Origin of the sequence: Amphritea japonica ATCC BAA-1530, assembly GCF_016592435.1 — a bacterium.
In the GTDB taxonomy this organism is placed as follows: domain Bacteria; phylum Pseudomonadota; class Gammaproteobacteria; order Pseudomonadales; family Balneatricaceae; genus Amphritea; species Amphritea japonica.
The window spans coordinates 2,420,237-2,535,579 of record NZ_AP014545.1 but is presented as its reverse complement, the minus strand read 5'-3'; the positions used below and the strand labels follow the sequence as shown (position 1 = coordinate 2,535,579).

The window sequence follows — 115,343 nt, the reverse complement described above, 5'->3', positions numbered from 1 at the left end:
TGTTGCATCAGCTTTTGATGCCCCAGATCCATCAGAATGGTTTCTTCGTGATTGACTGAAACCACACGGGCAGCAAAGTCTTTTGAATCATCATAGACATACTGGCAGGGGTAAGTTTCCGGCAGCAGGTCTGGGCTAACTTTGTGATAAGTGTTTGGGCCTTCCTGGAAGCTTTTGACTTTTTCGACTTTTTCCCAGAAATTTCCATCGATATGATGATGCCCGGAGGGCAGCAAATCGAGATCGGATACCAGTTGATCTTTGCGGTAGTCCTCAACTTTTTGCAGGCCTGCACCCAGCGCCTTAAGGCGCATATTGATATCCTTCGTGACCAGGATAATCTCTCGGTGAGGATCACTCCCCTGTAGATGCAGAGCGCAATTGATAATGTGATTGTCATTATTTTTGTTGTCAGGCAAAAAGCCCTGACGGGTGGTTAGTTCGTGATCGGGGAAGATGCTCAGCTTACCCAGCCTAGTTGCGTCTTCGGTTCCCGGAACCAGTATCGGTACCCCTTTGAGAATCTGAGAGGGGGTGGCAACGCTTAAGATATTGTCTATAGCGCGAATGACGTGACGGGCTTCCTGTGCCACGCTTTGCTTGCGGTCTTTGATGTTGTCCAGTTCTTCAAGGACAGTCATCGGGATAGCGACATCCTGTTCTTTGAATTCGTACAGGCAGTTAGGGTCATGCAGTAAAACATTGGTGTCGAGGATATAGAGTTTATCAGCACTCATTCGGATTTCCTTCTCGATACGACTAGATTTTACAACTACCGGAAAAAATTTCCGGCCTGTATGGTTAGTTAAGCAGAAGTTGGCGTAGGATAAAACCCATCAGTTACCATTTTTGAGGATCAATCCAGTGCAGTACCAGAATATTGTTATTCTTACCGGTGCCGGAATCTCAGCAGAGTCAGGTATCAGAACCTTTCGGGCAGCTGATGGATTGTGGGAGGATCATCGGATTGAAGATGTGGCGACACCTGAGGCTTTTATCCGTGACCCTGAACTGGTGCATCGGTTTTACAATCAACGACGAGAGCATCTCCTACAACCTGATATTCGTCCGAATCCGGCTCACCTGGCGTTGGCCAGACTGGAAGACACCTTCCCCGCTCGGGTCCTCCTGGTGACGCAGAATATTGATAATTTGCATGAACGGGCGGGAAGTAAAAATCTGATTCATATGCATGGTGAATTGCTGAATTTACGCTGCATTACTTCAGGTCAGGTCTTTCCTAATCACCATTCAGTGCAGGCTGACCGGCGGTGTGGTTGTTGTGATAAAAGTGGAACGTTGCGACCAGATATTGTCTGGTTTGGGGAACTACCGATGCAGATGGAGATGATTTATGACGCATTGGAACGCTGTGATCTGTTTATTTCAATCGGTACCTCGGGGCATGTCTATCCGGCCGCTGGTTTTGTTGAGATGGCCAATAGTGTAGGTGCTGAAACGATGGAGATAAATCTTGAACCATCGAAAACTCAATCCGCGTTTGATCGGCATATATATGGCCCTGCAAGCAGTGAAGTTCCGTTGTTTGTTGATGCGTTAATAAGAAGTTAATTCTTTTTTTATCAACAAGTTATTGGAGTAGAGTTGAAAAATTAACTATATTGTAACCTGAACTATATATTTTTTAGCGGGGTCAAACCTAGTACAGCCAGATCCGCTAAGCCCTGTTTACAGCCAGGAGTTTCCTGTGCTGGGGTGTTTGCATAGAGGGGCATGATAATGATGACAGAACAGTTTGTATCGGCAAATATTACACCGCTGGACAGCCTTGATACGCTGTCTCCACATGAAGTCGCTAAGCTCCAGGATCGCAATCAGGCAGGTTTATACCCGCTATTTCGACAGTGTGCGTTGGCGGTGTTGAATTGTGGCAGTGAGCTTGACAGTACTAAGCAAGTGTTGGAAAAACACAAAGATTTCGATATCAGGGTGAGTCATAAGCACAGAGGTGTGCAATTAGAGCTGATAAATGCCCCCGCCAGTGCTTTTGTTGATGGTGAGATCATACAAGGTATTCGAGAACATATGTTCTCAGTATTGCGTGATCTACTGTATGTCGTTGATGAACTGGATATCTGTTGTGATGAGCTGGAAGAGGGAGAGCAGGTCACCAATATGGTGTTCCATATCCTGCGTCACGCCAACGCTATAGAGCCACATATCAAACCTAATCTGGTTGTTTGCTGGGGTGGCCATTCGATTAGTCGGGATGAGTATATCTATACCAAACAGGTAGGTTACGAATTAGGTTTGAGGGGCTTTAGTGTCTGCACCGGATGCGGTCCCGGAGCGATGAAAGGGCCGATGAAGGGGGCCACTATTGCGCATGCTAAACAGCGGGTGACTGATGCTCGGTATCTGGGGGTCTCTGAACCGGGGATAATTGCGGCGGAATCTCCTAACCCCATAGTCAATGAGTTGATTATTATGCCGGATATCGAGAAGCGACTGGAGGCCTTTGTTCGCCTGGGTCACGGCATTATCGTTTTCCCGGGAGGAGCAGGCACCGCCGAAGAAATATTGTATATGCTGGGAGTGCTCCTGCATGAGCGAAACAATAATGTTCCCTTTCCCTTTATATTTACCGGGCCAGAAGGCAGTGAAGCGTATTTCGAAACGGTAGATCGATTCATTCGGGCGACGCTGGGTGATCAGGCTGCAGAGCTTTATGAGATTGTTGTTGGCGACCCCTATGACGTAGCCGTCAAAATGAAAGCGGGCCTGGAGCGAGTGACGGAGTATCGTAAAGCCACCGGTGAGTCATTCCATTTTAACTGGCAACTGCATATTCCGTCTGAGTTTCAGCAGCCATTTGAGCCGACTCATGAAAACATGGCAGCTTTGGATCTGACTTCTGATCAGCCCGATTACCTGCTGGCGGCCACCCTGCGAAAAGCGTTGTCCGGAATTGTTGCCGGTAATGTGAAAGAGCCGGGTATTCGGGCAATAGAAGAGCATGGTCCGTTTGAGCTCAGCGGTGAACCTGAGATGGTGGAGGCGCTGGATACCTTGCTGGCCGCTTTTGTTGAACAGCGGCGTATGAAAATAAATTATGAGGAGTATCAGCCCTGCTACCGCCTGGTGCAGGACGAGCCTGCCTGATATAGGTGCTGATAGTTAATTCTGAATACTTTGATTCAGAAGTTGAGGATTAACACCGTTTGCGCTGGTGTTGGTTGAACAGGTTTTCTCCTGGGCAAAACTCATCAGGTAGTTTGGCCCACCGGCCTTCGGGCCGGTGCCGGACAACCCCATCCCCCCAAAAGGCTGGGAGCTGACAATGGCGCCAATCTGATTGCGGTTGATATAGATATTGCCTACCCGGGCGTGATTGCAGATATGCTCGATAGTCTGATTGTTTCTGGAGTGCACGCCTAGTGTAAGGCCGTATCCGGTACGGTTGATCTCCTCAATAATGCGGTCAAGATTGTCTGCCTGATAATGAATGATGTGTAGAATGGGGCCGAAATGCTCATCACTGAGCTCCTCAATGGTATGCAGTCGAACCAGCGTTGGCGCCACGAAATAGCCGGTGTCGTGTTGCTCTTTTAAATCAGCTTCAAACATCAGTCGCCGGTGCTCCCGGCAGTGTTCTATATGGCCATGCAGCCCCTGCATAGCATTGTTGTTAATAATAGGCCCGATATCGGTGTCTATCTCGCAGGGGTTACCCACTTTAAGAGTATGGATAGCGCCTTTAAGCATCGCTTCAATCTGTTCGGCAGTCTCCTCTTGGAGGTAGAGTACCCGTAATGCGGAACAACGTTGTCCGGCACTGTTAAAAGCCGATTCAATCACGTCTTTTACAACCTGCTCCGGTAAGGCGGTACTGTCGACGATCATCGCATTTTGTCCACCTGTTTCAGCGATAAAGGGAACGATTGAGGCCCCGTCACGCAGGGTTAGTTGGCGAACAATATCGGTTGCGCTCCGGGTGGATCCGGTAAAGGCAACACCTGAGAGACGAAAATCACTTGTCAGCTGGGGGCCAATCTCCTGACTGCGGCCAGGCAGAAGCGCAATGGCGTCTTTGGGTATCCCTGCGTCCAGCAGCAGTTGGGTGGCTCGATAGGCGATCAGGGGAGTGCTGGCGGCAGGTTTGGAGATAACAGAGTTGCCTGCGAGTAGGGCGGCGACTACCTGCCCGGTCCAGATGGCCAGAGGAAAATTCCACGGGCTGATACAGAGGAAAATGCCGCGGCCCTCATAGCTAAGAATGTTTTCCTCACCGGTTACCGACGGCATCGGTTGGCTGATCAGGCGATTGGTTGCTTCGTGGGCGTAGTAATAGCAAAAATCCACCGCTTCCCGGATCTCGTTAATAGCATCACGCAGGGTTTTTCCCGCTTCTCGCATGCAAAGTGCAATTAATTCTTCCCGGTGTTCTTCTAACAGGGTAGCGAAGCGTTGAATAATCTTTGCTCGCTCACTTACCGGGTGGTTGTTCCAGCTGATAAAACCTGCACGGGTGACTGCGTAGGCCTCTCTTACATCTTCTTCCGTGGCATTGCATAACTGCCCGGTTTGCCGCGCCAGGTCAAAGGGTGAAACGGTTATTTCTGCGGACTGGGATTTGACAGACTCGCCGTTAATCAGGGGAGCTGCCTGCCACTGATGATGCATAAAAGGTTCTATCTTCTCTAACTGTTGAGCCCGTTGCTGTAGGGAGTCGAGTATGACGCCTTCAGAGTTTTCACGGGTCGGCTGATACAGGTCTGTGGGCAGGGGGATTGAAGGGTTGCGTTTTAGCTTCAATGCCTGCAGTTGCGTTTCGGGGGGGGCGGTTAACTGTTCCGGTGTAATGTCTGTATCAAACTGCTGTAATAGAAATGAACTGTTGGCTCCATTTTCCAGGAGTCGGCGGACAAGATAAGGGAGTAGCTGTTGGTGCGCACCTATCGGTGCATAAATTCTCAGTTGAGTGTCTGGACTGTGTTCTAATGCCTCTCTGTAGATGGCCTCTCCCATGCCATGCAGGCGCTGAAATTCCAGGGTTTTATTACTCTGTTCAGCAAGACTGATGATATGGCTTATGTTCGTGGCATTGTGGCTTGCAAACTGCGGTTGCAGCCGGGAACATCTATCACTTAATAGATACTGTGCGCAGACTTGATAGGACAGGTCGGTTGCTTGTTTTAGACTGTAAACAGGATAGTCGGTAAGGCCTTGCTGCTGGGCCTGTTTGATCTCAGTATCCCAATAAGCGCCTTTAACCAGTCGAACTGGGATGTCGGTTTGTAGTTCATCTGCGATAAAATTGAGCCAGGCGAGAATCGGCAAGGCGCGTTTTGAGTAGGCTTGTACGGCAATGCCCAGTCCTCCCCAATCTTTACATATCTCACTGCGCAATAATGTTTCGAAAATTTGTAAGCTCAGTTCTTGTCGGCTGCACTCTTCGGCATCAATGGTAATCTGAACGTCTTCTGTTCGGGCGACAATCAGCAGATGGAGTACTCGCTGAGTGACTTCATCGACAATATAAGCTGATTTAAGAGGCTCCAGGCGCGGGTGTAGTGCAGATAGCTTAACCGATACGGATGCGGCAGGGCGGTCTTCTAGATTTTGTGCAGCAACGGCTTCTATCGCTTCCAGGTAGGCGCTGAAGTAACGCTTTGCATCCTGGTTAGTGACCGCGGCTTCCCCGAGCATGTCAAAGGAGCAGGTTTGGTTCCGTCCCAGATCGTGGATGCGTTTCAATCCTGATTGTATATTCGGACTAAAGACAAAACGCTCTCCCAGATGATTCATTGCCTGAGTTAAGGCGGAACGGATAACAGGTCGACTGATGCGCTCCATCAACTGGCTAAAGATGTTGTCTGGTTCAGTTTTAGGATCAATTAACTGCTGGCTGAGGGCTAGTCCCCAGACGCTGGTGTTGAGTAAAACAGAGTTGTCAGGGTCAAAATAGCGCTGCCATTGGGCTGAGCTGAGTTTATCTTCTATCAGAGCGTCAGCGGTTTGCTGGTCGGGTATTCTTAACAGCGTTTCAGCCAGTGACAACAATAGGATCCCTTCATCGGTTTCCAGGCTGAAAGTTTTTAAAAACTGGTCAAGGTAACGCTGGTTTTCCTTATCAGCTCGCAGGTTTTTTACCCATCCGGTCGCGATCTCAAGGTGTTGTTGGTCTATCGGTTGAGCAAGTTCCAGTAACTGAGTCACCAAGTCGGTTTCATCGGTGCAGTAATGGGCTGGGATATTGTTCCACAGTTGCTTTGCAGACCATTTAACCTGCTGTTCTGAAAAGTAGAGCGAGAGAGGAAACATAACTGCGCCTGTCGTTAATTTGCAGTTTTAATAATAGTCTGAGGACGGAGGAAGGAGAAATAATTGATGCAGGTCTGGTGCCAAAATGGTGAGGGTTAAACAGGGCTGCTTATTAGAAAGCCCGCAGACCTTGCGGTCGCGGGCTTTTTAAGGGTTTTATTTAAACACGCTCAAATAAAGCAGCAATACCCTGGCCACCACCGATACACATAGTCACGACCGCATAGCGTCCGCCACTGCGCTGTAATTCGTGCAGTGCTTTAACGGTAATAATGGCACCAGTCGCTCCGATTGGGTGTCCCAGAGAGATACCGCTACCATTGACATTGACTTTCTCCAGCGGCAGTTCCAGGTCACGGCAGACTGCTAACGCCTGAGCGGCAAAGGCTTCGTTGACTTCCCAAACATCGATGTCACCGATGCTAAGTTCGGCATCAGCCAATAGCTTACGCACCGCAGGAACCGGTCCGATACCCATATATTTAGGCTCAACGCCGGCAAAACTGTAACCTACCAGGCGGGCCATGGGCTTCAGGCCTTTGGCCTCAGCAGTCTCTGCTGCCATTAATGTAACGGCCGCAGCCGCATCATTAAGACCGGATGCGTTACCTGCTGTAACACTACCATCGCGTTTAAATGCCGGGCGCAGTTTTTCCATATCCGCAGTAGTGCAACCATAGCGGAGGTGCTCATCGGTATCAAAGACGGTGACGCCTTTGCGTGATTTTAACTCGATAGGAACAATCTGCTCCTTAAAGCGTCCTTCTGTAATAGCTCGCTCAGCGTTGTTGTGGCTCATGACGGCCAGTGCATCCTGGTCTTCACGGCTGACCTGCCACTTGTCGGCAATGTTTTCTGCAGTGATACCCATGTGTGTATCATCAAACGGACAGGTCAGTGCGCCCACCATCGCATCTACGATTGCACCGTCGCCCATGCGCTGGCCAAAACGGGCTGTAGGCATCCAGTACTGGGATTTGCTCATTACTTCTGAACCGCCAGCTACTGCAGCATCGCAGACTCCCAATTCAATTTGTTGGGTGGCCGAAATAATTGCCTGGAGGCCACTGCCGCACAAGCGGTTTATGGTTACTCCGGGTGTTTCATGAGGCAGTCCGCCATTAACGGCGGCCACTCGGCCAAGATACATATCGCGTCGTTCGGTGTGAATGACATTACCAAATACGCTATGACCGAAATCTTCGGCTGCTGCACCGGAGCGAGATACGGCTTCGCTGACACAGGTAGTGGCCAGTTCGCAAGGGGTCTGGGATTTCAGGCTTCCACCGAAACCGCCTATTGCAGTACGTACACCGCTTAGTACTACGACTTCTCTTTTACTCATTTTTGAGTCCTTTATATTTGCTGTATTTATTATTGTTATGTATGAAAGGTAGTGCAGTCAGTTGAGTTAACTTATCATCGGATGGCGCTAAAGGCTCTTACCCATTAGTGAAACGTTTATGATGATTTCACTGTTTTATTTATTTTCTGAGAATTTCTGATGCAACTGTTGTTTGATATTGTGATACCTGTTTTTTTACTAATGGTACTGGGCTGGTGGTGTAGTCGTTCCGGCTTGTTGGAAGAGTCCAGCGCTTCTGCTCTGAATCGCTACGTGTATTACATCGCTGTACCGGCGTTGATGTTTACCTCAACCGTCTCCGTAGATATTCAGGCTGTATTACGCTGGGATTTTATTGCCGTGTATTTGGGCGGTTCTGTTATCGCAGTCATCATGGCTTTTATGGGGTGGCGTCGATTGCAGCTCGAGACTCCTCTGGACTGGACAGTTGTAGCGCTGAATTCTGCCTGGGCGAATACTGTTTATATGGGCGTGCCTATCTTTTATTTCCTGTTTGGGGACCGCGGTACACTGCCGGTGATTATTGCAACTCTGGTCAGCAATCTGGTTTTTATCCTGGTTCTGGCACTGATGTCTGAATTGCAGCACAGTGAAGGCGGTATTTTAGAGAAGCTGAAGACCTTAGTGATACAGGCATTGCTGAAAAATCCAGTGATGATGGCGCCTATACTGGGTATGTTGGTGTCTGTTTCAGGTATCAGCTTACCAGCCGCGATTATTACCCCGATGGATATGCTGGCTCCATCGGCAGCGCCAGTGGCGCTGTTTGCATTGGGAATGTCTTTGAACGGATTGAAGGTGCGACGGGCAGGTTTTGATCTGGCCTGGCTGACGCTGGTTAAATTAATAATACACCCGCTGGCAACCTGGGGCCTGGCAGTGTTGTTGAATCTGGATCCTTATTGGACTGCCAGTGCCGTATTATTGTCTTCGTTACCCACGGGGGCAATGGTTTATGTTTTGGCTCAGCAGTATAACACCCGGGTGACACTGTCCTCGGCCACGATCATGGTGACAACCACTTTCTCAGTCATTACGCTGGCGTTTTTGCTGCCAGTCTTAAAGCAGCTGGTGGGTTAGTTACGAATAGTTTGAAAGGGGAAATGAAATGAAATGTCACAAGGTTGATTACGAAATTATTGGTAATTCGATGCCGATGCTTGAAGTAGAGCTGGATCCGGGTGAAACGGTGATCGCCGAAGCGGGTTCTATGAACTATATGGAGCAGGATATTGGCTTCGAAACGAAAATGGGAGATGGCGCTGATCCTGACCAGGGGCTGTTTTCTAAAATGTTTTCTGCGGGTAAGCGGATGGTGACTGGCGAATCGTTGTTTATGACGCACTTCTCAAACAGTGGTGCTCAGAAGCGTAAAGTTGCATTTGCTGCACCATACCCGGGGATGGTAGTGCCTGTGGACATGTCTCAGACCGGCGAGCGATTGTATTGTCAAAAAGATGCGTTTCTTTGTGCTGCGCTGGGTACGCGTCTATCTGTTGCGTTTTCCCGCAAACTGGGAGCCGGTTTTTTTGGTGGGGAAGGGTTTATTCTGCAGAAGCTGGAAGGTGATGGTATGGCCTTTATTCAGGCTGGCGGCACTGTGGTAAAAAAAGAACTGAACAACGAAACATTGCGAATCGATACCGGCTGTCTGGTCGGGTTCAGTGAAGGGATCGAGTACGATATTGAGATGGTAAAAGGGTTGAAGTCGATGTTCCTTGGAGGTGAAGGTCTGTGGTTGGCGACACTCTCGGGTACGGGTACTGTCTGGGTACAGAGCCTGCCCTTTTCCAGGCTAGCGGATCGGATTATCGCTGCAGCTCCTGATATGGGTGGCTCAGATAAGGGTGAGAGCTAATTTTGCCCGTATCCATGTCATACAATGGTGGGCTTTTGATGTCGTTTTTATGACTTTTGTCCTCAATAAAGGTATATTCCACCGTTATTTATTTACTTGAATATCGGTTTGTAGGGCATGTTGCAGAAAAAGCTGCTTATCACATTAACGACTGCACGGGGCTCCCGCCAGTATACCCTGGGCCAGCTTGCCCGGTATCTGCTCGCCCTGTTTTTGGTGATGGCGGTTTGTAGCTTCTTTGTGTCTAATTTATTGCTGGTACAGACTTCAGATGAACTCGAGGACCTGGAACAGGGTATTAACTCGTTGTCCAGTCAGTATGAAATGACACTGGGAACCCAGGAAATACAGAAAGGCCAACTAGACCAGCTGTCTCATACGCTGCAAGAATTGAAAGTAGAGCGGGATCAACTTCAGGAAGAAAATCTGCGCATCGGCGAGTTGAATGACACTTTGGATGCCAGTCTCTATGGATTGGAAGACCTGCTGGGCTTACCTCCCTCTGAAGATATGACCAGTGGCCGTGCTGATGAGCTGACGGTGATGACTAACCAGCGGCTGTTTTTCCTAAGCATTATGCCCAATGGCGAACCGATTCAAGGGCTGCGGATTAATGATCATTTTGGCATGAGAATGCACCCGGTACGTAAAAAGCGGGTGATGCATAATGGTATTGATTACAAAGCAAATATAGGCACTCCGGTTTATGCAACTGCAGATGGTGCCGTTGAGTATGCGGGTTATAATAAGTCCAGTGGCTTTGGTAATCTGATTATTTTGCAGCACGGTCTTGGCTTTAAAACTTATTATGCTCACCTGAGTAAATTAAAAGTTAAAAGTGGGTCTTACGTTAGCAAAGGACAGCTAATAGGTCTGAGTGGTAACACTGGAACCTCAACAGGGCCGCACTTACATTACGAAGTGCGTCATCTCTACAGAGCGATTGATCCTGAGCCGTTTGTGGCATGGAATATAGGTAATTTTGATTCACTGTTTTCAAATGTCAAAGGTGTAAAATGGGCTTCCTTACAAAAACTGTATCCGCTAAATCAGGCACTGCAAACGGCTCAGCAATAACCATTATCGCTGAAGGAAATAAGTTCAGTGGTGATATGAGCATTGTCGGCAAGATGCATATCGATGGAGCTTTTGAAGGCAATATCTCTTCTATGGATAATATTTCTATCGGCAAAAATGGCCATGTACATGGAGTTGTTAAAGCTAACTACATCACTGTATGTGGATTGCTCGAAGGAGAGGTTATCTGTGATGAACTGCAGATTGATCGGGGTGGTAAAGTTGTAGCCACGGTAGTCAGCAAGATAATGGCAATTCATCCTGAAGGTAACTTTATCGGTGAACGTCGAATGAAAGAGGTGAGTATGATTGAGCATACGCCTCAAGTTGAATCTGGCATTGATGCTATTGATTCGCTACCCAATAAAGTCACACTCAGTACGGAAGAGGAATCAGCTTAAACGATGTGCGAATTACTGGGCATGAGTGCCAATGTCCCAACCGATATCTGTTTTAGCTTTAGCGGGCTGATGCAACGTGGTGGTGAGACCGGACCGCATAAAGATGGGTGGGGTATCGCCTTTTACGAGGGCAAGGGACTGCAGGTTTTTCATGATCCTGCCCCTAGTTGTGAATCGGAAATTGCCCGATTGATCAAGAACCACCCGATCAAAAGTAAAACCGTCATTAGTCATATTCGCCAGGCTAATGTAGGCAGCATCTGTCTTGAAAATACACATCCCTTTACCCGTGAGTTGTGGGGCTTTTGTTGGACCTTTGCTCATAACGGCCAGCTTGATCCGAAACTGTTTGAGTTACCATTGACTCACTATCAACCGGTAGGCACTACGGATAGCGAATATGCATTCTGTTGGCTGCTAGGGCAGATACGCGAACGCTTTCCTCAACGCCCTGATTGCTTTTCTGATGTGATCGAGCTGATTCATTGTTGTGCTGATCAGTTGCGAGAGTTGGGTGTGTTTAACATGCTGCTGACCGAATCAGAATATTTATTGGCGTATTGCACGACTAAGCTTTCCTGGATAACCCGTCGCGCGCCTTTTGGTCGTGCACGTTTAACCGATGCTGAACTGACGGTCGATTTTGGTGAAGAAACAACACCAAATGACATCGTGACGGTTATTACCACGGAACCACTGACCGATAACGAACAGTGGCGTAAGTTGCAGACCGGCGAGTTGATTGTCTTCAGGGAAGGGGTACAAGAGCCCCTGAGTCGCTGTTTTGGTCATGCCTGATCGTTAACCATCCCTTTATATCTGAAAATTCAATTGTGACTGCCACTATTAATCAACTCTATTCACGGTTAGATAACTGTCTGATCGCCGATCGATTTTCTATTCGGAAAAAAATCCAGCTATTGCAACGTCGTCTGAAAGAGCAGAAGCCATCAGATCGCCTTAGTGAAGAGGTAGAGGCGTTGCTGCATCGCTCTGAAGAACGTGTCGCTAAACGCGTATACAGTCAGAAGATCAATTTTCCGGATCTGCCCGTCAGTGGTCGTCGAGATGAAATTGCAACCGCAATCAAAGAGAATCAAGTGGTGGTGATTGCCGGCGAAACCGGCTCAGGAAAAACGACTCAGATACCTAAGATCTGTCTTGAGTTAGGCCTGGGTAAAGTCGGGTTAATCGGTCATACACAGCCCCGAAGGCTCGCCGCCAGAACCGTTGCCAATCGTATTGCTGAAGAGCTACAGACAACCTTAGGTAGTACCGTGGGTTATCAGGTGCGATTTACTGAACAGGTGGCAGACAAGACCATGGTCAAGTTGATGACTGATGGTATTCTGCTGGCGGAAACACAGAATGATCGCTATCTGGAACGTTATGAAGTGCTCATCATCGATGAGGCTCATGAGCGCAGCCTGAATATCGATTTTCTGCTGGGGTATCTGCATCAGATTCTCCCGAGGCGCCCGGATCTAAAAGTAATCATCACTTCAGCGACAATCGATCTGGAGCGCTTCTCAAAACATTTTAATAATGCCCCTGTGATCGAGGTCTCCGGGCGAAGCTATCCGGTTGAACTACATTACCGTCCCTTAGAGGAGTTGGATGATGGCAATGAAAAAAGCATCCCCGAAGGTATTGTTTCTGCTACTGAAGAACTGATTCGTCTGGAACGCAAGAAGGGTCTTACCGGTGCCGGAGATATTCTGGTTTTCCTTAGCGGTGAACGTGAGATCAGAGAGGCAGCGGAATATCTGCGTAAAGCTTCGCAGCAAGGGCGATTAAGGCATATAGAGGTGATGCCGCTCTATGCCCGGCTTAGTGTGGCGGAGCAGAATAAAATATTTTCTTCGGCGCGTGGTGCAGGGCGTCGTATTGTGCTTTCCACTAACGTGGCAGAAACCTCGCTTACGGTACCGGGAATTCGTTATGTTATTGATCCGGGCGTTGCCCGAATCAGTCGTTATAGCTACCGTTCTAAGGTACAGCGTTTACCGATTGAGTCAGTTTCTCAAGCCAGCGCTAATCAACGGAAGGGACGTTGCGGCCGGGTAGCTGAAGGTATCTGTATACGGCTATATTCCGAAGAGGACTTTGATGCCCGGCCTGAATTTACGGATGCAGAGATTCGCAGAACCAATCTGGCCGCGGTAATTTTACAGATGCTCAATTTGCGGTTGGGCGCGATCGATCAGTTTCCCTTCATTGATCCGCCGGACTCCCGTTATATCAATGATGGTTTTAAACTGCTGCAAGAATTGAGTGCTGTTGATGAAAAGCGTCACCTGACCAAGCTTGGCCGGCAGTTGAGCCGACTACCTGTTGATCCTAAGATCGGTCGGATGTTGCTGGCGGCAGTACAGAATAACTGCTTGGCAGAGATGATCGTTATTGCCAGTGCACTGAGTGTGCAGGACCCTCGCGAACGGCCGATGGAAAAGCAGCAGGCAGCTGATCAGAAACATCGTGAATATGCAGACGAAGAATCAGATTTTGTGACCCTGGTTAATCTCTGGAATCTCTACGAGGAACAGCGACAGGAGCTTTCGCAAAATCAGCTGCGAAAGTATTGTCAGAAACAATTTCTATCCTACATGCGTATGCGGGAATGGCGTGATGTGCATCGTCAGCTGCATCTGATCTGCCGGAACCTGGATTATAAAGAGAATACGCAGCCCGCCGGATATGAATCGTTGCATAAGTCTTTATTGGCGGGGCTTCTGGGTAACATGGGGTTTAAGCAGGAGAAGAAAGAGTATCTGGGGGCACGTAACCGCCGTTTCAATATTTTTCCTGGCTCGATGCTATATAAGAAAGCGCCTAAATGGATAATGGCGGCAGAATTAGTAGAGACTAGTCGGCTCTACGCTCGAATGGTTGCCCGTATTGATCCGCTGTGGGCGGACTCCCTGGCGGCTCATTTGGTAAAACGGTCCTATTTAGAGCCCCATTGGGAGAAGAAAAAAACCCAGGTGGTCGCCCAGGAACAGGTGACCCTGTATGGCTTGATTATTGTGCCGGGTAGAACGGTCCACTATGGCAGTGTTGACCCACAAGTGAGTCAGCAGATCTTTATTCGCAGCGCGTTGGTTGAAGGTGAATTTAAGACCCAGGGGGCGTTTTTTAACCATAACCGTAATCTGCTTAGTTCGATCGAAAATCTGGAAGCGAAGACTCGTCGGCGAGACCTGTTAGTCGATGAAGATACCCTGGCAGATTTTTATGCGTTACGGCTGGAAGAAAATAATGGTGCCGATAAGGGTAAATGGGTCGTTAACGGTGCTGGGTTCGAGCAGTGGCGTAAAATAGCAGAACAACAGAACCCACAGATTCTGTTTATGCAGGAGGAAGACCTTCTACAACGTTCTGCTGAGCATGTAACCGGTTCCAACTATCCGGAACAGCTAGTCCTTAACGGTGCGAAGCTGAAGCTGGGTTACCATTTTGAACCGGGTGCTAAAGATGATGGGGTAACGCTGCAGGCGCCCCTGGTTCTGCTCAATCAGATCTCAGAAGAGCGTCTCGAATGGCTGGTACCAGGTATGTTAAAAGAGAAGTGCGTTGCGCTACTCAAAGGTTTGCCCAAAGCGTTGCGGAAAAACTTTGTTCCTATCCCAGACTATGTCGATGGATTCATAGAGACCGCAATATTTGCGGAAGGCTCGCTGAATGAAGCGCTGGCACTGCATCTGAAAAGAAAGACGGGTGTCAGGATTAGTCGGGATGATCTGGATGCGGTAGTGCTGGATGATCACTACCGGGTGAATATCCGTTTGAGGGGAGAGAAAGGAAATACGGTCAGTGAGGGGCGTGACTTGCAGAAACTGCAGCATGGTTTTGGTTCCCAGGCCCGCCAAGCATTAACTAAAGCGCCTTCTGAAACCTGGGGGCGTAAAAATATCACCCTGTGGGATTTTGGTGATCTGCCTCAGGCTATAACGTTGAAGCAGGCAGGGGGGCTTGAACTTGAAGTCTATCCGGGGCTTCAGGATTGTGGACAGAGTGTAGAGCTGAAAGTGTTTGAAGATCAGGCGATGGCTGTGAGGCAGAATCGCCAGGGTCTGGCTCGGTTGTTTATGCTACAACTAAGTGAACAGTTGCGTTTTGTCAAAAACAAGCTGCCGGCTTTTCCGCAGACGGCGATCTTCTTAGGAAAAGTGCAGAATAAAAATCAATTACAGAATGAATGTCTTTTTAGTGCTGTGCAGGCAACTTTCTTGCACGATGTAGATATTCGCTCTCAGCAAAGTTTTGCAGACCAGCTAAAGCAGTATAAAGCTGACTATTGTAATAAGGCAGAAGAGTGGGCGCTGTTGTTAGGAGAGATCGCTAAACGTTATCACAGCATTCAGAAGCAACTTTCAGGTTCGGTTAATCTTCAGGCTGTCACAATACTCGCCGATATTCGCCAGCAACTTGAAAGTCTGGTGTATAAAGGCTTTCTGTTGGAGGTGCCTGGTGAGCAATTGCAGGAGTATCCCCGTTACCTGAAGGGGATCGAGGCGCGATTAGAAAAGTATCAGCGTGAACTGCCCAGGCAACGGATGCTGAGCGAACAGTTACAACAATTGTATAAACAGTATCAGGGGCGGGCTGAACTGGATAAAAAACATAACCAGTATAACGTAGCCCTGGAAGAATATCGCTGGATGCTCGAAGAGTACCGGGTTTCTCTGTTTGCTCAGCAATTAGGTACCCGGGTAACTATTTCTGAAAAGCGCTTAAAGCAGCAGTGGCGGCAGATCGATTGCTAGCTGGTTCGCCGCAGGGTTAAATTGGCGTGTGGTCCAGTATTAATTGTTTCATCTGATCTGTATCAGATTTTGCTAATACCGGCCTGCACAAAAAGGAGTAACTGTTTAAAAAGATAGAATAAATAGTTGCGAATGGCGGGTGGTTATGCTGTAATGCGCCAAATTTATTAAAACGCACTCTGATTACGGCAGCTAAAAACAATGATTTCACAGCTCTTAATAGCGCCGAAATTGTTGAAAAAGCTAAAGAAGACCAAATAGAATGCGATAAAGAATACTAAGGGCTGGCATAGGTGTTAGCTCAAAAGAAGTATTGATAACTGATATTTTTTTACTCATATCATTGCAATATTTCTATTTTATAGTATTTTTCTTGGTAGCTACGCGTAGTTGATGACGCAAAGCGATAAGAAATAATTAAAGTTTGACTACTAGTACGTTAAATATTGAAGGGGAAACATTAATGAAAAAGTCTATTATTGCTCTGGCTGTAGCTGGCGCTATGACTGCACCACTGGTTGCACAAGCTGACGCTACTCTGTACGGCTCTCTGCGTGTTCAAATTGCTGATGCAGAAGGTGCAGCACTGGATATCCAGGACAACACTTCACGTATCGGTATCAAGGCTACTTCTGAGCTGTTCTCTGGCGCGACTGCAATCGCTCACTTCGAGACTTATGCAAACACTGAATCCGGTTCTTTCGGTACTCCAGGTAAAGGCCGTCTGGCTTATGTTGGTGCTACCGGTGATTTCGGTACAGTTCTTGTTGGTCGTCAGTGGTTGCCAGCTTACCTGTGGACTGTTGGTAAGACTGACATCATGGCTGCTGCTTCTACTGAAACAACTCACAGCTACGGTACTGGCGGTCGTCAGGGTAATGCTGCTGCATACCTGTCTCCAGTTATGGGCGGTCTTCAGCTAGCTGTTGCTGGTGTTGCACGTGATGCTGCTGGCGTTGATGCTGGTGGTGATGCTGGTACTCAGGTTGATGCGACTCACGTTGCAGCTAACTACTCTGTTGCTGGTTTCGGTATCGCACTGTCTACACTGCAGTATAACGGTGTTGTTGATGAGAACATCAACTCTCTGGGTGTAAACTACTCTGCTGATAACCTGTACGTAGGTTTCTCTGTAGAAGATGACGAAGTTAACCGTAACGGTGCTGACTCTGTAATGGTTCTGGCGGGTTCTTACGCTATGGGCAACACTAAGGTTCTGGGTTCTATCACTGATTTCGGTGATGACGCTGCAGACGTAGATGGCGGCAAGCGTTACATTGCTGAAGTTCAGCAGAAGCTGGGCAAGCAGGCATTCGTATTTGCTAACTACATCGAAGCAAGCGGTGACGCTACTGATGCTGGTAACGCAGTTGATACTTTCGCTGTAGGTTACAACGTAAGCTTCTAATCTTTATTTAAAGATTAAGCTTATAAAAAAGGGTCCTTCGGGACCCTTTTTTCGTTTTCATATATTCTGTTGTTTGCGGTTCAATGCTGATTGTTTCTTTTCTGCCCAGGGCAAAGATCGCTCGCATCTTTGTTTGTTGTAGTGCACAATTTATTCTTATATATTCCAATATATCTGTATATCATTAAACGTTAATAGTCTGTTACTAAGGAATCTGCTTATGCGTTGCATAAAAAGACTATCTATTCTGTTGTTATTGTTACCTTCTTTTGTGGTTGTGTCTGCTGCTGTTGCCCAGGATGGGAATAATGAGATTGATCCGTGGCAGGGCTTTAATCGTTCTGTTTTTGAATTCAATGAAGTATTGGATGGTTATCTTCTCAAACCGGCAGCCCAGGGTTATCAGTTCGTAACGCCTGATATTGTTGAAACTGGGGTTAGTAATTTTTTTGGTAATCTGGCTGATGTAGGAAGTATTGTTAACAGCTTGTTGCAGTTGAAGGGTGAGGCGGCGGTCCAGGATTTTTCCCGGGTAATTTTTAATTCCACAATAGGGTTAGGTGGAATTATCGATGTAGCCACGCCAATGGGTTTGCCTGAGCATAAAGAGGATTTTGGTCAGACGCTGGGGTATTGGGGAGTACAATCGGGACCTTATCTGGTTCTGCCGCTTTTAGGCCCTTCGAATGTACGTGATGGTATCAGCAAAATACCTGATTCAATGCTTGATCCTGTTGGAGAAGTTAATCCTATACGTACCCGTAACCAGCTTTATGCTTTACGCATTGTAGATACCCGGGCGGATCTGTTGGCGGCGGAGCAGCTTTTGAACGGAGATCGCTATACGGCAATACGGGATGCTTATATGCAACGCCGGGAATTCTTGGTTAACGATGGTCAGGCTGTATTTGACGATGATCAGTTCTAGAAAGTAATGGCTTCCCTGTGACGAACATAAAAAAACGCATCTTTAAGATGCGTTTTTTGGTTTTGGAGGTTTCCTGGTAAGGCTATCAGAGTTGACTGAGTAACTGCTCCAGCTTTACCTGATCTGCAGCAAAGTTACGAATGCCTTCGGCTAGTTTCTCAGTGGCCATTGCATCTTCGTTCATGGCCCAGCGGAACGATTGCTCGCTGTTCAATTGTTTCGCCTCATCGGAAACCGGATCACTGGCTAGCAGCTTTTGATCTAACGGTAGCTTTGTTTCAGCCAGTTCGTTAATCAATCCGGGGCTGATGGTCAGGCGATCGCATCCAGCTAATTGACGGATCTCTTCGCTGTTTCGGAAACTGGCGCCCATCACTACGGTTTTGTAGCCATGCTGCTTGTAATAATTGAATATACGGCTGACAGACAAGACGCCTGGGTCTTTAGATCCGCTAAGATCTGTGCCTTCAGGGCTGTTGGCTTTGTTCCAGTCAAGAATACGGCCAACAAAAGGGGAGATCAGAAATACTCCAGCGTCTGCACAGGCAACTGCTTGTGCAAAACCAAATAGCAGGGTCAGGTTGCAGTTGATGCCCTGGCTTTCTAACTGACGAGCGGCTTCAATACCTTCCCAGGTCGATGCGATTTTAATCAATACTCGTTCGTTGCTGACACCGGCTTCCTGATACAGTCCCATCAGTTTTTTTGCTTTAGCGATGGTCGCTTCAGTATCAAATGAGAGTCGGGCATCTACTTCGGTAGAGATGCGTCCAGGAATCACTTCAAGGATTTCACATCCGACCAGAACCGCTAACTTATCGGTCATGTTGGCTAATTGCTCTGCTTCACTGCCTCCCTGACTTATCGCCCATGCTTTGGCTTTTTCAAGATAGGGGCGGTATGCAGGGTCCTGGCTGGCTTTAAGCAGCAAGGACGGGTTGGTGGTGGCATCAACCGGTTTCAGGTCGCGGATGGCGTTAATATCGCCGGTATCGGCAACAATGGTGGTCATCTTCTTTAGCTGATCCAGCTGGCTTTCCATATGTATCATCCTTTAATTTTTTAGATCGCCGCAACTTTAGCTACGGCCTGTTTCAATACGTCTACACCCGCTCCAGCCTTATGGGCATTCTCACTCAGGTAGCGTCGGAACTGACGTCCCCCAGCTTGTGCGTGAAAAAGTCCAAGTAGATGGCGAGTTATATGGCCCAGATAGCAACCCTGTTGAAGTTGCTCTTCGATGTAAGGGTACATCTGCTCAATAATCTCTAGTCTGGATTGAATAGCAATTCCTGGATTATAAAGCGCGTCGACTTCGGCCATCATATAGGGGTTATGGTAGGCTTCCCTGCCTATCATCACACCATCAACCTGCTGTAAATGTTCGCGGGTTTCTTCTAAGGTTTTAATACCGCCATTAATGAGGATTTCCAGTTCGGGAAAAGCTTCCTTAATCCGGTAGACCCAGTCATATTTAAGCGGTGGAATATCCCTGTTTTCTTTTGGGCTTAATCCCTGAAGTATCGCTTTTCTGGCATGGATTATAAAGGTTTTGCAACCGGATTCTCTGACAATAGATACGAAATGATGAAGCTCTTCGTAACTATCCATGTCATCGATACCTAAGCGATGCTTAACGGTTACCGGGATGCTCACGGCAGATTGCATTTTTTCCAGGCATTCAGCGACCAGCTTGGGGTGGGCCATCAGGCAGGCGCCAATCATATTGTTCTGAACCCGATCGCTGGGACAGCCGACGTTAAGGTTTACTTCGTCATAGCCAAAGTCTTCAGCCATTTGGGTACAGGTAGTAAGATCGGCAGGATTGCTCCCACCAAGTTGAAGTGCCAGTGGATGCTCCTGCGGGTTATATTGCAGAAATCGTTCCCGGTCTCCGTGTATCAGTGCACCGGTGGTCACCATCTCAGTATAGAGCACTGCATTTTGGCTGATAATACGGTGGAAGTATCGACAGTGGCGATCTGTCCATTCCATCATGGGTGCAACACAGAATGTGCGGTTAATTCCTGCACTTTGTTTTTCAGCAGTCATGTGTCAGAGTCGTTCCGGATTAGTTTTTTAGCGCTTTGATATTTCTCGCATCAGACCGCTGAGATCTAACCCCTGTAGGTCGGCTAGTTTCTCAATATCAGTTTGAGTACGAGGGGGGGCTTTACTGGCGGCTTTAATCGCCAGTTTTTTTTCTACTGCTTTTTGCTTCAGCTTGTCTAACAGGCTATTTAACTGGTCCAGACTGAGGTTGCTCAGTTGAATATCAATTTCGTTATTTTGCATCAGATAAGATCAATTTCCAGAGAAAGTGCAATATTCCATACTTATCTGCAGCTCTTGTGCAGAATACAATTACGTCCTTGGAGGTCCGCAGAGTTCTTTATTTGTGCTTAGGCATTTAAAGTAGTTAACAAAAGGCCATTAACGGAAGACCACTAACAAAAGTTTAATTATACAAAATTAATAAAAAGAGCTTATATATTCAGTGTAGCGTTAACTCCGATGAATGAATCCCGGGGTGTATGGCGTACAAATTAATATCTTGTTAATAACACTTCGAATGCGAAATCTATTGCGGCAAGCAACTATAACATTCAAACAGATAGTATTTAAACTGATATCGCAGCAATTCTCACCGCGCGGCCATTTTTAAACAGTTCTGATTCAATTACTTTGAAACCACAGCGTTCTAGCAGCTGTATAAGGTCCTCAGGGTGGTAGCGGTTGTGTTCCTGAAAATGCTGAAAGGCGTTGGTCAGCGCCTCATAATCCGGGGTATGGCTGCCCAGATTAATATCAGCATATTGGTGTTCCAGGTAGTCGGCCAGTGGTTGGCGAACCATGTCACAAAGGATTAATACACTACCGGGTTTCAGCCAGCTGCGCAGTTTACTGAACAGAGTTACGGGCTGGTGCAGTTCATGAATCAGAAGATTGGCCAGAACGACATCTACGGAATGCACTGGAATGTCCACTGTGGGGTTGTTGAGATCATCGATGATGATATTAATATTAGTGGCCAGACCGTTGATACGGTCTAGCATATAGGGTGCGAGTTCTATGCCGGTAAGGCGGGCATTTGGATAGAGGGCTGCCAGTTCATTCAGCCAGAGTCCTGGACCGCATCCGAGATCGATTACAGAGGCTTTATCAGACAGTTGCCGATCACAATGACGGTGCCAGAAGGTTTGGAAATCTCGATCATGATTCTTAGCGTGACTCTGAATCGTTTTTTCGGCGGCTTTATGACCATCGCCTCCGTGGTGGCGGCATAGATACTCAGTGGTTTTTTGCATCTTTATTTGAATGCTCTGTGAGTCATAGTATGGTCATTATTTTCATGTTTTAATGCCGGTTTCGCAATTGAAAGTAGTGATATACATGCACCAGATCAAACGGACCGGCGTTTCTCGTTTCTACTATGCCACTAAATATTCAATGCAGGGAATTAAAGCCGCCTGGATAGAAGAGCCTGCTTTTCGTTACGAGGTCGGGGCATTAGTGGTGATGGTGCCTGGAGCTATCTGGTTGGCTGAGTCAGGCATTCAATTAGCATTGATGTTGGGCTGCTGTTTTCTGGTATTAGCGTTCGAGATTGTTAACTCAGCGATAGAAGCGGTCGTCGATCGCTGGGGGCCTGAATATCACGAGCTGGCAGGGCGGGCTAAAGATATGGGCTCTGCCGCGGTGTTTATGATGCTGAATATGACCTGGATTATCTGGGCTGGCATTGCCTGGGATAACGGTTATCTGGACTTTATCAAAGGTTTTTTCTGATGTTTAATATCAAAGCAACGCCCGGATTTCCGGCAGGCAGGAACCACAGTTACTGCCGCATTTTAGCTGCGTGACGAGTTTTTCAATATTGTTCGCCCCCTGATGTATCGCCTTGCGAATGCTTTTTTCACCGACTTCAAAACAACTGCATACGATTGCCCCCGAGTCATGGTTGTTATCAACCGGTTTACCTGCCAGAAGTGCCATCCGCTGAGCGGGGGAGGCTGTTATCTGGTCGAACTGTTTACTCAACCAATGGCTGTTGGGTAATTTCTCAGTCGAAGCAAAAAACAGTAGCTCGGGTGTTTGATCACGGAAGCTGACTAATCGATATGTTTCTCCTGAATCGAGTTCGATCTGGTCGTCATCGCTAAAGGTCACCATGGATTTAATCCAGGTTTTCCAGTTTTCTGGTAGTTGAGTGCCCGCCAGCTCATAACGAAAGCCTCTTTTCTGAGGAATTTTACTCCAGTATTCGCAAGGCAGATTAGCGAGTTCCATCTCTGTAATCAGGATTGCCTGCCAGCGGCTGTTTAGTTTATTAATACTGACCGGGCAGTGTTTTGCTTCGGGTTGCCCAGAGATAGGGTCCTTAATCGATGCAAACAGACTATCCACCCGGGCCAGCGAGGCGAACTGGTCCGTCCAGTGAATCGGCATAAAGACTGAACCGGCGGGTTGCCCTGCTGTAATTTTTGCTCGCGCCAGGCAGCGACTGATAGCACTCTGTATCTCAACCAGATCCTGTTCAACGATACCTTTATCTGCGGCATCATGTAGAGAGATTTCTACATAGGGTTGATCGATATGATTGAGTAACCGGCTGGCTTTGCCAGTGCGGGTCATCGTGTGCCATTGATCGCGAATTCGCCCGGTATTCAGTACCAATGGGTAAGTTTCTGATACCTGGCTGATAGGCGCGGCAGGTGTTACCGGTATCATTCTTGCCCGGCCGGACGGGGTATTAAACCTGCCGTTGACGAACAGGCGCGTTGAATCAGTCTTGCTATCTTTTATCGCAGGCCAGCGAACCGGCTTCATATTGTGATATTCATTTTCTGATAACGTCGCGAGTGACGATATATCAAAGAAGCGTTTACCACTGTTTCGAAAGCCTGACAGTTCAGCATGTTCGGCGAATATCTCAGCGGGCGAATTGAATCTAAAGCCTTCTTCAAATCCCATTGTCTGCGCAACAGAACAGATGATCTGCCAGTCATGCAGGCTCTGCCCCGCGGGTTCTAAAAAGCCTTTCTGACGTGAAATTACCCGTTCAGAATTGGTCACGGTACCGTCTTTTTCCGCCCAACCGGTTGCAGGTAGCAGCACATCAGCGCAAGCGGTAGTATCGGTTTTCTCCATGCAATCAGAGACAACCACCAGTTCGCAACGTTGCAGTGCTTCACGAATAAAGTCTGCATTGGGCATACTAACAACTGGATTGGTACCGATAATCCAGATCGCTTTTATCTTGCCATCATGGATAGCCTGGAACATGTCGACCGCTTTTAAACCCTCTTTTCGGGCTATATTCGGGGCCTGCCAAAAGGTTTCTACCAGTTCTATATTTTCCGGATTGCTGAAATCCATATGTGCCGCGAGCTGGTTCGCCAGCCCACCGACTTCCCGTCCGCCCATTGCGTTGGGCTGACCGGTTATCGAGAAAGGTGTAGCGCCGGGTTTACCAATCTTTGCGGTCGCCAGGTGACAGTTTATTATCGCATTACCTTTATCTACTCCTGAAGAGGATTGATTGATCCCCTGAGAAAAGAGCGTGACAACTTTATCGATCTGAGAGAACCATTGGTAAAGTTGTTTAAGATCAGGTTTGTCTAATCCGCATAATTCTGCTGTTTGGGTTAGATCGGCCGTGAGAGTTCTGGCAGCCTGTAGAGCGTCCTCAAAGCCTTCGGTGTGGTCGTTGATATATGAGTTATCAAGAGCGTTATTGTCCGCCAGGTGGCTCAACAGGCCGGTAAACAGGTATCCATCACTACCGGGCTTGAGTGGTAGGTGCAGGTCGGCAATATCGCAGGTGGCTGTCCGACGCGGATCAATGACAACGACCTTCATCTCCGGGCGGGCTTTTTTTGCCGCGACAATTCGCTGGTAGATGACCGGATGTGCCCAGGCGGTATTCGATCCCACCAGTATAAGCAGGTCGGTCAGTTCCAGATCTTCATAACAGCCCGGTACCAGATCAGCCCCAAATGCACGTTTATGAGCGGCGACTGCGGAAGACATGCAGAGGCGGGAATTGGTATCAACATTGGCCGAGCCAATAAAGCCTTTCATCAACTTATTGGCAACGTAATAGTCTTCGGTAAGAATCTGGCCGGAGAGATAAAGTGCGACTGAATCGGGGCCATATTTCTTTATGGTTTCACTAAAACCCTGAGCAACATGATTAAAGGCTTTGTCCCAGCTGACCGTTTCACCCTCGATTTGAGGGGCTAGTAGCCTGCCTTCCAGCCCAGAGGTCTCGTGCAGGGCTGAACCTTTAACGCAGAGTCGGCCCTGATTGGCAGGGTGCGCCTTGTCGCCACTTACCGCAATCAGCCGATTCTCACTTACCCTGGCATTTACACCGCACCCCACTCCGCAGTAGGGGCAAGTGGTTTTTACCTGGCAAGTGTCTGGGCTGGTTGCGATAGTCATCAATCAGGGTGTCCTGTAGGTTTGTTGTGTGTAACGTTTATTCGAATTTTAAAAGAGCACTAAAAAAGAACCTGGACCTCACCATTTTTAATCTGGGCAGGCCAGGATTGTATATGGGTATTTTCATCATCCAGGCAACGGCCGCTTTTAAGACAGAAGTGCTGCTTATAAACCGGTGAGGCAACAAACAGATCATCACCTTTAGAACCGATCAGCCCACGGGACAGCACATTGGCCTGGCTGAACGGGTCATGGTTGGCGATGGCAAATACGTCTTGCTCTTTTTCTACATAAAACAGGGCTATCTGAACGTCCTTTACCAGCGCGCAGATTCCGGAGTTTGGCACCAGATCGTTTTGACTACAGACCGTAGTCCAGGTTGTACTATGAGTCATTTCTATATCCTCTGTATCAGCTAACCAGTTTGATAGGCTCGGCCTGAATGTTCGCTTTTTCTTCTGTTGTCGCGGGACGGATCTGCTGCCGTTCTTCAACAAAGACAACGTTACTGTCACTGGCATCGGAGTTAACAAACTGTCGGAAGCGCTTCAATGCTTCAGGACTTTCCAGAGTGGTTTTCCATTCGCACTGATAGGTTGCTACAACATGATCCATCTGCTGTTCCAGTGCATCACCCAGGTTCAGGCTGTCATCGATGACCACTTGTTGCAGATAGGCCAGACCACCCTCCATATTTTCCATCCAGACGGAGGTACGTTGTAAACGATCGGCGGTCTTGATGTAGAACATCAGCACGCGGTCGATGTAGCGAATCAGGGTCGCTTTATCCAGATCGGTGGCGAACAGGTCACCGTGACGAGGTTTCATTCCACCGTTGCCACAAACGTAAAGGTTCCAGCCATTTTCCGTCGCGATAATACCGATATCTTTACTTTGTGCTTCGGCACATTCCCGGGTACAACCGGATACCGCAAACTTAATTTTATGAGGTGCTCGCAAGCCCTTATATCGGTCTTCCAGTTCAATCGCCAGACCAGCGCTATCATCGACACCGAAACGACACCAGGTACTGCCGACACAGGATTTCACCGTACGCAGGGATTTACCGTAGGCATGCCCGGTTTCAAAACCGGCTGCTATGAGTTCTTCCCAGATTGGGGGGAGCTGGTCTAAGCGCGCACCGAACAGGTCAACCCGCTGACCACCGGTAATCTTGCTATAAAGATTATATTTCTTAGCCACCTGACCGAGGATTATCAACTTATCGGCAGTTATCTCTCCACCGGCAACCCGGGGTACTACGGAATAGGTACCATCCTTCTGCATATTTGCCATAAAGGTGTCATTGGTATCCTGCAGCGCAATGTTTTTTTCGCTGAGGATGTAATCATTCCAGCAGGAAGCCAGAATGCTACCGACGGCCGGACGACAGATTTCGCAGCCGTGACCGCTGCCATGCTTGTCTAGTAGTTCGTCAAAGCTACGGATCTCTTCAACCCGAATCAGGCTGTAGAGCTCCTGACGGGTGTAGGGAAGGTGTTCACAGAGGTCGCGGTTTACTTCGACGCCCATCTCTTCTAATTCATGATTAACCAGATCGGTCAGCAACGCAGCACAGCCGCCACAGCCAGTGGCTGCTTTGGTGGCACCTTTAACATCTCCTATTGTGCAACATCCTGCATCCAGTGAGGCTCTCACGTCACCTTTGCTCACATCATGACAAGAACAGATCTGGGCTGTCTCCGGCAGGGCCGCAACCCCCAGCCCGGTCTGTTGATCATCACCTCGATTGGGCAGGATTAATGTGTCGGGATACTCCGGCAGGTGAATGCCGTTGAGCATATATTGCAGCAGCGTGCCGTACTGTTCGGCATCGCCGACCAGAATTGCGCCAAGGAGTAGTTTTCCATCTTCAGACACAATCAGCTTTTTATATATCCCTTCGCGTTCATCAATAAAGCTGTAGTTCTGCGCGCCAGGTGTTCGACTATGGGCATCGCCAATACTGGCAACGTCAACACCCATTAATTTAAGCTTGGTACTCATGTCGGCACCGGTAAAACAGTCTTCGCCATTGGTTAAGTGAGATACGGCCACTTTAGCCATCTGATTGCCTGGGGCAACCAATCCGAAAATCTGTTTATTCCACAGGGCGCATTCACCAATAGCGTAGATAGAGGGGTCAGAGGTCTGGCAGTTATTGTTGATTACGATACCGCCGCGTTCACCGACGTCCAGTTCACTCTGGCGCGCCAGTTCATCGCGTGGGCGGATACCGGCAGAGAAGAGAATAAGATCTGTTTCCAGTACTTCACCATCGGCAAAATTCATTTTGTGGAAACACTGCTCACCGTCATCGATCAGCTGGGTGTTCTTCTCGGTATGTACCGTTACACCTAGTGCTTCAATCTTCTGACGCAGTATTGCACCGCCACCATTATCCAGTTGAACAGCCATCAGGCGAGGCGCGAACTCAACCACGTGGGTCTCTAGCCCCAGATCTTTTAGCGCTTTAGCCGCTTCCAGCCCGAGCAGACCACCGCCGACAACGGTACCGACTTTAGAATTTTTAGCCGCTTCAGCAATCGCTTCCAGATCATCAATGGTACGGTATACCAAACATTGTGAACGATCATGGCCCGGTACCGGAGGTACAAAAGGGTATGAGCCGGTGGCCAGAATAAGTTTGTCATAGCTTAGTTCACGACCCTTATCAGTGGTTACCGATTTGTAGCCGCGATCAATCATTGTGACTTTTTCCCCAGTCAGCACGTTAAGACCCCAGCTGCGGTAAGTGTTGGCATTACCCATGGCCAGATCTTCAGCGGTCGAACCGGAGAAGTAAGCACTTAGCTGAACCCGGTCATAGGCTAATCGGCTTTCTTCGCAGAAAACGGTTACGTCAAAGCTTTCCAGCTGACCGCTGTCGGCCAGGCTTTGAAGAAATTGATGGCCCACCATACCGTTACCGGCGATAACTAATTTTGTTTTACTCATAAGGTTGCTCCTGTTGCCAGGCTAAGTTCCTGTGGATTAAGGTCTGGTGCAGAAGAGACCGGTGTCTCTGGCACGCCCGCAGTGATTGATTTTGAGATAGAGTCGGTTTCGCAGTAGCGCCAGCCAAAGATCAGGTCCGGCGCCAAATGTTGAACTGGCTGTTGAGTCTGGATCAGCTCGAAGTACTTGTTACCATCGTTAACCGCGCCGTAGAGCACAGCGCCGGTGAGTTTTTGGTCACGAAAAATAAGCTTGCGATAGACGCCATTGTTATTGTCCTGATAGACGACCGTCTTGTTTTCAGGGCTGCCCATAAACTCGCCGGCTGAAAACAGATCGATACCTGATACTTTGAGTTTTGTCGCACAGGGCTGAACGCTAAAGCGATGATCTGATGTTTCGCACAGTTGATCGGCCAATACTGCGGCCTGGTCCCATAGAGGGGCAACCAACCCAAAGGTATGTTGGCCAAACTGAGTGCATTCACCCAGTGCAAATATATTCGGATGAGAGCTCTGCATCTGGTCATTGACCAGAACTCCCCTGTCGCAATCGATCGCACTGGCTTTCGCCAGCGAGTGATTGGGCGTTATGCCGATTGCGATAACGGCCAGTTCTGTGTTGAGAACTGAGCCATCACTCAGGGTAATTTGCTGGAGAGCGTCCTTCTGCACAGAGGTCTTCTCTACAAAGACCTTCTTAAGAGCCTCAGAGTTTGAGTGCACTTCGCTTTCTGAACCACCAGACAGAAGGGCAGGGCTCTCATCGGAAGATATTGTTTCTTGACCGGAGAATTGAATGATTTCCGCATTGAGGCGAAAGCTGATGCCACGTGCTTCCAGCGACTGTTTAAGCAGTTCACCTGCTGCCGGATCAAGTTGCCGGTTTAGTAACCATCCGCCCCGATGAATAACCGTGACATTAAGTCCTTGTTGGCACAGTCCCCAAGCGGCTTCCAGACCAAGTAAGCCTCCGCCAACCACCGTGGCATGCTTGATGTTGCTGGCCTTATTCATGATGCGATCGATATCGTCCAGCCTGCGAAAGCTTAATATACCTTCCACCCCGACGTTACGCGCTGCAGGGGGAATAACAGGGTTGGAGCCGGTTGCCAGCACTAGTTTGTCATAGCTTAATATCGTCCCGTTGTGACACTTAATCGTCTGATTGTCAGTATCAATGCCGGTCACGGTAACGCCGTTATGCAGGGTTATATTGTGTTCCTGATACCATTGTTCTGAATGGGTGACGATATCGCAGGCCTTAATTTCCCCAGCCAGAACGGGAGAGAGCATAATCCGGTTGTAGTTTGCATAGCCTTCTGCGCCGAATACGGTGATCCGGAACTTATCCGGGTCACGCTTCAGAATATCGTCAAGCAGACGGCCTGATGTCATGCCGTTACCGATGATGATGAGATGAGGCTTTGTCATAAAAAATCCCAAAAAAAAATGGCATCCATCAACCGGTACGAATACCGGAGGATGAACACCATTGTTCAAAAAATATGAGAAGCCGAAGATAGGCACTTAGAGTAAAGCAGAGACCGTGCCTGATTTGTTTATTTATATATTTTTCAATTAGTTAGGTGTTTTTGTGTCTGTGCCTTAAAGAGGTTGTGTAGATTTGGCGCACTGTGTTGGGGCGGGGATTAGGGTTGTGCACAGAAAGGCATCCTCTGGCAGAGTTATCATCTTGATAAACTGCTCCTTCAGTGGCCAGTGTGGGAAAGAAGTCTTGTTGCGATTAACCCAAGGTTTCGTAAAAAAGCCCGGCGGGGCGCCGGGCTTTTTATGCTTAATCAAGCCTGTGTTTTTCAGGCGGCTTGCTCATCCGCAAGCAGAGGTGTTGATGCTTGCACGTCTTTAATCTTTTCAGGCTTTTCTTCGGTGGCAGCAGGTTCAGTCGGCGCTTCACCCGGTTTTCTCTGCTTCTCATAGAGGAAGCTGAGAACGGCGGCCCGATAGTGGTTATATTCCGGATCATCGGCCAGTTCCAGGCGATGGCGAGGGCGTTCCAGTTTTATATCAAGTATTTCACCGACGGTGGCTGCCGGGCCGTTGGTCATCATGACAATGCGATCCGATAGCAGTACCGCTTCATCAACATCGTGAGTAATCATGATCACCGTGTTATTCAGGTCTGCCTGAATTTCCATCAGAGAATCTTGCAGATGCGCCCGTGTCAGGGCGTCCAGTGCACCGAAAGGCTCATCCATCAGCATGACGGTTGGCTCCATCGCCAGTGCGCGGGCGATACCCACGCGCTGCTTCATGCCGCCGGAGATCTCGTCGGGTCGTTTATGCATCGCATGATCCATATGTACCAGATGCATGTTATGTTCGATCCACTCCTTCATTTCAGCTTTAGATTTGCTGTGTTTGAAAACCTGTTTAACAGCCAGTTCAACATTCTGATAGGCGGTTAACCAGGGTAGTAGAGAGTGGTTTTGAAACACTACCGCCCGCTCAGGACCGGGTTGGTTTACCTCTCTGCCGTCTAGCAGTACGCCGCCTTTTGTTGCCTGGTAGAGACCGGCAACGATATTCAGAACGGTGGATTTGCCGCAACCGGAGTGACCGATCAGCGAGACAAATTCTCCCTGATCTATCTTCAGGTTGACGTTGTTTAACGCTTTAAACGGGCCGCTGGGTGTTGGAAAGTCGATATCGACACCGGTCAGCTCAAGGTGTGTTTTAACGGTCATGATCTTCTCCTAACCTTTGACGTCAAGGTCGTTTATCTCAGTTCTACTGATTTATCCCAGGATACTTTCTTCTGCAGTGCCAGCATGACCCGGTCCAGTACGAAACCGATCAGACCGATCACTAATACAGCCACCATTATCCGTCCCAGTGAGCTGGAACTACCGTTCTGAAACTCATCCCAGACGAACTTGCCTAAACCCGGGTTCTGCGCCAGCATCTCTGCGGCAATCAGTACCATCCAGGCGATACCTAATGACAGACGCAGGCCGGTGAAAATCATCGGAATAGCGGAAGGGATAACAATCTTAATAACATGGGTCAGCCAGGGCAGACGCAGTACCTTGCTGACGTTGTTCAGGTCCGTGCTGATGGTTGATACGCCGACGGCGGTATTCAGCAGAGTCGGCCAGAGACAGCAGAGGGAAACGGTGATCAGCGAAGTCACAAAGGATTTAGCAAACATCGGGTCATCACTTACATAAAGCGCACTGACAACCATGGTCACCAGTGGCAACCATGCCAGTGGAGAAACCGGTTTGAATAACTGAATCACGGGGTTGAACGCGCTGTAGAGCGTTTTGTTCATGCCGATCACAATGCCCGCCGGAATAGCGATCAGTGAGGCGGCAAAAAAGCCGGCTAACACTGTCACCAGGCTGGTGCCTATCTGGTCAATAAAAGTTGGCTTGCCGGTGTAAGGACGGGTCTTGATAACGGCATCGGGATTGGCTTCCAGTTTCTTCGCATTGCGTATCTCCAAACGTTCATAAAAGGCGACCTCTTTTTGACGCTCTCTATTATGCTCTGCGATCAGGTTCTTGCTTTCTTCATATACCTGAGTTGGGCCAGGAAACTCACCCAGGGAGGTGTTAATGTTCTGTGCGCCAATATTCCAGATAAACAGAAATACCAGAATACCGCTCAAAGGAACGACAACTGATTTGATCAATTGAGCCAGATTAAACTTCTCTGGTAAGCCTAACGGCTTTAACAGTTTTAATGCGATGCTACTCATAAGGCCTCTCCAATGGGTCACTCAGATGAGTGACCCTTTGGTTTTTGTAGTCAAACTTGTTAGCTGAATCTTTTAGCCGGACTTTTTAGTAGAGCTTTTCAGTAAAACCCTTCAGCTGAACTCTTTAGTAGAGCCTGGTTAGCCCGGCGTTAAACAGACGTTAAAGCGTAGTGTCTGGTTTCAGGCCGATTTTAAACTTCGTCAGATACTCATTTGGCTTAGTACCGTCATAGGTAATGTTGTCAATGAAGTGAGTCTGTGGGGCTTTGTAACCGGTCTCAGACGCAAAGTCAGGGAACTCACTGGCTTCAAGCTTGCCTTCTGCGATCAGCTCTTTAGCTGCTGTTGCGTAGATGTCCGGGCGGTAGACTTTCTTAGCGGTATCCATAAACCAGTCATCAGATTTAGGTTCGGCGATCTGGCCCCAACGACGCATCTGAGTCAGGTACCAGATAGCATCAGAGTAGTAAGGATAGGTAGCGTTGTGACGGAAGAAGACGTTGAAGTCAGGCACTGCGCGCTTATCGCCTTTCTCGTACTCGAATGTTCCGGTCATTGAGTTCGCGATAACATCGTAGTCAGCACCGACATAGTCAGAACGAGACAGAATTTCTACTGCTTCAGGGCGGTTGCCATTGTTATTATCGTCCAGCCATTTTGCCGCACGGATCATCGCTTTAACGACACGGATGTGGGTATTCGGGTTCTCATCCGCCCAGCCTTTGGATACACCGAATACTTTCTCCGGGTTGTCTTTCCAGATCTCATAGTCGGTTACCACGGGTACGCCTATCCCTTTGAATACCGCCTGTTGATTCCAGGGCTCCCCGACGCAATAACCATAGATAGTACCGGCTTCCATAGTGGAGGGCATCTGTGGTGGTGGGGTAACGGAGAGCAGGGCATCGGCGTCGATCTGACCGGCAGTGTCGCCCTTATGTGGCGCATAGTAACCCGGGTGAATGCCACCGGCTGCCAGCCAGTAACGCAGCTCGTAGTTGTGGGTAGAGACCGGGAACACCATCCCCATATTGAAAGGCTTACCTTGGGCCTGAAAAGAATCAACAACGGGTTTGAGAGCATCTGCTTTGATCGGGTGAACGGGTTTACCGTCAGCGCCCATCGGCACGTGGGGTTTCATCTGCTCCCAGATATCGTTGGAAACGGTGATAGCGTTGCCATTCAAATCCATGCTGAAAGCGGTAATAATGTGTGCCTGGGTACCATAGCCGATCGTTGCCCCCAGTGGCTGACCTGCGAGCATGTGCGCACCATCAAGTTCACCATCTATTACCCGGTCTAGCAGCACTTTCCAGTTGGCCTGTGCTTCCAGTTGTACGTACAGGCCTTCATCTTCGAAATAGCCTTTTTCATAAGCGATAGCCAGAGGGGCCATATCTGTCAGTTTGATAAAGCCGAACTTCAGGTCTTCTTTTTCCGGTTCGCCAACGGCTGCCTGAGCAGTGCTCATTGCCAGCATGCTGCCAACTGCAACGGCGCCGAAAGTCTTTACCGCACCCTGCAATAGCGAGCGGCGGCCCATAAACTTAGATAGCAATTTTTGCGACATGTGATGTGGCTCCTGAATATAAGTTTTTAAAAAGCTAAGCAAAAAAGTTAGTCAAAAAAAAGCGCCTGCTCCTGCCGATGGTGAGATCGGTAAGAGCAGACGCCGTTGTCTTAAGTAAAATTAACTGTCAGTTTCCTGAAAGTTTGCTTGTTAGATTTATTATCTTTGTAATAGCAGGGTCTGTGCCGTTTTGTTAAATTGCCTTATAAATCATATAGATACTTCGAGTCAGGTGGTTTTCTTAGTAATTATCGCCAACCTGACTCTCTAAAAATGCACCCGGGTGGAGCCTCATAATTGTCTCTGGCACTTAAAAGGTGCTCAGGGTTATGGTGACTTTGTCTGAGTCAGAGAGCGACTGTTAGCGGCAGCTGTTTGGGTCGAAGGTTGTACCGTTAAAAAACAGATCGCTTCCCATCGTGACGGCGCCGGCATTGCCCTGCAAAATCCATTCGCTGTCGTGGTAACCTTCCGGCTTACAATCGATTGTCGGATGAAGGATCTTCATTTTTTTGGCGACATCCCGATAAATATCGGGTCGGTATACCTTGCAGGCGGTTTTGGTCAGATCGACACCCTGCTGAAGCTGTCCCCATTGCTGCATCTGTTCCAGAAACCACAATGCATGGGAGCGCCAGGGATAACTGGCGGCGTAGCGATGAAAGACTCGGTTACCCTGGGTCAACTGCGGTTGCGGCAGCATAGAGAGCGCTGGGCCCAGATATGCTTTGCCCAGCAAAATTTGCAACGCTTCGTCACTGTTTTGGGGCATATCTAACCAGTGGCTGGCCTGAATCAAGGCGCAGATCAGCGCCTGATGGGTCGCAGGGTGGGCGTTGTGCCAGTTCTCCGTCACGGCAAAGACTTTATCCGGGCAATTATTCCAGATCTGATAACCGGAGATAATCGGGTTACCAATATTCATCTCCTGGGCGACAGAGTTCCAGGGCTCGCCAACACAATAACCGTCGATATGACCTTTCTTCATGGTCACAGCCATCTGTGGTGGAGGCACTACGGTGAGGGTGACATCGTTATCCGGGTCGATACCGGCATCGCTGAGCCAGAAGCGCAACAGATAGTTGTGGGCAGAATAGGGATATACCGTCGCCAGCGTGATTTTTTCACGCCCGGTTGCCCGTCGCAGGTTAATCAGCTTTTTAAAGCCAGCCGCAGAGGTATCGTTTGGCTGATGGCCTGACTCATCGATTTCGGCCAGCAGTTCATTTGACAGCGTGATTGCGTTGCCGTTCAGGCCGATACTGAAAGCGGTGATCATATTAACCTGGGGAGAACCGAGCCCCAGTGTCGATGCCAGTGGTATACCGGCGAGCATTTGCGCGCCATCCAGAAGCCCTAATAAGACCTTATCCCGGATTGATGCCCAGGAACCTTCACGGCTAAGCTGAACATCCAGGCCTGCTTCACTGAAAAACCCTTTCTCTTTAGCGATCACCAAGGGGGCGCAATCCATTAGCGGTAGAAAGCCCAGTGTCAGTGCAGTCTTTTCCGGTGTGTCCAGATGTGGGCTGTGTATTATCGTCATAGTGGTTGCTCTTTGCTCAATCCAGCATCTCAAGTACTGAAATTATATTTTTGGCGATCTGTGTCATCGGTTTTCCCTGATCCATCGCCATGGTGCGCATGGCGCTGTAGGCTTTGTCTTCGGTGCACTGCTGATGCTTCATAATGAGTCGCTTAGCCTGATCAAGCTGCTTGTGATCTTCCAGTTCGTTGCGAACATCATTCAGTTCGCTCCGCAGTGCCTGAAACTCTCGGAACCGGGCGGCGGCGACGTCCATGATTGATTGAATCCGGTCAGCACTCATACCATCTACGACGTAGGCGCTAACTCCGGCTTTAATCGCTTTCTGAATGGTCTGGCTATCGCCGGTTTCAGCAAACATCACCACCGGGCGCGGAATATGGCTGTTAAGGGTGGCCATATGCTCCAGTACATCCCGGTCAGGGGAGTCCAGTTCGATAATGATGATGTCAGGGCGGATCTGTTCAACCCGGCTGATCAACCCTTCGGTATCGTGCAGACGGCAAACAACTTCATAGCCCTGATCTTTAAGGGCCTGTTCCAGTAAAGCTGAGCGGGCGGTATCTTTATCGATGACCAATACCCGTTCCGGTTGTAAGTGAGTCGTGGTCATAAAGGGTTATTCTTGTCATAACGTTAACCTACTATTGCACTTAGCGTGCCAGAGGCTATATGCCAACCTGCCGATAGAGCTGTGTTCAGCCTGCCAGCCTTGTGATGTAAGGCTTGAGATGCAATTAATGACGAATGCCAGAAAATCAACACAGCGTTAAAGGTAGAGACTGAAAAGGAAAAAGCGCACCAGTTTTGTGCGACGCAGCATTATGCTGCAGAAATACTCGCCTGATAAAGGAGGCTTATCGACAGTTACGGTAGGCGCTGATCAGAGGAGCGGGTATAATGCGCGGCAATTCCCTTTAATCAGTCTGGATGCATATTTTCTGATGACAGTACGTACCCGTATCGCGCCGTCCCCAACCGGTGACCCGCACGTAGGCACCGCCTATATTGCTCTGTTTAACATGGCTTTCGCCCGTCAACACGGAGGCGAGTTTATCCTGCGTATCGAAGATACCGATCAGACCCGCAGCACTGTTGAATCTGAACAGGCTATTTTTGATTCGTTGCGCTGGTTAGGTCTGGAATGGGCAGAAGGCCCGGATAAGCCAGGCCCATTCGGTCCATACCGTCAGAGCGAGCGTAGCGACATCTATAAGACGCATACGCAAATGCTGCTCGATGGCGGAAAAGCCTTTAAATGTTACCGCACCTCAGAAGAGCTGGATCAGCTGCGTAATCAGCGCCGTGAACAGGGGCTGCAAAGTGCGCTGAAAGAGAGCGATCTGGCACTGCCTGCTGACGAAGTGGCTAAGCGGGAAGCGGCGGATGAGCCGTATGTTGTCCGCATGAAAGTACCGGAAGAGGGCGTTTGCGTCTTTGACGATATGCTCCGTGGCAGCATCGAAGTGGAATGGTCTCAGGTGGACTGTCAGATTCTGATGAAGTCAGATGGTATGCCGACTTACCACCTGGCGAACGTAGTGGATGATCACCTGATGGAGATCACTCACGTACTGCGAGGCGAAGAGTGGATTAACTCAGCGCCAAAGCATCAGCTGCTATATAGCTACTTCGGTTGGGATATGCCGCAGCTGTGCCACATGCCACTGCTGCGTAACCCTGACAAGTCCAAGCTGTCTAAGCGTAAGAACCCAACCAGCATCATCTACTATCAGCGTATGGGCTACATGGCTGAAGCACTGATCAACTACCTGGCGCGTATGGGCTGGTCGATGCCGGATGAGCGCGAGAAGTTCTCGCTGGCAGAGATGGTCGAGCATTTCGATATCAACCGTGTCTCACTGGGTGGCCCGATCTTTGATCAGGAAAAACTCAGCTGGCTTAACGGTCTGTGGATTCGTGAAGAGCTGTCCGATGAACAGTTTGCCGCAGAGTTCCAGAAATGGGCGCTGAACCCTGAATACCTGATGCAGATTATTCCGCTAATCAAACAACGGGTAGAAAAGTTCACCGATGTAGCACCGGTATCCTCTTTCCTGTTATCCGGAATGCTCCCGATCACGACAGAGAGCTTTGAGCATAAGAAGCTCCAGCTGGAAGATACCCGCCGGATTTTGCAGTTTGCTTCCTGGATGCTGGATACTGAACAGAACTGGGAAAAAGACCACCTGTTCGCTCAGTTTAAAGTACTGGGTGAAGCGATGGATTATAAGATCCGCGACGTACTCTTCCCAATCTTTGTGGCGATTGCCGGCACCAGCCAGAGTGTATCAGTCGTTGACTCTATGCAGATCCTCGGCCCGGACATGAGCCGTGCCCGTGTACGTCATGCACTGAACACCGTCGGCGGGCCATCGAAGAAAGAAGCGAAGCGCTGGGAAAAAGAGTACCGCGACGTCGCTAAAGCGCTGTCAGAGGCTTAAACGCCCAAGCTGTTTTTGATAAATTCAAAGCCCCGCACTGCGGGGCTTTTTTTGTTTTTGTATTAACCTGTAGGAGCGACGCCCCGTCGCGATAAAGCCTTCAGCAGGCAATAAAAAAAATTAATTAATCACCGCGAGAACGTGGCTCTCACAGAATTACGAGATTAAAGAGCGCTTAACCACAGAGAACACCGAGGGCATAGAGATTAAATCAATCAAAAGCACTTGTAGGAGTGACGCTTGCATGCCCTTTGGGTGCCCGTCGCGATAAAACCCTCGTTAGGCAATAAAATAAATCTATCGCCGCGAGGGCGCAGCTCCCACAAAAAGCATGTCCCGATAGGCTGAGTTCTATCAAAACCACCACGTATTCTCTGTTCCACCAGAACCTGCGATGAGCCTTTCTTAATCAGAGTGAGTAACTTTAAATAAGCAGTTGAAAAGGAAGAGGGTTTTAGCCCATGTTAAACACCAACTTTGCTTGACTCTGGAATGCACCATGATTAATATAGCCGCCACTTGGTATTGGGGCCTTAGCTCAGCTGGGAGAGCGGTTCGCTGGCAGCGAACAGGTCAGCGGTTCGATCCCGCTAGGCTCCACCAATTCCTTCCTCCTCAAAATTCAAGAGTAGAGGAAACCATCAGACCAGCATCTTGCTGGTTTTTTTGTGTCTGCAGTTTCTGTTTTGTGCCTTTATTAGCCTATGAGCCGAATAAATGAGCTAATCGGCTCACAAACTGAGCCGAATAAGATAATGGATAGCCCATTCTGAGTGAGAGAGGGGTTCTACGTGTCAGTTATAAGCTGGTATGATCTTGTAATTGATGTTTAACCGTAATGGATTTTTCCGCTAAACAGGGATAGATCATGGATCAGTTTTTACATTTTTACTTACCTCGCCGTATCCGACTATTCATTGGCTTGCCTGCTTACTATCTCATCATGCTGAAAACTGCCTGAGCCTTGTTTTCTCTTTGAGCTGAGGGAGTGGCGTAGTATTGTTCATCTTTAATATTAGTCGCCTGCTGCATCGGTATTAGTTGTTTCGCCCGTAGCCAAGTTTTCATTTTCTTCGGGTGTTTAGAAAGATTTATTTAGGATAAATATGGCCATTAAGAAGACCGAGCTTTACTCCTCCCTTTGGGCAAGTTGTGATGAACTGCGAGGTGGTATGGATGCCTCTCAGTATAAAGATTATGTGCTTACCTTTCTGTTTCTTAAGTATGTGTCAGATAAATACCAGACAGACCCAAAAGCGATGATTGTAGTGCCAGCAGGTTGTGCCTTTGCTGATCTGGTGAGCCTGAAGGGCGATAAAGAGATCGGTGAGAAGCTCAATATTGCGCTGGATGGCATTGCGAAAGAGAACGATCTACCCTGGTTGGCCAACAAAGATAATGATTTCAACGATGAAGAACGCCTGGGTAAAGGCAAGGAGATGGTTGACCGTCTCAGTAAGCTGATCGGTATTTTCGAGGGGCTGGATTTTGGCGGCAACAGTGCACAGGGCGATGATCTGCTGGGCGATGCTTACGAATACCTGATGCGAAACTTTGCGACCGAGTCCGGTAAAAGCAAAGGCCAGTTCTATACGCCAGCAGAAGTATCCCGTATTCTGGCTAAAGTGGTGGGTATTACGAAAGAGACAGCACAAGATCAGACGGTATATGACCCAACCTGTGGCTCAGGGTCGTTGTTGTTGAAAGCGGCAGACGAGGCCAGTAACGGGTTAACCATTTATGGGCAGGAAAAAGATGTAGCCACCACGGCACTGTGTCGCATGAATATGATTTTGCACAACAATGCCGATGCCGAAATAGCACCGGGAGGCCACAGTACCCTGGCCGAACCCGAGTACAAACAAGACAATGCCTCACTGAAAACTTTTGATTTTGCCGTGGCTAACCCGCCGTTTTCCTTTAAGGCCTGGAACACCGGCTTTCTGCCGCAAGAGGATCAATTCTCCCGTTTTGAATACGGTATTCCGCCAGAAAAGAACGGTGACTATGCCTTTCTGCTGCATATTCTTAAATCGCTGAAAAGTACCGGTAAGGGCGCAGTTATTCTGCCTCACGGTGTACTTTTTCGGGGTAATGCCGAAGCGGATATTCGCCGTAATCTGATTAAACAGGGCTATATCAAAGGTATTATTGGGTTACCCGCTAACCTGTTTTATGGCACCGGTATCCCCGCCTGCATTCTGGTAATCGACAAAGCGGGTGCCAGGGAGCGGCTGACAAACACTGACAGCGGCATCTTTATGGTCGATGCAGGTAAAGGCTTTATGAAAGATGGGCCGAAGAACCGGCTGCGTGATCAGGATATCCATAAAATTGTCGATGTGTTTAACCATCAGCTAGAACAGATCGGTTACAGCCGCATGGTTGGCTTTGATGAGATCGCCGGTAATGATTACAACCTCAATATTCCCCGCTATATCGACAGCTCAGCGGCGGAAGATCTGCACGATCTCAGTGCCCATCTGAGCGGCGGTATTCCAAATCGGGATATTGATGCCCTGGCACCCTATTGGCAGGTGTTTCCGACTCTGCGTAACTCGCTGTTTGAAGCTGAGCGTGACGGCTATAGCCGGGCTTTAGTCAAAGCGACCGAGGTGAAAAACACTATTCTTGCTCACCCCGAGTTTAAACAGTTCGCACAGAGCTCAGTGTCGCTGTTTGAGCAGTGGACAATCGATGCCAAACTTTCTGATATCGACGGGAGTGAACTGCCGAAAGCCATTATCCACCGCATCTCTGAAAGCCTGCTGCAAGCGTACACCGCTGCACCACTGTTAGACCGTTATGATATGTACCAAATTATCATGAACTACTGGGTAGAGGTGATGCAGGACGACGTTTATGTCATTACTCAGGACGGTTGGAACACTGCCAATGATATTCGTCAGCTGGTGGTTAAAAAGGGCGAAAAACTCAAAGAGACACCGGATCTGATCGTAAATAAAGCCAAGTATAAAGCGGCCGTGATTCCCCCGGCATTGATCATACAGCGATTTTTTTCCGAACAGCAGTCAGCAATAGATGCGTTGAAAGCCTCACTGGATGCCGCTACTCAGGAACTGGAAACCTATGTTGAAGAGCATGGGGTTGAAGGGGGGCTGTTAGAAGAGGCGATCAACGATAGCGGCAAGGTGAATAAAGCGAGTGTGACTGCGCGATTAAAACATGCCATCGAGACAGATGAAGTGACGGCATTGAAACGGGTGAAAACGCTGCTTGAAACAGAAGCGGAGTATAAGAGGGCGGTTAAAACCGCGCAGGAGGCACTGGACAAAATCACCCTGGAAAAATATCCACAACTGACGGAAGCGGAGATTAAAACGCTGATCGTCGAAGATAAATGGCTGGCGACCTTGCGGGCTACGGTGATTGCTGAGATTGAGCGGGTGACGCAGCAACTGGCCAACCGGGTTAAAACCCTGGAAGAGCGTTATGCCGAACCTTTGTCAGCACTATCCCAGGATGTTGAGGTGCTGAGCGGCAAAGTTGATGAGCATCTGAAAATGATGGGGTTGCAGTGGTGAGTAGTGTGGAGGAGCAGTTGGTGTCGGAGGGGTATAAGAAAACAGAGCTTGGGACTATTCCAGAGGAGTGGTTGATAAAAACTGCGCGTGATATTTTCATAAAAATACAAGACGGGACCCATTTTTCTCCAAAAATCGGTGGTAATGATTATCTTTACGTAACGTCTAAAAATATTCGACCGGGCAAGCTTGATTTAAGCTCAGCTGAATATATTGATGAAAAACAACATAAAAGTATTTATAAAAGATGTGATGTGAGAAAGGGGGACATCCTTCTAACGAAGGATGGAGCAAATACTGGGAATGCGGCGCTAAATAATATTAACGACGAGTTCAGCTTGTTATCTAGCGTTGCTTTTCTACGTGTCAGCAAGGAAATATATTCTTCCCAATATTTTCTGCAGCAAATTATGTCACCTTCATTCCAACAAGCTGTCCAGGTTGCGATGTCTGGTAATGCCATTACACGGTTGACGTTGGATAAAATCAATAAGCTTGAATTTTTAGTCCCAAGCACGAAAGAACAAACCGCCATAGCCACCGCACTTTCCGATGTCGATGCCCTCATCACCTCACTCGAAAAACTGATAGCAAAAAAACGCGCGATTAAAACCGCCGCTATGCAGCAACTTCTTACCGGCAAAAAGCGTCTGCCAGGTTTTGAAGAGGATTGGAAAACTGTTTCCATGAATAGGGATGCTGATCTCAAAGCCAGAATTGGTTGGCAAGCTCTTACAACTACTGAGTACTTAGATCAAGGCGATTTTTATCTTGTCACAGGCACAGATTTTAAAGGCGGCCGTGTAAATTGGTCTACCTGTCATTACGTAGATGAGTGGAGATATAGCCAAGATAGAAATATACAGTTAACAAATGGTGATGTTCTACTGACTAAAGATGGAACCATTGGAAAGGTTGGCTATGTTGACAAGCTTAATGGCCCTGCAACATTAAATAGTGGAGTATTTGTTATACGACCTGTTCAAAATGCTTTTAATCCGATGTATCTGTTTTATATTTTGTCATCGAGAATTTTTGATGATTTCCTTAACAGGATCACTGCCGGCTCAACGATAACGCATTTATATCAAAAGGACTTTGTGACCTTTGAATTTGAAGCTCCGAACTTAGAAGAGCAAAATCAAATAGCGGCTGTTTTTTCATCAATGGATGATGAGTTGGATAAGTTAGATCAACGCCTAATCAAAACCCAAAATCTCAAACAAGGCATGATGCAGGAACTACTGACAGGGAGAACGCGACTGGTATGAGTGAATCGCAGAATACAGAGTGGAAGGAATCCTGGCGCGATGAGTACATTAAGTGGCTTTGCGGCTTCGCCAATGCGGATGGCGGTGTATTAATTGTTGGGCGTGATGACAGGGGCAAGGATCTGGGTATTAACAATGCCCGGGAGCTGCTCGAAAGCATCCCTAACAAAGTGCGAGACCTGTTGGGCATTATGGTGGATGTCAATCTGCTGGAAGTTAATAACAAAAAGCTGCTGGAGATTGTGGTTGAACCCTACCCTTATCCGGTCAGTTATAAGGGGCAGTACCATTATCGTAGTGGCAGTACCAAACAGGAGTTAAAAGGCCCGGCGCTTGACCGTTTTCTGTTGAAGAAACAGGGGCTGCACTGGGATGCTCTGCCACTGCCGGGATTACAGAGTAGCGATTTAGATAGTGTTGTGTTGCAAGCGTTTCGTCAGCGGGCGATTAATAGCCAGCGCCTGCCGGAAAAAGTATTAGACGACAGCGACAAACTCCTGCTTGAGCGTTTGCGCCTGGTAAGCGGCGATTATCTTAAACGGGCTGCAGCTTTGCTGTTTCACCCCGACCCGGAAGGTTTTGTCTCCGGTGCCTGGATTAAAATCGGTTACTTTGAGCATGACAATACCGACCTGCGCTATCAGGATGAGATTCATGGTGATCTGTTTAGTCAGGTTGAACAGACCATTGAAACCCTGCAGCGTAAATATTTTAAAGCCCTTATCAGTTATGACGGATTACATCGTCAGGAGACTTATCCCGTGCCTTTGGCGGGGTTACGCGAAGCCCTGCTTAATACGGTGACCCACAAGGATTACGCCAGCTCGATACCGATTCAAATCAGTGTATACCCCCATAAACTGATGATCTGGAATCCCGGGATACTGCCCGATAGCTGGTCGGTGGATGATCTGATGGCAAAGCATGCGTCCCGCCCTTTTAACCCGGATATTGCCAATGTGTTTTTTCGTGCAGGGTTAATTGAATCCTGGGGCCGGGGGATTGAACGTATACAGCAAGCCTGTATTGAAGCGGAATCTTCATTGCCTGAATGGCAGTTAGAACCCCAGGGTGTCTGGACTATTTTTCATTATTCGTCTGAGTATTTGACTGAGATAGAGGGGAGCCGGATAGCGGGACCAGAAACTATCCAAGAAGCTCTTCAGGTAACTACCCAAGAAACTACCCAAGAAACTACCCAAGAAACTACCCAAGAAATTCTTCAGGGCGCTCTCCTGGAAACAATACAACAAACGACACAGGAACAGATTCTTGCTCTTCTGCGGCGGAATCCTGAATTAACCCGTAAACAGTTGGCAGAACGGCTGGATATTACCCCGGATGGGGTGAAGTACCACCTTGAAAAGCTTAAAAAATCAGGGAAATTGAAGCGTACCGGCTCAACTAAAGCCGGTCACTGGGAGGTGATTAAGTGAGTGCTGTCGGCCAACGCGAACGAGCCACGCAAAACCGGGTGGTTAAGCTTTTTCAGAACCAGCTGGATTACCAGTACTACGGTGATTGGCAAAAACGGGTTGATAACTCAAATATTGAAGAAAGCTATCTGCGTGACTGGCTGGGCAAGCAGGGAGTTGAGAGTGGGCTGATTACCGATGCCCTGCGTCAGCTTAAGCGGGCCGCTGCAATGGGCGATGGTAAGAAACTCTATCATGCCAATAATTCAGTCTATGGGCTGCTGCGTTACGGCGTTAAGGTACGTCAGACGCAGGGGGGGCAAACCCAAACGGTGTGGCTGATTGACTGGCAACAGCCACAGAACAATGAGTTTGCTATCGCTGAAGAGGTGTCAATCAAAGGCGAACATACCAAACGACCGGATATCGTTCTCTATGTGAACGGTATCGCGCTGGGGGTGATTGAACTGAAACGCTCATCGGTGTCGGTTACCGAGGGTATACGTCAGAATCTGGATAACCAGAAGAAAACCTTTATCCGTGATTTCTTTAGCACTATGCAGCTGGTGATGGCAGGCAACGATACCGAAGGATTGCGCTACGGCACTATTGAAACCTCTGAAAAGCATTACTACCGCTGGAAAGAGGAGAACCCCGCTTATAACCCAGAACTGGATGACCGCAGTAAGAAACACTTCTCGCTTGATGACGTCGATTATGCCGATGAACTGCTTGATTTTGACATTATTCATCTCTGCCAGAAAAAGCGTTTTCTGGAACTGATTCACGACTTTATTGTTTTTGATGCGGGCGTTAAAAAAACCAGCCGTCATAACCAGTATTCTGGTGTGAAAGCTGCCCAGCAACGGGTTCAGGAAAACCAGGGCGGTATTATCTGGCACACTCAGGGCTCGGGTAAAAGTCTGAGTATGGTCTGGCTGGCCAAGTGGATTCGTGAACATGTAGCCAATGCCCGGGTGCTGGTGGTGACTGACCGCACCGAACTGGATGATCAGATCGAGGGGGTATACCAGGGCGTTGATGAGGAGATCTACCGCTGTACGAGCGGTGCTGATCTGATTGCAACCCTTAACGCTTCAGACCAGTGGCTGCTCTGTTCTTTGGTACATAAGTTTGGTCGCAGAGGAGGGGCTGACGAAGATGATACTCAGGCCGAGAAGGCCACCGATGAATATATCCAGCAGCTTAAAGAGAGTCTGCCTGATGATTTCAGTGCGAAGGGAAACCTGTTTGTTTTCGTTGATGAGTGTCACCGCACCCAGTCTGGCAAGTTACATGATGCGATGCAGGTTATTCTGCCGGACTCTGTTTTTATCGGTTTTACCGGCACACCGCTGTTAAAGAAAGATAAGCAGAAGAGTATTGAGGTCTTTGGTTCCTACATTCATACCTACAAGTTTGATGAAGCGGTGGCCGATGGTGTGGTGCTGGACTTGCAATATGAAGCCCGCGATATAGATCAGTATATTAAGTCTCCGGAAAAAATAGACGAGTGGTTTGAGCTGAATACGAAAGGACTGACCGATATGGCTAAGGTGCAGCTGAAACAGCGCTGGGGCACTATGAAGAAGGTGCTTTCCAGCAAAGACCGTCTGGAGATGATTGTTAACGATATCCTGATGGATATGATGAAGCGACCACGGCTAATGGATGGCCGGGGTAATGCGATGCTGGTGTGCGCCAGTATCTATCAGGCTTGTAAAGTGTATGAGCTGTTCAATGGTACTGACCTTAAAGGTAAGTGCGCCATTGTCACCAGTTATCTGCCATCGCCTAATGACATTAAAGGTGAGGAATCCGGTGAGGGTTATACCGAGAAGTTGCATCAGTATCAGATCTATCAGGATATGCTGGCCGACTATTTTGAGGTGTCAAAAGATGAAGCCATTAAGAAAGCTGAAGAGTTTGAACAGCGGGTAAAAGAGCAGTTTAAGAAAGAGCCGGGGCAGATGCGCTTGCTGATCGTGGTGGATAAACTATTGACCGGTTTTGATGCCCCCTCAGCGACCTATTTATATATCGATAAGAAGATGCAGGACCACGGATTGTTTCAGGCGATCTGCCGGGTAAATAGGTTGGATGGTGAGGACAAAGAGTATGGTTATATTGTCGATTATAAAGACCTGTTCCATAGCCTGGAAACCTCGATTGGCGACTACACTAGCGGCGCTTTTGATGCGTATGAACAGGAAGATGTACAGGGTCTGTTGACGGACCGTTTAGTGAAAAGCAGGGAAAAACTGGAGCAGGCCTTAGAAACCAGTAGTGCACTATGTGAGCCGGTATTGCAGCCCAAGGCAACGATTGATTATCTACGTTACTTCTGTGGTGATGTATTAAACCCTGAAGCGCTGAAACTGAATGAAGCTAAGCGAGTGTCACTCTATCGCAATGTGGCAGCGCTGGTTAGGGCATATGCCAATATGGCTAGTGAGATGGAGGGTGCAGGTTATAGCGCTACTGAGACTCGACAGATAAAGACCGAAGTTGAACATTTTGCGGATATGCGCAAAGAGGTCAAGATTGCATCCAGAGATGAAGTCGACCTGAAGCAATTTGAACCTGCTATGCGCCGTTTACTGGACACTTACATCAAAGCTGAAGACAGTGAGTTGTTGATCGATTTTGAGGAGCTGGGGCTGGTTGAACTGATCATCACAAAAATTAAGCAGTGCCCTCCTAAGGCTGATAATAAACCGGTGCCAGAAGCGATGGCGGAAACCATCGAAAATAATATTCGTAAAGTTATTATCGATGAACAGCCTATCAACCCTAAGTACTACGAAAAAATGTCAGAGTTGTTGGATGCTCTTATTGAGCAACGCAGAGATGAAGCGATTAGTTATGAAGCCTATCTGAAAGAGGTGAAGAAACTAGCCGAGGGCGTTGTGAAGCCAGATGGTCTGGTAACCTATCCTCAGTCGATGAATTCCAAGGCAAAGCAATCGCTCTATGACAACCTGAATGGTAATGAAACGTTGGTTAGTGGGTTGGATGAAGCGGTTAAGTCAGTTAAAAAAGAGGGATGGAAGTCCAATCGGTTTAAGTATAAATCAGTCGAGAATGCAGTGACTGAACAGCTGGCTAGTTATAACGTCGACCTTAGCGGTGTTATGGATATTATTAAGAATCAGACTGAGTACGATTAAGTGGTCGAAGTTTGGGAAACGTTGACCGTTAGTGGTATTGAGGTTGAGATTGTCAGAAAGGGGATAAAAAACCTACATCTGGCTGTTTACCCTCCGGATGGGAGAGTGCGGGTTGCCGTACCTAACCACGTCAATAACGATAATGTTCGTTTAGCTGTTATCTCCCGTTTAAGCTGGATTAGAAAACAGCAGCAGGATTTCCAGGATCAGCCACGTCAGTCGGCGCGTCAGTACATCTCTGGTGAATGTCACTTTATGTTTGGTAAACGCTGTCGTTTTGAACTGATTGAGCGTCAGGGAAAACATGAAGTCCGCTTGTTGAAGTCCGGCCGGCTGAAAATGTATGTTAAATCTGGCACCAGTATTGAAGCAAAAGAACGCTTATTGAACAATTGGTATCGGGCTGAAATGAAACAGATGATTCCTCAACTGTTAGATAAGTGGCACCCTGTTGTCGGCAAAGAGGCCGCAGAGTGGGGTGTCAAAAAAATGCGAACTAAGTGGGGTAGCTGCAATATTCAGCAAAGCCGTATCTGGCTAAACCTTGATCTGGCGAAGAAACCGATTCAGTGCCTTGAGTACATACTGGTGCATGAGCTGGTTCATCTGCATGAACGCAACCACAACGAACGATTCAGAACCTTGATGGATAAGTTTCTGCCTGACTGGCGGACGCGAAAGCAGTTGTTGAATAAATCCCCGCTGGCCCATGAAGATTGGCAGTATTGAGTAAATTTATATAGATGATTTTAATATACAGATAGTGGAAGCTGGTTTGTTACGGGACAGGCGTTTCACTGTGTTGTGCTGCAATAATGTTATCAATTTTTATTACATGCTAACGTACACTTTAACCGTACACAGATCCAAAAAAATAATTAAGTATTTAATATAAAAAGGGAAAAAATGATTACAACGGAATGGTCAACTCGATATGCATATCACTTTACATATATTTCAAATCTAGAATCAGTACTCGATCATGGACTTCTCAGTACTAACGCTAAAATAGAGGCTGGAATTGAACATACTAATGTTGCAAATGATGATATACAAGCAAGAAGACGGGAGATGGCCGTAACTTGCGGCCCTGGTGGAGTTATTCATGACTATGTACCTTTTTACTTCGCCAAGCGCACTCCTATGTTACTCAGCATTGTCCTATCAAAGAATTATAATCAAAAAGGAATCATCTACTTTGCCCTTCCAATAACGAAGGTATCAGAGGACAGCGTTGTCTTTACGAACTCTTCAGCTAACACAACAGTGGCCCCTAGCTTTTACGATTCAGCAGAGAGTTTGCACAATATTGATCTATCACTTATAAAAAGAATGGATTGGACTTACCCGACAGAAGCAATAAAACAAAAAAAATGGCTGAAATACTAGTGCATAATAAAGTTGAAATTAGTGATATTGACCATTTCATAACATGGGACCTTTCCGTCGCAAAGGTAGTAAGCAACCTGCTTAAAAAAAGAGGTATCAAGGGTAAAAGTGTCAAACACCACACAGAGTATAATTTTAAACATCATTACTTTTCTGACTTAAATGAGCCACTTGAATCAAGAGTTAGTTTAACTACAGCTCCCAAAATTTTACATAAACGATATAAAGAAAGCATTAGGGAAGTGAAATCATCTAATAGCGGCAGCTTTACATTCGATAGCATTGAACAGGCTGTAGGGGCTATTCACGAAGACTTTCACTGCATCAAAGAACTAAAAGAAATAGACGGATTAGAATCTGAAAATCCAGTTCATACTGAAGATGTTGGATCGCATAGCAGATCTGTTGTAGGACTTATCCGCGCTAGTGATGAATTTGATACATACAGTGAAAAAAATCAGAATATACTTATTTTAGCAGCTTATCTTCACGATATAGGTAAAGGTCCTGCTTCCCGATGGTCTGGTGGTAAACAAAAAACAGACCATAACCACCCTCTAAAATCTTTACCCATGCTTACAAGAATTTTAACTGAAGAAATCGATGGGCTTGATGACAAAACTATCCGAAGAGTCTTTATGCTTGTTACTTACGATGATCTTATTGGTGATATTGTTGCTAACGGTCGAGATAAAAAACAACTGTTTGAAATAATAAAGAAAAAAACTGATGTAGATCTGCTAATAACCCTAGGTAAAGCGGACATGGGTTCGATTAAAGCTTCATGGGTAACAGATAACTTAGAAGCAATAGAAGTACTACGACAAGAAGCTTACAGCTATTTAGAGTCCCGAGATTAAAATGATTAAATACGTAAAAGGTGATTTCTTTGATTATGACGCTGATATCAGAGTCAACACTGTAAACTGCGTAGGTGTGATGGGGGCTGGGGTAGCACTGGCCTTCAAGAAAAAATATCCCACTATGTTCAAAGTTTACGAGAAACAGTGTAAGTCTGGTGAAATTAAACCTGGGGTTCCATCAGTCTGGAAGAACGATGATATGTTCGCTGCATCAACAGAAATTGTTAACTTCCCAACCAAAAACCATTGGCGCAAACCTTCGGAATATGAATATGTAGAGTCCGGGCTTGCCTGGATGCAAAGCTATTTGGCTGACAAGAAGAATGTTACGGTTACTCTTCCCGCTCTGGGCTGCGGGCACGGCGGTCTTGATTGGGATATAGTCAAAAACCTCATTGAGAAATATCTTTCAACTGCGCCTAGCGATATTCTTGTTTTCGAACCATACAGTTCGAAGAACGCAGGTAAGAATATTCCTGAGTTCAGCGAAAGCGAACTTCATTCTCTTAAAACCGCGAACATAGATTCAATCGCTGATGAATCTTTGCTCTATCCTGAAAACCTTAAAGTGTATACCCAAAAAACACTATTTCACTACGGACTGAATAAGCCTCTGAATGGATTTGATGTTTCTGTAATAGCTAGTTCTAAACCGGATGAAGCTGAAAAAGACTTGATATTTCAACTGATTGACCAATGCGCTAGTAAAAAACGTAGTATGCTATTTGGTAGCTCTGCAGCTGAAAAAAAGCTGGCTCTACATGCCGCCTCATTAGGTGTTATTACAGCTGTGTTTTTACCTTCAGGCATCCATATCTCTGCTAGTAAAATGCAAGCTGCGAATGATTCATTTGAACTCAGTCTACTTTCGATAGGCGACCCTTTTAAAGGCTTTGATAAGAAAGCTTATATGCCTTCTGTTCTCAGTAGAATTTATTTATCAGATACAACGATTTTCACTGCAAGGAAGCTTGACTGGATTTCTAAGCACAAGAAGTCACTACTAACATCTAATTCTAAGTACTTTTACTTCAAACATAATTCTTTAACTGAGCAGGATCTGAGCGCTGTTAAATTGCTAAATCCAATGCCGCTATATGATCTTAACAACAATGCTGATCAAATCTGGAATCTCCTACAATGATTACCCTAGCGGGGCTTTAAAACTCTTTACCTTACCCTCTGCCGATTATCCACTGGTCCTGGCCTGCTCTCTGGCCAGGTAGTGCAGCAGTATGCATACTATATACCGGTTGGTTTGCCCATGATCCTTGCATTAAGTAGAGACTCAGCAAGAGAGAAGCTGTCAATAAGTGATAAATAGGTCACTAATGTAAGGACTTGAACTGTAAATGGACGATTTAAATCAACAGATAGTAGATGCAGGAAACTGGTGGTTTAACCCCTGGTGGTTAGAGGATCGTTGGTATAGCCCGGGAGCTACCGTTCAGAAAGTCGATATTGTTGAAGCAATAGAACTACTGAAAACTGTGCTAACAAAAGAATGGGTTATGTCGCTGGGTGATGATCCATTTCGTCATTGCTTTATACAGTTGATTCATTTCGGTAAAGGATTGAGTCAATTAAGTAATATCTACCAACAGGCTAAGAAACTACGGCTTGCCCTTGAATTAGATGGCCATGAATCTATTATCGATAGTTATAAGAGAGTAGAGCAGGCGGGAAGTGCTAAGCTTGAACTCTTTATGGCCTATGTTATGTCTGAAACTGGCTACGATGTTTCGTTTATTAAGGCTAAACCTAAGAAAGGCCGTACCCCTGATATTTTGGTAGATCTTCAAGGCAATAGGTTTGTCGTTGAATGTAAGAGCTTGCAAGACTCAGTAACCGAACAGTGGTTTGATGATTATGTGAGTGAATTTGGTCGCTTGGTAATGTTCTTAATTCCTACCGGCTATGAAGTGGCTTATAGACCTATTGATATTGAATTAGACCCTTCTGATTATGGGTATCCGAACTATGGTAGCTATAAGCTAGCAGCTACTGTCGATGCGTTACCTATTATTCAAAAGTTGAAGCAGATAGGGCCATTTACTCCTAAGTACCAGTACCATGATTTAGGATCCAAGGGTGAGCTGTATATAGCACCTTCAGGTGTTGGTTTAACAGGTCGAATGGCGATACCCGAAATTACGCAGGCCTTTGTGAGTCGCAGACTGTTAAGTAATGGAGTTAAAAAGGCCGCTGCGCAGATTTTAGAGTATGGATTACCCGGTATGGTCTCGGTTTTTTATACCTCTCCACCTGATATAGGAGTGTTGAAATGCGATTTGTTGAAGCTCTTTGCTGCAGATATAGATGCTTATAAATTGGTAATAGGCGTGTTGATTTTCCCAGCGCAAAATATACTGCGGTATATACAACCTATCTGGGTATCTAATCCTTATGCCGATAATAAAGCGGAGGATTTTGGACTGCCAAGCTTATTATCAAAGGAGCTAGATCCACTTGTATGATTAGCCATTTTCACAAGCTGAATTTTCTTTATGTAGGAATTACAGTCTTGGTTGCTATTCGGTTTAGTGTTCATGCTTGGCTAACGTTTGATCAATATGGTTTGAAGGATAAAGACCTAGTGCCATACTTGGGGCATTCCGGCCGTGTATCAGAGGTCATGAATTACCGTCGTAAGTTAACCCTGCTGATGATATGCAAACTGCATACCGGTTTAAATATTCCAACTGAAAGTCTGGTACAGGACTATCCGTTACAAAATGCGGGTTAGCCTCCCTGCGAGCCAATGCGCCGATTAATGTGTCAGGGCCACAGCTGTTCCTAAGCCCCCTCCAATCAGACCTCAGTATTTCTCTCTTTATTCAGTCTTTTCCCTAACAGCAGTAATAGCGATGATACCAGCTTTTCTCGATAGCCTGTTTTTGATTTGTCGGCGGGGATGGGTCTGCATAGCGATGCGCATTGAATACCGATGCGGGAGGTAGCGACGCAGGCGCCTGCGCCCTGCAGGGCTTTGGCGCCGATATTGATGGCAGGAAAGCTGGATAGGTCGAGCATGTCCAGTCCGGTCTGGGATAGCCCGGAGTAAGCGGTGCTTCTGCCGACTTTATAGAGAGTGCGCATGCGGTTGCCAAAGTTTGGTTTGACGCCATAGGTGTCTGAGATCTCTTTGATCATTATGCTGGTGCGCCAGAGTGTGAGTATGGCGTCCAGCGAGGGCATCGGGCTGGCGGCAACCGCCAGGCCTGTTTGAACACTGTGTTTGCGGATGATGTTTTCCACCCGGGCATCCAGAGGGGCGATGAACAGTTTCTCAAGGTGCCTTAGCTGTTCGGCATCATCCAGGTAGTCGGGCATCAGTTGTAGTGCTTCGTCTAACAGTTTCTCCTGCGGCGTATCGGCGTAAAAACTTACCAGGCTGTCAAAGAAAGGAGTCACGCTTTGGCTGTTTTGTTGCTGTTGCAGGTCCGCGGCATGTCTTTGAAACTCCGCTATCTGTTGAATATCGTTAGTGCCCTTAAACCATTGAAACAGCCCAACGCCGGAGAGTACCGCCAGCGCTGCCAATACCGCGGTTACGGCTATGCCTAAAACAGAACTTATGGCTGAGGCGCTGTTAATCATGGAAATAAGGTCGTTGACTATTGTCAGACCGAGTAAGCCACCGATGCCGACAGCGGTATATTTTATCGCTTTGGAAAAGAGGGGTTGAGGGTATTGATCCCAATCGATCTGGCCGGTTGTCTGGGGCGGATTTTCAATCTTGTCCGACTCGATGGAATCGGGAATGCCACCCTTCAGGTCAGCTTCAGCGATCTTAAAGGTACGCGGGGTTCGTGTGTCTGTGTTCTGTTCCGGTTTTAACGACATATATCACCCAATAAGTTATGCAGCACTTCATCCATGCGGATATGAGGAATAGCCTGATCCTGATTTGCCCGGATGCCCCGGGGTGGTTTTAATACCGGTAGCTGCCAATCGATGAATGTCTCAAATTCCGCTTCTGTTGGAATATGGTCAGGAATACGGGGATTAACAAAGCCGATGGCGTCGCCTTCGCTGGAGATACCTTTGAGTATCTCTTCGCCCCCCTGGGAGTCTGCCTGAGAGGATCTGACCGATGCTACCGCTTCGACTCTGACATCAGCCTGGGCACCATTAATGCGCTCGAGGGATTTGCGAACGATGCTGCTTAGCAGGTGACGGACATTATCGTGGTCCTGCGAGACAACCTGATCAACCTTAGTGGCCGCGTAAAGCACTTTCTCTATCTTGGCGCGGAACAGGCCACCTTCGTAGTCAAAGCTATCACCAATGGCTTCTAAGGCCTGCATCATGTCGTGCAGATAGGCGTCGCCGCCATACAGTACATTCAGTACATCAACTAATACTACCTGCCGGTCGATGGGCTCGATAAACGCTTTAAAGAAAGGTTTTACGATAGCAGATTTGTAGGACTCGAATACCACTTCCAGTTGTTTGAAGTAGCTATTGTCATCTGCAGCATTCAGTTCTGCTTCGCTATAGTCTGCACAGGCAAGCAGGGGGATGAAGTTCAGGGCAGCATGGCCCTGTTTTGATCCGGGTTCGATGAAGCGTCCTGGCTGCAAGATGGTTAGCGGTGGCGATTGTTGCTTACAGGCTTGTAAAAAATTGATATAGATAGCGCGTCGCTTATCTACCGTGGCTGGATCGTACTCTGCAAAGGGATTAACGGCCTTCAGCAGATCGGAAGGGTTATGGGCAAACTTGTTTCTGGGTGCGGCAGACAGTTGATTATTGACCTGAATACACCATTCACGAAAGTTCATCTTCAGTAGTGGCAGGTCTACCAGCCACTCGCCAGGATAATCTCTGAGTTCAACAAACACGCTTTTGGTGGATTTTTTCCCCCGCCAGTTTTTATCGGCCAGTTTGATTTCCAGAAGCACACCGCTGATATCCTGGGTAGGTATCGGCCACTCGGGTGACTTTCCAGACAGGCTGTTGACCGCTTGTTGATAATCAAACGGCTGCAGGTAGCGGTTTTCCAACGGGTGTTCAATCACCTGTACGATGCGCTTTTTTAACCAGGGGGAGAAACCCCCAAGACGGGAGTTTTTGGCATTGTGTTGCTTAAGCTGATTAATAAGGCTGGTGATAAAGGTCGATTTTCCGCTGCGGCTCAGGCCGGTGATACCGATGCAGACACGGTTCTGCATTGCTCGGTTGATCAGCGTTTTAGCGTCATCTGTCACTGTATGAATCTTCTGCAAATAGTCCGTTTTTCTGCTGTTAGACATAGTGTGTCCAGATCCTGCATAGAATAATGTTCAAATGCTTTGGTTTATCAGAGTAACCAGCCCATATACCTATATGGCTGTGATTAGGCGTTTTTCAAGGTGCTTACTTTTGTAAGCGCAGAGTGACAAGGGGGCTTTGGTGCTGTGGTTATTGCTAACGTTATCGGTATGAATTGCTTGGTGATGATTGGTCGGGGGAATAGATAGCTTGTGTTGATTGAACAGGCAGGTATTTATAGAGAGCCGCTCAACAAAAAAAAGCCCCGATCATATTGATCAGGGCTTTTTTGTGGACTTGCAGAAAGAGATCTCTGCTCTGCGTAGTGCCTAGTCCTCTTTACGTACTACCAGTGTCAGAATGTTGTAGATAGCGACAGGCTCATCATTCTGATTCTTCACTTCGACGTCCCAAACAACGACACCGTTTGGCTGTTCTTCTTCGCTGCGACGATCTTTCTTGATCTTCTGTTTGCAGGTCAGGCGAACCTGAATGGTGTCGCCGATGCCGACAGGCTCAACAAAGCGCAAGTTTTCCATGCCGTAGTTCGCAAGAACCGGGCCTGGAGATGGCTCAACGAACATGCCTGCAGCAGCCGAGATAACGAAGTAACCATGGGCTACACGCTTGCCGAATAGTGAGTCTTTTGCTGCGATCTCATCAAAGTGAGCGTAGAAATGATCACCGGACAGGCAGCCAAAGTTAACGATATCTGCTTCCGTAACAGTACGGCGATGGGTGATCAGTGTCTCACCGATCTCCAGATCTTCGAAGTACTTGCGGAATGGGTGAACATCTTTTTGAATCAGTTCAGAGCCCGGATTAAATTCGTTAGTGATAGCCGTCAGAGTAGTTGGGCTACCCTGAATTGCAGTACGTTGCATGTAATGCTTCACTGCGCGAATACCGCCCAGCTCTTCACCACCGCCGGCACGACCCGGGCCACCGTGTACCAGGGTTGGTAGCGGCGAGCCGTGACCTGTTGATTCCTTAGCGCAATCAGCGTTCAGAACCAACAAACGGCCGTGATAGGACGCGCAACCCAGTACCAGGTCACGGGCTTCGTTGTTATCGCCGGTGACGATTGAGCCAACCAGGCTACCTTTACCCAGCTTAGCAATGGCAATGGCCTGATCAATGTCGTCGTACGCCATTAGCGTAGACACAGGACCAAAGGCTTCAACACCGTGGGGAACATCGGTTTGCGTTGGCTGATCAGAGTACAGCAGGGTAGGCGGGAAGAACGCGCCGGTTTCCAGGTTGCCACCGGTGATTGCGAAATCCTCAGTGCCACCGTAGATAAGCTCACAACTCTGTTTGAGCTGATCAACTTTTTCCCATACATCGCGCACCTGGCTGCGACCGACTAGCGGTCCCATCCGCACGCCGTCTACTGCCGGGTCACCGACAGTGGTTTTATCCAGACGTGCTTTGAGTGCTTCAGCCACTGCTTCAATACGGTTGCGCGGGATAATTGCACGACGAATCGCGGTACATTTCTGGCCGGCTTTAACCGTCATTTCCCGTGCGACTTCTTTGACATACAGATCAAATTCAGCCGAACCTGGCTCAACTGTTGCCCCTAAGATGCTGCTGTTCAGAGAATCCGCTTCCATGGTGAAAGGGATAGAGTTAGCAACGATATTGGGATGCGAACGCAGTTTCTGACCGGTAGAGGCTGAACCTGTAAAGGTCACCACATCTTGTTCGTTCAGGCGGTTAAGCAGATCACCAACGCTACCGCTGATCAGCTGAATAGCGCCCGGCGGTAGAATACCTGAAGCGACAATGGCTTTAACCATGACTTCTGTCAGGTAGCTTGAAGCGGTCGCTGGTTTAACAATAACCGGCATACCCGCCGCTAAACTCGGAGCGATCTTTTCAAGCATGCCCCAGCAAGGGAAGTTGAATGCGTTGATATGTACCGCAACACCCTCTTTCGGTACCAGGATATGGCGACCGATAAAGGTTCCCTGGGCAGACAGACGTTGTGCGTCATCTTCAACCAGGAAGGTTTCGTTAGGTAGTTCACGACGTACCAGACTGGAGTACGTAAACATGGTGCTGACACCGCCTTCGATGTCGATCCAGCTGTCGGCGCGGGTGGCACCGGTCCAGGCGGACACACGGTAGAACTCTTCCTTTTTCTCCATCAGCATTTTGCCAAGTGCTTTTAACGCATTGGCACGCTCATGGAAGGTCATCTTACGCAGGGCAGGGCCGCCGGTTTCACGGGCGTAGCGCAGGGCGTCTTCAAAATCGATACCGCTGCTGCTAACCGTACAGATAGATTCGCCGTTAACAGCGTTGAATACTTCAGCACCGGCATCTGTACCATCAACCCACTGGCCGTTGATATAGCTTTGTAGTTTCATCGGGTTATAAACCTCTAAAGATAGTTTCCCGGGCAGCGCTGCTACCCGGGAATAGCGTCTTAGCGCTGGTCGAAGTCTACGATCACTTCGTCAGAGATAGGATGAGCCTGACAGCTGAGCACGTAGCCAGCGTCGATCTCATGTTGCTCAAGGCCATGGGAAATATCCATGTCCACTTCGCCTTTGACTAGCTTACATTTACAGGTCGAGCAAACACCCGCCTTACAAGAGTAAGGAAGTTCCATGCCGTTATGCATACCGGCATCAAGGATGTTCTCACCGACTGTAGCCAGATCAAACATAATAGAGCGGCCATCTGCGACAACAGTGACTTTAGATGTTTTCTCTTCGCCGAATTCATCTTTACGTTTCTGAGCTTTTTCAAGCATCGTTTTAGAATCGTCAGACGAGTTTGCAAACAGTTCGTAATGGATCTGCTCATCACTCAGGCCTTCCATACGGAAGCCACGTGATACTTCAGACATCATCGCTTCCGGGCCACAGATGAAGGCTTCGTCAACACTCTTGATGTTGATGAGTCCTGCTTTCTGTAGCGCCGCGCCTTTAGCGTTATCGATAATCCCGTTTAACAGATCAGCGCCCTGATCTTCGTAGTTCATGATGTTGATCCACTGGAAGCGCTTCATGTAACGGTTCTTAACGAAGTTCAGCTCGTCTTTGAACATTACAGAATTACTACGACGGTTACCGTAGATCAGTGTCACGGTGCTGCCGGGTTCGTTATCCAGCACTGATTTCATGATAGAAATCATTGGTGTAATACCGGAACCGGCCGCGATGCACATGTAGTGCTTAGCGTTGTCAGCTTTCAGTTCTGTATTGAAACTGCCCTGAGGGGGCATGACTTCAATTTCCATGCCTGCTTTGAAGCTGTCGTTTGCAAAGTTAGAGAAACGACCCTCTTTAACACGCTTAATACCGACGCGCATATGGCCGTCGCTCACACCTGAACAGATGGAATAAGAACGACGAACATCTTCGCCATCAATCATCGCACGCAGTGTCAGAAACTGACCCTGAACAAACTTAAACTTTTCGGACAACTCTTCTGGTACATCAAATGATACGCAGATAGCGGTTTCAGTTTCTGGCTGAACGTCAGCTATCTTCAGCGTATAGAAATTGGTGTCAGACATTGCTTCACCTTTATCTTTTTGATCCTGGCTATGGCCTAGATCTTTTTAAAATAGTCAAAGGGCTCATTGCAGTCGTTACACTGAAACAGTGCTTTACATGCAGTAGAGCCAAACTCACTTATCCGGCGAGTATCACGGGAACGACAATGCGGGCATTGCGCATGGGCTTCTGGTGTCAGGCCATCTTCGTCGAGGTCAGCATCTTCCGGAGGGGCGATGCCGTATTCACGGAGATTTTTGCGGCCTTCAGGCGACATCCACTCTGAACTCCAGGCGGGGGACAGTGACATATTCACAGTCACCTCCTGATAGCCTGCTTCGTTCAACGCTTTTTCAACGTCAGTACGAATATTGTCCATCGCGGGACAGCCGGAATAGGTTGGCGTGATAGTCACCGTTATACGGTCACCGTCACGCTCAATGTCACGCAGAATCCCAAGATCCCAAATAGACAGTACCGGGAGTTCGGGGTCTTTGATGATATCAAGCAGATCCCATAGTTCCTTTACGTCGGCGGCGTTACGTTGCTGCAAACGCTGATACTGCTCGGCTGGCATAAGTGAGATTTCATTCATAGCGGTTTACCACTGACAGCCAGGATGCGAACGGTGCACTATCTGCATCTCTGTCAGCATGTGGCCCAGATTCTCAGTGTGATAGCCGGTACGACCCCCACGGACAGCCCAGCTGTCATCGGGAACAGTCAGCGTTGCTGTGGTGAGTATTTCGCTCACCATGGCATGCCATGCATCACGCAATTTAGAGACGTCTACACCGATACCGTTATCAGCCAGCAGTTGCTCAGTTTCATCCATATCAAAGAGCTCATGGGTATAGCCCCACAGTTGATCGACAGCTTTCTGAGTACGCTGATGACTTTCTTCAGTACCATCACCCAGACGTAAAACCCAGTCACGGCTGCGACGCAGGTGATATTTGGTTTCTTTGATCGCCTTAGCAGCAACCGCCGCGATGGTTTGATCTTTCGACTTTACCAGTTCTGGTAGCATTACCGTTGCGTAGGCATCGGCTAGCAGCTGACGAACCTGAGAATAGGCGAAGTCGCCGCGAGGCATCTCCATCAATAACATGTTGCGGTAATCACGGTCACTACGCATGTAAGCGAAGTCGTCTTCGGTACGGCCATCATCAGCCAGTTCAGCCGCGTAGCTGTAGTACATACGGGCACGGCCGATGTAATCCAGTGCTACGTTTCCGTAAGCGATATCTTCTTCCAGGAACGGACCATAGCTGACCCACTCAGAGATACGGTGGCCGAGAACAACTGAATCGTCACCCAGACGGGTAACGTATTCTAATGTAGCTTGTTTTATTGCATCACTCATTGTATTTGCTCCCGCCAATTACATGTTGTTTACAGGGTCAGGCAGAACGTAATAAGTCGCATGACGGTAAGGTTTGTCATCGCTTGGGTCGTAGAAGCATTCTGCATCGTCTTCCTGAGATGAACAGATGTCGTTAGATTTCACGACCCAGATGCTGACGCCTTCACTACGGCGGGTATAGCAATCACGTGCGTATTCAAGTGCCTGCTCATGGTCTTCAGCGTGCAGGCTGCCAATGTGCTTATGGTCCAGGCCGCGCTTGGAACGGATAAAAACTTCAAACAATTCTAATTTTTCGGTGTTCATTGCAAATGCCCCTTATGCTACGTTCTGTGCTTTTTTGGCGTTTTTCTTTTCGTTATATGCAGTGATTGCATCACGTACCCAGGTACCTTCATCGTGCGCAGCGATATGGTGTTCAACACGCTGACGGTTACAGTGACCATTGCCATTGATAACGCTGTAGAACTCATCCCAGTCGATCTCACCGGCATCGTAGTGGCCACGTTCTTCGTTCCACTTGATCTCTTTGTCCGGGTGTTCCAGGCCGAGTACTTCGATTTGAGGAACGGTCTGATCGATAAACTTCTGACGCAGGTCGTCATTGGTTTCACGTTTAATCTTCCATTCCATCGACTTAGCCGAGTGAGCGGATTCTGAGTCGTGAGGACCAAACATCATCAGTGCAGGCCAGTAGAAACGGTTCAGCGAATCCTGAGCCATCTGCTTCTGTTCCGGAGAACCTTTAGCCAGTGCCAGAAGTGCTTCATAGCCCTGACGCTGGTGGAAGCTTTCCTCTTTACAGATACGGATCATGCCGCGTGAATATGGACCGTAAGAGGTCCGCTGTAGCGATACCTGGTTAACAATGGCTGCACCATCTACCAACCAGCCAATAGCGCCCACATCACCCCAGGTAAGGGTAGGGTAGTTAAAGATAGACGCGTACTTTGCTTCACCAGACTGCAGTGCTGCGATCAATTCTGCGCGGCTGATGCCCAGCGTTTCAGTGGCACTGTAAAGGTACAGACCGTGTCCAGCTTCATCCTGTACTTTAGACAGCAGTACCGCTTTACGACGTAGCGATGGTGCCCGGGTAATCCAGTTTCCTTCAGGCTGCATACCGATCACTTCGGAGTGAGCGTGCTGCGACATCTGACGGATCAGGTTTTTACGGTAGGCTTCCGGCATCCAGTCTTTAGGCTCAATCTTTTCATCAGCCTCGATCTTGCGCATGAAATTTTCTTCTTGAGATGTCATATCAATAGTCTCCATAATTTTTGGACCCGCAGGTTCAGGGTGTGCTCTGAAAACCTGCGTTGATTTATTCTCATCGTGACCGGCACTTTCAGTGTCGGTCGCAAAGTGTGTTACTGAGCGCTTTTAATTCAGCCTTTAGGGCGATTATCAAATACGCGTTTAGCTTTACCTTCAGAACGTGGCAGACCACCTACCGGTACGACATCGATCTTAGTGCTGATGCCGATCACAGATTTGATGTGATGCTGAAGCTCTTTTATCACGGGAGCCTGATCGGTATGCTGCGCTTCCGGCGTTAGTTCAACTTTGACCTGTACGGTGTCAAGGTTGCCGTTTTTATCGACTACGATCTCGTAGTGAGGCGCTAGGGCCTTAACTTTCAGGATCTGCTCTTCAATCTGCGTTGGGAAGACGTTGACTCCCCGGATAATCAGCATGTCGTCAGAGCGACCGGTGATCTTATCCATGCGGCGCATTGGGCGCGCAGTACCAGGAAGAAGACGGGTCAGGTCGCGGGTACGGTAGCGAATTACGGGTAGTGCTTCTTTGGTCAGTGAGGTGAATACCAACTCGCCGTACTCGCCATCGGGCAGTACTTCGCCGGTGGCTGGATCAATGATCTCAGGATAGAAGTGGTCTTCCCAGATGGTTGGGCCATCTTTCGTTTCCGCACATTCCTGAGCGACACCCGGCCCCATCACTTCTGACAGGCCATAGATATCAACAGCATCAATACCCAGACGGCCTTCGATGTTCTTACGCATTTCACCGGTCCATGGCTCGGCACCAAAGATACCAACACGCAGTGCCATCTCTTTCGGATCCAGACCCTGACGGTCCATTTCGTCCATCAGGTTGAGCATGTAAGAAGGGGTTACCATGATGACATCGGGATCGAAATCACGCATCAGTTGAACCTGCTTCTCGGTTTGACCACCGGACATCGGAATAACCGCACAACCTAAGCGCTCGGCACCGTAATGGGCGCCCATACCACCGGTAAACAGACCATAGCCATATGAGATGTGAACTTTATCGCTGCTTCTGCCACCTGCTGCACGGATAGAACGTGCAACTACATCTGCCCAGACATTGATATCGTGCTGGGTATAACCCACAACTGTTGGCTGGCCAGTTGTGCCGCTGGAGGCATGAATACGTACAACATCGCTCATAGGTACCGCGAAAGAGTTGAACGGATATGCATCACGCAGGTATTGCTTAGTAGTAAACGGGAATATTTTCAGGTCATCTAGGGTTTTAAGATCTGATGGATGTACACCTTTTTCGTCGCAGAGCACACGGTAAGCACTGACATTGTTATACGCATGTTTAATACTGAATTTCATGCGGCTTAGCTGCAGCGCTCTTATTTCATCAATACTTGCTGTTTCAATTGAATCCAGTGAGTTTGGATCCACTTTGACGTTCATCATAGTTCTTGTCCTGTTATCAATTCTTTGTAATTATTTTTATATTAAAGCTGGAATTTTCAGCGAAAAGTTTGTTCATTGGCACGATTAAACGCGCTCAATAATCATCGCGATGCCCTGGCCGACACCGATGCACATAGTGCAGAGTGCATACCGGCCACCGGTACGATGAAGCTGATACATCGCAGTCGTTACCAGTCGCGCGCCACTGGCACCTAGCGGGTGTCCCAGTGAGATCGCGCCGCCATTCGGGTTTACGTGTGCAGCGTCATCAGGCAGTCCTAAATCACGCAATACAGCCAGTCCCTGGGAAGCAAACGCTTCGTTCAGTTCAATGACGTCCATCTGATCGAGGGTTAAACCGGTGTTAGCCAGTACTTTTTTGGTGGCAGGTGCCGGACCAAAACCCATGATGCGCGGTTCTAAGCCAGCGGTAGCCATGCCCACGATGCGAGCTTTAGGCGTCAGACCGTTTTTCTCAGCCGCTTCTTTAGATGCGATAAGTAGTGCACAAGCACCGTCGTTTACACCTGAAGCATTACCTGCCGTTACTGAACCACCTTCACGGAAAGGGGCTCTTAGTTTAGCTAAGGCTTCGAGTGTAGTAGAGGCGCGTGGGTGTTCATCGGTATCAACAACAACGGGATCGCCTTTGCGTTGAGGGATGACAACAGGGCAGATTTCTTCGTTGAAAGTGCCTTTCTCCATGGCTGCAGCTGTTTTCTGCTGGCTCCGGAACGCGAAGAGGTCTTGGTCTTCGCGGGAAATATTAAAATCTTCAGCGACGTTTTCAGCTGTTTCAGGCATAGAATCTACGCCGTATTCAGCCTTCATCTTTTTATTGATGAAGCGCCAGCCGATGGTGGTGTCGTACAGACCGTTAGGGTTACGGCTGAACGCTGATTCCGCTTTACCCATAACAAATGGTGCGCGGGACATAGATTCGCAGCCACCGGCAATCATCAGCTGTGTTTCACCCGATTTAATTGCGCGTGCCGCCATGCCAATAGCATCGATACCCGAACCACACAGGCGGTTAACGGTTGTCCCCGGAACATCTGTTGGCATACCCGCTAAGAGTGCAGACATACGCGCTACGTTACGGTTGTCTTCACCGGCCTGGTTGGCGTTACCGTAAATAAGGTCGTCTACCGTTGTCCAGTCAACATCTGGGTTACGCTCCATCAGTGCTTTAAGTGGCACTGCGCCTAAATCATCAGGGCGAACAGGGGCTAAACCGCCACCGAAACGGCCAAATGGTGTGCGGATTGCGTCGCAAATATATGCATCAGTCATGGTGTATTACCTTCCTTGCGGTAGTGTGGTGTCGTGATCAGTGCCGGGAATAACGACACCACGAATTCGGTGAGAGCGGCCACGGAACAGTGCGATCAGCTCTCCTTTCTGGTTTTCAACGCGAATATCATAAACGCCCGTACGGCCACGTTGATGGCTTTTAGTTGCTTTTGCTGTGAGCATATCGCCCCGGTGACCCGGGCTGATATAGTCAATACTGCAGCCAGCCGCAACGGTAGGGTAGTTCTCCGTATTGCATGAAAATGCAAAAGCACTATCCGCCAATGAGAAGATCATTCCGCCGTGACAGGTGTCATGACCGTTGGTCATCCAGTCCTGAACGGGCATGGTCAGTTCGGCAGACCCAGGGCCTACCTTCACAACCGTCATCTTTAACTCTTGCGTCAATGGATCATCAGCTAGCAAGGCTTCAGCACAAGCCTCGGCTAATTGCTGAGGATCATTCAGGTCATACTTATCAGCGTAGTTTTGCTCAGCCATGAAAGGAAGCTCCTGCAAAGAATTTACGACGTAGCAGGGCAGACGGACGGTAGCGGTCTTCGCCGTAGCTTTGCTGCAGATTGCTGAGACAGTTGAAAATATTATTTACGCCCACTTCATCGGTCCAGGCTAATGGGCCTTTCGGGTAGTTCAAACCACCGCGCATAGCGATATCGGCATCGGCTGCGGTACACACGCCTTGATTGACGGCATCCGCTGCTTCGTTAGCGAGCATGGCGACTGTACGCATGACCACCAGGCCTGGAATGTCATCAATGACGCTTAAGTTAATCTCCAACGCATTGAATAAACCGATTACATCCTGTTTGGCGGCGTCACTGCACTGATCGGCAAAAGAGACGGCCAAGGCAGATGCGCTGTTGTAATCAATGGCCAGGTCAAACAGGGCTGTATCCTTGATACCCACTGCTGCGACTTCAGTAGCAAACCGACCATCGGTCAGGCTTAAACGCGCACTGCCAACCTTGATGTAAGATTCACTGTCTGATGCCTGCTTTTCGACGTTGATACCCTGCGCTTCGATACGATTAATCAGGCTATTAGCGACGCCTAAATCACCGACTACCTGAATCACTTGAGGGGTATTGCCTCCGGTCGTTGTTGTTGCCGCAGGTTTTTCCGCGCCTTCACTATAGTCATAGAATCCATGGCCACTTTTTCGGCCAAGACGGCCGCATTCAACCAGAGCTTTCTGAGTTAATGACGGCAGGAAACGTGGATCTTGATAGTAGGCATCAAAGACAGAACAGGTCACCGCGTAGTTAACGTCATGACCAATAAGATCCATCAGCTCGAATGGGCCCATACGGAAACCGCCCGCACCCTTAATGAGTTGATCGAGGGTTGCGGTATCAGCGCCGCCTTCTTCAGAGATACGCAGAGATTCTGCATAAAACGGGCGGGCAACACGGTTAACGATAAATCCAGGGGTCGACTTGGTATAAACCGCCTGCTTACCCCAGGCACTTGCTGTGGCGTGTGTCAGTGCAGCGTTGGCAGTAGAGGTGGCCAGACCAGACACAATTTCGACCAGCTTCATGATTGGTGCTGGATTGAAAAAGTGCATGCCGACCAGACGCTCAGGGTGTTTCATCTCAGCGCCAAGTGCTGTTACTGAAATAGAGGAGGTGTTGGTCGCTAAAATACAGTCTTCAGCACAATTGGCTTCAAGGTTAGCCAGTAAGCCCCGTTTGATGCCAAGGTCTTCAATAATAGCTTCAATGACGAGTTTACAGTCTGCCAGTGCTGCAATGTCGGTTGCCGGTGTGATGTTAGCCATTAACGCTTGTAGCGCTTCTTCTGTCATCTTGCCGCGTTTAACCTGACCTTGCAGACCCTTTTGTATATGATCTAAACCGCGTTGAATCGCTTCAGGGTTCTGATCGAACAGAATCACAGGGTGGCCATAAGCGGCGGCTACCTGAGCGATACCGGCACCCATGGTACCGGCACCGATAACACTGATCTGAGCGCTTTTATCTAATGGAGCTATTGTGCTGTTAACTGTAGTCATATGTGCTCCGATTACTTGCCGGTAAAGTTAGGGCTGCGTTTTTCCATGAATGCGGCAACGCCTTCACGGTAATCATCAGTGCGTCCTGCTAACCGTTGCAGGTCGCGTTCCAGATCCAGCTGCTCATCCAGTGTATTGGTGTTGCCAGCGCTGACAGCACGAAGGGTCAGGTCAAAGCCTTTGGTTGGCTGTTTAGCCAGCTTGCGGGCCATACCCATGACTTCATCCATTAGCGCTTCATCATCAACACACTTCCAGATCATGCCCCATTCTTCAGCTTGTTCAGCAGGGACTTTATCGCTCAGTAGCATCAGCGCTTTGGCGCGAGCAGTACCTACAAGACGAGGAAGTGTCCAGGTGCCGCCTGAATCCGGCACAAGGCCAATTTTGCTGAAACCCTGAATGAAGACGGCTGAACGGCCAGCGACAACGATGTCACATACCAGGGCTAAGTTTGCACCAGCACCCGCTGCAACGCCGTTAACCGCACAAATAACCGGCATCGGCAGATCGCGCAGGGTGCGTACTAATGGGTTGTAGTTCTTTTCAACAGACAGACCCAGATCAGGCATGTCTGCATCCGCAGCTACATTACGATCACTCAGATCCTGGCCCGCACAGAAGCCACGACCGTTTCCTGTTAATACCAGGCAGCGTACGCTGTCGTCTGTTTTGATCGCTTTCATGGCTTGACGCATCTCGGCGTGCATGTCCGCATTGAAGCTGTTTAGGCGATCAGGGCGATTAAGGGCAAGCAGAGCTACCCCATCTTCAATAGATAGGCTGATTGTTTCGAAATTCATTGGCTTAGCATCCTTTGAATAAGGGTTTGCGTTTTTCCAGAAAGGCATTGATACCTTCGTTACGGTCTTCGGTGGCGGCAAGCAGTGTGAATGCTTTGCGTTCATAAAGAAGTCCGGAACTGAGGTCAGTATCAAATGCTTTGAGTAAGGCATCTTTCGCCATTTCTACGGCAATAGGTGCGTGTCTTGAAATTTGTGCTGCGACTGTTTGTGCTCGCTCAAGGGTCATTTCAGACAGGGTGATTTCTGAAATTAAGCCGGCGCTCATAGCCTGGCCTGCGGTGATAGGTTCACCGGTCAGTACCATCTGCATTGCCAGAGATTTACCAACACTTCTAAGGAGCCGCTGAGTACCGCCTGCACCAGGCATAATGCCTAATTTGATTTCAGGTTGGCCGAACTTGGCGTCCTCACCCGCGATGATGATGTCGGCGTGCATTGCAAGTTCACAACCTCCGCCAAAACAGAATCCATTAACGGCGGCGATAATTGGTTTTTTAAATGCTGTTACGCGTTTCCAGTGTTCAACACGAGGGTCTTTCAGCACTCCAACGGCATCCAGAGACGCCATCTCCCGTACATCAGCGCCTGCTGCAAAGGCTTTAGCTGAGCCTGTAATAACGACAGCGCCGATATCATTATTCTTCTCAGCGGCTTCTAGTTGCTCTACTAATTCTTCGAGTAGTTTTGTATTGAGTGCGTTTAGTGCTTCAGGTCGGTGAAGGGTAATCGTTAGCACGCCGTTAGACGGCCCGCTGATAAGAAGGTTTGTTGGTGTGTTCATGCATTGCCCTGTTGTATAGCTTTATTTTGTAAGCACTTTCTCTGCAGCTCGGTGTGCTTTTCTGTCGGCTTAATGTCTGATCGTCTGATGTAAATAGTAAGACGAAACAAATATTGATGCTGATCAATTAATGACAGTAAAATCTAAAGTGATGCACTTTGTCAAATTTTTGATCATTTATTGTGTCATTTTTGGGTTGTGTTTTATTTGTTGAATTTTGCCGTTAACATATTGTTATTATGTGGTTTTTTGGGTGAATGTTCAGATCTCTACACAGTGGCTGTGGTCATCTGTAATAGGATAATTAGTCTAATTTTTTGCCTTTTTATGATGCTTTTCAATGGAAAGTAATGTGGATATAACTTGTTGAAAAATAAGGATAAATATATTTTTTGTTGATGTGAGTCAAAGGATTGGGTTATAGTTGTTTCCAAGAAGGGATACAAAAAAGTTAATTTATTTTGTTTTTTTGAATCGTAATGTTGTTTGATGTTGGTTTTCATTGGAGTATCTAATGCCATCTACACCTAATTTTTTCGATCTGCATAAGGCTGTTTTAGAGCAAGCGTGTCAGGCGGTACAGGAACGTGGTCACTGGACTCCGTATCCAGAAATTCCGAGTGGAAAGTTCTACGGCGCTTCAGCGAGGGAAGAGGGTTTAAATGCTTACGAATCGTGCCTGAATAAGCCTTTTTCACTCAAAGGGCCTGAGGTTATTAGTACAACAGGGATTGAAATCTCGCCGTATACCGGTGCCCTGGGTATTCACTATGACCAATATCTTGCGGAAGATTTAGTGGATGCTGCTAAAGCGGCGTTACCTCAGTGGAGAGATGCAGGCCCTTCTGTTCGAACCGGAGTCTGCCTTGAGATACTTGATCGCTTGAATAAACGTAGCTTTGAGCTGGGTCATGCTACGATGCACACGACCGGTCAGGGCTTTGCGATGGCCTTTCAGGCGGGCGGCCCTCATGCACAGGATCGTGGACTTGAAGCGATAGCGACTGCCTGGTTGGCGACAGACGGTGTACCCAGGGATTCGCTTTGGCATAAGCCGCAAGGCAAGCATGATCCCTTAGTGATGAGTAAGCGTTACCACATCGTACCTAAGGGCGTTGCTCTGGTAGTGGCTTGTTCAACTTTTCCGACCTGGAATACTTACCCTGGCCTTTTTGCGAGTTTAGTCACAGGAAACCCGGTTATTGTTAAGCCCCATTCGCAAGCTGTATTACCCGTTGCGATAACGGTTCAGGTATGCCAGCAGGTATTAGTCGAAGCGGGTTTTGATCCTAAGCTGGTCACCATGGCCGCTGAAGGCGAAGCGGTGGGGATTGCACAGGCATTAGCAACGCATAAGGATGTTCGCCTGATCGATTACACCGGTGGTAATGCATTTGGTGACTGGTTATCTGCTCATGCGACTCAGGCTCAGTTGTATAAAGAGCAGGCCGGAGTGAATACTATTCTGATCGATAGTGTGGCGAATATGAAACGGGCAGCTCAGAACCTGGCTTTTTCGCTTAGTTTATATTCCGGTCAGATGTGTACTACGCCTCAGGCATTGTTAATTCCACGTGGGGGTATCATTACTGATAAGGGCCATATGAGTTTTGAAGAAGTGTCTTCAGTTTTGTGTGACACTATCAAGAAATTCCTGTCTGACCCTGAACGTGCTGCGGGTGTACTCGGAGCGATTCCTAATCCTGTGACCGTCAGACGCTTAGAACTGGCGGCCGAGTTGGGCAGGGTTGTGCTTGCTTCTGAAACTCACTCGATGCCAGGCTTTAAAGGAGCCGTGTATCACACGCCGTTAATTCTCTCGGTTGATGGCGCTGATTCTGTCTGGCAGCAGGAACAGTTTGGACCCATCTCATTTATTGTTGCTGTTGACAGTACTGAGCAGGGCCTTGCCTTGATTTCGAATGTGGTTGCCTCGAAAGGAGCGATTACCTTCGGTGTATACTCAACCGATGATGCGGTATTAGATGCGGCTGAAAGTGTGGCAATTGAACAGGGAGTTGCATTATCCTGTAATTTGGATAGCGGCGTATTTGTTAATCAGTCAGCTGCTTTCAGTGATTTTCATGCGACAGGTAATAACCCGGCGGCCAATGCTGCCCTGACTGATCCCGCGTTTGTTGCTGGACGTTTTGCTGTAGTGCAAAGTCGTCGTCATACAGACGTATAAAAGTGTATTAAGTAAAGGAGGCGTTGATGCAGGTTTATAGTATTGATGGCGTGACACCGGTTGTAGATTCCACAGCTTTTGTTCACCCTACTGCGATATTAATTGGTGATGTGATAGTTGGGCCGCGGTGTTATGTTGGCCCGGGCGCATCGCTACGCGGAGATTTTGGTCGCTTAGTGCTTGAAGAGGGCGCTAATGTTCAAGATACCTGTGTGCTGCATGGTTTTCCGGGAACGGATACGGTTGTTGAGAAAGATGGACATGTCGGTCACGGTGCGGTGTTGCATGGTTGTCGTGTGGGGCGTAATGCTCTGATAGGCATGAATGCAGTGATTATGGATGGTGCTGTTATTGGTGAAGAGTCGATCGTGGCAGCTTGTGCCTTCGTTAAAGCCGCGTTTAGCTGCGAGCGACGCAGTATGGTGGTGGGAACGCCTGCAAAGGTTATAAGAGCGCTGAGTGATAAGGAGGTGGCCTGGAAAAGTGCAGGGACTGCAACTTATCAGGAGCTCACGGTGCGTTGCTTGAATACGATGGAATCGGTGGAAGCCCTGACAGAGGTAGAGGCTGATCGCCCGAGACTTAAGGTCGGTGAAGTTAAGCCTAAATACCAAACTGATACGTAGACAATCCGATATTAAAAAAACGAGGCTCAGCCTCGTTTTTTTTTATACTTACGCAGCTATAAGCTTTTGAGCCCACCATAACGTTGGTAAAATTTACTATTGGGTGGAGGAAGAGGGCCTTCTGCTGTTTCCAGAATGTCATCCATGTGCTGTTCAGCGCCCTGCCAGGTACGTTGATAGATGTTGTAACAAAGTTGTCGGGCAGCACTGCCGGCCCAGTCTCCTGGCAGTAACTCTTCAGGTAGTTCCGGATCTCGAAGAATTATTCTTCGATACTCATGAATCAGTAATAAGCGAATTTGAAAGCATTGCTCGGGTGAAGGGCTGTTTTTCTCTTTTAGATGGTTCCAGATCGGTCTGAATTTATCCAGAAAGTTCTGATAGCTTTCAGAAAGTTTTGGCAAATTCCATGACTCGCGTGTTTGTAAACGGAGGGCGCGACTAGCGATCGAACCTTCACCTAAATCTTCGAATATGATGACATCATTGTGAAATTCAAATTCTTGTAGAAGCCCCTGGAATTCTGGTTTTCTCATCTGTGGATGTAGCAGCACGGTAGGTGCTAAGGTGCCAAAGCCATGCCATTCGAGTTCCTGTCGCAATTTATGGCGATCATCCTGGCTTAGCTGATTAAGTACCGCCATCAGCCAGCGGCCATCCCACTCAGGGTTGTGTTCAGCATATACCCTCTTAAAGGCTTCTCTGAAGCGCCGAATACCGGGGCCTGTCAGGCTATAGTAACTTCTGCGACCAACCTGCTCAGCCGCCAGCCAGTTTTCTTTAGATAGCCGGAATACCGAGGTGCGAACCAGGCGTTGATTAAGCCCAAGTGGTTCTAAAAGTTTGATTAGGCTTCCAAGCCAGACGGTACCCCCGCGAGTAGCAATTGCGTCTCCATACAGGGTAATGATTAACGAACCTGCGCGAAAAGGTCGGCGGCTTCGAAAGTTGTCAATCAGTGTTTCAAGGGCTGGGAAGGCGGACATGTGATTCCATGTTAGTTTTATTTTACTTCACCTGCTTGCAGGCATTAGTACATTTTATAGATCGTTGTTTATCTGGGCAAACTTGCTTTTTACGTAAAGGTAACATTTTATACATAAAAAGAGACCTCCAATGAGAAGCTTATTTATAAAGTGGTATTTAACGGGCACAAAAAAACCAGTCGAATGACTGGCTTTTTATAGAATCGCTAACGCTGTTAGCAGATGCTGCAGCGTTGTTGATTTAGCTTGTTTTACTTATAGCTACGCGCTATTTCGCGCAACTCGCTAAGCGCTGCTTTGCCATCAACTTTACGATCAGCTGCTGCTGCGTAGAAGTTTTCATCCATGCCCTTGGCCAGATTTGCGAACTCTGTAGAAAGAGCGTCGCCATCTTTAACCATGGTAATGTTTACGCCAGCTTCCTGAGCTGCGGCCAGACCTTCAGCATCGCCTGCATCCCATGCTTTACCTGCCATAGCGGAAAGCTTCTCGCCTGATACATTCAGAATCGCCTCGCGATCTTTAGGATCCAGGTCTGCAAGGAAGTCAGGGTTCATGAACATTGAGAAACTACCCAGGTACATGCCGCCTGGTAAGGCGATAACGTTTTTAGCAACTTCTTTAAGACGCAGAGATTTCTGCTCGCCCATCGGAATGAAAACGCCGTCGATAACACCTTGTTGCATCATCTCATATACTTTCGGTGCTGGAGCGCCTACAGCAGTAACGCCCATGCGGTGTCCGATTTCACCTTGAATACCGCCGCCAAGACGAATCTTTTTGCCTTTCAGATCAGCAAGAGAGCTGACAGGATCAGCCAGGTGGATCTGGCCTGGTCCGTGTGTGAACAGACCAATTACTTCAAGGCCTTCATGCTCATTTGCCTGAGTGAAGTATTTTTGGTGGATTTTCCAGTGAGCCACGGATGCTGCTTCGGCATTAACACCCAGCAGAGGCTGCTCGACTACCTGAGTCAGTTTGAAGCGGCCTGGTACGTAACCGTGGTAAGAGAAAGATGCGTCAGCAACGCCATCTTCGACTATTTCGAACATGGTTTTTGGGTGGCCCATACCGTATTCAACGGCAACTTTAACCCGGCCTTCGGTCGCTTCTTCAACCCATTTAGACCAGGTTGGCCATACAACAGCGTTTTGTGGGTGGGTTGGTGGTAACCAGCTTGCTACACGCAGAGTTGTTTCTGCCGTTGCCTGGCCTGCAACACCCATGAATATACCGATCGCAAGCGCTTTCTTTAAATTCATTATGTCTTCCTCTATTTATACTATTTTTATTGTTGATTACTAAACATGTTAAGCATTTATAGATTAATACCTTCAAGGAATCAACCTATATGCTCATGTAATTGTCTTGGGCAGTCGCATTGAGCTGTATGCCGCATTCTTAAAACTGCAGCAAGCTCAGTTAAATACATCAGTTTTTGTCGACAGCATGGTTGGTTTTTTATTATGTAACTGACCTGGATCATTATAATATGATACCTATTGATACATCAATGCTAATATTTTTGTATCGTATTGGCCTTTAGTTGATGTTCTGCAGGCTTTGTTTTAATTCAAACTATCTGTTAGTAAAGCATGAAAGCTGATCATTACGATACTTTTTTCTATGATTCTTCATCATCAGTTGTAGTCATTTATTTTTGAATTTATGGGCCGGTAATGGAGAATTAGTCTCTCGTTGATATAGCCCCATTGCTGGCTAACCTAATGACAGTATCTGCAAGTATCATTAATGTTGGCTGAACTGGAGTGTGCCTGGCCAGAGTCTTCTGATTCTCCTGCAGAACTACTCAAAGGTTTTAAACTTCAGCTCAATATCGCTTAACCTGCGTTCTACATACTCTATGAATAGCTGAAGTTTGTTCGTTTTTACCCTGTTCGGATACAAGGCATAGAGCGCTATGGCGGGTCTGCTCCAGTCTTCGAATAGTGGTATTAATGTGCCTGACTTTAATGCATCGTAGCAAACTGAAGTTGGCAGCATCGCAATGCCATAACCTTTCAGTGCGCACTGAAGCACCATATCCAGACTGTTAACGCTGAGGCTATTACGTGTGTGAAGGATGATTTCTTCGTGATCTCGGGTAATCTTGATATGTTCACTAGTCGGAGAGTCAAAGGTTACAAAGTTCTGGCTGCTAATCTGGTTGGGATGGGATAGCGGTTGATGTTCTTCAAAGTAAGTTCGTGAGCAGCAAAAGTGTAGTTTGCTTGACAGTATTTTCTTGCTTATCAGATTTGAGTCTTTAGGGGCACCTCCTCTTATTGCCAAATCAAACCCTTCGTTAATAATATCGACCACCTCATTAGTAAAGAATATTTCCAGGTTAATTTGCGGGTGCAACATGACAAAATCAGAGATGATATCGTTTAGTAATCGGATCGAGACATCTACAGGCAGTGTTATTTTCAGATCGCCGGCAGGCTTTGTCTGAAAATTGGAGGCTTCATTCTCGATCTCTCTGAGCTGTGCCAGAGGGGAGGAGCTGCTTTTATAGAGGTGTATGCCTGCTTCGGTAAGGCTCAGCTTTCGGGTATCCCGGTTAATTAGCTTAACTCCCATGCGCTCTTCAAGGTTTTTCATTCTTCTGCTCAGGGTCGCTTTAGGAATGTTTAATTGCTTGGCCGCTTTGGTATAACTGTTTAATTCGGCAACTTTACTAAAGCTGAAAATATCATCGAAATTGCTCATATATCCTCTGAAACGTTCTATTTTGTTCCATTTATGGAATAGTAATGTTCAATTATGCGTATTGTGTACTGTTTATCAATGTCTATAGTGTAGTGATATCTATTTTGATGGTGGACAGAACAACAATGACTGCACTTAATGAAACTCACAGTCCGGATTTAATAAGCTGGGTAGACACGGCAAATGCGCCCGGAACTGACTTTCCTATTCAAAACCTCCCTTTTGCTATCTTTCGCAGGCAGGAAAGTTCTGAGTTTTTCAGAGGCGGTGTGGCGATTGGAGATCAGATCGTTGACCTGCTTAAGGCTAAGGAAACTGATTTGTTCGGGGGGCTGGCGCTCTCGGGTATCGAGGCTTGTGGCGGAGATTCTCTGAATGCGTTTATGGCACTGGGGAAAGAGTGCTGGTCGGCCTTGCGATTAAGGTTATCTCAGTTGTTGCGGAACGATATCTCAGAAGAGGTTAAACAGCTGCTAGCTGAATGTTTAGTCCCTCAGGACCAGGTTGAGTTTTCCCTCCCATGCAGCATTGGTGACTACACTGATTTTTATACATCGATACACCATGCTACAACAGTAGGCTCACTGTTCAGGCCTGATAACCCGTTGTTACCAAATTATAAGTGGGTACCTATTGGCTATCATGGCAGGGCCTCGTCAATTGTTGTTTCAGGTAATGATTTCGCCAGACCCTCAGGCCAAACAAAATCAGCTGATGTGGAAGCTCCAGCGTTAGGCCCTTGTAAACGCTTAGATTATGAGCTTGAACTGGGTGTCTATATGGGTGTTGGCAATGACCTAGGGACTCCGATCGACTTAGACAGTGCAGAAGATCACGCTTTTGGTGTGAGTCTGTTGAATGACTGGTCAGCCAGAGATATTCAGGCGTGGGAGTACCAGCCGCTTGGGCCTTTTTTATCTAAAAACTTTATCTCATCGGTCTCTCCATGGATCGTAACCATGGAAGCTTTGGCGCCATTTAGAGCAAACTGGACAAGGGACGCTGAAGATCCACAGCCCCTTGCTTATCTGGATTCTGACTCTCTGAGAGATGCGGGAGCGATAGATATTAAATTAGAAGTTTATCTGGAAACAGAACAAATGCGTGAAGCATCTTCTCCAGCTGTACAGCTTGCCGAATCGAATTTCATTCAATCTTACTGGACCCTCTCCCAGATGATCGCTCACCACACGGTTACTGGCTGTAATCTGAGAACAGGTGATTTCCTGGGTACGGGGACTCAATCAGGTGCGAGCGAAGGGGAGACCGGTTCTATGTTAGAACTAAGTTCAGGCGGGAAAAAGTCTTTCTCTTTACCTAATGGTGAACAGCGGACCTTCCTGGCAGATGGGGATAAAGTCATTCTTAAAGGCTGGTGCAGCAATAGTAGTGCTCGCAGGATAGGTTTTGGTGAGGTGTCTGGAACCGTTATTCCTTAAGAACAATGGATGGCCATGGTTATCCAGTTAAAGTGCTCTGTTATTAAAAATAAGAAAACTAATGTAAGGAATCTCCATGATAAACATTAAGCAGATTCATCATGTCGCATACCGTTGCAACGATGCAAAAGAAACTGTTGAATTTTATAAGCACTATCTGAATATGGATTTTTTAGTAGCCATTGCTGAAGACAAAGTTCCATCGACGAAAGAGCCAGACCCTTATATGCATCTGTTTTTAGATGCAGGAAATGGCAATATTCTGGCTTTCTTTGAGCTACCTAACTCTCCCGGAATGAGTCGGGACCTTAATACTCCGGAGTGGGTTCAGCACATCGCTTTTGAAGTGGAAGGTCGTGATGCTTTACTCGCTGCAAAAGAGGAGCTTGAATCGAAAGGGCTTGATGTTTTAGGCGTCACAAACCACGGAATCATACATTCAATCTATTTCTTTGATCCGAATGGTCATCGATTGGAATTGACCTATCGTTCCGGGACGCCAGAACAGATGAAACAGTTGGCAGAGGTTGCTCCATTGATGCTAGAGGAATGGGATCAGACCAAGAAAGCGCCTAAGCATGCGGCCTGGTTGCATGACGAAGAGTTCTCATAAGTCGTTGGGTCTATCTTCATGTGTGCACGCTTCTATGTAGGTTTTTGAGATGATTCTATATGATTATTTTCGCTCATCTGCCGCTTACAGAGTTCGGATTGCTCTGAACCTAAAGAAAATTGCGTATACCCGGGTTCCCGTTGATCTGTTGCAAAGCGAACAGCGGGGCAGGGACTATTTGCTGAAAAATCCTCAGGGTTTAGTCCCTCTTCTTGACGATGAGGGGCAACTGATTCAGCAGTCAATCGCAATCTGCGAATACCTCGATGAAAAGGTTCCCGAGCCATCAATTATTCCTGCAGATATCAACGAGCGAGCGATAATGCGCTCAATTGTGGGAATGATCGCATCCGATATCCATCCGGTTAATAATCTCAGAGTGTTGAACTACCTGTCGGATGACGTTGGGATTACTGTGACGCAGCGAAACACATGGTATAGACATTGGATGTTAGTAGGGCTGGAATCACTGGAGGCGTTTCTCGGAGCTTCTGATAAGACTGGTGATTTCTGCATTGGAGAGCAGCCGACTGTAGCTGATATCTGCCTTATTCCTCAGTTATATAATGCGCAACGATTTAATATTGAAACAGATCAGCTGAAAGTTGTTAATAGAATAGCAACCAATTGTAAAAATATTTCAGCATTTGCCAACGCTCATCCGGATCAGAGCATGTAAGCAAAACCAGTCGCAGGACTGGTTTTTTTGCTGGAATATTTCGTGTGAACGATTTTACTCAGTATCCGGTTGGTGCAAATACCAGTGTGAAAATGCTTCTGCGGGCATTGGCCGGGCGAGAAGGAAACCCTGCATCTGATCGCACCCCATTGATTTAAGTATCTCCAGTTGTCCTTGTGACTCAATACCCTCAGCAACAACTTTAAGGCCAAGGACGTGACTCATTTCGATGATAGATGAGACGATTGAACAATCCACCTCAGATTTCTCAATATCTACCAGAAAGCTCCGGTCAATTTTGAGGATATCTAGCGCAATGTTACGAAGATAACTAAGGCTTGAGTAGCCGGTTCCGAAATCGTCAATTGCCACCTGGATGCCGTTACTCCGTAAAGTATCTATACCTCGTTGAGTTTCTTCCAGGCAATGCAGGAAGCAGGATTCGGTCAATTCAATAGAAAGCAACTGAGCAGGGATATTGTAGTGGTCCAATATTGTTAAAATTTGAGAAGCGATATCAGCGTGTAAAAACTGCTTGGCAGAGATATTGATTGCCACGGTTGTTTCCAAGCCCTGCTTACACCATTCGGCGATTTGCAGACAGGCTTCTTCAATGACGAACTGGCCGATACGCGTAATCAGACCCATATCTTCTGCCAGAGGGATAAATTCAGCGGGAGATACATAGCCTAGTTGAGGGTGTAACCATCTTATCAATGCTTCACAGGCAGTTGACTGACCATTATTCAGATCAATTTTAGGCTGGTAGTACAGTTGGAATTCACCGTTACTGATTGCGGCTTGCAGGTCACTGCCTAGCTGATAACGCGAATGAATTAGCTTGTGCTGTTCTAAAGAGAAAAACCGTAAGCTATTGCGACCGGAATCTTTAGCCAGATGTACCGCTGAGTCGGCACATTTAAGCAGCGTCTCTGCATCGGTTGCATCGGTCGGGAAAAAGCTGACCCCGATGCTAACGGTGGCTTTTAACTCGGTATTATCAATCAGAATAGGCTGACTGATTGTATTCAGTAGCCGATTCAGAAATTCACTGATGTGAGGGTTGTTATCGACATCGGTCAGGATGAGGTTAAACTCATCCCCTCCGAACCGGGCAACGGTATCGCCATCATCAAGCTGTGCTTCGACTCGTCGTCCTATCTCTTTGAGAACTTTGTCGCCGATTTCATGGCCATGCAAATCATTTATCTGTTGGAAAAAATCGACGTCAATATAGGCGACTGCGACACGGTGTTCGTGCTCCCGGGCATAGCCTAAAGATAGCTGCAGGCGATCGTTAAACAGCTTGCGGTTAGGTAATTTGGTCAGCTCATCGAAATAGGCGAGGCGCTTTATTCGTGCCTCAGACTTTTTGACTTCTGTCAGATCAGAAAAAATTGATGCGTATTGAGTGATTTCGCCATTTTCATCGGAGATGGCGGTAATACTGAGCCATTCAGGGTAGACAGAGCCATCTTTGCGCTTATTCCAGACTTCTCCTTGCCAGACCCCTTTTTTAAGCAGGCTTTGCCACATCTGCTCATAGAATTCATTATTGTGACGCCCGGAGCTGAGGATGTTTGGGTTCTTACCCAGTACCTCATTGCTACAATAGCCTGTGATCTCTGTAAAAGAGGGATTAACCCGCAGGATTTTTGCGTTGCGATCACAGATAACAATCGCTTCCATCGACGCTTCTATAACTTTATCAGCCAGACGCAGATTATGTTGTGACTGCTCTAGCGCTACATCTCGCTCGTATAAAAGTTCGCGCAGGCGATAGACATAATCATGCTCGACGCTGTTGAGAATATCAGAGTATGAAATAAGACCGGTAATCTCTCCTTGATTATCCGTCGTAGCTAAATGTTGAAACTGGTGTTCATGGAACACTTTACGCGCGTTATATAAGCTCAGATCTTGCTCTATAGTGACCAGAGTGTTGCTGCATAGCTCAATGATTGAATCGTTCTGTTGGCTGTTGGCAAGTAAATTAACGGCATCCCGTTCTGTGAAGATGCCACAGATTTGATTATTCAGATTGATAAATAATGCCGAGCGTCCTGATTCTTTTAAACGTTGAAGCGCAGAAAGAACGGTCTCATTGCCGTTGATGCTTTCAGGCGACAGATCTGCAATATCCATCACCGAACGGAGGAAAAGATCATGCTCCATACTGTGACTGTTAACGACATCAGTCTCGGAGATGATACCGCAAGCTTCACCCGATGAAGTGGTAACCACCAGATGACGTACATCGTCCGCTATAAATCGAAGCCCTGCTTTGTCGACTGATTCATTTTCTGAAATGGTCAGGACTGGTGAAGTCATAAACTGCGTTGCTGGCGCGGTTTGATTTTCATCCTGCCATAACTTTATCAGGTCACGACGGGTAACTATGCCAACAGGGCATTGGTTTTCACAAATCACAATACAGCCGATACGCTTTGTCGCCATTGTTTCTATCAGCGACTTAGCTGGGGTATCAGGATTGCCAGTGATCAGGTCCGTTTGAGCAATATGCCTGACAAGGAGCTGAGTTGTGTTTGTGGGGATACTGGAAATCAATAAGGTGTCCTTTTTACCGGATTGTAGTAATAGAAAACAGTCAGCATAGTACAGGCATAATTCAAACGAACAAAGTTTTCATATTCCCAAATTGAGGGGTTTTCAATTAATTATTAAAACAAATTTCTTGTGTTTTTCATGCTCTTGGTAAATGTTCTGGCGTATTCAGTTTAGGCTATAAGTCAATTTTACTGATCTTTATTTATCTGTATAGCGTAACAAGTGTATGAACTATTTTATTCGATCAGGCTATTCACAACACTTCTGGTTCAATCTGGGCGCCTTTCAGCTGTGCTGGTGGTGCGCCATCCTTTTGACCGATTCAAGCCTGGTGATACTAGCGGTTTTGCTAATATTACATCTTTTGTTACATAGCCATCCCGTCCATGAAACAGCGGTGGTATTGAGTTGCGGGTTAACAGGCTTTGCTGTTGATGTGTTATTGACTGCTACCGGTATTTTTCATTTCGGTATTTCTGCGTTTCCGCCTCTCTGGTTATTGTTTCTATGGTTCTGCTTTAGCGCCACGCTGCGACAAAGTATGCGCTTTTTCCATGGGCGATGGGCCCTTGCTACGATCTGCGGAGGTGTATCCGGCGGTCTGACTTATGTTGCTGCGGCTAACTTTGGCGCAGTAGGCTTTGGTTTTCCTTTTTTTCAAGCCTTTCTTCTTCTGGTGCTGGTGTGGATGGTACTTTTCCCGCTACTGCTTTGGTTAAGTGATCAGCGATTTACGGAGCAGTTTTCTGATGCGACTTAATCTTTTATTTTTCGTTCTAATGATATTCGCGGCTGGGGCTCTTCATGCGAAGCCTGAGCATCTGCCGGTCACGATGAAAACTGTTGGACAAGCGGAGTTGAAGTTACTTTGGTTTAGCCTTTATACCGCAACACTGGCTAGCCCCGAAGGTCGCTTTATATCGGTTTCTGGGCCTTTGCTGTTGACTCTGAAGTATAAGCGCAAGATCAGCAGACAGAATCTCCTTGATGAGACAGAGAAGCAGTGGGACAGGGCAGGTATTGACGTTGATAGTTATGCTCCCTGGTTGCTAAGGCTAAAGGAAATCTGGCCAGACATCAGTCAAGGAGACTCTTTGGCCTTTTTTCAGACAGCGGAGGGGGAGGGACGCTTTTATTATAACCAGCAGCATATTGGCACCTTATCGGATAGAAAGTTTAGCAAGGCGTTTCTTAATATCTGGTTATCGGATAACAGTTATTTTCCCCAGCTCACCAAAGCCCTAACCGGAAGAACCGGAGATTAATGTGGAGATGGATATGATTAATATGACAACGTTATTGCCCCTGGTATTGCCATTATTGCTGACATTGCCGGGCTGCGCGGTCACAGTTGATGATTACCGGGATGATAAGCCGGTCCTGGAGTTAAATCGTTTCTTTGATGGACGTCTGGTGGCTTATGGTATGGTGCAAAGCTTTTCTGGCAAGGTCACCCGGCGCTTTAAGGCGGATATCACCGGGCAATGGCAGGGTGACCGGGGAATACTGGATGAGCAGTTTTATTTCAGTGATGGAGAGCAGCAGAGCCGTTGCTGGAAATTGGTTAAACAAGGGAACCGTTATCAGGGTACAGCAGGGGATATTGTCGGTGAGGCGTCAGGCGAGGTTCAGGGTAATACCTTAAATTGGCGGTATACCTTGCAGGTCCCGGTGAATGGGAAGGTATGGGATATAAACCTGGATGACTGGCTCTATCTGATTGATGAGAACAACCTGATTAATCGTACCAAACTGAAAAAGTTTGGTCTTACGGTGGGAGAGCTGACTCTGCATATTCGTAAGCTATCAGATGCAGAAGTCGCTATAGCGGGTGATGTTGAGCCTGTTTGTGATCTGACGGAGGGAAAATGAACTCTAAGGTATTAGCGATGGATCTGCCCTGGAAGAGCGCCTGGGTGACGGGGGCTGGCAGAGGTATAGGGGCTGAGCTTACCCGATTACTCTGTCGAAATGGCGTTATTGTGTATGGATCAGCACGGACGACCGAACAGCTAGAACTGCTGCAGCAGGAACTGGCAGAGTGCTCCGGCAAGCTAATAGCAGTACCTTTGGATATTCGTGATTTAGCGGCGGTTAATAAGCAGTTTAATGTCTGGGACGGTGAGGGAGTATTACCTGAACTCATCGTATTAAATGCAGGCAGTCACGACCCTTTTTCTGCGGCAGAGTTCTCTGCACAACGTTGCAAAGCGCTGCTGGATATTAATCTACAAGGAACCATCAACTGCCTTGAGCCAATCTTATACCGTTATCTTAATAAGGCTTGTATTCGGAACGAAGGCTCGCCACATGCTCGTTTACTGCCCGGTATAGTAGGTCAGGTTGCGGTGGTTTCATCTGTTGCCGGTTACAGGGGGCTTCCAACTGCCGCTGCATATGGGGCGGGGAAGGCTGCGTTGATTAATCTATGTGAATCTCTTTATCTTGATCTGCAAGGGAGCGGTATCAAAATTCAGCTGATCAATCCTGGTTTTGTACGGACCCCGCTAACGGATAAGAACGATTTTCCGATGCCAGCTTTGATGGAGCCGGATGATGCTGCCATGCGAATAGTGAAGGGGCTTTTGAGTAAGCGTTTTGAGATAGTATTTCCACGTCGATTTGTTTATTGGTTAAAGCTCTTCAGATTGTTGCCCTATAGCTGGTATTTTAAACTAATAGGTCGAACCACAGGAGCGGGTAAACATGTCTGAAACCTATGACTCATTAGATAAATCGCTGCTTACTAGAGAAGCGTTTGATGGTTATGCCATGCAGCTAACGCAACTTAAACCGGACAGCCTTGAGACATTAGCAAACTTGGTCGCCGAGGATGTATGTTTTAGTGATCCATTTAATACTGTTCAGGGAAAGGCATCTTTTATCGGTGTGATGGCCGAGATGTTTGAGCAGTTGGACGATGTTCGTTTTGATCTGTTTGACTCCCAGATACAGGGCAATGTTGGTTATCTTTATTGGCGTTTCTCCGCTGTTTCATCTCTGACAGGTCGTTTCTCTACCGAAGGTTGTAGTCGCATATGTTTTAATACCGCTTTGCTGGTGGTAAAACATCAGGATTTTTGGGATGCCAGCTTGTTGATGCAACAGTTCCCCTTATTAGGAAGGCTGATACGCATAATTCGTAACAGGGCGGCTTATAAAGACAGGTAGCAATCGAAAAATTACTATAAACCACTCATTCGGAACTCCGATATAGCCCAGTTTGGGTATCTGTTGTTAAGTTAGTCGTCGTCGGCTGATGTTACAATAAACGCTATATTCAGATTGATGCATGGTTGTATGTATGCGCCCGAAACCTTATCTTATCCCTCCTCGTCCAGAGACTCTTATATCACTTACATCCATACTGCAGCAAAGCGAGCCTTGTCTGGATGCAGTTGTTAATATTATTAAAGCGGATGTATCGCTGTTCACCGTTGTTATGTCGACGGCTAATAGCCCTGTTTTTTCAGGAGCCAGTCATTTTAAATCGTTGCATCAAGCGGTGATGCGATTGGGTTTAAAGCGTCTTTATACCCTGACAGAGCTGATATTGCTGAGAAAGTCTCTTTCAAAAGTGGGGCGTTTGGATCGCTTTTGGGATACTTCGGTTGAGGTTGCAGAACTGGCTGCGCGTCTGGCCCCCCAACTGACGACAGAAAATCCTGATCGTGCATATGCTTTGGGGATGCTTCACGATTGTGGGGTGCCATTAATGATAGAAAGCTATTCTGAATATCGTGAGTTTCTTAACTCAAATGAAGGCCTGAATCATTCAACGCTTAGCCTGAAAGAAAGGGCGCTTTTTGGTGTTGACCATTTTACGGTAGGTGCTGAGATTGCGGAAGCCTGGCAGATCTCTGATGATATTTGTGATGCCATCAGAGTACAGGTTGACTACCCTGTCGCTTTGTTGAATCAGCATGATGAAGTGTCAGAGAGTAGCAAAGCCCTTTTTTGTATTGTCTTACTGGCTAAAAATATTAGTGACAGCTACCGCAGGTATTGGCGTCTGGATAGCCCACTGTCACAAAGTTATGAACTAAAGCCCGCGCTTGAATATCTTGGGTTACCTGATATGGACTATCTGGATATTCGAGATGACTATTTGGATGAATTGGAAATGATACGTTAATTGGTCGGCATGCTATTTGGGTTTCTGACATAGATACAAAGCTAGTCAGCCATGTATCTATCTTAGACTGCTTATGGGTTGCGGTTTATTAGTTGATACAGTCCAACATCTATGGATCCCTCTTCGAAGCCTGCTTCGCAATAACAAAGATAGTAGCGCCATAGACGCCTGAAGCGCTCGTCATAGCCAAGCTTTTCCAAGGCTTCAGTTTGTTGCTCGAAGCTCGCGCGCCAGTGTTTCAGAGTAAGCGCATAATCCTGACCGAATAGTTTCTCCTGCTGCAGCTCAAACCCATGCTCTACAAATTTTTGCTTCAGGCGACTGATACTGGGTAACATACCGCCAGGAAAAATATAGCGTTGTATAAAATCAGCCTGTTCCCGATAGGTTTCAAATCGTTGGTCTTCAATACTGATGACCTGAAGGATAGCTTTGCCACAGGGCTTAAGGCAGCTTTTTAGGGTTTCAAAATAGGTATCCCAGTATTTTTCACCTACCGCTTCAAACATCTCAATAGATACTACACCATCGTATCGGGTAATCAGGTCCCTGTAATCGGTCAGGCTAATGTTTGAGCGTCTATCTAAGCCCGCTGCAGCCAGTCTGTCACGGCTCCATTGCAACTGTTCTTCTGAAAGAGTTACCCCATGAACTCTGACGTTATGTTGTTGTAGTAACTGCTCAGCAAAACCGCCCCAGCCACAGCCGATTTCAACAATATGATCGTCTTGTTTCGACCCAAGCATGTCGATAATCTGTTGGTATTTAGCTATCTGGGCAGCGTCTAAGTTTTGTTCATCGGACTCAAACAGGGCCGCTGAGTAGGACATCGTTTTGTCTAGCCAGAGTGCATAGAAATCATTACCCAGATCATAGTGAGCCGCTATGTTGCGACGGCTTCCTGTGCGGCTATTCTGATTGCGCCAGTGATAGATATTATGTGCTAGTTTTTTCAGATGGCCAGCTTTCGCAATATTTTCCAGCATAGTCTCGTTTTGCAGCCCCCAACGAAGCAGTGACGTCAGATCCTGAGTGTCCCATTCTCCAGCGGTATAACCTTCTGCCCATCCAGTTGAGCCTCCGGTGAAAAGCCTAAAAAGACAGCGCAGATTATTCAATTTAATGGTGACTTCAAAGCCTTTTTGGTCGCCAAAACTTGTGTGATATCCGCTTGGCATTATCAGATGAAGTCTACCTTTGGATTTACTCAGAGAGTTGCGAAATCGATTGAGAATTTTTTGTTCCAGCCAACGGGGTTTTTTTCTTTATGTAGATAGTCGAGCTTATAGTCTGGCTTGATCTGAGAGTTGCTTACGACTGTTGAAACAGATGAATTACAGGTTTTCATAGTGGCTTTCTCCATCATGATCTGACCAGCTGATACTGTAACTTTTAGAGGTGTTTCGGGGTTGTAATTTAAGGCCCTTAACCCAGAGTCGCAAAGCTTCCCAGTGAATTGCACCTATGACTTTCAGTGTCATCAAAGGGTGAGTAAAAAAAAGCTTTAGCAGTCCAGGGTCAGAGATCTCTAATCGCTGGCCACTAAACGTGGCGTTTAAAATAGGGGTCTCTTTTTCATTCTCTTTGCGGCTTTGGTGAATACAGACCGAGACACTCTCTCGTGGAGGAAGAATTCTGAAACTGTAGGCGGTGTCCATTGGCATGAACGGGCTCACATACATTAATTTATGGCAGTTATGCCGGACTATCTTTTCTGTTGGATTATCATTCACTAATAAATAGCAATGCCGCTGCCCAAAAGTGTTACTGACTTCGTAGAGGATTACTTCGGGCTCATTTTTTTGGTTATAGCAAAAGTAAACGCTTAGAGGATTGAAGCTATAGCCCAGGATTCTAGGATAACAGAGCAGTTCAATGCGACTGGTGGCCGAAGCATATCCCCGTTCTGATAGTAGTTCTGTAATCTCTTCGCGTAGCTTTCCGTCTCCTCGTCCGTGGTCACTTTCTCTGAAAGAGAAAAGGCTAAAGCGGCTGCGGCTGAAGAGTCTGAATTTTGTGTGCAGGGCAGGTAGCTCATCCAGGTCAAGACAGAGGGAGAATACCCGATAGATGAAACGATGTTGCTTCGGTGTAAACCGATGATGCATAACCACACCGGTATAGATCGCCGAATTAAACTCATCCATTGGCTTGCTCCAGATGATCAGTATCGTTGTTTTCTTTAGTCGAGATATTGGTTACAAATATTCTGCTGCTGGGTTCTTCCAGTTGCCAGGGGCGTGGAATACCGCCTAACTGTTCAGCAACAGCTAAACCTGATTGAATACCATCTTCATGAAAACCGTAGCCAAACCAGGCACCGCAGAACCAGGTGTTCTGGCGTCCCTGAAGCTTCCAAAGCTTTTGTTGATTTTTCAGAGAGTCTTTATTGAAGGCTGGATGGTCGTAAAAAAAACTACGTATCATTTTGCCTGGTGCAGGCTCTTTTAGAGGATTAAGTGAAACGATGATAGGTTGCTCTGTTGCCAGCGGTTGAAGGCAGTTCATCAAGTAACTGACGGATACTTTTCGATCATCGCGGCCACTGCCTGAGGCCATATAATTCCAGCTGGACCAGGTTTTTTTATCTTTAGGCAGCAGGCTCTGGTCAAGGTGGAGAAAAGCCTGGTTACGCTGATAGGGGAAGCTACTCAACAGAGTTTGCTCTTCGGGGGTAGGGTTCGCTAACAGAGATAAGGCCTGATCTGCATGGCAAGCCAGTACGATATCATCGTAGTGTTCTCGAGCACCATGAAGATCTTCAATAATAACGCCTTCGGGCTGGCGTATTACTTTATGAATACGACTATTGAGTTTTATTTTACCCTCAAGCTCTGTTGCTATTTTACGAACATAGCCGATACTCCCGCCGGGAATTGTATGCCACTGAGGTCGATCATTTACTTGAAGCAAACCATGGTTTTTACAGAAACGAAGGAAGCTAAGTGCCGGGTAGTCCAGCATCTGGTTCACTGGTGTAGACCATATCGCTGCTCCCATAGGTAGCAGGTGATCGTAAATAAAGCGGTCGCCGTAGCCCTGTTGTTGTAGCAACTCTCCAAGACTGATTTCAGCCAGTGTTGAATCAAGCATCATACCGTCGGCGTTACGGTAAAATCGCATCAGATCTTTTAACATCGACCAGAAAGGGGGGCTGAACAGGTTGCGCTTCTGAGCAAATAAACCACCTAATCCCGAACCACTGTATTCTAACTGACCATCATTGATTGAAACCGCGAAGGTCATATCTGTTTCACAGGTGGGTAGATTGATATGTTCAAAAAACTTCACCAGATTAGGATAGTTCACCGGATTAAAGACAATAAAACCGGTATCTACATCAATATTCTGACCTTTGAGATCAAAGCTAACCGTATTTGAGTGGCCCCCGAGTCGGTCGTCTTTTTCATAGAGTGTTACCTGGTGGGCTTTATTCAGGAGCCAGGCACAACTCAGGCCGGCAATACCTGATCCTACAACGGCAATTTTTCTTGGGCGAAGGGCGGCAATATTCATCTGATCAGTCCATACTGTGATCTGTTTGGAACACTTTACGTGGTCTATTTGAAATAGGATCACAATTTCTTTTATATATAACAGCTTACAGAGTAATTATTTTTTTAAAACTGAGTGATCTTTATTACTAATTAACACGTACAGGCCTGTATGAATAACAAACCACCGGGTGAAGATTTGGAAAATATCGTACAAATCAGTCAAGCCGATATGGGCAGTTCTGATTGGAGCGATCTGTTGGCTAGCTTGTCAGAGAATCCTGACAAGCAGGTTTATGCCAGGCTGTTTCATCACTTTGCCCCCAAGGTGAAAGCCTATGTTTTCCGTCTTGGTGTAAATGGTAGTGCTGCTGAGGAGGTGACCCAGGAAGTGATGCTCTCTATATGGCGTAAAGCACATATGTATCACCCGGAGAAAGCTGCTGCCAGCACATGGATATTCAGATTAGCCCGTAACCAGAGCATTGACTGGATGCGTAAACAAAAATACCCCCAATATAGTCTGGATGAGTGGAGCGAAACAGCTGCAGAGCCGGGCCAGGGTGAACAAGAAGTACTGTCTGACCGTGTTGCAAAGGCTATAAGTTTGTTACCGGAAAAACAGTCACAGGTTATCTATATGTCATATTTCGAAGGGCGGTCACATGGTGATATCGCCAGCCGTCTCGATATCCCGCTGGGGAGCGTTAAGTCCAGAATTCGATTGGCATCAGAGAAATTGAAACAGATCTGGGGAGGTGAGTATGAACATTAATCACCATCTGGACGATGCAACTCTTATTAGCTATTCAGCAGGGGCTCTGTCTCAGGGAATGGCGCTGGTGGTTGCTACACATATTTCAATCTGCGCTCAGTGTCGTCAACTGGCAGAAGCTAATGATGCACTAGGCGGTGCGCTGCTTGAGTCGCTTGAATCTGAAACGGTAGCTGACACTATGCTGGCTAACCTACTATCGCAGCTTGACGATACGCCTCAGGAGGTAGTGACTCTGGCGCCTGTTAAACATGATCCGGAGATTCCAGCGCCTTTGAGCGACTATATTGAGGGTTCTCTGGATCAGCTGGAATGGAAACGTATTGTTCCGGGAGTAGCGTATTATGATATGCCCTGGGAAGGTCGTGGAGTTTCACGTTTGCTGAGAATTGCCCCAGGTAAGTCTATGCTGGCGCATACTCACGATGGCAACGAGCTGACTATGGTCTTGCGTGGTTCATTTTCAGATGAAATCGGGCGGTTTTGCCGGGGTGATGTTGCTGATCTGGATGATCAGATAGAGCATCAGCCGCTGGTGGATAGCGACGAGGATTGTATTTGCTTGATTGCTACCGATGCACCGCTACGTTTTACGACATTGTTCGGTAAGTTAGTACAACCCATTACAGGTTTCTGATGGCTTATCTTTATGAACCGACTTAACCCCGACAAGCTGAATTTGAGCAAATGGTCAGCGGTGAGTACTCAGAACCGTGAGAAACATTTTCTGGTAACTGAACTCATAAGAGACGAGGAGGGTGTTGTTCAGCAGTGTGTGCTGGAAGCGGTGCTGACTCATCGTCAGCAGGTAATCCCCTGGCAACAACTTAAAGATAGCAACTGTTGGCAACAGGGGTGGCATTAATCTTAAGTATATTTATATCAATGAAAAGCCGGGTGTTTGCCCGGCTTTTCATTGAACATAATTAATGATGAAAGCGATCAAAAGCTGTTAGCTATTTATAACTCAGAGTTTGAGTGCCTTCATCTGTCGTTTAAACTCTTCGGTCACTTCACGAGCCTGGCTTCGGTTTCTGATCGCCGTGGGCGTGATCATGACAACTAATTCAGTCCGACGGCTGGTTTTACTGGTTGATCCGAAAAAGAAACCAAGACCTGGCACATCCTTGATTCCAGGTACGCCGGCGTCACCCAAATCTTTGTTTTCTCTAATCAGGCCTCCTAACACCAGTGTTTCCCCGCTTTGTACAGCGACAGTAGTTTTTATTTGGCGTTGATTAATCGTAGGTGATTGAATGCCTGAAGAGGTGGTGACCGATGCGTCGCTAACATCCTGATTTATTTCTAAAACGACCAAGCCACCATCTTTAATTTGCGGTGTAACTTCTAACAGCACACCGGTATCCCGGTACTGGACTGAGGTTGTGATCAGATTGCTGCTGTTATTTGATGTGTTGGTTGTTTCAGAGGTGGAAATAGGCACCTGATCGCCGACTTTTATCGATGCTGACTGGTTATCCAACACCATCAGAGAAGGCGAAGATATTACATTTATTCGACTATCAGATGCCAATGCTGTTAGGAGTGCCAAAGGGTTATTTAGTCTGTCTAATACCTGGTACTTGAAGCCGGTTGAGCTTTGTGGGCTGGTCAGAGAGCCATTGCCAGTATCACCGTTGCCAAAGCCATTCTTAAAGAACCAGTCGATACCATATTTCAGGTCGCCGGAGAGTTTGACTTCTACAATAGTAGCCTCGACTAACACCTGTTGCGGTAGGACATCAAGTTTTTGTAGTGCCAGCTCTACAACGGCATAATCTGACTGTGTCGCAAGCACCAGTAAGGAGTTGTTTTCCTGATCGGCAATAATACTTATTTTCCCAAGGTTTGACAGAGAGGTCTGGCTAGGGAGCGGTGTCAGGCGTCCCTGACTGGTAACGACGGCATTTGCAGAGCCTGTTACTGCAGGGGTGGTGGGAGAAGGGGAGCGAGGGCCACTACCCTGGTTTCTGCTTTGACTGGGTGTTGAAGAGTTCTGACCTTCAAAAAGCTGATCAAGCATGCTGGCGAGGTGTTCTGCTTTCCCGTACTTCACTTTATAAACATGTAACGAAGTACTGGCCAGATTATCCATCCGATCTAGTCGTTCAATCCACTGCTGAGCACTTTTTAGGTATTGAGGTTGCGGTGTAATCACCATTATCGTATTGAGCCGCTCAATAGGGACAAACCTAACCAGTCCAGCCATGGCGCCAGATGAACTGTCGCCGAATATATTTTCAAGTTCAGTCAGGATAGTGCGGCTATCGACTGATTGTAAGCGGAACAGGCCAATTGACATCCCTCTTAACTGGTTAACATCAAAAGTCTCTATGGTGGTTAGCAGGGTGCTTAGTTCAGTTCGTGAGCCTGACATTAGCAAGAGATTATGGGGCTCATCAACGGTAATCCGGGCACCTTCAGAGGCGACCGTTTTGAGAATTTTCTCCATCTCTTTGGCAGAGATATAGCGTAACGGGGTGACTAAAGTCTGAAAACCCTGATCACTTTGAAGCTTAAGTTGTGGTACACCGCCAGCCAGCGTGTTGCTTTTCGGCATGATCTCAATCAGATGGCCGTTATCTCTGAGTACCGCTCCATGCATAAATAAAAGTGAATCTAAGGTTGGAATTAAAGCATCGCGACTGAGTGGTTGACTAGTGTGAAGGGATACTTTGATCTGTACCGCTTCATTGATTGCGTAGTTGCGATTAAGAATATCCCCTAAAATTGTTTTGGCTACTTCATGGATATCGGTATCGTTGAAATTGAGAGTGATGTTGCCTTCAGTGCTATCTGTTTTAGTTGATTTAGTCTGGCTGATCATAGGGCGGGCTTCAGAGACGAGTTCGAAACGTTGCCCTGTCGTGCTTATCGATTGCCTTTCAGTTATTGAATTAGCTGAGGCGGCTCTGGTTATGTCTGCGCTCTGTCGAGACTGATTCCTCTGGTGTATTTTCTGGCCTACAGGTTGGTTTGGTGTAAGTCCTTCGTCGGAATATATAGGCGACGAATTACACCCGGTCAGCCCCAGTATGCTGATCAGTAAAGGGATAACTTTCCAAATATATGTGTTGCTCATCAAGCTCTCCTGCTACTGGTTATCCAATGGACGAACGACTTTTCCATACTGGCTTCTATTGATGAAAAGTGATGACGATTTAGTACTTCGCTGTGATCGTTTTGATGCCGGTGCGGAGGGTTTAATGAGTTGCATCTCAATTTCACGCCCGTCATTGCTAAACATTACGCTGTCAGGAGTGATTTCGTCCAGTGTCCAGCCGCTCAGTTTCATCCCGTTCTTTAAAGATTCGTGATTTTTTTTACCAATAGCACTGAAGAGCGCCATATTTTCGTCACCGTTAAGAATAATCCCGGTGAGAATCCAGTCTTGCTCTGGTGTCCGATCAGGCCTGCGAGTAGCGGTCATGGCCGTGCTTATTTCCTGAGGCTTGCGGGTAGAATAAAACAAAGGGCGCTCACTGATCTCGTCAAATTGTTCTATCTGCTGTTGTGCTTCCTGCAATGATGGTAGTTCGGGAAGAAGAGAAAGTGTTGATTGTTCACTCATAGCAGCAGACTCTGGGTTTGAAGCAGGGATTAACAATTGCACTAACAGAATTGTGATCAGGAGTGCCATCACTGTCAGTTGTATCAGGGTTAATCGAGTCAGGTAGCGTACGTTTTTCATAACGAATCCCTGCCAGTACTGTAGCCGGTAAGATTAAACCTGATATCCAAAGGGGGTAATACTTGCCTACGAGCGTAGCTGGAATTTCTAATGGGGGTGGAGCTTATGCTGAGATTTTCAATGTACAGCCCAGGTTTACTGGTTTCCAGCGCAAATAAAAGCTCTTTTAGTTGATCAATACCCGCTTTGAAATGAACTTTTAGCGTAATGCTACGGAGCAATTGTTCTTTGTTTGAGGACGAAGGAAGGCCTTGAGTACTGACAATCTGGCCCCCACTACCAGCGACAAGTTGTTTCAGATGTTGCTGTAATTTAGCGGATACCACGGAACGGGTTTCGCCTTCCAGGAAGTAAGCTTTTAATGGTGAGTCCTGTTTGACTTGTAGTAACAGATTTTCCTCATGTGGCCGACTGTCATTTAAGCGCTGATAGCGCTGCAATTGAAATGTCAGGCTGTCAATCTGATCATTAGCCTGCTGATATTGGCTCACGGTAGGACTAACCACAAGGAGGTAAAGAAGAATAAGGACTGCTATGAGTATGCCCAGAGCAAGGTTGCGCTGTTGTTGATTATTCAACTGCATCTGCTGTCCTCCCAAGCTGTTGTGCCGATATCATAAAGCGCTCTTTTCCTGACCGGGGGTTCTGTGTAACTGGCGAGAAAAAGCTTACATCGGTCAGTTGTCCTGAGTTTTGTAACAGCGCAATGAGAGCTGATGCATTATCGGCTTCACCCTGAATTCGAAGAGACTGTCCTTGCATTGAAATTTTATTAAGCCAGACGTTATCAGGCAATAATCGGGTTAGCTCAGCAATGAGAGTAATCGTAGAGTTTTGTTGTTGTTTTAGTTCTACATAGTTTTGTTGTTGCTTAAAAAGTGATTGCCGTTCATCCCGGATCTGGAATACCTGTTCAGCCTGACTGCGAAGTAGACTGATCTCGGTGTTGAGATGTTTTATCTGGGATTGCTTTTCTATCAGAGGGAGGGCTATGACAGAAAAAAGTATGAGTAGATTGATACATACGAGGCTTAACTGAAAACGTTGATAGCGAGTCTTAATAGAAACTTCATCTGATTCAGGCAGAAAGTTAAAGTGACTGTTATGTAGTGTAAGAAGCTTTTGCGGAATTATCCTGTCAGGTTTAATTCCCAGCAGATTCAATTGTTCCAGAGTCGTCTTTAACTGTTCTTTAGGTGTTAGGTAGAGTTCAATATTGCATTGTTCCGTACCTGATATATCTGTTATGGCTCCGATATCAAAGTAAACCTGATCGGGTTTAAACGGCGTGACTCTATCCATTTCAAAACGAACGACATTATCGACGTAGTCTCGAGCACTTCGAGGTACAGTGAGGCTTGTCTGAAGAGTCATTTCAGAGGGGAGGGCTAATGTCGCATGCTGGGCTTTGGCTAGAAGAGGCTTCAGTGGTTCAGGAAGGGTTGCTACGTCCCAAGGGGGTTCCAGAATCCAGCGTTGGTTTGCAGCATTGATGGTAAGTTGTTTGCTTTGAAGTTCTACAATCAGACGAAGGCTATCTTGCTGCCAGCGGGATCTTATCTTGTCAGGTAACAACAAGATAAGCTGGTTAAACCACCAACTCAGCGCTGTGGTTAGTGTTGAGAGTGCACCACTAAGCTGCGAAGAGAGTGGAGCAGATGTTGAGCTGTTTGTAGCCATCAGCTGGTAACCCCCCGGTTTTCAGCATCATAATTAGGTAACTGATTTCCTGTCAGTGACCTTCGATTCTTATTTTACACGTATTACAACTCTTGCCGAATTAGAGCGCTTATGTTCTTTATCCCAGACTCGATAGCGAAAAAACTCATACCCGTGAAAACCCTCTGCGGGAGTATAAGCGATAGTTCCGTTGCTATTGACCTTTATGCTACCGCCTTTATTAAGTCGTCGAACAATTTTAACACTCGAGGAGTTAATATTATCATCTGCATCTTGATCGTTGGAAAGTATATCCAATATTGAAGTCACGTTTTTTTGTGTCTCAAACATATCATTTACAGCGAAAGGTGCAGAGTTTTCTTTATCTTCTTTATCTTCTTTATCTTCTTTATCTTCTTTATCTTCTTTATCTTCTTTATCTTCGTCAGAGCGGATAGTCAGGGTCACTGTTATCATTTCACTATAATCTATACCGTCACTTACCATGTAGACAAATGTGTCAGTCTGGGCATCCCTCTTGTGCTTATAGACAAAGCTGCCATTGCTGTTCAGGCGCAGGCGTCCTTTGCTCGGTGGAGAAATGAGATGGGCAGTTATAATATCCTGATCTGCATCGGTATCGTTTTCGAGCACCCCATCGCGTGCTAACACTCGAAATTTTGAGTACTCTTTGACGGTGTAGTGGTCACTGGCTCCTATGGGAGGAGCGTTCGAAGGACCGGTTAACTCTATTAGCCTTGTGTAAGCAGCCTGAGCATCCACCAGACCATAACCCGTATTACCGTCAGGTCCGGGAGCGTCGATATCAGAAGCTGTTTCATTTATAGCCTGTTCAAGCTGTAGAACTGTTGCATTAGGTACAGCACCCTTTAGTAGCGCCATTACGCCTGATACATGAGCGACCGCAAAAGAGCTTCCACCGACCCATTCAGTGTATGGCTGACCGCTTCCATATGACATTCCCGTCGTTTGAACATCAATACCCGGAGCCGCAACTGTAGGGAATACCGCACTTAAATCGCAAGGGGATGGGCCTCTGCTACTGCTACGGGCAACAGTCAGGCTTCCATCGGGGTTATGTTGAAGAGCGCCGACCGACATGATGCCGGGAAGGTTAGCTGGACTGAGGCTACTATTGCTATAAGGGCCTGAGTTGCCTGCAGAGAATGTCACCGCTATGCCTGAATCTTTTAAGGCCTGAATATCAGCCTGGAATTCTGTCTGGCAGGTCCCCACTGTTCCTATCAGCCCCCATGAATTATTAACTATATCGGGCGCATCATCGGTTGATGGATCTCCGTCAGGATCAAGTGCCCACTGTAAACCAGCATGCAAGTCACTCAACGCCCCATAGCCCGTGCGATCAAAAACCCGGGCTGCAATCCATTGGGCATTAGGTGCCATTCCCACTGCAGTACCAGAGCTATCCCCGCCGAGAATTAATCCTGTAACGTTAGTGCCGTGGCCAAATCCATCGATTGGAGCAGTGCTGGTGCTGTGCATATCAAGCCAATCATTGCTACCACCCCGAAACCGGCTTGCAAGATCCGGGTGCTCTCCATCAACTCCTGTATCAATCACAGCTATAACGATATTTTCTCCGGTAATACCCTGGCTCCAAAGTGAGGGGACATTGATGCTTTCGATGTTCCATTCTGGTGCTGAAGGAGGAGTATACGCCTGACCAGGTGCTGCTGTTTTCAGGTCTGCTCTCAAAGATGAAATCTGAGGGAGCTGAGATAGCGCTTCTACCATATAAGCTGGCAGAGTAAGAGCAATTGAATTGATTAGCCATAAATCTTTGATCTGGCCTTGAGCTGAGAAATCTAGTAGTGGGTTGAGGTCTTTTCGGGCGAACCTTAGCTGTTTACGTAACGACTGTATAACTCTGGAACGTAATAACTTACGTAATTTTTTTCGTTCTTTTTTAGTGAGACTGTTATCTGCTTTTAATTGTTGTCTTATTGATTTTCTTAACTGACGAAGCGTAGCTTGATTCGTGGTTAGCTCATTGAACTGCAAGATAACAGCAACCGGATCGAAGCTACCGGTTGCATCCAGTTGCGCTTGTAGTTCATCTGAAATAACTGCTGCACCGCTGAACGTAGGTAATAGCAGTGTTGCAGAAAAAAAAGCAGGGATTAGTATTGGCTTAAAAAGTCTATTCATGCCGATGACTCCAGGTTCAGCTGTTGCTAACTTTTAGACCCGTTATCTCAAGTTTTCCAATTTGTACACTGACTTTATCTCCTGGTTTTACCTGGCGGCCAGGGTTAGCAAAAAAATAAAGTAATTGGTGTCGGCTCGGGGCTCTCGAGATGATTGGCGTAAGGGCCCTATTTTTGATGGAGCGGGTACCTGCAAATGGTTACCTGTACTGGAAACAATTAATTGAGGCTTTATCGACCGATTGAGAATCTGCTTAGCTTTAACTGGATCAAGGACTTTATAGCGAAAATCCAGCATGTATCCGGCGGCAGATTGGCGAAGAGACATTACTTTTATGCCCCATTGTTGCTCTAGTTTATCCTGCTCTTTTGCAGATAAAATTTCTGAGGCAGTAGCTGTTTGTAATATTGGTAGAGCAAAGCAAAACAGTATGATTTTGTACCAATGACGCGCTTGTATCTGGAAAAAACAGTTCATCGTTTTTTCTCCCCCGTTCGTTATTCTTATACTGTCTCTAATTCCATTACAGACAGCTATGATAAATACAAGCAATTTACAGGCCGAAGTTGCTGATAATGATATTTAGTTCTTTTAAAACAATTAGTTATGTGTGTTTGTTTTTAGAGACACAAGGTGTGTTGGTTTGATTGTTATCTACTCCTCTCACTTGCGATGGAAGAAGAAGGCTCTTTTTGTTAATTCTGAGAATAGAAAGCTGGCAGAGGATTATTGAAAATAAAAAAAGGGGAGCCCTGAGGCTCCCCTTTAGCAAACAGTTATCCTACCCTGGACTCTGCTTGCTGGGGGGTTAGGGGTTGGTTACGTTAATACGTACTTTTCCTCCAAAACCAGATATTAAACCAAATTCATCCATTACTTTGTATTTGAATATATCTGTACCTACAAAGTTAATAGGAGGCGTGTAGGTAATCCTATAAGTAATTGGATCAATAACGACTGTTCCACCTTGAGTTGGTTCTAATCTGATGTGAAGTGTTGATGGATCGATAGCCCCTGTGTTATCTGTATCGTTAGCGAGTACATCGATTTCAAGTGCTGTGTTTATATCAGTAGATACCCAGTCATTGTAGGTTAATGGTGCTTCATTAACTGGCTCAGGACTAGTCTCGACATTGATAGTAATTGTTCCCTGAGTAACGCCTCCGTAGCTGTCATCAGAATTATATGTTGCGGTATCGGTTCCTCCTGTAATTGCCGGTGGAGTATAGCTAAAGCTACCATCGGCAGCGATTACAATTTCGCCCCCCAATGTAGTGGTAACTGTGCCAGCTTGAGCAGAAAGAGAGTTCATGTCCGGATCAGTATCATTAGCCAAGACGCCTGGAGCTGCAATAACTAGCGTTGCATTTAACCTGAGATCTAAGCTGTAAGCATCATCTCCATTAGTTGGTGCACTATTAACGTAGGGTAAACCACTGCTCCAGCTCATAGCTGAAATATCAGAATAGAAAGGAAATCCTCCAATTTCAGTCATATCCATACGGGTTTCCAGCAAGCCTGTAGTATTATTCAGGCCGAAGCTACCACTGTATAGCACTATGTCTTCATCATTAGTACTGGGGAGACCGGCCAACGGATTGACATTTCCGACGATACTGAATAATAGCTGGTTGGCATCCGGATGTGCCAACGCATCAATATCTGCAGCATTTATAGTGAAATCACTACTCAGGTCACTACCGTCAAACATCATTCCCCAGGTGCGTGTTGCTTGGCTAAAGCGGATCACATCTTCATCTTGAATTCCGCTGAGCCCCGGAACTTTTGCTGACCCTATGGTGGAAATTTGCAGATCGCCATTCACATCAAGACTCAGAGCGTCAATGTTCTCACCTGGTTTTGTAAGACTAAGCTCTTCAGGGGTATAAACTATATTGAATTCATTACCCACATTTAATGGATCGAACATTACAATAGCTGACCCGCCTACAGGGGATAAAATGTTTGGTACAGTTGTGGGAGTACTGAAGGACATGAGCATTCGGCCATCTGAAAATACATGTAATGCATCTATATTTGCAGGAATGCTGGCATTAGAAGCATCTACCAGATTATAGGCAGGGTCAGATCCATCAAATACTAAAGCCCAGTCACCAGTAGCAGGATTAAAGCTGACCACGTCTCGGTTTTCAATACTTAACCCTGCAACAACAGTAGTGTAATTTCTACTCTGATTTGCAAAGGTTGAGAAGTAGTAAATTGGATCTCCGGATGCGGCTGTTCCTGAAACAGTGAATTGATTAACAAGACCTCCTCCTGAAGTGCCTCCGTTAGTTGTATTTAAGCGCCGATCATATAATGACAGCTCTACAGAACCGGGTGGGTTACTTGCTTCACCGAGAGTTAGCAATGCATCCTTGCTTTGGCCTGGGGCTAAGTTTACTGAAGTCTGGCGGCGAGGGTATGGGTATGGATAACCTGATTCTGCTACCAAGTCCATATGCCCTCCTAGCAAGTTGGGAGCATGGGTATCAATGTCCATGTTTATCATGCGGAGTAGCGTTGTGCTACCAGCAAGACCTATATCTTCTGGTGTGCTTCCTGGAGCATAAGGCTCTCCATTAACCATAAAATACTTTGGTTGATAGCGCACGGTGCTGGTCATAGTTCCATTAGGACCGTAATTTCCTGATGCAACGGTGTCATGTAAGACTGGATCAATTGCACTATAGATTAGCACTTTGTCTTGGTCATAGGTGACGCCTGGGTAGGCTTCACCGTTCGCTTCGTTCTTAACAACGGCGCCATATAATCCCATCTGTACTTGAATCTGAACATGCGTGCCAGACTGATAAGCATAAGTACCAGCTTTAATATTGTTCCATGTATAAGTGCCGGTACCTCCACCTGATGGAGTTTCTGAGACAAAAGATCTGACACGAGTTCGTCCCTGACCGTCGATAAAGGTACCTGGAGTTCCTCCGATATCAGGGAGTCCCTGTCCTGGTATCATGATAGATGTCGTATCTGATGGCAGAGTGTTTCGCAGGTTGACCGTCAGCGTCGAATCACCCACGGGTACATCCAGTTGAGGGCCTGGAACTGTGGCGTTACAGCTGCCTGATCCCACTGGATCCAGTCCATACCCCCACATCTGAATAACACCTTCGGGTAATATGATTTTAGTTGTTGGACCTACGCATAGGTCGTATGTTGCCGCTTGAATCGATCCAGATGTCAGCATCAGGGATCCGATTAGCAAAGCGGAGTGTCTCAAGGTATTCATAGTAAGACTCCTTTTCCTTAATTCTCTGATGCCAACCCTATGGGATTGGTACGCCGTGAGGTTCAATGATAAGCATGGTCATCATGCCGCCTGGGAATATATCGTTATTGACCAGCTCTTTCTCTGTGTGGGAGTGCCACATAAAGAACAGACCGCCATTGAGGTTTAAGCCACCCTCACCCGGAGGGAGTGATTCCATCGCGCCCAGGAACGGACTACCGCTATAAAAACCACCAAAAGTCAGATCAAGGTTTTCGGGCAGATCAACAGGTACAGGTACATTATGGAATCTGCAATCTTCAAAGGTTACAGGGTCAGTAGAATCTGATCGAGTAGCCAGACCATTACATAGTTCACCGCCAGCTTCAGTGTGACCATATATGTCCCAACCCATGTTTTTACCAGTCCATTCGAAGAGCGCATCATAGGTTGCTCCTGGCAGAACTTGTTGAGTGTAGTCACTGAATGCGAGGTCCGCACCTACTGTCTCTACGTTTGCTGGATCACTGGTGAGGACATGACCGTCGCGGGCAATCTGTAGAAAGTGGTTGCCATGGGTGTGCAGTGGATGCATATCGTGTCCCGCACCGATAATTCGTAACAGAACTTTCTCCCCCGGGTGCATTCTGGTTAGCGAGCCGTAGGGTTGATGTGGCATCCAGCCGACATTGTTATCGAACAGGGTATCAGGACCATTTCGACCATTCATAAACCAGAGAACGGCGTCATAGTTACTCGTATCCGGGGTTAAGCCGAAGTCGACCGCCTGATGAATAGAAGGGTCCATTTCTGTCAGGAAGTAAAGATACTCATGGTCGTATGCTGAGTCAGATGTATTATATGCCTGACTATCTGGATTGATAGCAGGGCGAACGATCATTGCTCCTGTAAGCCCCATCTCAGTCTGCAGATCTGGATTAGAACCGCTGTTATAAAGGTAAGTTCCTGGCTTACTGGCAGTGAAGCTGTAAGTAACGGTTTCACCAATACTGGCCTCCTCCGTCAGTACAACCCGGTCAGTCGTTCCGTCTATATTAAGATCAGTGGAAACGACGGCTGCTACATTTTCCTGACCTGGAAATACCATCGATACAGGTTCACCTATATTGAGGTTGGTCAGGTTAATCGTTACCGCATCACCTTCATGAACTATGATAGTGGGTCCAGGGTATTGCACCTCTGAAGATGCATTATCCATATCCCCATAGGCCCAGATTAACAGACTGTCTCCATCGGGTGTATTTATTGCTGCTGAACCGGCTTCGAGGTTAAACGTTTTCTGGTGGCCATCGGTGGTAGTGCCTTCGATGCCTATTATCTCTGCCTGCACCGTCCAACTGGCTGCCGAGAATGCCAGCGCGCTGGTGAGTGCGGCAAAGCTGTGTAAAAGTTTCATGATAATTCTCCTTCACTGCTCAAATCAGATAGCTGGATTTACTATGATTTCAGTCATCATTCCGCCAAAATCTTCATCGCCGTTGCTCAGGTAGTTAAGGTTACCGGTATAGAGGTAATATTTACCAGCGGCGACATCAGCAGTATCAAGCATTACGTCAAGCGCCTCACCACCACCTAGAGTGACTGATTGAGTTTTGTAGTAGAGTTTCTTACCACTCGGTCCGACGTGCTGTTTAGCTCCTACTCCGACTACCTCCATTGGAATACCTAGAGTGTTTATCGAGTAAAAGCGGGTTACATTCAGGTTTGATATTCTTAACAGAATCTTCTCTCCCTGAGTTGCTTCGATATGAGTATCTACTGGCTGGGTTTGCCTACCTTGTTTGAATGGAATGCCGGGGTCCAGGTGTGTGTCTACTGAAGGTAATGCGCCTGCTATAACCGTATCCGGATAACCGCGACCATTCAGCATTGGGTAGTTATCAGCCATCTCTGCAAAGGGCAGCGGTTGAACTGACTCACTGGCATCATGAAAAGCAGAGTCAAATGAGCCTAGTTGTATTGGCACTTCAACATCATAGCCGGTAGACCCATCACCGTCGTTGTAGACAAACCTGTCAAAAGTACGTCCTGACGTCAGGGGGTATTCAAAGGTAGTGCCATTTTGAGCTGGGTGGATATATAAATTACCCAGCATGCCCATCTGCATGTGCTCAGTTGCCTCAACATGACAGTGATACATATAGGTACCGGGATCCTGAATATTGTAGTAGTAGGTTATGCTGGCACCCATGTTGATCGATACAGCGGTATCTGGCAGCCCGTCAAATATTGATGAAGCATTAGGATAGCCGTGAAAGTGAACGGTATGAGGGTCAAAAAGGTCAGGTCTCATCACCATACCTGTATTAGATAAAGTAAGGTAAAACTCTTCACCCTGTTGAAGTTCTATATTAGGCGCGGGGAACTCCGCGGATAATACGCCCTCAAGCATTATTTGATCATCGGGTGTACCGGTGAGATCGCCAAAGCCAAACATATAGAGTGGGCGGGGGGTATCGTCAGCCATTTGTATATAACCGTCTCCTCCGGTCAAATGCATACATTTAGCAGTGTTCACTTCACCAGGATCTAAAGTGTCACCATCACCATTAAGATCGTGAGTAACAATTGAAGATTCACCAATATCAGTGTTATCACCATCACCATTAAGGTCGCCTGGGCACTGAGAATAGACGGTAGCGTTTGCTAAACCGGCGCAGCTTAATATCGCACCGGCAATAACAGCTCTGACCATCAGGCTTACTGTGTTCTTGTTCATGGTTTCGCTCCTTAAACTTTTGAGCTGATACCTGTCAGGGTGCGGTCAGCAGGGCTGACCGCACTGACTGTTATCGTTGCAGTGGGATGTTTTTAAGCACACGATTACCGATGCGCACGCTTACTTTAGTAATACCTGTAGGATCAGTTCCCTGGTTAACATGGTAGAACCAGCGACCATTAACACCTGTTAAATTCCACTGTGCAAATGGGGCACCAGATGCGGTTCCGTTTAGGTAGAGACGAACTGAGGTTCCTTTCGGGAAAGTAGAATAGCCATTAATGCGCCACCTATGATCCCCATTCGTCTCTGTACGGGCCAACGCCTTCATAACTGAGATGTCTTTTGTTAGCGTCACTGTTGCTGTGTTGGTTAATGGGCTTGCAGTGTCTTTGTACTGGAAACTGAACTGGCCAACTGATCCGGCGCCTGTCGGTGTGCGGAAAGCAAACTGATTGGCGTTCAAATCATTCCAGCTAAGTACCCCACCACCGGTTTCGCTACCAACAACAGGTACCGTAGTAGTCCAGCCTAAATGGTTAATATCATTAAGTAACAGATTATTGATATTCAGTACAAATGCCTGTAGATCACTTGTGCTTGGCCCAGCAAAGGCAACTCTACGGGAATCGTCTACTGCAACCGGTATAGCTCCAAGAGCCAGTTCTTCTGCACCTATTTCAGCACCGGCACCGTAGAATCGGGAAGTGCCAAAGAAGTCAGCGGCTAGACTTGCATTGCCTGTCAGAATATCTGATTGCCCATTATCAATAGCCTTGTTTGTTGGGTCGTTAGCCAACCGGTAGCTACCGATAAGAACTGGATCAAGAGTTAGCGGGCCGAATCGGACATCGATAAAGTTACCACCTTCATCAAGTGCAGCTGCAACATTGAAGGCCCCTAGTCCTTCTTCAAGAATCAAGGTCTGACCGGGTTGACCGTTTGGTAATGGGTTTGTAAATATTACATGGCCTAGTCCTGCAACCTTATTTGCATTCATAGGATCAGCTGTATATACAGCATTTTCAGTCGTTTTAGTCAGAAGAGAGTTCCGAGGACTAAGGCTCAGAGCCTGATTGTCAACTACAGAGATATCACTATAAATCGGACTTTCACCGTTTGAGATATCAGGTGTCAGAGCAAACTTTTGCGGTATGGCAAGACTATCGATTACCCAAGAGAAACTGCGGTTACGATAAATAATGTTGTTTACCAATTCCGGATCAGAGTGAGTCTGACCAGATATTGATTCCAGACCGGCACTATGGATACGGGAAGCAATACCGGCACCCGGTTGAGGTGCAGAATTGTCAGAACCAGTATTAAAAGTTGCAGCAACAGTAGAAGTACTGTCGTTATAAGCGATAGTGTTGTGCACCATGCTAACAGCGCTAGCATCACGAAGTGCTACACCGCCACCATCACGACCAGCAACGTTGTTGACAATAATATTGTCATACAGTGCGATACTGTGCCATAGGCTGCTGGTCAGGGGAGCTGCCGTAACATCGGCACCATTAACAAAGTTAAGGCTGATACCACCACCACTGCCTGCTCCTGCCTGGTTACCCATGATCTTGTTGGTTTCAACTAGAACTGAGCCGGTACCAGGGGTTTGCTGTAGTCCACCGTTGTTGGCTTCAAGACCTTCTTTACCACCGATAAATATACCACCGCCGTTTACTTCCAGTCCCTGATTAAAGGACTGGTTGTAAGCAATAGTATTATCAGCGATCAGACCATTATTACTTAGCCCAAGGTGACCAATACCAGCACCATTACCCTGAGTGAAGTTACCACAGATCAGGTTGTTAGTGATTTGGTAGTTATCACTACCGGTGTAGAGTGCAACACCGCCACCGGCGCCACCGTTACCACCATTTTTGACGATCTTGTTATTGTGGATATTGAGGTTGTTATTCTCGCTATCGACATTAATTTGATCCCCATTAACTAGGTTAGTTAATGTTGGATAACCGGAGCGAATACCGCCACCGAAGCTACCCGCATTACTGTAGATGTCGTTGTTACTGATTTCCAGATTGTCAACGTAACCACCAACCAGGATACCACCACCTTGTACTGCACCGGTGATGGCAATACCATCGATACGGGAAGTAGCAGTAGCAAACTCACCGATATTACCTACGACAAAGATACCTGGACCTTCTTCGCTGCCGAAGATTGGTAACTGGCCCGCTGCATTAGCGCCACCGAGTACCTGACCTGGAAGAAGGTCGTATTCTGTACCTGCGGTGTCGTAAATTCGGTTACGCCAGGCTTCAACCTTAGAGGTTGGAGAGCGAACGGCATTAATTGAAGTTGATGCTGCCCCAAAACCTTGCAAGCGAACCGGCTTATGCATAATAACCAGTTCGTGGTAAGCGCCGGGTGATACTAAAATCAGATCACCAGCCGTAGCTGCATCTATTGCATCCTGAATAGGAGTATCGGTCAGATTATTGGATGGAGTTACAATCGCAACAGTTTCAGCTGCGCCAATAATATTTAGCGTTACACCATTGGGTGCTTTTTCTCCTGTAGCACTAATAACTTCCAGCTGTCCGGTAGTTGCAGTTAGCGGAACAGTAAAGGTAATAGTGTCTTCGCTCCAGGTTGATACAGCGCCACTTGCAATGGTGTTAATATCGACACCGCCCAGAGTAACCGTACCTTCAACTGCCCCAAAACTGTAATCACGGAAGATTGTTTTAGGGGTAGCGCTTGTGCCATCGTACTCAGGATTTGCAACTTCAACCGCGTTACCCAAAGAGGTGATAGTGATAGTCTCTTCAGTACCTACAACTGCTGCAGGTCCGCCGGTCACACTGCTATTTACGCTGAATATCCCAGGCGTTGTGGTAGGTAGTTCACAGTCAAGTGCGAACTGATCAGGCCCTGCAAAAGCAGACACCGGTACCACGGGTGTATCAAGGTAGGTAGTTGAGCCAGGCGCATATTGGAACGTATAACAGAACTGGCTGTATTGGGGGTTATGGAATGGATCTTTCTCCAGTTTACCGTTTACCAGTTTAGGGCTGGCATCATTCATACATGCGCTTAGCATGTTAGGTGACAGGCCCGTAGGTATAGGTAGGTTTACAGTAAAACTGGAAGGAACCAATGCGTTAAACTTACCCCATTCGTCAGAGTAGGTACGCAATACTTCACGACCAGTCCAGTCTCGGAAAGAAACAGGTAGCCATGGTGGTGCATACTTTTCGCCGAAGTTAGGAGAGTTTGGATCAAACTCATTTGCGGTATCATCTAAAATACCACCGACTACATGGGCTGCAATAGGCACGTCGGTGAACATGAAGAAGTCTGCTGCCGCGTTTTTACCTGTGCCGAGCAGTACAATCTTACGATCACACAACGGACGAATCTGACCTGCAAAAGGCGCCTCATCAGCTGTTAGACTCCCGTCTAGAGGATCCCCATTTTCATCGGTCATGTAACTCATGAAAGGAGGTACTAAATGTTCGTCACCCACACATTCTGGTGGTAGTTGCAGTGGTGATGGAACATAAGCGTCTCCATAGTCGACGTTACGGTCTTCCTCTTTAAGTAGCTCGTATCCTTCTGGCATTACGGATTCTACAATATAAACGCCGGTTGCTATGTCATTAAATGCATATCCACCATCGAATAGACCGTTGGTGACTTGGTTGAAGTTTCGCAGGCCGTCGTGGCAATCTGTGGTGAAAGCGTCAGGGGCGCCTAGTTCTGCATGTACAGTATACGTTTCTCCCTGACATGCATTAGGGTTGGCATCATCCCAGCTATCGGTCCAGGTTACCTGGATAGCATCACCGTTATCGAATACGCCAGTTGTATATCCTGCACCATCGGCAGGACCCTGGTCGGTATCCTCAGGCCCGGGGAAGTTTCCTAGTGGATGTCGGTCGACGTCAGGTTTTCTATGAAGAGAAACCCCATTAATCACATCAACATTTACATTACCTCCGCCAGGGAGCTGGCTGTCGATAATTCCATCATTGAGGGAATCTTTGTACAGATTTAACTGAACTCTTGGAATACCTGGTTCCCATTCTTCAGCGGCAGCATAGCGAGGATCATTCTCTGCCCGTGTAATTGCGTATAAAACGAGTCCTGAAATACCACCATTTTCACCATCAGGGTAGTGCTGTTTACCAAACTCAATGCGGTTAGTCTGACCAAGGAAGCTCTGTACTCCTAATGTCAGTACTTGTCCCTGAAGAGTCGTTGACAGGTTATTGCCAGTATGAGGGTTAACTGCTGCATCACCTGCTGTAGCGCCAACACAGGCGGCATCACCAGCATCAACGGCATTATCGATTCGAGCTTGTGTACAAAACTGGGGTTGTGGGGTTAACGTATCGAACGTTGGATCATCCCAGCCTGCATCAGCACGTACTTCTCCTCCGTTATCAACTACGTAAGTTGCACCAGTAGCTTTTAATGTTGCGAAATCTACCTCAGCAACCAACCAGTGAAAGAACGGGAACACTTCGTCGAAGGGTGCTTCACCTTCAGTATCAACAGCGAAAGATTGATACACCGTACCATTACGGAAGCGTAAGTTGACGGCAGTAGAGTCGGCGCCCATAGGGCCTTCGTTCGGATCGCGGAAACCATCTCCGTCAAGATCGTTGAATACACTGGAGCTGAACTTTGTAAACCAGTTAAAGACTGGGATTTCAGCCACATCTACGATGGCATTTGGCGTGCCAGGAACTGTTACTGTTTGATATCCAAGAACGATATCCAGGTTATCGTCCCAGATAGCCAGTTCGTATGTGCCTGGAGGCACGTTGGTGAAACTGAAGTTGCTGTCTTCATCACAAGGCTGGGCTTCAATTGCAGGCAATCCACCTGCCTGGTTTAGGCCTACCCAGCATCCAGGGAATGGCTCACCGTTATAGAAGGCCAGTTCCGGTGGTCGGGACATATGGTTATTGACAACTTGTCCTGTGATTGTGGCACTACCGAAGTTATCTGTTTTAAATGCAGTGTCTTCAAAGGCTTTCTGGAAGCCAGTAAAGACATGGAAGCCGGGAGGCCCAAATTCGGTGAAATAAGATGGTTCATTTGCCATTACCCAGGCGTCAATGACTTTACTGCCTTCAATGGTACCGGTCTGTAACCAGCCTCCGCCAGTAGGAGGGACCACAATAACGCCGTACTTAGCTGGAGCAAGGTTTTTGATCAGTACGCTACCATCAGCTGCGGGTTGTATGACACCGTTGCCCGGAACGAGAACAACTGGAGCTCCATCAACGAGTACCGCGTTACCGTCGATATCGTACTCATACTCAGTGCCCAAGAGGTTGCCAAAAGCATCCTGAGTCACTGCGCCGCCGGTTGCGCCATAACGACCACCAGCTTCTTCAAGCAAAATCCGGAATTGAGTGGGATCAAATTCACCGCCATCAGGGTCGTTAATTCGCCCCTGGTTAACGCTGATAGCTGGGTCTTCTTCTGGCAGATCAGGAGCACCGTTAATCGGGCTAAAATCTTCAAAGACTAAAATAGAAATTTGAGCCGTTGGCAGAGGGAGTGGGTTAACGATTACATCAACGCTTGTCACACCGGCCTTAATTTCTGCACCACCGATGGTGTAGCCAGTATGAGGTGTAACGCTGATGTAATAACGTTTAGATGCATCCAGATCAGGTGATACAACTGGATTGATATTACCTATTGCGGATTCACCTTTGCCAGCGAGAGGCGAGTAACTGCTGTGAAACCCGGTGGATAATGATTTTCCAGTTGGTACTCCTGGTTTGATATCCCAGGTAGTGTCTTCCTCGATAAGCCAGCGGAAACCGTCCACTGGATTTAAGATAGATGGATTTACAGGATCAGGTGTTACCACGTTAATGCTAACTTGCTGAGCCTGTGCTGTTGAAACTGCAAGAACGCTGGCGAAAAGCAGAGAGCAGCCTAACGCTGCCTTGTGTGCTCCATCACCGCATTGTCGCTTTAATTTTGTAAAACAAGACATGGCGTCGAACCCCTCTTGTCGTTCTTTTTTTAGAATCATCGTAATGTCGGCTAGCAAACACATAGTCCCGATACTGCGACGTAAATTAGGTTAGCCTTGATAAATAAGAGAGCAAAAAGTGAACCATGTTGGATGGTTATTTTTAAAATCTATTAAAAACAGTTGGTTAAGGGTATGTGCAGGTATGAAAGCTAAAGTGTTGCTGTTGAGTGACAGTATGGTTCTCTCATTTGAGACACGAAGAGAGAGGGAGATTTATCAACTTTGCAACAGAGCAGTCAGAGAGATCAGAGCTCAGGTACGGCCCAGTATTGGCGAGCGATTTTTGGTGAAACATTGACTTCAGTGAGAGGAATCAGATAGCTGCCTTTGGATGCAAACCGTTGTCCGGGGGCTAAGCTAAGTCTTTGATATACTGAGGTTTCAGGGCTGTTCTCTAACATATGTTCTATACGTTCAATCAGGTAGTCCTGTGAAAAATTACTACGTATATGCATCATAGACTCAGTTAAAACGCTGAGAGCAAGGTAAGTGTTAGATTGGAGTTTATCGTAGGGGGTGACAATTTTCCGGGCATAAATCCAGGCTTTACTACGTATTCTGCGTCCGGAGTCCCCTGGCAGGCTATAGGGGTGGGCTAGCCAGCTTGTTTGACTTAACCTGCCTGGTATCTGGTTAAACCGGCGGTCAAGAAGTGTTGAGGAGAGTATTGTTCTGGATTTTGAAATGTCGATCCCTGTAGGCCAGTGTTTCAGTTCGGCTTCGGTAAGCCATAATACATAAAGATTTCGTGCGCTGTTCTCAAGAATGCGTGTCGGAGTGTTCAGAAGTTCAGAAAAGGCTAATTTCTCAAAAGTGATTCTGTTTTGGAGTTTCGATATCCGTTTTTGTAGTTCCTCAGTTGCAACAGCACCACGAGGATCTTTGCCTGTTATCTGGATAACTTTATCGTATTGCAAATTTTTCTTTAGAAAATGAATTATTCGACGGGCTTCTAAACTCATACCAGCTGAAAAGTAGATGCTGTAATGTCCTGGTTTGCTGGGAGGCAGGTCAGTATCAGGAAAGAGACAGGGTAGTTTTTCTGCTTCGCAGAATGAGCTTATGGGATTCCAGCCCAGATGACTGGTACCACCCACGACTGCAAATACTGGATTGGCGTCATAATATCGCTGTAACTGGGCTTGCCAGGTTGAAGGATCTCCGTTTAGCTCCCAGGTATTAAGTTGCCAGTGGCGATAATTATCGTAATGCCAGTCTTTATGCCAGGGGGAGTATTTTACCCGTCTTACTTCGTGACGGGTTTGGGCGTTTTTTTCTTTAAAAAACTGATTTAGGGTGTTTATCAGGGCTAGTTTCTTCTCTTTTGATGTGCCTTCGGTAACGATGGTTGCTAATTGAAGGTTGTCAGCGCTGACGCCTGGTGGATTGGAGTAATCCAGGGTGCTTAGGTAATCGATCAGTGCATCGGCCTGTGACTGACTAAGCTGATAGCGGGGCATGACTTTACTAAATGTATTCCCATTGGTGCTGATGCCATGAGTGATTGCTGTTCGCAGGCTTTCTCTAGTATAAGCGGGTCGGGTGTAAAAACCTTCGGTGCGTTCAGCGTACAGTTCCCGTTGCTTTACCTCAATTGGAGAAAACAGGGTGGGGCCTGTAATATCGGGTACCTGATAGCCTCCTTCGCTGGTGCCAAGACCACTGTGACGATGGCAGTTTACGCAAGCAAATAGCTCCCCGGATAATGGCTGCCCCTGACTTACGGCTGTTATCGGGCTTCCGTCTTTTGATAAGCCTGTCATAAATAGCGAACGACCCTCCGCTAGTTGAGAATTGACAGGTAGCGTCTCCAGGTGTGCCTGACTTAGCTGGGTTGGATTCTGCTGAGAAGTGCCTTGCTCTGCCCACACCAAATTGGGTAGGCATAGGACTATAGGTATAAATGAAATCCCCAGCAGTGACCTGATCGTATACATAGGTTTTATTAATGCCCCATCTGCATGTGATGATACTCACCTATCAGCTGTTCACTGCTGGGAAAGCCTTCGAGTCTGGTCCAGGGTTTACTCGCATTGGCTCGGAGATAAGTGACTGGCTCATGGTTCATTTTACTGCCGCGATAAATGTTAAATGCTTTCTGTAAGGTAATACTGTCTTCTATAGCCCCCGTGATAAACGTCCAGTTATCACGGGCTTCAAATTTAGCAGCATAGCGTTGCAGTGCTTCAGGTGTGTCTTCTTCCGGGTCTATAGAGATTGATATCATAGTGAGGTCTTTCTCTTCAGCGAGCTTTCGGTTGACGACGGAAAAAGTAGAACTGAGAACAGGGCAGATTGTGGGACATGTTGTAAAAATAAAATTAACCATCATAGGCTTATCGCTGTTCAGAAGTTGCTGAACCTCAATGCTTTCACCTTTTTGATTTAACATTGTTAGCGAGGGCGCTTTATAGTCATGGCTGCTGCGGAGAATTTTGTCTTTACTTGAATTGGACATCATCGCTTTATGATGTGCATGTGGGTCGTTAGATTCTGCCGCCATAGAATGTTTCTGATGAGCGCTATGATCCATTGTATTATTGGCAGACGTCTCAGAATCAGCATTTGTGCCATGACTTGCGTGGTTGCTGTGATCCATTTCTGCAGCCTGAGAAGACAGGGTAAGTAGTAATACTGTTGCTGATATAACTGCTTTGTACAGCGTTGTTCTTATGTACATCCTGTTCATGGCGAACCCCCCTATGAGTGCCAGTGTGTTGCCAGCGTTGAAAACGCCAGTTCCTCTCTCAGGTAGTAGTTCTCCATGCTCAGACGCTGTAGCCTGAGTAGTTGCGAAACATTAATCAGTACTTCTTCCTGAGACAGTGGTTCAATCAGAAAGTCGCTGATATGTTGTGCAAATTCGGGGTTGGGCCTAACCGGCCCTCCGGTTGCTGATAAAATAGCTATCAGCTTGGCCAGAGGTGCTCTGGATTGTAATTTGTTGATCAGCTTTTGCGTAGATACACCGGGTAGCTCAGCAGAGAATATAACTAGTTGAGGTTGCTCCCGACGAAGTATCTTCATTGCAGAGTGATGGTCTTTTGCAAAAGATAAACGATTTCCGGTAGGCCTGAGCCAGTTAAACATTTTTTGCTGGTTCGATGGTGAGTCATCAATAATTAAAATTGTTGATGCCATGTCACGGTCCGCCACTTTTTCTACGCTGCTGATCATCCCCCCGAATGATTTACAGTCGTATTGGAACTCCGTTCCAATACACCTGAGAATGTTTTCGTTATGTTGCCAGGCATTTCATAAATGTTGCTTATTAGCTGCATAATGAATAAAGCCTCTAACATCAAATGTATAAAGCAATTGCTATTCCTAAAAAATTAACGTCATGTTTTATATCGTTTTTATTCTATAAATATGCTCTATTCTCTGTGTTGATTCGCACCTTTGAATCTTGAGTTAAACTCTCTTTATCAGGTTTGCGAATTTGAGTAACTATTTGATTTTACTTGTTCCAGAATAACCCGGATCTCTGCGAGCGGTATGGGTTTTGTCATTATTTGACTAACTCCCACCTGTTGTAGTCGACTGAGGATATCTCGTTTTTTATCCCGACTATCGTTGGACTGCCCTGTTAATGCGATAATAGTCGCTCGTGAGTAGCTTTTCAGGATTTCCTGACACAGTGTTATACCATCCATATCACTGAGTTTTATCTCAGTAAGTACTATATTCGGTTGCCAGTTACGGACATGAGACAGACCGTCTTTAGCATTGTCTGAAAGTTTTACTTCAAACTCGTATTGCTCGAGATAAGCTTTAAGGTTTTCAGCAAAGGTGTGTTCATCATCTATAACCAGTACCTTAGAGCTTATGTTGGTCACGATAGGAAGAATCACGGAAACAATTGTGCCTTCACCTTCATGGCTCGTGAGCTCAATTTGTCCGCTGTGATGTGTAGCGATTCGTTGTGCCATCATCAGCCCCAGTCCCAGTGCATGTTTCTTATTACTGGTAAAAGGCCTAAACACATTTTTCAGTTGGTCTTGTGGAATACCTACACCGTTATCACTAATCTCCAGACGCAGATGGTGCTTATCATGATTCTGTTGTCGAACAGTCAATATGCCCCCGTCAGGCATAGCTTCAAGGCAATTATCCAGAATAATTCCCAGTAATTGGCGTAACAATGCAGGATCTCCATTGACCGGGGCATAGGTTTCAAAAGGGAGTAGTTCGATCACAATATTTTGATGGTTAGCTTGTTCACTGATTAACTGCAGGCTCTCTTCGACTAATACGTCAAATACCACAACTTGGTTATCAAAGCGTGATTCTGTTTCAGTAAACTGAATAAATTCGCTAATCCATTCCTGAAGCTTATCAACAGAAGAGATTATGTTTTCAGACATGCGCGAGGCGTTGTCAGGGGTGAGTAGCGCCAGTTCAGCGCTTGAACGAATTGAAGCAAGCGGGTTACGAATACCATGAGCCATAGCCGAGGTCATTTCACCGACAGTGTCTAATGCTTCTGATTCCACGATTGCCTGCCGTTGTCGGCGGAGGGTTGTGCTGGCTTTTCTGACAAGGGAGAACAATACAATAAACAGGATACTGCCGCCTAAGGCTGCTCCTGACCAGATGTAGATCTTAATTTCATAGATACTCTGGAACAGAAAGTCAGGTGTTTTATATAGCTCAACTACGGCAACGACCTTGCTTTGATCAGAGTTCCACAAAGGAATGTATATTTCGATTACCTGATCCAGATCTTTTGAAAAGTAGGTTAGATCTGTTTTATCTGTACTTTCGTCGAGTGCTGAAATATCTTCCTGCTTGAATACTAAGGCCCCTTTGAGAGCTTGGGCTAACTCAATATTATCGGTAAAGCGTTGTCCTATCAGATGGTGATCAGATGCCCAGACTATGGTTTGGTCGGGTGCATAGATCTTAACCAGGGGAGTATCGGGGAAACGACCAATCCGCTGAAGGTATCCAGCTAGCCAGCGCTTACTATTGAAAAAATCTTCCTGATAAGGGGTGTCTGGTAAACGCTCGGTACCGGCTGCGGTCTGGATAAATTGTTGCGTGATCCGAGCATCTTGCTGCAGCATCTTCATTGTTACTATATTAGTCAGTACCAGTGCGCCCACAGTACTGATAAGCATAATGGTAATCAGGCTAACGACAGTAAACGTACGTTGCAGGTTGGTTGTTTTGTGTGAAAACAGCGCGTCATGCCCCGAATGACTGGAGACCTGTCTGTTAGCGGAGTCTGTTTCTGTTTGTTTATGAGGTGTTGTCATCACTCATCACCAGAAGGTAGCGGGCCGCTTTTAGATGAACGAGCAACATAGCCCTTAAGTCCTAATTTATCCAATTGTCGGTATAGCGTTGCGGTGGAAAGACCAAGTAACCGGGCAGCGGACTCCCGGCATCCTTCAGTGTTTTCAAGAGCGGCTACTATGTGTTGTTGCTTAAACTTTTCTACCGCCGAATTTAGATCAGAAAGAGTACCGTTTTCATCTAGCTGTAAATTGATCAGATCACTGGAGGGTAGCGCAAGATCTTTGACCCGAATAGTGTTGTCATCACATAAAACCGCAGCGCGCTCAAGAATATTTTTAAGTTCTCTCACGTTTCCCTTTAGAGGCTGATTCATAAGGTGGTGGATAACATCATTATCGACCTCCAGGATAGGGCGTTTTAGCTCTGTTTGAAGTAGTTGTAAAATCAGAGAGACAAGCGCAGGCATATCCTCCATGCGTTCCCGTAGAGGGGGGGTTGCAAGGTCAACAACGTTGAGACGGTACCAGAGGTCTTCACGGAACTCCCCATCGGCGACCATCTGTTCCAGGTCTCTGTGAGTTGCACAGATAATTCGGGTATCAACGGGTACTGATGAATCGCTACCTACCGGATAGACCTGACTATCTTCCAGTACCCGTAGAAGTTTACTTTGTATTTGAAGAGGCATCTCGCCTATTTCATCAAGAAACAGCGTGCCTCCTGAGGCCATTCTGAATGCCCCTTCGCGGGTTTGATTAGCGCCGGTGAAAGAGCCTTTAATATGACCAAACAGGTAACTTTCTACCAGCCCGTCGGGTATTGCTGCCACATTTACAGGTACAAAAAGACCTTCGTTATTAAGTGATCTTGCATGTATAGACTGAGCAACCAGCTCTTTACCAGTGCCACTTTCACCCTGAATCAAGACGTTGGTGTTAGTCACGGCAACTTTACTAATCAGGCGCCGCAATTCACACATCTGAGGACTACTACCTGCCAGTAGTTCTATATTATCTTCCCCTTGCTGGAGCCGGTTACGAAGGTTAGCATTTTCATTGAGCAGTTGTTTGTATTGCAGGGCGTTTTCAACTTTATGTTCTATTTCCTGCAGGGGAAAAGGTTTGATGATGTAATCATGGGCGCCGCAGTGGAATACGTCTAAAGCTGTTTCTAATGAGCTGTATGCGGTCATTACTAAAACAATACTGGCCGGCGCGACCTCTTTGATATATTCGATTAACTCAGTGCCATTGGTATCAGGCAGGCGCAAATCACTGAGAATGACATCAAACAGGTGGTCTGAAAGCTGAATTTTTGCCGTAGCTTTGGAGTCCGCCGAGTATACTTGATAACCTTTACTACTAAGGAATTGGTTCAGGTTATCATTAAGAACCGGTTCGTCTTCAATTATCAGTATGTTGCTCATTAAAAGTCCCCTGCCTTAGATTCTGGGTTATTCGCTATCAAGTCGTTCCTGACAGCATTGGGCCGGAAAGCTTAGCTGTACTTCGGTACCGCCATCAGCGGCTCTGGATATGTTTATAGAGCCTTGATAGCTTTCAATAATCTGTCGAGTGATCATCAGGCCTACGCCCATTCCCTGATGATAAATATCTTTTTGAATCTGCGCTTCCTGGCTGATATTCCGACCGCTATTTGAACACCTCAACTCGATCCCTCCGTCATCAGTGGAACTCGCATCAATATCGATACGCCCCCCTTTTTCGACAGCCTTGAGCGCATTGTCGCAAATATTATCGAGCAACAGCATCAGATGCTTTTCTCTTATGTTGAGAAGAGGAATGTCTTCACTGATGGTATGAAACATATTAACTTCCCGTCCGGTTGGGCAGAATTTAAGCAGATTAATTGTGTGCGGTAAGAACTCATAAAGGTCTATGCTCCGTGGTTCAAGTGCTGATGTATGCTCCATGATCCCGGAGAGTTCTCTAAGAATCATCCGGATTCTACTGACAAGATCCAGGCAGGTTTGCAGTTGAGTATCGGGCTGCGTTAACTGGCTTTGCATCAGCTCAAGTTGGCTATAGAGCGCGCTTACAGGATTGCTTAGTTCGTGGGTAATGCCAGCGGCGGTCATCCCCAGACGATAAAGTTTTTCGGGTTCGCCCTTTAGTTCTCTATGGTTCAGTGATTCTGTGGGTTCTTTAATAATCACCACAGCGCCCTGATCAGGGTGGCTAACAGGATAAATATCTACTTCAACATCGGCATTGTTCTGCTTCAGGAAAATAACTCTGCCTTCAGAATTTGTCCTCTGGTCAAGCGACCAGCGGACGCTGCTGGTTATCGTACGTCGTTCATCCTGCTTACTACTTATACTATCGATATCGCTAAGATTTCGGCCAATATTACAGAGTTTTAACCCGGTTTCATTTGCATCAATAATATTGAGATCGGCATCGACCATTAACATGGCGTCATTGCTACGTTGAAATAACAGATCCCAGCCGAGAAGGCTGCTATCGTGTGATGTACTATCTTTCGGTAGCATTTCTACCTCCTTGTTCTGGCAGAAGGTTTACTGCCATGTCGGTCAATCCGGGGATAGAGTAATCCCATGCGAGTATATGAAAAGGATCTCTGATGTTACCTGGCTGTAAGGCGATCGTAGAAGTGAGTTGGGTCGTGCTGAATCCAGGTTTCTCAACGCTGGCAGATATTTCTAAAAGACGGCTACTGGCAGCATTAAAAAAGCGACGGGACTGGTTTGTGGTTATTCCCAGGGCTTCAATAAGTTCAGGCCTGGCAGCAGCCATATCAATATTGCTTTGTCCGGAATATACCGTTACCAGTGGCTGTAATTGTAAATAAAGAGGGGTTGTCATACCTAAAATTCGCTGAAGCTCAGCGATGTTTTTGAACGGTTGATTGGAGGGGGTAAATGGGTGATCAGCCAGTCGGTAATCGCGCTTTTCTGCGCCATTCAGTCGCACCAGCTCATCACCATCACGCCAGTCAAGAATTTGATCTGCAATAGCATCCGCTTGCTGTGGGTCATCTAACAGGCCCTGTATTATCTTGTGTAGGAGAGGGCCGGAAATATGGTTGATATCTGCTTTACCTCCCTCACTAAAGATATTGCTGCTTACAATGAAGTCAGCATATTGGAGAGGCTCTTCTTCTGAATCTTCTGAGCCGGGTTGTAGTTGATGATTTAATAGCTGGTAAAGCGTTAGGTGAACGGCTGCTTCTGCCGCATAACGTGCCTGTGCCTGATGTAGCCACTGCCGAGTGGTGTCAGTGCTCTGTCGTTGGCTGGCAACGAGACTTCCTGCCAGTAGCGTGAGTATGGTTACCACCCAGAGTACGCTTAACAAGGCCATACCATTCTGTTTGCACTTAGGATGCATGCCGGTGTCTCCTAAGCTGTATAGTCAAAGGGGGCCAGTCAGAGAGGGAGGTGTCGGATTGGTAAATTTTAATAAGGTGAGGTAAGCGATTGTTGTAGGGCCATCGGTCTGTCCAGTTAGCTGAACTACCTACTGAATCACTGTACTCGATACGAAGAGCGCTGCTGGATTCAAGCGTAAGGTTTTGCCAGCTTTCTTCGTGGATACTTTCGTAAGGGGTTATCTGGATGTTGATTCCGGCAGGTTCCTTTTGAAGTGTCACCTGGTAACTATATAAACCGGCATTACCTTGTAATGGAGATAGCGCGGCGATGAATTGAATATGGTCCTCTTTTCCGGTGAATTCAATGGGACGATTAGGCCTCTGCTCGGCGCTAACAGGTAAAGCGTTTTGTAGCTGTTGTCGCAGGTGTTGCCGTATCAGGTATTGCTGTTCTTCTGCTTCGTTGTGAGAAGAGATACCGTGCCAGCTGCGGATGCCTTGATAAAAACTACCATAAACGACGGTTAGCAGAATGGTAGTGATAGCCATGGCTACCAGCATTTCCAACAGCGTAAAACCGGATGATTTATTGAGCTGTCTTGTCATGAAGGGCCTCCCAGACGAAGGGTCTTCAATACAACCGGATAATCCTGACGATTCCCCCAACTAACCTGTACTTCGATTTGATATAGCACGAAAGGGGAACGTACAGACTCTGTGCTCGCGGTCTCCCATGGAGTGATACTGGCTTGCCAGCGATACTCTGACTCATTACCTTCTACCTGAGATGTCAGTAGAGGGTGACTGGCGAGTTGTTC

Annotated in this window: 92 protein-coding genes and 1 tRNA gene (2 of these 93 running past the window's edge); 37 read left to right on the top strand and 56 right to left on the bottom strand. The window is 47.1% G+C overall.

The window, feature by feature from the left end:
* Window positions 1-737 carry the 5' portion of a PhoH family protein gene (locus AMJAP_RS11765; protein WP_019620363.1) on the bottom strand. Its footprint begins 649 nt before the window's first position, so 737 of the gene's 1,386 nt are visible here — the first part of the coding sequence; its start codon is at window positions 735-737; its stop codon lies off the left edge, out of view.
* Window positions 738-864: 127 nt separating this feature from the next.
* On the opposite strand from AMJAP_RS11765, the gene cobB reads away from it, so the two are divergent.
* Window positions 865-1,572, top strand: coding sequence for a Sir2 family NAD+-dependent deacetylase (gene cobB / locus AMJAP_RS11760; protein WP_019620364.1), 708 nt, complete (start codon window positions 865-867; stop codon window positions 1,570-1,572).
* A gap of 168 nt (window positions 1,573-1,740) precedes the next feature.
* On the top strand, window positions 1,741-3,123 hold the full coding sequence (gene ppnN / locus AMJAP_RS11755) for a nucleotide 5'-monophosphate nucleosidase PpnN (RefSeq protein WP_019620365.1): 1,383 nt from the start codon (window positions 1,741-1,743) through the stop codon (window positions 3,121-3,123).
* Window positions 3,124-3,138: 15 nt separating this feature from the next.
* Here ppnN and putA read toward each other — a convergent pair whose 3' ends face one another.
* Entirely contained in the window at window positions 3,139-6,285 is a 3,147-nt protein-coding gene (gene putA / locus AMJAP_RS11750; protein ID WP_019620366.1) for a bifunctional proline dehydrogenase/L-glutamate gamma-semialdehyde dehydrogenase PutA, read from the bottom strand.
* 160 nt (window positions 6,286-6,445) lie between these two features.
* Window positions 6,446-7,630 carry a beta-ketothiolase BktB gene (gene bktB, locus AMJAP_RS11745; RefSeq protein ID WP_019620367.1) on the bottom strand — a complete coding sequence of 395 codons (1,185 nt, stop codon included), beginning with the start codon at window positions 7,628-7,630 and terminating at the stop codon, window positions 6,446-6,448.
* A gap of 159 nt (window positions 7,631-7,789) precedes the next feature.
* Between bktB and AMJAP_RS11740 the strand changes: the two genes are divergently transcribed.
* From AMJAP_RS11740 to AMJAP_RS11705, 8 genes are all read left to right on the top strand, one after another.
* Window positions 7,790-8,731: an AEC family transporter gene (locus AMJAP_RS11740; protein ID WP_019620368.1), complete on the top strand. Its 942-nt coding sequence runs from the start codon at window positions 7,790-7,792 to the stop codon at window positions 8,729-8,731.
* Between the two features lie 28 nt (window positions 8,732-8,759).
* Window positions 8,760-9,509, top strand: a complete 750-nt coding sequence (locus AMJAP_RS11735) for a TIGR00266 family protein (RefSeq protein ID WP_019620369.1) — start codon at window positions 8,760-8,762, stop codon at window positions 9,507-9,509.
* A gap of 117 nt (window positions 9,510-9,626) precedes the next feature.
* On the top strand, window positions 9,627-10,586 hold the full coding sequence (locus AMJAP_RS11730; protein ID WP_019620370.1) for a M23 family metallopeptidase: 960 nt from the start codon (window positions 9,627-9,629) through the stop codon (window positions 10,584-10,586).
* Window positions 10,526-10,987 carry a bactofilin family protein gene (locus AMJAP_RS11725; protein WP_019620371.1) on the top strand — a complete coding sequence of 154 codons (462 nt, stop codon included), beginning with the start codon at window positions 10,526-10,528 and terminating at the stop codon, window positions 10,985-10,987. The genes AMJAP_RS11730 and AMJAP_RS11725 overlap by 61 nt, the downstream gene beginning before the upstream one ends.
* A gap of 3 nt (window positions 10,988-10,990) precedes the next feature.
* Window positions 10,991-11,785 carry a class II glutamine amidotransferase gene (locus AMJAP_RS11720; protein ID WP_019620372.1) on the top strand — a complete coding sequence of 265 codons (795 nt, stop codon included), beginning with the start codon at window positions 10,991-10,993 and terminating at the stop codon, window positions 11,783-11,785.
* 35 nt (window positions 11,786-11,820) lie between these two features.
* Complete coding sequence (hrpA, locus tag AMJAP_RS11715) at window positions 11,821-15,753, top strand: ATP-dependent RNA helicase HrpA (RefSeq protein WP_019620373.1); 3,933 nt, start codon at window positions 11,821-11,823, stop codon at window positions 15,751-15,753.
* A 463-nt stretch (window positions 15,754-16,216) separates the two neighbouring features.
* Complete coding sequence (locus AMJAP_RS11710; protein ID WP_019620374.1) at window positions 16,217-17,161, top strand: porin; 945 nt, start codon at window positions 16,217-16,219, stop codon at window positions 17,159-17,161.
* A 220-nt stretch (window positions 17,162-17,381) separates the two neighbouring features.
* On the top strand, window positions 17,382-18,089 hold the full coding sequence (locus AMJAP_RS11705; protein WP_019620375.1) for an MlaA family lipoprotein: 708 nt from the start codon (window positions 17,382-17,384) through the stop codon (window positions 18,087-18,089).
* An 85-nt stretch (window positions 18,090-18,174) separates the two neighbouring features.
* Here the strand turns inward: AMJAP_RS11705 and tal are convergent, their stop codons facing one another.
* The 4 genes from tal to AMJAP_RS11685 all read right to left on the bottom strand — a co-directional run bounded on the left by tal (window position 18,175) and on the right by AMJAP_RS11685 (window position 21,397).
* The gene (tal, locus tag AMJAP_RS11700; RefSeq protein ID WP_019620376.1) at window positions 18,175-19,131 is read right to left on the bottom strand and encodes a transaldolase; all 957 of its coding nucleotides are present in this window, start codon (window positions 19,129-19,131) and stop codon (window positions 18,175-18,177) included.
* A gap of 20 nt (window positions 19,132-19,151) precedes the next feature.
* Window positions 19,152-20,141 carry a tRNA dihydrouridine(20/20a) synthase DusA gene (dusA, locus tag AMJAP_RS11695; RefSeq protein WP_019620377.1) on the bottom strand — a complete coding sequence of 330 codons (990 nt, stop codon included), beginning with the start codon at window positions 20,139-20,141 and terminating at the stop codon, window positions 19,152-19,154.
* Between the two features lie 27 nt (window positions 20,142-20,168).
* Complete coding sequence (locus AMJAP_RS11690) at window positions 20,169-20,384, bottom strand: hypothetical protein (RefSeq protein WP_019620378.1); 216 nt, start codon at window positions 20,382-20,384, stop codon at window positions 20,169-20,171.
* A gap of 326 nt (window positions 20,385-20,710) precedes the next feature.
* Window positions 20,711-21,397, bottom strand: coding sequence for a class I SAM-dependent methyltransferase (locus tag AMJAP_RS11685; protein ID WP_019620379.1), 687 nt, complete (start codon window positions 21,395-21,397; stop codon window positions 20,711-20,713).
* An 85-nt stretch (window positions 21,398-21,482) separates the two neighbouring features.
* On the opposite strand from AMJAP_RS11685, the gene AMJAP_RS11680 reads away from it, so the two are divergent.
* Window positions 21,483-21,878 (top strand): diacylglycerol kinase, encoded by a 396-nt coding sequence (locus tag AMJAP_RS11680; protein WP_026339966.1) that lies wholly within the window; start codon window positions 21,483-21,485, stop codon window positions 21,876-21,878.
* Window positions 21,879-21,887: 9 nt separating this feature from the next.
* Here the strand turns inward: AMJAP_RS11680 and AMJAP_RS11675 are convergent, their stop codons facing one another.
* The 9 genes from AMJAP_RS11675 to AMJAP_RS11635 all read right to left on the bottom strand — a co-directional run bounded on the left by AMJAP_RS11675 (window position 21,888) and on the right by AMJAP_RS11635 (window position 34,946).
* Entirely contained in the window at window positions 21,888-24,536 is a 2,649-nt protein-coding gene (locus AMJAP_RS11675) for a nitrate reductase (protein ID WP_019620381.1), read from the bottom strand.
* A gap of 59 nt (window positions 24,537-24,595) precedes the next feature.
* The gene (gene nirD / locus AMJAP_RS11670; protein ID WP_019620382.1) at window positions 24,596-24,931 is read right to left on the bottom strand and encodes a nitrite reductase small subunit NirD; all 336 of its coding nucleotides are present in this window, start codon (window positions 24,929-24,931) and stop codon (window positions 24,596-24,598) included.
* A 16-nt stretch (window positions 24,932-24,947) separates the two neighbouring features.
* Window positions 24,948-27,494 carry a nitrite reductase large subunit NirB gene (nirB, locus tag AMJAP_RS11665; RefSeq protein WP_019620383.1) on the bottom strand — a complete coding sequence of 849 codons (2,547 nt, stop codon included), beginning with the start codon at window positions 27,492-27,494 and terminating at the stop codon, window positions 24,948-24,950.
* The gene (locus AMJAP_RS11660; RefSeq protein WP_019620384.1) at window positions 27,491-28,927 is read right to left on the bottom strand and encodes an NAD(P)/FAD-dependent oxidoreductase; all 1,437 of its coding nucleotides are present in this window, start codon (window positions 28,925-28,927) and stop codon (window positions 27,491-27,493) included. The genes nirB and AMJAP_RS11660 overlap by 4 nt, the downstream gene beginning before the upstream one ends.
* A 383-nt stretch (window positions 28,928-29,310) precedes the next feature.
* Window positions 29,311-30,201: an ABC transporter ATP-binding protein gene (locus AMJAP_RS11655; protein ID WP_019620385.1), complete on the bottom strand. Its 891-nt coding sequence runs from the start codon at window positions 30,199-30,201 to the stop codon at window positions 29,311-29,313.
* Between the two features lie 32 nt (window positions 30,202-30,233).
* Window positions 30,234-31,217: an ABC transporter permease gene (locus tag AMJAP_RS11650; RefSeq protein WP_019620386.1), complete on the bottom strand. Its 984-nt coding sequence runs from the start codon at window positions 31,215-31,217 to the stop codon at window positions 30,234-30,236.
* Between the two features lie 160 nt (window positions 31,218-31,377).
* Window positions 31,378-32,697 carry a CmpA/NrtA family ABC transporter substrate-binding protein gene (locus tag AMJAP_RS11645; protein WP_236588769.1) on the bottom strand — a complete coding sequence of 440 codons (1,320 nt, stop codon included), beginning with the start codon at window positions 32,695-32,697 and terminating at the stop codon, window positions 31,378-31,380.
* A 451-nt stretch (window positions 32,698-33,148) separates the two neighbouring features.
* Window positions 33,149-34,333, bottom strand: coding sequence for a CmpA/NrtA family ABC transporter substrate-binding protein (locus AMJAP_RS11640; RefSeq protein WP_019620388.1), 1,185 nt, complete (start codon window positions 34,331-34,333; stop codon window positions 33,149-33,151).
* A 16-nt stretch (window positions 34,334-34,349) separates the two neighbouring features.
* Window positions 34,350-34,946 (bottom strand): ANTAR domain-containing response regulator, encoded by a 597-nt coding sequence (locus tag AMJAP_RS11635; protein ID WP_019620389.1) that lies wholly within the window; start codon window positions 34,944-34,946, stop codon window positions 34,350-34,352.
* A 331-nt stretch (window positions 34,947-35,277) separates the two neighbouring features.
* Between AMJAP_RS11635 and gltX the strand changes: the two genes are divergently transcribed.
* The 12 genes from gltX (at window position 35,278) to AMJAP_RS11575 (ending at window position 51,176) form a co-directional block, all read left to right on the top strand.
* Window positions 35,278-36,777 carry a glutamate--tRNA ligase gene (gltX, locus tag AMJAP_RS11630; RefSeq protein WP_026339967.1) on the top strand — a complete coding sequence of 500 codons (1,500 nt, stop codon included), beginning with the start codon at window positions 35,278-35,280 and terminating at the stop codon, window positions 36,775-36,777.
* A gap of 527 nt (window positions 36,778-37,304) precedes the next feature.
* Window positions 37,305-37,380: transfer RNA gene (locus AMJAP_RS11625), tRNA-Ala, on the top strand.
* Between the two features lie 503 nt (window positions 37,381-37,883).
* Window positions 37,884-40,322: a type I restriction-modification system subunit M gene (locus AMJAP_RS11620; RefSeq protein ID WP_019620392.1), complete on the top strand. Its 2,439-nt coding sequence runs from the start codon at window positions 37,884-37,886 to the stop codon at window positions 40,320-40,322.
* Between the two features lie 5 nt (window positions 40,323-40,327).
* Window positions 40,328-41,593, top strand: coding sequence for a restriction endonuclease subunit S (locus tag AMJAP_RS11615; RefSeq protein WP_201356379.1), 1,266 nt, complete (start codon window positions 40,328-40,330; stop codon window positions 41,591-41,593).
* Window positions 41,590-43,029, top strand: a complete 1,440-nt coding sequence (locus tag AMJAP_RS11610; RefSeq protein WP_019620394.1) for an ATP-binding protein — start codon at window positions 41,590-41,592, stop codon at window positions 43,027-43,029. The genes AMJAP_RS11615 and AMJAP_RS11610 overlap by 4 nt, the downstream gene beginning before the upstream one ends.
* Window positions 43,026-46,178 carry a type I restriction endonuclease subunit R gene (locus tag AMJAP_RS11605; protein ID WP_019620395.1) on the top strand — a complete coding sequence of 1,051 codons (3,153 nt, stop codon included), beginning with the start codon at window positions 43,026-43,028 and terminating at the stop codon, window positions 46,176-46,178. The genes AMJAP_RS11610 and AMJAP_RS11605 overlap by 4 nt, the downstream gene beginning before the upstream one ends.
* Window positions 46,179-46,907, top strand: a complete 729-nt coding sequence (locus tag AMJAP_RS11600; RefSeq protein ID WP_019620396.1) for a M48 family metallopeptidase — start codon at window positions 46,179-46,181, stop codon at window positions 46,905-46,907.
* Between the two features lie 177 nt (window positions 46,908-47,084).
* Window positions 47,085-47,567, top strand: coding sequence for a DUF4433 domain-containing protein (locus AMJAP_RS11595; RefSeq protein WP_201356378.1), 483 nt, complete (start codon window positions 47,085-47,087; stop codon window positions 47,565-47,567).
* Window positions 47,552-48,427, top strand: a complete 876-nt coding sequence (locus AMJAP_RS11590) for an HD domain-containing protein (protein ID WP_201356377.1) — start codon at window positions 47,552-47,554, stop codon at window positions 48,425-48,427. The genes AMJAP_RS11595 and AMJAP_RS11590 overlap by 16 nt, the downstream gene beginning before the upstream one ends.
* A gap of 1 nt (window position 48,428) precedes the next feature.
* Window positions 48,429-49,574 carry a macro domain-containing protein gene (locus tag AMJAP_RS11585; RefSeq protein WP_019620398.1) on the top strand — a complete coding sequence of 382 codons (1,146 nt, stop codon included), beginning with the start codon at window positions 48,429-48,431 and terminating at the stop codon, window positions 49,572-49,574.
* Window positions 49,575-49,782: 208 nt separating this feature from the next.
* Window positions 49,783-50,907: a hypothetical protein gene (locus AMJAP_RS11580; RefSeq protein WP_019620399.1), complete on the top strand. Its 1,125-nt coding sequence runs from the start codon at window positions 49,783-49,785 to the stop codon at window positions 50,905-50,907.
* The gene (locus tag AMJAP_RS11575) at window positions 50,904-51,176 is read left to right on the top strand and encodes a helix-turn-helix domain-containing protein (protein ID WP_019620400.1); all 273 of its coding nucleotides are present in this window, start codon (window positions 50,904-50,906) and stop codon (window positions 51,174-51,176) included. The genes AMJAP_RS11580 and AMJAP_RS11575 overlap by 4 nt, the downstream gene beginning before the upstream one ends.
* 65 nt (window positions 51,177-51,241) lie before the next feature.
* On the opposite strand, the gene AMJAP_RS11570 is transcribed toward AMJAP_RS11575, so the two are convergent.
* The 14 genes from AMJAP_RS11570 to paaF form a co-directional block, all read right to left on the bottom strand.
* The gene (locus tag AMJAP_RS11570) at window positions 51,242-52,276 is read right to left on the bottom strand and encodes a YcjF family protein (RefSeq protein WP_019620401.1); all 1,035 of its coding nucleotides are present in this window, start codon (window positions 52,274-52,276) and stop codon (window positions 51,242-51,244) included.
* On the bottom strand, window positions 52,267-53,688 hold the full coding sequence (locus AMJAP_RS11565) for a YcjX family protein (RefSeq protein ID WP_019620402.1): 1,422 nt from the start codon (window positions 53,686-53,688) through the stop codon (window positions 52,267-52,269). The genes AMJAP_RS11570 and AMJAP_RS11565 overlap by 10 nt, the downstream gene beginning before the upstream one ends.
* 327 nt (window positions 53,689-54,015) lie before the next feature.
* Window positions 54,016-56,061: a phenylacetic acid degradation bifunctional protein PaaZ gene (paaZ, locus tag AMJAP_RS11560; protein WP_019620403.1), complete on the bottom strand. Its 2,046-nt coding sequence runs from the start codon at window positions 56,059-56,061 to the stop codon at window positions 54,016-54,018.
* A gap of 59 nt (window positions 56,062-56,120) precedes the next feature.
* On the bottom strand, window positions 56,121-57,218 hold the full coding sequence (paaE, locus tag AMJAP_RS11555; protein ID WP_019620404.1) for a 1,2-phenylacetyl-CoA epoxidase subunit PaaE: 1,098 nt from the start codon (window positions 57,216-57,218) through the stop codon (window positions 56,121-56,123).
* Window positions 57,219-57,253: 35 nt separating this feature from the next.
* The gene (gene paaD, locus AMJAP_RS11550; RefSeq protein WP_019620405.1) at window positions 57,254-57,793 is read right to left on the bottom strand and encodes a 1,2-phenylacetyl-CoA epoxidase subunit PaaD; all 540 of its coding nucleotides are present in this window, start codon (window positions 57,791-57,793) and stop codon (window positions 57,254-57,256) included.
* 6 nt (window positions 57,794-57,799) lie between these two features.
* Window positions 57,800-58,564 carry a 1,2-phenylacetyl-CoA epoxidase subunit PaaC gene (gene paaC, locus AMJAP_RS11545; protein ID WP_019620406.1) on the bottom strand — a complete coding sequence of 255 codons (765 nt, stop codon included), beginning with the start codon at window positions 58,562-58,564 and terminating at the stop codon, window positions 57,800-57,802.
* 18 nt (window positions 58,565-58,582) lie between these two features.
* The gene (gene paaB / locus AMJAP_RS11540) at window positions 58,583-58,870 is read right to left on the bottom strand and encodes a 1,2-phenylacetyl-CoA epoxidase subunit PaaB (protein ID WP_019620407.1); all 288 of its coding nucleotides are present in this window, start codon (window positions 58,868-58,870) and stop codon (window positions 58,583-58,585) included.
* 12 nt (window positions 58,871-58,882) lie between these two features.
* Window positions 58,883-59,824 (bottom strand): 1,2-phenylacetyl-CoA epoxidase subunit PaaA, encoded by a 942-nt coding sequence (gene paaA / locus AMJAP_RS11535; protein WP_040404041.1) that lies wholly within the window; start codon window positions 59,822-59,824, stop codon window positions 58,883-58,885.
* Window positions 59,825-59,952: 128 nt separating this feature from the next.
* Complete coding sequence (gene paaK, locus AMJAP_RS11530; RefSeq protein WP_019620409.1) at window positions 59,953-61,260, bottom strand: phenylacetate--CoA ligase PaaK; 1,308 nt, start codon at window positions 61,258-61,260, stop codon at window positions 59,953-59,955.
* Window positions 61,261-61,344: 84 nt separating this feature from the next.
* A complete protein-coding gene (gene pcaF, locus AMJAP_RS11525) occupies window positions 61,345-62,553 on the bottom strand; it encodes a 3-oxoadipyl-CoA thiolase (protein ID WP_019620410.1) in 1,209 nt (402 codons plus the stop codon).
* A gap of 6 nt (window positions 62,554-62,559) precedes the next feature.
* Window positions 62,560-63,054 carry a hydroxyphenylacetyl-CoA thioesterase PaaI gene (paaI, locus tag AMJAP_RS11520; protein WP_019620411.1) on the bottom strand — a complete coding sequence of 165 codons (495 nt, stop codon included), beginning with the start codon at window positions 63,052-63,054 and terminating at the stop codon, window positions 62,560-62,562.
* Complete coding sequence (paaH, locus tag AMJAP_RS11515) at window positions 63,047-64,588, bottom strand: 3-hydroxyacyl-CoA dehydrogenase PaaH (RefSeq protein ID WP_019620412.1); 1,542 nt, start codon at window positions 64,586-64,588, stop codon at window positions 63,047-63,049. Before paaH ends, paaI begins: the two co-directional genes overlap by 8 nt.
* A gap of 11 nt (window positions 64,589-64,599) precedes the next feature.
* Complete coding sequence (gene paaG, locus AMJAP_RS11510) at window positions 64,600-65,391, bottom strand: 2-(1,2-epoxy-1,2-dihydrophenyl)acetyl-CoA isomerase PaaG (protein WP_019620413.1); 792 nt, start codon at window positions 65,389-65,391, stop codon at window positions 64,600-64,602.
* A 4-nt stretch (window positions 65,392-65,395) separates the two neighbouring features.
* Entirely contained in the window at window positions 65,396-66,175 is a 780-nt protein-coding gene (gene paaF, locus AMJAP_RS11505) for a 2,3-dehydroadipyl-CoA hydratase PaaF (protein ID WP_019620414.1), read from the bottom strand.
* A gap of 514 nt (window positions 66,176-66,689) precedes the next feature.
* Here paaF and paaN point away from each other — a divergent pair.
* Both paaN and paaY read left to right on the top strand, forming a co-directional pair.
* On the top strand, window positions 66,690-68,363 hold the full coding sequence (gene paaN, locus AMJAP_RS11500) for a phenylacetic acid degradation protein PaaN (protein WP_019620416.1): 1,674 nt from the start codon (window positions 66,690-66,692) through the stop codon (window positions 68,361-68,363).
* Window positions 68,364-68,389: 26 nt separating this feature from the next.
* Window positions 68,390-68,989, top strand: a complete 600-nt coding sequence (gene paaY, locus AMJAP_RS11495) for a phenylacetic acid degradation protein PaaY (RefSeq protein ID WP_019620417.1) — start codon at window positions 68,390-68,392, stop codon at window positions 68,987-68,989.
* Between the two features lie 56 nt (window positions 68,990-69,045).
* Here the strand turns inward: paaY and paaX are convergent, their stop codons facing one another.
* The 3 genes from paaX to AMJAP_RS11480 form a co-directional block, all read right to left on the bottom strand.
* Entirely contained in the window at window positions 69,046-69,975 is a 930-nt protein-coding gene (gene paaX, locus AMJAP_RS11490) for a phenylacetic acid degradation operon negative regulatory protein PaaX (RefSeq protein ID WP_019620418.1), read from the bottom strand.
* A 251-nt stretch (window positions 69,976-70,226) separates the two neighbouring features.
* Window positions 70,227-71,237, bottom strand: coding sequence for a TRAP transporter substrate-binding protein (locus AMJAP_RS11485; protein ID WP_019620419.1), 1,011 nt, complete (start codon window positions 71,235-71,237; stop codon window positions 70,227-70,229).
* Window positions 71,238-71,781: 544 nt separating this feature from the next.
* Window positions 71,782-72,687 carry a LysR family transcriptional regulator gene (locus AMJAP_RS11480; RefSeq protein WP_019620420.1) on the bottom strand — a complete coding sequence of 302 codons (906 nt, stop codon included), beginning with the start codon at window positions 72,685-72,687 and terminating at the stop codon, window positions 71,782-71,784.
* Window positions 72,688-72,812: 125 nt separating this feature from the next.
* Here AMJAP_RS11480 and fahA point away from each other — a divergent pair, with 125 nt between their 5' ends.
* The 3 genes from fahA (at window position 72,813) to maiA (ending at window position 75,418) form a co-directional block, all read left to right on the top strand.
* Window positions 72,813-74,126, top strand: a complete 1,314-nt coding sequence (gene fahA / locus AMJAP_RS11475; RefSeq protein ID WP_019620421.1) for a fumarylacetoacetase — start codon at window positions 72,813-72,815, stop codon at window positions 74,124-74,126.
* 76 nt (window positions 74,127-74,202) lie between these two features.
* The gene (locus tag AMJAP_RS11470) at window positions 74,203-74,739 is read left to right on the top strand and encodes a VOC family protein (protein WP_019620422.1); all 537 of its coding nucleotides are present in this window, start codon (window positions 74,203-74,205) and stop codon (window positions 74,737-74,739) included.
* 49 nt (window positions 74,740-74,788) lie between these two features.
* Entirely contained in the window at window positions 74,789-75,418 is a 630-nt protein-coding gene (gene maiA, locus AMJAP_RS11465) for a maleylacetoacetate isomerase (RefSeq protein WP_019620423.1), read from the top strand.
* Window positions 75,419-75,472: 54 nt separating this feature from the next.
* Here the strand turns inward: maiA and AMJAP_RS11460 are convergent, their stop codons facing one another.
* Window positions 75,473-77,986: an EAL domain-containing protein gene (locus AMJAP_RS11460; protein ID WP_019620424.1), complete on the bottom strand. Its 2,514-nt coding sequence runs from the start codon at window positions 77,984-77,986 to the stop codon at window positions 75,473-75,475.
* A gap of 226 nt (window positions 77,987-78,212) precedes the next feature.
* Here AMJAP_RS11460 and AMJAP_RS11455 point away from each other — a divergent pair, with 226 nt between their 5' ends.
* The 6 genes from AMJAP_RS11455 to AMJAP_RS11430 all read left to right on the top strand — a co-directional run bounded on the left by AMJAP_RS11455 (window position 78,213) and on the right by AMJAP_RS11430 (window position 82,121).
* Window positions 78,213-78,746: a DUF2878 domain-containing protein gene (locus tag AMJAP_RS11455; RefSeq protein WP_019620425.1), complete on the top strand. Its 534-nt coding sequence runs from the start codon at window positions 78,213-78,215 to the stop codon at window positions 78,744-78,746.
* Window positions 78,736-79,251, top strand: coding sequence for a chalcone isomerase family protein (locus tag AMJAP_RS11450; RefSeq protein ID WP_019620426.1), 516 nt, complete (start codon window positions 78,736-78,738; stop codon window positions 79,249-79,251). The genes AMJAP_RS11455 and AMJAP_RS11450 overlap by 11 nt, the downstream gene beginning before the upstream one ends.
* A gap of 13 nt (window positions 79,252-79,264) precedes the next feature.
* Window positions 79,265-79,858, top strand: a complete 594-nt coding sequence (locus tag AMJAP_RS11445; protein ID WP_236588721.1) for a DUF3833 domain-containing protein — start codon at window positions 79,265-79,267, stop codon at window positions 79,856-79,858.
* On the top strand, window positions 79,855-80,700 hold the full coding sequence (locus AMJAP_RS11440) for an SDR family NAD(P)-dependent oxidoreductase (RefSeq protein ID WP_019620428.1): 846 nt from the start codon (window positions 79,855-79,857) through the stop codon (window positions 80,698-80,700). Before AMJAP_RS11445 ends, AMJAP_RS11440 begins: the two co-directional genes overlap by 4 nt.
* Entirely contained in the window at window positions 80,693-81,157 is a 465-nt protein-coding gene (locus AMJAP_RS11435; RefSeq protein WP_019620429.1) for a nuclear transport factor 2 family protein, read from the top strand. The genes AMJAP_RS11440 and AMJAP_RS11435 overlap by 8 nt, the downstream gene beginning before the upstream one ends.
* A gap of 133 nt (window positions 81,158-81,290) precedes the next feature.
* Entirely contained in the window at window positions 81,291-82,121 is an 831-nt protein-coding gene (locus AMJAP_RS11430; RefSeq protein WP_169336932.1) for an HDOD domain-containing protein, read from the top strand.
* A gap of 71 nt (window positions 82,122-82,192) precedes the next feature.
* On the opposite strand, the gene AMJAP_RS11425 is transcribed toward AMJAP_RS11430, so the two are convergent.
* The 3 genes from AMJAP_RS11425 to AMJAP_RS11415 form a co-directional block, all read right to left on the bottom strand.
* A complete protein-coding gene (locus tag AMJAP_RS11425; RefSeq protein WP_201356376.1) occupies window positions 82,193-83,299 on the bottom strand; it encodes an SAM-dependent methyltransferase in 1,107 nt (368 codons plus the stop codon).
* Window positions 83,300-83,455: 156 nt separating this feature from the next.
* A complete protein-coding gene (locus AMJAP_RS11420; RefSeq protein WP_019620432.1) occupies window positions 83,456-84,268 on the bottom strand; it encodes a DUF1365 domain-containing protein in 813 nt (270 codons plus the stop codon).
* A complete protein-coding gene (locus tag AMJAP_RS11415) occupies window positions 84,261-85,637 on the bottom strand; it encodes an NAD(P)/FAD-dependent oxidoreductase (RefSeq protein ID WP_019620433.1) in 1,377 nt (458 codons plus the stop codon). The genes AMJAP_RS11420 and AMJAP_RS11415 overlap by 8 nt, the downstream gene beginning before the upstream one ends.
* Window positions 85,638-85,787: 150 nt before the next feature.
* Here AMJAP_RS11415 and AMJAP_RS11410 point away from each other — a divergent pair, with 150 nt between their 5' ends.
* Genes AMJAP_RS11410 through AMJAP_RS11400 form a run of 3 tightly spaced genes read left to right on the top strand, consistent with a single transcriptional unit; the run spans window position 85,788 to window position 87,255 of the window.
* A complete protein-coding gene (locus tag AMJAP_RS11410; protein WP_019620434.1) occupies window positions 85,788-86,390 on the top strand; it encodes a sigma-70 family RNA polymerase sigma factor in 603 nt (200 codons plus the stop codon).
* On the top strand, window positions 86,380-87,027 hold the full coding sequence (locus tag AMJAP_RS11405; RefSeq protein WP_019620435.1) for a ChrR family anti-sigma-E factor: 648 nt from the start codon (window positions 86,380-86,382) through the stop codon (window positions 87,025-87,027). Before AMJAP_RS11410 ends, AMJAP_RS11405 begins: the two co-directional genes overlap by 11 nt.
* Window positions 87,028-87,039: 12 nt before the next feature.
* The gene (locus tag AMJAP_RS11400; protein ID WP_019620436.1) at window positions 87,040-87,255 is read left to right on the top strand and encodes a TIGR02450 family Trp-rich protein; all 216 of its coding nucleotides are present in this window, start codon (window positions 87,040-87,042) and stop codon (window positions 87,253-87,255) included.
* A 102-nt stretch (window positions 87,256-87,357) separates the two neighbouring features.
* Here the strand turns inward: AMJAP_RS11400 and gspD are convergent, their stop codons facing one another.
* The 19 genes from gspD to AMJAP_RS11305 form a co-directional block, all read right to left on the bottom strand.
* Window positions 87,358-89,472 (bottom strand): type II secretion system secretin GspD, encoded by a 2,115-nt coding sequence (gspD, locus tag AMJAP_RS11395; RefSeq protein ID WP_156815102.1) that lies wholly within the window; start codon window positions 89,470-89,472, stop codon window positions 87,358-87,360.
* A 12-nt stretch (window positions 89,473-89,484) separates the two neighbouring features.
* The gene (locus AMJAP_RS11390) at window positions 89,485-90,081 is read right to left on the bottom strand and encodes a hypothetical protein (protein ID WP_019620438.1); all 597 of its coding nucleotides are present in this window, start codon (window positions 90,079-90,081) and stop codon (window positions 89,485-89,487) included.
* Complete coding sequence (gene gspM / locus AMJAP_RS11385) at window positions 90,078-90,665, bottom strand: type II secretion system protein GspM (protein ID WP_019620439.1); 588 nt, start codon at window positions 90,663-90,665, stop codon at window positions 90,078-90,080. Before gspM ends, AMJAP_RS11390 begins: the two co-directional genes overlap by 4 nt.
* Window positions 90,652-91,761, bottom strand: a complete 1,110-nt coding sequence (locus AMJAP_RS11380; RefSeq protein WP_019620440.1) for a PilN domain-containing protein — start codon at window positions 91,759-91,761, stop codon at window positions 90,652-90,654. The genes gspM and AMJAP_RS11380 overlap by 14 nt, the downstream gene beginning before the upstream one ends.
* Window positions 91,762-91,830: 69 nt before the next feature.
* Window positions 91,831-93,930 carry a S8 family serine peptidase gene (locus AMJAP_RS11375; protein ID WP_019620441.1) on the bottom strand — a complete coding sequence of 700 codons (2,100 nt, stop codon included), beginning with the start codon at window positions 93,928-93,930 and terminating at the stop codon, window positions 91,831-91,833.
* An 87-nt stretch (window positions 93,931-94,017) separates the two neighbouring features.
* The gene (locus tag AMJAP_RS11370) at window positions 94,018-94,407 is read right to left on the bottom strand and encodes a hypothetical protein (RefSeq protein ID WP_201356375.1); all 390 of its coding nucleotides are present in this window, start codon (window positions 94,405-94,407) and stop codon (window positions 94,018-94,020) included.
* Window positions 94,408-94,738: 331 nt separating this feature from the next.
* The gene (locus AMJAP_RS11365; RefSeq protein ID WP_169336933.1) at window positions 94,739-96,967 is read right to left on the bottom strand and encodes an Ig-like domain-containing protein; all 2,229 of its coding nucleotides are present in this window, start codon (window positions 96,965-96,967) and stop codon (window positions 94,739-94,741) included.
* A gap of 247 nt (window positions 96,968-97,214) precedes the next feature.
* The gene (locus AMJAP_RS11360) at window positions 97,215-98,573 is read right to left on the bottom strand and encodes a multicopper oxidase domain-containing protein (RefSeq protein WP_019620444.1); all 1,359 of its coding nucleotides are present in this window, start codon (window positions 98,571-98,573) and stop codon (window positions 97,215-97,217) included.
* A 24-nt stretch (window positions 98,574-98,597) separates the two neighbouring features.
* Entirely contained in the window at window positions 98,598-99,896 is a 1,299-nt protein-coding gene (locus tag AMJAP_RS11355; protein WP_019620445.1) for a multicopper oxidase domain-containing protein, read from the bottom strand.
* A gap of 70 nt (window positions 99,897-99,966) precedes the next feature.
* Window positions 99,967-105,885 (bottom strand): right-handed parallel beta-helix repeat-containing protein, encoded by a 5,919-nt coding sequence (locus AMJAP_RS11350; RefSeq protein ID WP_019620446.1) that lies wholly within the window; start codon window positions 105,883-105,885, stop codon window positions 99,967-99,969.
* Between the two features lie 287 nt (window positions 105,886-106,172).
* On the bottom strand, window positions 106,173-107,690 hold the full coding sequence (locus AMJAP_RS11345) for a c-type cytochrome (protein ID WP_019620447.1): 1,518 nt from the start codon (window positions 107,688-107,690) through the stop codon (window positions 106,173-106,175).
* Between the two features lie 182 nt (window positions 107,691-107,872).
* On the bottom strand, window positions 107,873-108,616 hold the full coding sequence (locus tag AMJAP_RS11340; protein WP_083935231.1) for an SCO family protein: 744 nt from the start codon (window positions 108,614-108,616) through the stop codon (window positions 107,873-107,875).
* 11 nt (window positions 108,617-108,627) lie between these two features.
* Window positions 108,628-109,068, bottom strand: a complete 441-nt coding sequence (locus tag AMJAP_RS11335) for a response regulator (protein WP_169336934.1) — start codon at window positions 109,066-109,068, stop codon at window positions 108,628-108,630.
* 287 nt (window positions 109,069-109,355) lie between these two features.
* Entirely contained in the window at window positions 109,356-111,188 is a 1,833-nt protein-coding gene (locus tag AMJAP_RS11330) for an ATP-binding protein (protein ID WP_019620450.1), read from the bottom strand.
* Complete coding sequence (locus AMJAP_RS11325) at window positions 111,188-112,597, bottom strand: sigma-54-dependent transcriptional regulator (protein ID WP_019620451.1); 1,410 nt, start codon at window positions 112,595-112,597, stop codon at window positions 111,188-111,190. Before AMJAP_RS11325 ends, AMJAP_RS11330 begins: the two co-directional genes overlap by 1 nt.
* Before the next feature lie 27 nt (window positions 112,598-112,624).
* Window positions 112,625-113,683, bottom strand: coding sequence for a sensor histidine kinase (locus AMJAP_RS11320; protein ID WP_019620452.1), 1,059 nt, complete (start codon window positions 113,681-113,683; stop codon window positions 112,625-112,627).
* Entirely contained in the window at window positions 113,667-114,542 is an 876-nt protein-coding gene (locus tag AMJAP_RS11315; protein ID WP_019620453.1) for a type II secretion system minor pseudopilin, read from the bottom strand. The genes AMJAP_RS11320 and AMJAP_RS11315 overlap by 17 nt, the downstream gene beginning before the upstream one ends.
* A complete protein-coding gene (locus AMJAP_RS11310; protein ID WP_019620454.1) occupies window positions 114,532-115,131 on the bottom strand; it encodes a prepilin-type N-terminal cleavage/methylation domain-containing protein in 600 nt (199 codons plus the stop codon). The genes AMJAP_RS11315 and AMJAP_RS11310 overlap by 11 nt, the downstream gene beginning before the upstream one ends.
* Window positions 115,128-115,343 carry the 3' portion of a type IV pilus modification PilV family protein gene (locus AMJAP_RS11305; protein WP_019620455.1) on the bottom strand. It continues 171 nt past the right edge of the window, so 216 of the gene's 387 nt are visible here — the last part of the coding sequence; its start codon lies off the right edge, out of view — the gene reads right to left on this strand; it ends in the stop codon at window positions 115,128-115,130. Before AMJAP_RS11305 ends, AMJAP_RS11310 begins: the two co-directional genes overlap by 4 nt.

What these genes read in the sequence shown, in the direction of transcription:
- ppnN (WP_019620365.1), top strand. Translation starts at nt 1,741, where the DNA reads ATGATGACAGAACAGTTTGTATCGGCAAATATTACACCGCTGGACAGC.
- putA (WP_019620366.1), bottom strand. Translation starts at nt 6,285, where the DNA reads ATGTTTCCTCTCTCGCTCTACTTTTCAGAACAGCAGGTTAAATGGTCT.
- bktB (WP_019620367.1), bottom strand. Translation starts at nt 7,630, where the DNA reads ATGAGTAAAAGAGAAGTCGTAGTACTAAGCGGTGTACGTACTGCAATA.
- AMJAP_RS11740 (WP_019620368.1), top strand. Translation starts at nt 7,790, where the DNA reads ATGCAACTGTTGTTTGATATTGTGATACCTGTTTTTTTACTAATGGTA.
- AMJAP_RS11735 (WP_019620369.1), top strand. Translation starts at nt 8,760, where the DNA reads ATGAAATGTCACAAGGTTGATTACGAAATTATTGGTAATTCGATGCCG.
- AMJAP_RS11730 (WP_019620370.1), top strand. Translation starts at nt 9,627, where the DNA reads ATGTTGCAGAAAAAGCTGCTTATCACATTAACGACTGCACGGGGCTCC.
- AMJAP_RS11725 (WP_019620371.1), top strand. Translation starts at nt 10,526, where the DNA reads ATGGGCTTCCTTACAAAAACTGTATCCGCTAAATCAGGCACTGCAAAC.
- AMJAP_RS11720 (WP_019620372.1), top strand. Translation starts at nt 10,991, where the DNA reads ATGTGCGAATTACTGGGCATGAGTGCCAATGTCCCAACCGATATCTGT.
- AMJAP_RS11710 (WP_019620374.1), top strand. Translation starts at nt 16,217, where the DNA reads ATGAAAAAGTCTATTATTGCTCTGGCTGTAGCTGGCGCTATGACTGCA.
- AMJAP_RS11705 (WP_019620375.1), top strand. Translation starts at nt 17,382, where the DNA reads ATGCGTTGCATAAAAAGACTATCTATTCTGTTGTTATTGTTACCTTCT.
- tal (WP_019620376.1), bottom strand. Translation starts at nt 19,131, where the DNA reads ATGGAAAGCCAGCTGGATCAGCTAAAGAAGATGACCACCATTGTTGCC.
- dusA (WP_019620377.1), bottom strand. Translation starts at nt 20,141, where the DNA reads ATGACTGCTGAAAAACAAAGTGCAGGAATTAACCGCACATTCTGTGTT.
- AMJAP_RS11690 (WP_019620378.1), bottom strand. Translation starts at nt 20,384, where the DNA reads ATGCAAAATAACGAAATTGATATTCAACTGAGCAACCTCAGTCTGGAC.
- AMJAP_RS11685 (WP_019620379.1), bottom strand. Translation starts at nt 21,397, where the DNA reads ATGCAAAAAACCACTGAGTATCTATGCCGCCACCACGGAGGCGATGGT.
- AMJAP_RS11680 (WP_026339966.1), top strand. Translation starts at nt 21,483, where the DNA reads ATGCACCAGATCAAACGGACCGGCGTTTCTCGTTTCTACTATGCCACT.
- AMJAP_RS11675 (WP_019620381.1), bottom strand. Translation starts at nt 24,536, where the DNA reads ATGACTATCGCAACCAGCCCAGACACTTGCCAGGTAAAAACCACTTGC.
- nirD (WP_019620382.1), bottom strand. Translation starts at nt 24,931, where the DNA reads ATGACTCATAGTACAACCTGGACTACGGTCTGTAGTCAAAACGATCTG.
- nirB (WP_019620383.1), bottom strand. Translation starts at nt 27,494, where the DNA reads ATGAGTAAAACAAAATTAGTTATCGCCGGTAACGGTATGGTGGGCCAT.
- AMJAP_RS11660 (WP_019620384.1), bottom strand. Translation starts at nt 28,927, where the DNA reads ATGACAAAGCCTCATCTCATCATCATCGGTAACGGCATGACATCAGGC.
- AMJAP_RS11655 (WP_019620385.1), bottom strand. Translation starts at nt 30,201, where the DNA reads ATGACCGTTAAAACACACCTTGAGCTGACCGGTGTCGATATCGACTTT.
- AMJAP_RS11650 (WP_019620386.1), bottom strand. Translation starts at nt 31,217, where the DNA reads ATGAGTAGCATCGCATTAAAACTGTTAAAGCCGTTAGGCTTACCAGAG.
- AMJAP_RS11645 (WP_236588769.1), bottom strand. Translation starts at nt 32,697, where the DNA reads ATGCTGGCAATGAGCACTGCTCAGGCAGCCGTTGGCGAACCGGAAAAA.
- AMJAP_RS11640 (WP_019620388.1), bottom strand. Translation starts at nt 34,333, where the DNA reads ATGACGATAATACACAGCCCACATCTGGACACACCGGAAAAGACTGCA.
- AMJAP_RS11635 (WP_019620389.1), bottom strand. Translation starts at nt 34,946, where the DNA reads ATGACCACGACTCACTTACAACCGGAACGGGTATTGGTCATCGATAAA.
- gltX (WP_026339967.1), top strand. Translation starts at nt 35,278, where the DNA reads ATGACAGTACGTACCCGTATCGCGCCGTCCCCAACCGGTGACCCGCAC.
- AMJAP_RS11620 (WP_019620392.1), top strand. Translation starts at nt 37,884, where the DNA reads ATGGCCATTAAGAAGACCGAGCTTTACTCCTCCCTTTGGGCAAGTTGT.
- AMJAP_RS11610 (WP_019620394.1), top strand. Translation starts at nt 41,590, where the DNA reads ATGAGTGAATCGCAGAATACAGAGTGGAAGGAATCCTGGCGCGATGAG.
- AMJAP_RS11595 (WP_201356378.1), top strand. Translation starts at nt 47,085, where the DNA reads ATGATTACAACGGAATGGTCAACTCGATATGCATATCACTTTACATAT.
- AMJAP_RS11590 (WP_201356377.1), top strand. Translation starts at nt 47,552, where the DNA reads ATGGCTGAAATACTAGTGCATAATAAAGTTGAAATTAGTGATATTGAC.
- AMJAP_RS11585 (WP_019620398.1), top strand. Translation starts at nt 48,429, where the DNA reads ATGATTAAATACGTAAAAGGTGATTTCTTTGATTATGACGCTGATATC.
- AMJAP_RS11580 (WP_019620399.1), top strand. Translation starts at nt 49,783, where the DNA reads ATGGACGATTTAAATCAACAGATAGTAGATGCAGGAAACTGGTGGTTT.
- AMJAP_RS11575 (WP_019620400.1), top strand. Translation starts at nt 50,904, where the DNA reads ATGATTAGCCATTTTCACAAGCTGAATTTTCTTTATGTAGGAATTACA.
- AMJAP_RS11570 (WP_019620401.1), bottom strand. Translation starts at nt 52,276, where the DNA reads ATGTCGTTAAAACCGGAACAGAACACAGACACACGAACCCCGCGTACC.
- AMJAP_RS11565 (WP_019620402.1), bottom strand. Translation starts at nt 53,688, where the DNA reads ATGTCTAACAGCAGAAAAACGGACTATTTGCAGAAGATTCATACAGTG.
- paaZ (WP_019620403.1), bottom strand. Translation starts at nt 56,061, where the DNA reads ATGAAACTACAAAGCTATATCAACGGCCAGTGGGTTGATGGTACAGAT.
- paaE (WP_019620404.1), bottom strand. Translation starts at nt 57,218, where the DNA reads ATGTCTGACACCAATTTCTATACGCTGAAGATAGCTGACGTTCAGCCA.
- paaD (WP_019620405.1), bottom strand. Translation starts at nt 57,793, where the DNA reads ATGAATGAAATCTCACTTATGCCAGCCGAGCAGTATCAGCGTTTGCAG.
- paaC (WP_019620406.1), bottom strand. Translation starts at nt 58,564, where the DNA reads ATGAGTGATGCAATAAAACAAGCTACATTAGAATACGTTACCCGTCTG.
- paaB (WP_019620407.1), bottom strand. Translation starts at nt 58,870, where the DNA reads ATGAACACCGAAAAATTAGAATTGTTTGAAGTTTTTATCCGTTCCAAG.
- paaA (WP_040404041.1), bottom strand. Translation starts at nt 59,824, where the DNA reads ATGACATCTCAAGAAGAAAATTTCATGCGCAAGATCGAGGCTGATGAA.
- paaK (WP_019620409.1), bottom strand. Translation starts at nt 61,260, where the DNA reads ATGATGAACGTCAAAGTGGATCCAAACTCACTGGATTCAATTGAAACA.
- pcaF (WP_019620410.1), bottom strand. Translation starts at nt 62,553, where the DNA reads ATGACTGATGCATATATTTGCGACGCAATCCGCACACCATTTGGCCGT.
- paaI (WP_019620411.1), bottom strand. Translation starts at nt 63,054, where the DNA reads ATGGCTGAGCAAAACTACGCTGATAAGTATGACCTGAATGATCCTCAG.
- paaH (WP_019620412.1), bottom strand. Translation starts at nt 64,588, where the DNA reads ATGACTACAGTTAACAGCACAATAGCTCCATTAGATAAAAGCGCTCAG.
- paaG (WP_019620413.1), bottom strand. Translation starts at nt 65,391, where the DNA reads ATGAATTTCGAAACAATCAGCCTATCTATTGAAGATGGGGTAGCTCTG.
- paaF (WP_019620414.1), bottom strand. Translation starts at nt 66,175, where the DNA reads ATGAACACACCAACAAACCTTCTTATCAGCGGGCCGTCTAACGGCGTG.
- paaN (WP_019620416.1), top strand. Translation starts at nt 66,690, where the DNA reads ATGCCATCTACACCTAATTTTTTCGATCTGCATAAGGCTGTTTTAGAG.
- paaY (WP_019620417.1), top strand. Translation starts at nt 68,390, where the DNA reads ATGCAGGTTTATAGTATTGATGGCGTGACACCGGTTGTAGATTCCACA.
- paaX (WP_019620418.1), bottom strand. Translation starts at nt 69,975, where the DNA reads ATGTCCGCCTTCCCAGCCCTTGAAACACTGATTGACAACTTTCGAAGC.
- AMJAP_RS11485 (WP_019620419.1), bottom strand. Translation starts at nt 71,237, where the DNA reads ATGAATTTAAAGAAAGCGCTTGCGATCGGTATATTCATGGGTGTTGCA.
- AMJAP_RS11480 (WP_019620420.1), bottom strand. Translation starts at nt 72,687, where the DNA reads ATGAGCAATTTCGATGATATTTTCAGCTTTAGTAAAGTTGCCGAATTA.
- fahA (WP_019620421.1), top strand. Translation starts at nt 72,813, where the DNA reads ATGACTGCACTTAATGAAACTCACAGTCCGGATTTAATAAGCTGGGTA.
- AMJAP_RS11470 (WP_019620422.1), top strand. Translation starts at nt 74,203, where the DNA reads ATGATAAACATTAAGCAGATTCATCATGTCGCATACCGTTGCAACGAT.
- maiA (WP_019620423.1), top strand. Translation starts at nt 74,789, where the DNA reads ATGATTCTATATGATTATTTTCGCTCATCTGCCGCTTACAGAGTTCGG.
- AMJAP_RS11455 (WP_019620425.1), top strand. Translation starts at nt 78,213, where the DNA reads ATGAACTATTTTATTCGATCAGGCTATTCACAACACTTCTGGTTCAAT.
- AMJAP_RS11450 (WP_019620426.1), top strand. Translation starts at nt 78,736, where the DNA reads ATGCGACTTAATCTTTTATTTTTCGTTCTAATGATATTCGCGGCTGGG.
- AMJAP_RS11445 (WP_236588721.1), top strand. Translation starts at nt 79,265, where the DNA reads ATGATTAATATGACAACGTTATTGCCCCTGGTATTGCCATTATTGCTG.
- AMJAP_RS11440 (WP_019620428.1), top strand. Translation starts at nt 79,855, where the DNA reads ATGAACTCTAAGGTATTAGCGATGGATCTGCCCTGGAAGAGCGCCTGG.
- AMJAP_RS11435 (WP_019620429.1), top strand. Translation starts at nt 80,693, where the DNA reads ATGTCTGAAACCTATGACTCATTAGATAAATCGCTGCTTACTAGAGAA.
- AMJAP_RS11430 (WP_169336932.1), top strand. Translation starts at nt 81,291, where the DNA reads ATGCGCCCGAAACCTTATCTTATCCCTCCTCGTCCAGAGACTCTTATA.
- AMJAP_RS11425 (WP_201356376.1), bottom strand. Translation starts at nt 83,299, where the DNA reads ATGCCAAGCGGATATCACACAAGTTTTGGCGACCAAAAAGGCTTTGAA.
- AMJAP_RS11420 (WP_019620432.1), bottom strand. Translation starts at nt 84,268, where the DNA reads ATGGATGAGTTTAATTCGGCGATCTATACCGGTGTGGTTATGCATCAT.
- AMJAP_RS11415 (WP_019620433.1), bottom strand. Translation starts at nt 85,637, where the DNA reads ATGAATATTGCCGCCCTTCGCCCAAGAAAAATTGCCGTTGTAGGATCA.
- AMJAP_RS11410 (WP_019620434.1), top strand. Translation starts at nt 85,788, where the DNA reads ATGAATAACAAACCACCGGGTGAAGATTTGGAAAATATCGTACAAATC.
- AMJAP_RS11405 (WP_019620435.1), top strand. Translation starts at nt 86,380, where the DNA reads ATGAACATTAATCACCATCTGGACGATGCAACTCTTATTAGCTATTCA.
- AMJAP_RS11400 (WP_019620436.1), top strand. Translation starts at nt 87,040, where the DNA reads ATGAACCGACTTAACCCCGACAAGCTGAATTTGAGCAAATGGTCAGCG.
- gspD (WP_156815102.1), bottom strand. Translation starts at nt 89,472, where the DNA reads ATGAGCAACACATATATTTGGAAAGTTATCCCTTTACTGATCAGCATA.
- AMJAP_RS11390 (WP_019620438.1), bottom strand. Translation starts at nt 90,081, where the DNA reads ATGAAAAACGTACGCTACCTGACTCGATTAACCCTGATACAACTGACA.
- gspM (WP_019620439.1), bottom strand. Translation starts at nt 90,665, where the DNA reads ATGCAGTTGAATAATCAACAACAGCGCAACCTTGCTCTGGGCATACTC.
- AMJAP_RS11380 (WP_019620440.1), bottom strand. Translation starts at nt 91,761, where the DNA reads ATGGCTACAAACAGCTCAACATCTGCTCCACTCTCTTCGCAGCTTAGT.
- AMJAP_RS11375 (WP_019620441.1), bottom strand. Translation starts at nt 93,930, where the DNA reads ATGAATAGACTTTTTAAGCCAATACTAATCCCTGCTTTTTTTTCTGCA.
- AMJAP_RS11370 (WP_201356375.1), bottom strand. Translation starts at nt 94,407, where the DNA reads ATGAACTGTTTTTTCCAGATACAAGCGCGTCATTGGTACAAAATCATA.
- AMJAP_RS11360 (WP_019620444.1), bottom strand. Translation starts at nt 98,573, where the DNA reads ATGAAACTTTTACACAGCTTTGCCGCACTCACCAGCGCGCTGGCATTC.
- AMJAP_RS11355 (WP_019620445.1), bottom strand. Translation starts at nt 99,896, where the DNA reads ATGAACAAGAACACAGTAAGCCTGATGGTCAGAGCTGTTATTGCCGGT.
- AMJAP_RS11350 (WP_019620446.1), bottom strand. Translation starts at nt 105,885, where the DNA reads ATGTCTTGTTTTACAAAATTAAAGCGACAATGCGGTGATGGAGCACAC.
- AMJAP_RS11345 (WP_019620447.1), bottom strand. Translation starts at nt 107,690, where the DNA reads ATGACAGGCTTATCAAAAGACGGAAGCCCGATAACAGCCGTAAGTCAG.
- AMJAP_RS11340 (WP_083935231.1), bottom strand. Translation starts at nt 108,616, where the DNA reads ATGAACAGGATGTACATAAGAACAACGCTGTACAAAGCAGTTATATCA.
- AMJAP_RS11335 (WP_169336934.1), bottom strand. Translation starts at nt 109,068, where the DNA reads ATGGCATCAACAATTTTAATTATTGATGACTCACCATCGAACCAGCAA.
- AMJAP_RS11330 (WP_019620450.1), bottom strand. Translation starts at nt 111,188, where the DNA reads ATGACAACACCTCATAAACAAACAGAAACAGACTCCGCTAACAGACAG.
- AMJAP_RS11325 (WP_019620451.1), bottom strand. Translation starts at nt 112,597, where the DNA reads ATGAGCAACATACTGATAATTGAAGACGAACCGGTTCTTAATGATAAC.
- AMJAP_RS11320 (WP_019620452.1), bottom strand. Translation starts at nt 113,683, where the DNA reads ATGCTACCGAAAGATAGTACATCACACGATAGCAGCCTTCTCGGCTGG.
- AMJAP_RS11315 (WP_019620453.1), bottom strand. Translation starts at nt 114,542, where the DNA reads ATGCATCCTAAGTGCAAACAGAATGGTATGGCCTTGTTAAGCGTACTC.
- AMJAP_RS11310 (WP_019620454.1), bottom strand. Translation starts at nt 115,131, where the DNA reads ATGACAAGACAGCTCAATAAATCATCCGGTTTTACGCTGTTGGAAATG.